This is a genomic window from Pseudomonas sp. 22189, assembly GCF_052045635.1.
GTDB classification, from domain to species: domain Bacteria; phylum Pseudomonadota; class Gammaproteobacteria; order Pseudomonadales; family Pseudomonadaceae; genus Aquipseudomonas; species Aquipseudomonas parakoreensis.
Genome location: NZ_JBQEPG010000008.1, coordinates 115,344 through 227,765, shown reverse-complemented (window position 1 = coordinate 227,765; position 112,422 = coordinate 115,344). Strand labels below are relative to the sequence as shown.

The following is a 112,422-nucleotide window of genomic DNA, read 5'->3' as shown; positions in this document are numbered from 1 at the left end:
CCACTCGCTGCTGGAAATGGCCGCGGCGGCACCGGATCAGGACTTTATCGGTGTGGAAGTGCACCGTCCGGGTGTTGGCGCGCTGCTCAATGGCGTGCTGACTCAGGGCCTGACCAACCTGCGGGTCTACGATTGCGACGCGATCGAAGTGCTCAACCGCTGCATCGCCGACAACAGCCTCGATCGCCTGATGCTGTTCTTCCCTGACCCGTGGCACAAGAGCCGTCACCACAAGCGTCGCATCGTTCAGGCGTCCTTCGCCGAACTGGTGCGCAGCAAGCTGAAGGTCGGCGGCATCCTGCACATGGCCACCGACTGGGAACCGTACGCCGAGTACATGCTGGAAGTGATGAACGTCGCCCCGGGCTACCGCAACCTCGCCGAAGACGGCAAATGCGTACCGCGCCCGGCCGAGCGCCCGATCACCAAGTTCGAACGCCGCGGCGAACGTCTTGGGCATGGCGTGTGGGATCTGAAGTTCGAAAAACTGTCCTGAGTCCTGCGCAATACTCCTGTAGGAGCTGCGGCACGCTGCGATCTTTTGATCTTGATTTGAAGATCAANGATCGCAGCGTGCCGCAGCTCCTACAGTTGTTTTGGGCGTACTGAAAGGGATCAGCGGCGATCAGCGACAACGCCGATCAACACCAGCACCACCAGCAACACCGGCGCCAGGCTGTAGTTGTTGAACTGGCTCAGGCCCTTGACCACCCACGGTGTGGCGTAGATCAGCGCGGCACCGCTGCCGATTACGCACAGCAGGGCCATCAGCGGTACGCGCAGGGCGCCGGCGATGCTGCCCAGACGCTGCTCGACCCAGCCCTTGAAGTCGGCGCCGAACAGCACCAGCAGGCAGCCCACCAGCGCCAGGGCGATTTCCGAGAGGTTGCTGCGGCTCCAGCGGGACACGGTGGCGAGCAGATCGAGTATCAAATCCATGCGTTTTCCCTTGGGGCTGAAATCAGTTCAGAAATTGTTGCAGCAAGTCGTTGAGGAACAACTGTCCGCGCTCGGTGGCCGCCAGACGTGACGGTTCGACCTGCAACAGGCCACTTTGTTCTGCCGCTGCCCGGCCTTCTGCGAGGCTTTCCAGCGGCAGGCCGGTGCGCTCCGGATACAGGCGCGATTCGACGCCCGAGGTCAGGCGCAAAGCGTTCATCAGAAATTCGAACGGCATCTCGTCGTTGGTCAGCGCTTTTTCGCCAGCCTGGAAGTTTTTTGCCGGATTGAGATAGTCCTTCGGCAAACGCGTCTTCCAGGTGCGCACGATGCGCCCGTCCGGATGGCTGAGCTTGCCGTGGGCGCCGGCGCCGATGCCGATGAAGTCGCCGAAACTCCAGTAATTGAGGTTATGCCGCGCCGGACGCCCGGGCTGGGCATAGGCCGAGACCTCGTATTGCGCGTAACCGTGCGCGGCCAGCAGCGCTTGCCCGGCCTCCTGAATGTCCCACAGCGTATCGTCTTCCGGCAGCACCGGCGGCTGGTTCCAGAACACCGTGTTCGGCTCCAGTGTCAGCTGATACCAGGAGATGTGCGTCGGTTTCAGTTCGATGGCCTGGCGCAGGTCGCTCAAGGCATCGTCCAGCGACTGGTCGGGCAGGCCATGCATCAGATCGAGGTTGAAGTTATCGAACCCGGCCTGACGCGCCATACCTGCCGCGCGCACCGCTTCGTCGCCGTTGTGGATACGTCCGAGGGCTTCGAGTTTCTGCTGCTGGAAGCTCTGGATGCCGATCGACAGGCGATTGATCCCCAGCTTGCGGTACGCGACGAACTTCTCTTGCTCGAAGGTGCCTGGATTGGCCTCCAGGGTGATCTCGATGTCGTGCGCAAACGGGATGCGCTGCTCGACGCCTTTGAGCAGGCGCCCGAGGGCTTCGGCGCTGAACAGACTCGGCGTACCGCCACCGAAGAAGATCGAACTGATTTCACGGCCGTACACCGCGTGCAGGTCCTGATCGAGATCGGCCAGCAACGCGTCGACGTATTCCTCTTCCGGCAGCACCGGGCTGGCGGTGTGCGAGTTGAAGTCGCAATACGGGCATTTGCGCACACACCACGGAATGTGGATGTACAGCGCCAGAGGCGGCAGCGTCGGCAGCGGCGCCCGAGGCGAAGAGGCGCCGCCGATGATCAGCGACGACGCGGGGTGACTATCGGTCATTTCAAACCCAGACGCTGGCGCAGCAGATCCATTGCACGGGCGCGGTGGCTGATCTGGTTTTTGTCGGCCGGGCTCAGTTCGGCGCTGGACACGTCACGCTCCGGCACCCAGAACAGCGGGTCGTAGCCGAAACCGTGCTCGCCGCTGGCGGCGGTCAGGATGCGCCCGTGCCACAGGCCTTCGCAGAGAATCGGCAGCGGATCATCGGCATGCCGCACCAGTGCCAGCACGCAGACGAACTGCGCCCCACGCTCGGCTTGTGGCACGTCTTTAAGCGCGTCGAGCAGTTTGGCGTTGTTCGCCGCATCGCCCTTGCCGTCGGCATAGCGCGCCGAGTAGATGCCCGGCGCGCCGCCAAGGAAATCCACCGCCAGGCCGGAATCGTCAGCCAGCGCCGGCAGCCCGGAGATGCGCGCGGCATTGCGCGCCTTGAGGATCGCGTTCTCGACGAACGACAGACCGGTTTCTTCCGGTTCGACCTTGCTCCATTCGCCGATCGAGCGCAGTTGCACCGAGTCGCCGAGCATGGCCTGGAGTTCCTTGAGTTTGCCGGCGTTATGGCTGGCCAGTACGAGTTGCGTGAGGTTCATCATTCGCCGGGAAAGAGTTCTTGGTTGAAGTTGATGGTGTTGATCTTGTCACCGTTCTGCACCTTGATTTCAAAGGTGCGGGTTTCCTGCTGTTCCACCGGATACTGGGCGATGTAGTAGATCGCGCCTTGTTCGGTGACCTGGCGGAAGTTCAGGGTCACGCTCTGGCTGGTCAGGTCTTTGATCGTGCCAGTGACGTTGGCGATCAGCGGTTTGCCGTCCTTGATCACCGAGACGTTGATCACGCCCTGGTTCTTGCTGCGGATCAGCTCGGCTGCCTTGGCGATCTCGGGTGTCAGGAAGGTCGAGTTGAAGGTGTTGTAATGCACGGTAACGTCACCGAACACTTCCTTGCGTTCGCCCTTGATGGCATCGGCGGCCACCGCCGACAGACTCAGGCAGGCGGCCAATAGCACAGTAATCAAGCGACCCATGATCGTTCTCCTCGAAATGTCGTGGTTCAGACCGCGACCCGATGATCTGCAAGCACCGGGCTGCTGACGCGGTAGATACCAATCTCACCTAACAGATTAGGCCATAGCTTACTGGCCCACCCGTGGCGGTGCTGTTGATCCACGGCAAGCCGATCAATGACCTTCGCATCACGTTCGCGACAAAGTTCTTCAAAGTCTTCGAAGGTGCAGAAGTGAATGTTCGGCGTGTTGTACCAGGTGTACGGCAGAAATTCCGACACCGGCATGCGGCCCTTGCTTGCCAGATACCAGCGGCAGCGCCAGTGACCGAAGTTGGGGAAGGTGATGATGCACTGACGACCGACCCGCAGCATTTCGTCGAGGATCTTGTCCGGGTAATGCACGGCTTGCAGGGCCTGGGTCATGACGACGATGTCGAAACTGTTGCTGGCGAAGTTGCCCAGCCCTTTGTCCAGGTCCTGCTCGATGACGTTGATACCCTTGGCCACGCATTCGGCGATGTTGTCGGCGTCGTTTTCCAGGCCATAACCGGTGACATTCTTGTTGTCGCGCAGCCAGGTCAGCAGTTCGCCGTCGCCGCAGCCGAGGTCGAGCACGCGGCTGCCGGCGGGGATCCATTCCTGGATGATTTCCAGATCAGCTCTCATGGCTTGTTCACACCGTAATTCGGTTCATGTAATTGCCGAACGCCTGCAAATAGCGCGGGATCGGAATCAGGAAGGCGTCGTGGCCCTGGGGTGCATCGATTTCCAGGTAGCTCACGTCTTTGCGTGCCGCCATCAGCGCGTCCACCAGCTCCCGCGAGCGAGCCGGGGAGAAGCGCCAGTCGGTGGTGAATGACATCACGCAGAACTTGGCGGTGGCGTTTTCAAAAGTTTTCGCCAGGTTATCGTCGAAGTTCGCCGCAGGATCGAAGTAGTCCAGGGCTTTGGTCATCAACAGATAAGTGTTGGCATCGAATCGTCCGGAGAATTCTTCACCCTGATAGCGCAGATAGCTTTCGACCTGGAACTCGACGCTGTGGAAGTCGTAGTTGAGCTTTTCGCTCTTCAGGCCGCGACCGAATTTCTCGCCCATCGAGTCGTCGGACAGGTAGGTGATGTGCCCGACCATCCGCGCCAGCATCAGCCCACGCTTGGGGATCACACCTTGTTCCTGGAACGAACCGCCGTGGAATTCCGGGTCGGTGAGGATCGCCTGACGCGCGACTTCGTTGAAGGCGATGTTCTGTGCCGACAGCTTGGGCGCCGAGGCGATAGCCAGGCAGTGACGCACGCGATCCGGGTAGGTGATAGTCCACTGCAAGGCCTGCATGCCGCCGAGGCTGCCACCGATCACGGCGGCGAACTGACGAATGCCGAGCCGGTCGGCCAGACGCGCCTGGCTGTGCACCCAGTCTTCTACGGTGAGCACCGGGAAGTCGGCGCCGAATGGCTTGCCGGTTTCCGGGTTGATACTGCTCGGGCCAGTGGAGCCGTTGCAGCCGCCCAGATTGTTCAGGCTGACCACGAAGAACTTGTTGGTGTCGATCGGTTTGCCGGGGCCGATGCAGCTGTCCCACCAACCGGGCTTGCGGTCGTCGACGCTGTGATAGCCGGCGGCATGGTGATGCCCGGACAAGGCGTGGCAGATCAGCACGGCGTTGCTCGCCTGTGCGTTCAGCGTGCCGTAGGTTTCGTAGATCAGGTCGTAGGCGGGCAGCGAACGGCCGCAGGCCAAAGCCAGAGGTTCACTGAAGTGCGCCGTTTGCGGCGTCACCAGACCAACAGAATCGGGGGGAAAGGCAGCTGGCATCGACCCTGCTCTCGTTGAAATGAGGCGTAAGTCTAAAGACCGGGGGGGTTAGCGGCAAGCAACGATAAGGCCTGATCGTTGATTGAGCGAAGTCCTTGTGGTGAGGGGATTTATCCCCGATGGCTGCGTAGCAGCCCTGTAATCTTTGGCCGTACCGAGAGAATGGGGTTGGCAGCAACAAGGGGGCCGCTTCGCGACCCATCGGGGATAAATCCCCTCACCACAGTGGATCAGACCGGACGCACCAGATCAGGCAACTCCGGCAGCTTCTTCGGTGCACAGATCTTCACCCGTTTCTGCCGGTTCAACTCGCCGCTGAGCAAACTGACCTGGCTTTTGGACACCCCGAAAGCCTTGGCCAGAAAGCCCATCAGATACGCATTGGCCTTGCCCTCGACCGGCGGCGCCGTGAGGCGGATCTTCAGGCGGTCACCGTGCAGCCCGGCGAAATCATCGCTGCGGGCTGCCGGTTGCAGATGACATTCGAGGATCAAATCGTCCCCATCCCAGCGAAACCAGCTCACATCAGCAGGCGCAGGATTTCCGGCATCATCGTCATCGCCGCCAGATTGTTGATCACCAGCATGTCGATCAGCTTCAGCGCGAGGAAGGCGAAGATCGGCGACAGGTCCAGACCGCCGAGGTTCGGCAGAATCTTGCGGAACGGTGCCAGCGCCGGCTCGCAGATCTGGTTGACCAGTTCAGCGCCCGGGTTGTGGCTGCCTGGGGCGACCCACGACAGGATCACGCTGATGATCAGGGCGAAGAAGAAGATCTTCAGGAACAGCGCGATCACGCCGATGATCGACCAGATGAACAGCTGCAGCGGGTTACCGGTGGTGCCGTAGGTCAGCAGCAGGGTCAGGGCCATCAAGGCCAGTTGCACCAGAATTGCCAGCACCAGCGATGACATATCCAGGCCGAACAGGCTCGGGATGATCCGGCGCAGCGGCTTGAGCAGCGGCTGGGTGGCCTTGACCACGAACTGGCACAGCGGGTTGTAGAAATTCGCCCGCACCAGTTGCAGGACGAAGCGCAACAGCACGATCAGCAGGTACAGGCTGCCGAGGGTTTGCAGCACGTAAACCGCTGCGGTGTTCAATCCAATCATGTAAGGCTCCTTATTTGCCCAGTTGTTCGGCCATTTCGGCCGAGCGGTGCGCGGCGGCGCCGAGTGCTTTTTCCACCAGGGCTTCGAAGCCATTAGCCTGGAATGATTTGATCGCGGCCTCTGTGGTGCCATTTGGCGACGTCACGCGACGGCGTAGTTCGGCAGCGTCGACATCGCTGGATACCGCCATGTGCGCGGCGCCCAGCGCCGTTTGCAGGGTCAGTTGTTCGGCGATTTCTTTTGGCAGGCCGAGTTTGACGCCGGCAGCGGTCATCGCTTCGATCAGCAGGAAGAAGTACGCCGGGCCGGAGCCGGAGACGGCGGTCACGGCATCGAGTTGCTGCTCTTCGTCCAGCCACAGCGCAATGCCCACGGCGGACAGCAGCTCTTCAGCCTGCTGACGCTGTTCGGCAGTCACTTCGCTGGTGGCGTACAAACCGCTGACGCCCTGACGCAGCAGCGCCGGGGTGTTCGGCATGCAGCGCACGATCGGCTGCTCGCCGAGCCACGCAGTCATGCTCGCGCAGGTGATGCCGGCTGCGATCGACACCACCAGTTGCTGCGGTTTCAGGCTTGGACGGATGGCTTCGCACACGGCTTTCATCGCCTGTGGCTTGACCGCCAGCACGATCACGTCGACACCGTCGATGGCCTGCGCGTTGTCAGCGAAGGTTTCGATGCCGTGTTCGGCGCTGACGCGTTGGCGGGTTTCTTCACCCGGATCGCTGGCGCGGATGTGGCTGGCTTGCAGACCCTTGGCGCGCAGGCCGCCGATCAGACTGGCGGCCATGTTGCCGGCACCGATAAAGGCAATACGTGTGTTGCTCATGTCAGGTCCTTTTTCAGATGGCTGTCGGTCATTGCTGACCGTAATCTCTGGCACCAAACAGGGCGGTACCGATCCGCACCCAGGTGGCGCCTTGGGCGATGGCCGACTCGAGGTCGTGGCTCATGCCCATGGAAAGTGTGTCGAGCGGCAGATTCAGGCTGGCCTGCAAACGTTGCACGGCAGCAAAAGCGGCGTCTTGTTCGGCGCGATCTTCGGTCGGCTCGGGAATCGCCATCAGCCCGCGCAGTTTCAATCGGGGCAGGGCGCTGATGGCCTCGGCCAGCGCCGGCAGGTCGGCCGGGGTGCAGCCGGACTTGCTGGCCTCACCACTGACGTTGACCTGAATGCAGATGTTCAGCGGCGGCAGCTCGGTCGGGCGCTGCTCGGACAGGCGTTGGGCGATTTTCAGGCGATCCACGGAGTGCACCCAGTCGAAATGCTCGGCGATAGCGCGAGTCTTGTTCGATTGAATGGGGCCGATGAAGTGCCAGATCAAGGGCAGGTCGGCCAGTTCGAGCTGTTTGCCCAAGGCTTCCTGCAGATAGTTCTCGCCAAAGTCACGCAGGCCGGCGGCGTAGGCTTCACGCAGGGCCTGCGCCGGTTTCGTCTTGCTGACGGCGAGCAATTGAACGCTGTTTTCGTCACGACCGGCCGCTTTGGTCGCGGCCTGGATACGCGAACTAACCTGGAGAATGTTGTCTGCTATCGTGGACATCAAGAGGCGCCGGCGGTCTGAAGGTTCGCGGCATTCTACTGGAATTGAGGGACGCTATGGATATCACTGAACTGCTGGCGTTCAGCGCCAAACAGGGCGCTTCCGACCTGCACCTGTCGGCCGGTCTGCCGCCGATGATCCGCGTCGATGGCGATGTACGGCGGATCAATCTGCCGGCGCTGGATCACAAGCAAGTGCACGAATTGATCTACGACATCATGAACGACACCCAGCGCGTCGACTTCGAGAAACACCTGGAAACGGATTTCTCGTTCGAGGTTCCCGGCGTCGCGCGTTTTAGGGTCAATGCGTTCAACCAGAACCGCGGCGCCGGTGCGGTGTTCCGCACCATCCCGTCGAAAGTGCTGAGCATGGAAGACCTCGCCATGGGCGATGTGTTTCGCAAGATCACCGATGCGCCACGCGGGCTGGTGCTGGTGACCGGGCCGACCGGCTCCGGCAAATCGACCACGCTGGCGGCGATGATCGATTACCTCAATACCCATCGCCATCACCATATCCTCACCATCGAAGACCCCATCGAATTCGTCCACGAATCGCGCAAATGCCTGATCAATCAGCGCGAAGTCCATCGCGATACCCGCAGTTTCGCCACGGCATTGCGCTCGGCGCTGCGCGAAGACCCGGACGTGATCCTGGTGGGGGAGATGCGCGACCTGGAAACCATCCGCCTCGCACTGACTGCCGCCGAGACCGGGCACCTGGTATTCGGCACGCTGCACACGACGTCGGCCGCCAAGACCATCGACCGAGTTGTCGATGTGTTCCCGGGCGACGAGAAGTCCATGGTGCGTTCAATGTTGTCCGAGTCGCTGCTGGCGGTGGTGTCGCAAACGCTGATCAAGAAGATCGGCGGCGGGCGGGTGGCGGCGCATGAAATCATGCTGGGAACGTCGGCGATCCGGAACCTGATCCGCGAGGACAAGGTGGCGCAGATGTATTCGGCGATTCAGACCGGTGGGTCGTTGGGGATGCAGACACTCGACATGTGCCTGAAGGAGCTGGTGACCAAGGGCTTGATCAGCCGCGAGCATGCGCGGGAAAAGGCGCGTACGCCGGATAATTTCTAAAGGCCAAAAGCAAAAGATCGCAGCCTTCGGCAGCTCCTACAGTGATTTGTGTAGGAGCTGCCGAAGGCTGCGATCTTTTGATCTTGATTAGAAAGCTTAGCGCTGAACCACGCGCATCTGCTTGCCGCCCGGTTCTTTCGGCAGCACACGCTTGGCAACCACGTAGTGCTGTTCCCAGTACGGCTTGTTCAACGTATCGATGCTGACCGCTTTGCCACGGCGTGGTGCGTGGATGAAGCGGTCGTTGCCCAGGTAGATGGCAACGTGGTTGACCCGACGGCTCTTGATGTTGAAGAAAATCAGGTCGCCCGGTTTCAGGTCCTTGCGTTCGACTTTCTCGCCATGCCCGCTGGCCATGGCGTTGGAGGTACGTGGCAGGTCGAACGTGGCGTCGTTGAACGCATATTTGACCAGACCGCTGCAGTCGAAGCCTTTACTTGGGCTGCTGCCGCCCCAACGGTAGGGAGTACCGAGGACGTTCACCGCACGGCTCAGGACGTTGCTGCTTTCCTTGTTGGCCATCGGTGGCACCAGCTTGCCGTGACTCTTGCTGGCGAGCGTGGTGTGTTTCGTTTGTTTGCTGCTTTTGCTCGAAGGAGCCGAAGCATGGGATTTAGGGGTGAAACCGTTAACGTTGGGAAGACGTTGCTCACGATTGGTGGCGTGGGCGGCCAGTGGCATTAATAGGCAAATAGTTAGCCATGTCTTGAAAAATGGTCGCATTAGGCGTGGCTCTTAGGTGGTAGCGCGCAACTTTATAACAGCTTTTTTGTCCCTTCCGAGGCCGTTGGTCGATTCAATCGGGAGGCAACGGAACCAAACAAGCGGCAAATGGACGCGATTGTCCGACAGAAGTCCGGTGGTATAAGGCTTTGACGGACGACACAGTAACATTTGCCGTACGTCGGCTCCCTGTAAAAAAGTCACAAAGAATTAAAGAAAATTTATCTATCGAGTGAATCGAGGTCTTCATGAACCGCTATCAGCAGGTCGCTGCACCGCAGGATACCCACAGCAAAATCATCGGTTATCTGCTGTGGATTTTTGGTTTCACCGGCGCTCACCGCTTCTATTACGGCAAGCCGGTGACCGGGACGATCTGGTTCTTCACCTTCGGTCTGCTGGGCATTGGCTGGCTGATCGACGTGTTCCTGATCCCGGCAATGGATCGCGAGGCGGATCTGCGTTTCACCGCAGGGCCGATCGAATACAACGTGGCGTGGATTCTGCTGACGTTCCTGGGCGTGTTCGGCGTGCACCGGATGTACCAGGGCAAGTGGATCAGCGGGTTGCTGTATCTGCTGACCGGCGGGTTGTTCTTTATTGGTGTGCTGTATGACTTCTGGACCCTGAATGATCAGGTGTCGGTGCGCAACGCGCAGAATCGCGGCGCCTTTCAGTAACCTGTGGCGAGGGGATTTATCCCCGATGGGGCGCGTAGCGGCCCTAAAACATTCAACCGCGGAGGAACTGAAATCACCGCGGTTGTAGATCGAGGGCTGCTGCGCAGCCCATCGGGGATAAATCCCCTCGCCACAATGTCCCTCAGCAGCCGGTTACGCCTGGTGGCTGATCCGCCCGTCCACCAGCGTATAGCGCACCACGCCCGGCAGGCTGTGCCCGAGGAACGGGCAGTTCTCGCCCTTCGACAGCCAGCCTTCGCCGGCCACGGTGGAGGCTTTCGGGTCGAACAGCACGATATCCGCCGCACCACCGACTTCCAGTTTGCCCGCCGGCAAACGCAGTGCATCCGCAGGCCCGGCACTCAGGCGCGCCAGCAAGGTCGGCAGATCCAGTAAACCATCCTCAACCAGCGTCATCGCCAGCGGCAGCAGCAATTCCACACTGCTGATGCCCGGCTCGGTCGCGCCGAACGGTGCCAGTTTGGCGTCGCGTTCGTGCGGCTGGTGATGGCTGGAGATCGCCGAAATCACCCCGGACTTCACCGCTTCACGCAGGCCGTCGCGGTCGGCGCGGGTGCGCAGCGGCGGTTGCACGTGATACAGGCTGCTGAAGTCGATCAGCGCTTCATCGGTAAGGATCAGCTGATACAGGGCGACATCTGCAGTGACCTGCAAGCCACGGGCCTGCGCCTGAGCGATCAAGGCCACGCCGCGCGCGCTGGTCAGTTGGCTGAAGTGCGCGCGCACGCCAGTCTGCTCGACCAGCAGCAGATCGCGAGCCAGAGCCACGGTTTCCGCGGTTTCCGGAATCCCCGGCAGGCCGAGGAAACTGGCAACCGCGCCTTCATGGGCCAGACCGCCATCGGCCAGATCGTGATCCTGCGAATTGAAAATCACCGTCAGGTCGAAAGTGGCCGCGTATTCCAGCGCCCGGCACAGGGTGCGGGTGTTGCGGAAACTCTCCAGGCCATTGCCGAACGCCACACACCCGGCGTCGCGCAGCGCCACCAGCTCAGCCAACTGTTCGCCGTCCAGGCCTTTGCTCAGCGCGCCGATCGGAAACACCTTGGTGTTGCCGGCTTCGCGGGCGCGGTCGAGGATCAGTTCGGCCACGGCCGAGGTATCGAGTACCGGTTTGGTTTTCGGCGGGCAGCACAGACTGGTCACGCCGCCCGCCGCCGCCGCGCGGGTTTCGCTGACGATGCTGCCTTTGCGGCTGTAGCCCGGTTCGCGCAGGGCGACGTTCAGATCGACCAGCCCGGGCGCGGCAACGAGACCTTGAGCGTCGATGGTTTCAACGGCAGTGAAACCGGCGGGTGCGGCGCCGAGGGCGACGATCTTGCAGGCTTCAACGTGGATATCGGTGATTTGATCCAGGCCGCTGCTTGGATCGATGACGCGGGCGCCGAGAATGCTGAGCTTCACTGGGCGTTCTCCTGCTCGAATTGGCGCTGGGCGGTTTGCCCGCTCATGGCCATGGACAGCACGGCCATGCGGATCGCAATGCCGTAGGTGACTTGATTGAGGATCACTGAGTGCGGGCCGTCGGCCACCGCGGACTCGATTTCCACCCCCCGGTTGATTGGCCCCGGGTGCATGACGATGCAATCGGGCTTGGCCCCGGCCAGACGCGCGGTAGTCAGGCCGAAGAGGCGGTAGAACTCGCCTTCGCTCGGCAGCAGGCCGCCGCTCATGCGCTCACGCTGCAGGCGCAGCATGATCACCACGTCGACGTCCTTCAGGCCTTCATTCATGTCGGTGTAGACCTTGACCCCGTACTGCTCGATGCCGATCGGCAGCAGGGTCTTCGGCGCGATCACGCGGATGTCAGGGCAGCCCAGGGTCTTCAGGGCCAGCATGTTCGAGCGCGCGACCCGCGAATGCAGGATGTCGCCGACAATCGCCACCGAGAGGTTTTCGAAACCGCCCTTGTGCCGACGGATGGTGAGCATGTCGAGCATGCCCTGGGTCGGGTGCGCATGACGGCCGTCGCCGCCGTTGATGATCGCCACCTGCGGGCAGACATGCTCGGCGATGAAGTGTGCGGCGCCGGAATCACCGTGGCGCACGACGAACATGTCGGCGGCCATGGCCTCGAGGTTGCGCAGGGTGTCGAGCAGGGTTTCGCCCTTGCTGGCCGACGAGGTCGACACGTTCAGGGTGATCACGTCCGCCGACAGCCGCTGGGCCGCCAGTTCGAAGGTGGTGCGGGTGCGGGTGGAGTTTTCGAAGAACACGTTGCACACGGTCTTGCCGCGCAGCAACGGGACCTTCTTCACCGCCCGGGCACCGACTTCGAGGAACGAGTCGGCAGTGTCGAGGATTTCCGTCAGCAACTCGCGGCGCAGGCCGTCGAGCGAGAGGAAGTGGCGCAGCTGGCCCTGATCATTGAGCTGCAGCGGGCGCTTGGTATCTAGAGGCGTCATCGCGAGGGGGACTCTCAATAAGGGCGGGTTAAGGATTCAGGTCTTGCAGTTCGAGCGTCAGCGGCTCCGGGCCGGACAACTTGACCCGCTCATTGGCGGCCAGCGACAGGGTCGCACCCACCACGTTCGGGCGGATCGGCAGCTCGCCGGCGTCCAGGTCGAGCAGGCAGACCAGGGTCACGCTGGCCGGGCGGCCGTAGTCGAACAGTTCGTTCATGGCGGCGCGGATGGTCCGGCCACTCATCAATACGTCGTCGATCAGCACCAGGTGCTGGCCTTCGATCTCGAAGGGCAGGGCCGACGGACGCACTTGCGGGTGCAGGCCGTTCTGGCTGAAGTCGTCGCGGTAGAAGGAAACATCCAGCGTGCCCAGCGGCGCGTCACTGCCCAGTTCCTTGAGCAGGGCCTGTGCGACCCAGATACCACCGGTGCGAATGCCGATGTAACGCGGCTCGCGGATATCACGCTGTGCAAGGTGCGCCTTGAGGCGGGTCGCCATCTGGCTGATCAGATCGGCGGGATTGGGCAGGCTCATGGATGCTCCTTCGTGATTCCGAGCCGCGTCCTGCCGGACGTGGCTGGGTTTATAACCAAAAGAAAAGCGCCGAAGCGCTTGTCAGGATTCAAACAATGCAGTGTTTTCATCGAGCCAGCCCTGCAGCAGCAGAGCGGCGGCGATGGCGTCCACCGGGTTGTCGCGGTAACTGCCTTTCTGCCCGCCACGCACCAGTCGCTCACCCTTGGCTTCAAAGGTGGTCAGGCGTTCGTCGTGGGTATAGAAGGGCACATTGAAACGGCCATTGAGACGGCGGGCGAATTTCTCCGCGCGCAGGCACATCTCGCTGGGCGTGCCGTCCATGTTCAGCGGCAGGCCGACCACCACGGCGTCGGGTTTCCATTCCTTGAACAGCGCTTCGACCTGATTCCAGTCGGGCACGCCGTTCTGCGCTTTCAGGGTGCACAGCTCACGGGCCTGGCCGGTAATCACCTGGCCGACCGCAACGCCGATCTGTTTGGTGCCGTAGTCGAAGCCGAGAATCAGGCGCAGGGCCATCAGGCGTGCCCCGCCTGACTGGTCAGCAGGCTGAGGTTGATCCCCAGATGCCGTGCCGCCGCTTCCAGACGCAGCTCGCTGCTGGTGTTGAACAGGATGTCGGCGTCGTACGGGCAGGTCAGCCAGGCGTTGTCGGCCAGTTCGGCTTCCAGTTGCCCGGCTTCCCAACCGGCGTAGCCGAGGGTGATCACGCTTTTCACCGGGCCCACGCCGTCAGCGATGGCGAACAGCACGTCCTGCGAAGTGGACAGCGCCAGATCACCTTCGAGCTCAACGGTGGCCTGAAAGGTCTTGCCGGCCGGGTGCAGGACGAAACCGCGATCAGTCTGCACCGGGCCGCCGATGAAGATCGGCACATGCTGGCACAGCGCTGGCGGATCGATGTCCGGGCGCAATTGCTCGAGGATGTCAGCCAGATTCAGCTCTTGCGGTCGATTGACCACCAGCCCCATGGCGCCATTGGCCGTGTGCTCGACGATGTAGGTCAAGGTGTGGGCAAAGTTCGGGTCGGCCATATGCGGCATGGCGATCAGGAAATGATGCTTGAGGTAGCTGGGGCTGACGTTTTTCATGAGCGATAGTGTGGCGTTCAAGGGGCGAACTGACAAGCTGAGGATCAGAGAACAACGCAGATCCATTGTTGAAGTTGAACCTTTGTGGTGAGGGGATTTATCCCCGATGGGGCGCGAAGTGGCCCTCAATCCATTGACGTGATATGCCTGACATACCGCGTGTGCTGGTTTTGCGACTGCTTCGCAGCCGATCGGGGATAAATCCCCTCACCACAAAAAACCTGTATGCCGGCGGTCAGTTGCTGGAAAGCTTGTCGCCCCGGGCGAATTTCCAGGTGCGGATGATTTCCAGTCGGTCGATATCCGACAGATCGCCGGTAAACGGCGCGAACGGCGCCGCCAGTCGGACGATGCGCTGCGCCGCCTGATCCAGCAGCGGCTGGCCGGAGGATTCCAGCACCAGCACTTCATACAGCGAGCCGTCGCGGTTGATCGAAACCATCAGGCGCAGGTTGCCGTAAATCTGCTTGCGCCGCGCTTCTTCCGGGTAATTGAGGTTGCCGATGCGCTCGACCTTCTTGCGCCAGTCATCCTTGTACCAGGCGCCCTTGTCGCGCATGGTCGAGGCCGCGCTCAAGCGGTGAATCCGCGGGCGCTTGGCGTACAGCTGCTGTTCGTTGGCCAGTTCGGCTTCGAGGCTGGCGATGTCGCTGGACAGCTGCGAGCTGTCGAATGTCGGCGCGTTGACCGCAGGCTTGGTTTCGGTTTTGGTTTCTTCTTTCTTGGTCGGCGCCTTTTGCTGTTTCGGCGCCACCGTGGTCACCGCAGCTTTCGGCGCGGCCTCGCGTACTTCCGGCTTGGCGGCCGGAGGCGGGGTGACTTTCTTGACCTGATTGTCCTGGAACGGCGCGACCTCGGTGGTCTTGGGAATCGCCTTCTTGTCGAGGGTGCCGCTGCCTTCCTGGTTTTCCTGAGCGAGGAAATCAGCCTTCTTCGGCTTGGTTTCGCTCTTGAAGGTGGCGAGGGTGATTTCCAGGGTTTTGCTGATTTGCTTGGGTTCGACCATGGTAAAGCCGACGCCGAGCAGCAACGCCAAATGAATCAGCGCCGCGAGAAACAGGGTAAAACCGAGGCGATCGGCCGGGCGCACGCCACGCTGGGCGAGTTCTGCGGGCAGATCGGACGGGAGGGTCATGACAAGAAAACCAACATCGCGTTTTTCAGAGGCTGCGCATGATAACGCAATGTTGGTTTCACGCCTTGGGCTTCACGCTTCAAGCGACAGACTGCATGTGACGTGCATCAAGCTTGTGGCTTTTTGCCGGCGGCTTGCAGCTTCTTGTCGATCGCGTCCATCAGCATGCCGCCGATGTCGGTGCCGAACGCGTTGTCGATTTCGCGGATGCAGGTCGGGCTGGTGACGTTGATTTCCGTCAGGTGCTCACCGATCACATCCAGACCGACGAACAGCAGGCCTTTCTCACGCAGGATCGGGCCGACTTGCGCGGCGATCCAGCGATCCTTGTCGGTCAGCGGCCGCGCTTCACCACGACCACCGGCCGCGAGGTTGCCACGGGTTTCGCCTTGAGCCGGAATTCGCGCCAGGCAGTAATCCACCGGCTCGCCGTCGATCATCAGGATGCGTTTGTCGCCGTCGACGATGGCCGGCAGGTAGCCCTGAATCATGATCTGCTGCTTGCCGTGCAGCGTCAGGGTTTCAAGGATCACCGACAGGTTCGGGTGACCGGCGGTATGACGGAAGATCGACGAACCGCCCATGCCGTCCAGCGGCTTGAGGATGACGTCGCCATGGTGGTCGGCGAACTCACGCAGCACGTCCGGACGACGGCTGACGATGGTCGGCGGCGTGCACTGCGGGAACAGCGTGGCGAACAGCTTTTCGTTGCAGTCGCGCAGGCTCTGCGGTTTGTTGACCACCAGCACGCCGGCGGTTTCGGCCTGTTCCAGCAGGTAGGTGGAGTAGACGAACTCCATGTCGAACGGCGGATCCTTGCGCATCAGGATCACGTCCAGGTCGCTCAGCAGGTTGTCCTGCTCGGCGTCCAGTTCGAACCATTTTTCCGGGTTGGCGAAGACTTTCAGCGGCTTCATGCGCGCCCGGGCCTGACCTTCGGCCTGATACAGGTCGCGCTGCTCCATGTAGAACAGTTCCCAGCCACGTTTCTGCGCGGCCAGCAGCATGGCCAGCGAGCTATCCTTTTTATAGGAAATGCTGGCGATAGGGTCCATGACAATCCCGACGCGAACGCTCATTGGGTTTTCCTCGACAATTGGCTACCGGATCGGTATTGAAAAAGTGCCGCCAGAGTGGCGCTGGCAGGGTTTTCGGTCAAGGAAAAACCCGTCGATAGATTGCATCTGGAGACTGTGCTAAAAAGGCTGGCATAGCGTGCTGGCCCTTGAGCATCAAGGGTTTCCAGCCATTACTCATCGCAAAACGGACAATTTGATTCGCAAAGGCGACGGTAGAGCCCCCTTATGGAACAGCAGTCCAGCGCCTTGAAGGTCATGGTGATCGACGACTCGAAAACGATTCGTCGCACCGCCGAAACGCTGTTGAAGAATGTGGGCTGCGAGGTCATCACGGCCATCGACGGCTTCGACGCGTTGGCCAAGATCGCCGACAACCACCCCGGGATCATTTTTGTCGACATCATGATGCCGCGTCTGGATGGTTATCAGACCTGCGCTTTAATCAAGAACAACAGTGCGTTCAAGGCCACGCCAGTGATCATGCTGTCGTCGCGTGACGGGCTGTTCGACAAGGCCAAGGGGCGGATTGTCGGTTCTGATCAATTTTTGACCAAGCCTTTCAGCAAGGAAGAACTGCTCGACGCGATTCAGGCCCACGTTCCGGGCTTTGCCGCCGTTTTGCCGCAGTAAGACACGTACAGTGACGCTTGGCCAGCGGGCCGGGAGTCGACAAGAAAAATGGGGAAGACCATGGCACGTATCCTGATCGTCGATGATTCGCCGACTGAAATGTACAAACTCACCGGCATGCTGGAAAAGCACGGCCATGAAGTGCTCAAGGCCGAAAACGGCGCCGACGGCGTGGCCCTGGCCCGTCAGGAAAAACCCGACGCAGTGTTGATGGACATCGTCATGCCCGGCCTCAACGGCTTTCAGGCCACCCGGCAACTGACCAAGGATGCCGAGACCAGCCATATTCCGGTGATCATCATCACCACCAAGGATCAGGAAACCGACAAGGTTTGGGGCACGCGCCAGGGCGCGAAGGATTACCTGACCAAACCGGTCGAAGAAGACATGCTGATCAAGACCCTGAACAACGTGCTGGCCGGTTGATCGCGCGGCCATGAACCAGTCGCTGACCGCGTTCGAGCTGCTGTGGCAGATCGACCAGCGCTGCCGTCTGCTGGCGGCGGATCTGCCGTCGCAGCCCGGCCGTCAGGATCGCTGGAGCGGCATCGGCTTTCGCCTCGGTGAGCATTGGTACGTCACGCCGATGGGTGAAGTCAGCGAAGTGCTGCACGAACCGCGTTGCACTCAATTGCCCGGGGTCAAGCCGTGGGTCAAAGGGGTGGCTAACCTGCGTGGGCGCTTGCTGCCGATCATGGACCTGTGCGGCTTCTTCGGCCACGAGCTGTCACCGCTGCGCAAACAGCGGCGGGTGTTGGTGGTGGAGCACAACGACGTGTTCGCCGGGTTGCTGGTGGATGAGGTGTTCGGTCTGCAGCACTTCGAGCAGGACAGCTTCGAGCCGATCTCGATCAGCAAACGCCAGGGTTCCAAGGCCGAGTTCGTCAAAGGCTATTTCCGGCGCGAGCAGAACTGGCGGGTGTTCAGCCTGTTTGCGCTGGCCAGGTCGCCGGTGTTCATGAGCGTCGCGATATAGCCGAAGCACCATAAATCTATGGGGTGGGAGTCTGTGGCGAGGGGATTTATCCCCGATGGTTGGCGAAGCCAACCCAAAACCTGCATTCGCGATGTTCCAGATACCACTCAGTTTTGGGGCCGCTGCGCGACCCATCGGGGATAAATCCCCTCACCACAAATCCCACAGTGGACCGTGGCAGGTTTCATAGGCGAGGACCGATGACAAAAGCAAAAACAGGCAAGTCGGCAGAAGGGTCGCGCAGTCGTTCGCAGATCATCGTGCTGTTCATCGCACTGATCGTGTTCATCATGCTGCTGTTCGCCAACTTCGCCTATCTCAACACCCAGGCCAATTACGACAAGCAGTACATCGGCCACGCCGGTGAACTGCGGGTGCTGTCGCAACGCATCGCCAAGAACGCCACCGAGGCCGCCGCCGGCAAGGCCGCTGCGTTCAAGCTGCTGAGCGATGCGCGCAACGATTTTGCCCAGCGCTGGGGTTACCTGAAGAAGGGCGACCCGGCCACCGGCCTGCCACCCGCGCCCGCCACCGTGCGCCCGGAAATGCGCGCCGTGCAGCTGGACTGGGAACGCCTGCTGAAAAACACCGACGCGATTCTCTCCAGCGAACAGACCGTACTCTCGCTGCATCAGGTCGCCGCGACCCTGGCCGAAACTGTGCCGCAGTTGCAGATCGAATACGAAAAAGTCGTCGAAATTCTCCTGCAACGCGGCGCCCCGGCGGCGCAAGTGGCGATGGCCCAGCGTCAATCGCTGCTGGCCGAACGCATTCTCGGCGCGGTCAACACCGTGCTCGCTGGCGACGAAAATTCGCAGCAGGCCGCCGACGCTTTTGGCCGCGACGCCACCCGTTTCGGCCAGGTGCTCAACGGCATGCTGCAGGGCAACCCGACCCTGAAAATCAGCCAGGTCGAAGACCGCGACGCCCGTGCGCGCCTGAGTGAAATTTCCGAGCTGTTCCAGTTCGTCTCAGGCTCCGTGGACGAAATCCTCGAAACCTCGCCGGAGCTGTTCAAGGTCCGTGAATCGGCGAGCAACATCTTCAGCCTGTCGCAGACCCTGCTTGATGAGGCTTCACACCTCGCCAGCGGTTTCGAAAACCTTGCCGGCGGGCGCAGCACCGACACCATTGGCGGCTACGTGCTGGGCTTGCTGGCGCTGGCCTCGATCATCCTGATCGGCATGGTCATGGTCCGCGAAACCAATCGCCAGTTGCGCGAGACCGCCGAGAAGAACGAGCGTAACCAGAACGCGATCATGCGCCTGCTCGACGAGATCGAAGACCTCGCCGACGGTGACCTGACGGTGACCGCCTCGGTGACCGAAGACTTCACCGGGACCATCGCCGATTCGATCAACTATTCGGTCGACCAACTGCGCGATCTGGTCGCGACCATCAACCTTACTGCCGGCCAGGTGGCTGCCGCCGTGCAGGAAACCCAGGCCACTGCCATGCACCTGGCCCAGGCCTCGGAGCATCAGGCGCAGCAGATTTCCGAAGCCTCGACCGCGATCAGCGACATGGCCCAGTCCATCGATCAGGTGTCGGCCAACGCCGCTGAGTCCTCGGCGGTGGCCGAGCGTTCCGTGGAAATTGCCAACAAGGGCAACGAGGTGGTGCACAACACCATCCACGGCATGGACAATATCCGCGAACAGATTCAGGACACCGCCAAACGCATCAAGCGCCTCGGCGAGTCGTCCCAGGAAATCGGCGACATCGTCAGCCTGATCGACGACATTGCCGACCAGACCAACATCCTCGCGCTCAACGCGGCGATTCAGGCCTCGATGGCCGGGGACGCCGGACGCGGTTTTGCCGTAGTTGCCGATGAAGTGCAGCGGCTGGCCGAGCGCTCGTCCGCCGCCACCCGGCAGATCGAAACGCTGGTGAGGGCGATTCAGACCGACACCAACGAAGCGGTGATTTCCATGGAGCAGACCACCACCGAAGTGGTGCGCGGCGCCCGACTGGCGCAGGATGCCGGAGTGGCACTGGAAGAAATCGAAGGCGTTTCGAAAACCCTCGCCGCGTTGATTCAAAGCATCTCCAACGCGGCGCAGCAGCAGACCTCGTCGGCCGGGCAGATCTCGCTGACGATGAACGTGATTCAGCAGATCACCACGCAGACCTCGTCCGGCTCCACCGCCACCGCCGAGAGCATCGGCAATCTGGCGAAAATGGCCAGTCAGCTGCGCCGTTCGGTATCCGGTTTCACCTTGCCGTCGGCGTCCGCGACGGACAAGGCGTGAGTGGAGTGGTTATGGGTGACCGGCACGACTACGTGGCCCTCGAATGGGTCAAGGGTGAAATTGCCGAAACGCTGAAACAGGCGCATCAGGCAATTGAAGCCGTGCTCGATGACCCGCAGGCCGCGCCGGGGCTGGATGAGTGTCTGGCCTATATCCATCAGGTGCACGGCAGTTTGCAGATGGTCGAGTTCTACGGCGCGGCGTTGCTGGCCGAAGAAATGGAGCATCTGGTCGAAGCCTTGCAGCAGGGGCGCGTCGCCCATCGGGACGAAGCCCTGCACCTGCTGCTGCAAGCCTTCGGGCAATTGCCGATCTATCTCGATCGGGTGCAGAGCGCCCGCCGCGATCTGCCGCTGGTGGTGCTGCCGCTGATCAACGACCTGCGCAGTGCCCGCGGCGACAGCCTGCTCTCGGAAACCAGCCTGTTCAGCCCGCCACTGCCGGACTTGCCGCCGTTGAGCGCAGAAGCCTTGGCCGCGCTGGAGCCGGCCGAGTGGCCCAACGTGCTGCGCAAGTTGCGCCAGATGCTGCAAATGGCGCTGGTCGGGTTGCTGCGCGAGCAGGATGACCAGACCCACCTCGACTACCTGGCGAAAGTCTTCCAGCGCCTCGAAGCGCTGAGCGCCAATGCGCCGTTGAGCCCGCTGTGGCAGGTCGCTTCAGCGCTGGTCGAAGGCATGCGCGAAGGCGCCATCGCCAACAGTCCGGCGCTGCGCAGCCTGTTCAAGGACGCCGACAAGGAACTCAAGCGCCTGCTCGAACAAGGCCCGCGCGGCCTCAATCAGCCGCCCCCGCCGGAGTTGCTGAAAAGCCTGCTGTTCTATATTGCCAAAGCCGAACATCCCACCGGGCAGATGCTGACCATGAAAGATCGCTACTCCCTGGACGACGCGTTGCCCGACAGCGCGATGGTCGACGAAGAACGCGCGCGCCTGGCCGGCCCCGACCGCGATGCGATGCGCTCGGTGCTGGCGGCGCTATGCGAAGAGCTGGTGCGGGTCAAGGAGCGCCTCGACCTGTTCGTGCGCAGCGACCGTCAGCACACCTCCGATCTGGAGAGTCTGCTGGCGCCGCTGCGGCAGATCGCCGACACCCTCGCGGTGCTCGGTTTCGGCCAGCCGCGCAAAGTCATCATCGATCAACTGGCGGTGGTGCTCAGCCTCGCTCAGGGCCAGCTCGAACCGAACGACGCGACCCTGATGGACGTTGCCGGCGCGCTGCTTTACGTCGAAGCCAACCTCGCCGGAATGGTCGGCACCGTCGAGCCGGAAAGCCCCGAAGACGCGCGCCTGCCGACCACCGACCTGACGCAGATCCATCAGATCGTGATCAAGGAAGCACGCATCTGCCTGCAACAGGCCAAGGACATGATCGTCGATTACATCGACGCCGACTGGGATCGCCAGCAACTGCAACCGTTGCCGGAACTGCTGACCCAGGTGCGCGGCGCGCTGGCGATGATTCCGTTGAGCCGCGCGGCGAGTCTGGTCGAAGCCTGCAACAGCTTCATTCGCGAGCATTTGCTGCTCGATCCGCACGAGCCGGGCTGGCAGCAACTGGATCATCTGGCCGACGTCATCACCAGCCTCGAGTATTACCTCGAACGCCTGAGCGACGACCCGCAAGCGCCGAATGAACAACTGCTGGATGTTGCACAGAAGAGCCTCGCCAGCCTCGGTTTCTTTCCTGACGAGCCACCCGGCGAACCTCACGTGCCGCTGCTCGACGATGTGCTCAGCCCCAGCGAAGCGCTGGTGATGCAGGATCTGCAAGCGCTGGATGACCCCGATACCGTGCAGTCGCTGGCCGAGGTGCTGGCCAGTCCGGTATCGGCAGTCAACCCGCCGGCCTTGATCACCCCCGGCAGCCTGATGCCACCACCGGCCGATGAAGAACCGGTGGACGATGAACTGCGCGAAGTGTTCCTCGAAGAGACCGACGAAGTCCTCGAAGTCCTGCACGAATACCTGCCGCGCTGGTCGGCTGACACCCATGACCGCGCCGCCCTGACCGAACTGCGTCGGGCCTTTCACACCTTGAAGGGCAGCGGGCGCATGGTTCGTGCGCTGATCCTTGGCGAACTGGCCTGGGCGGTGGAAAACCTGCTCAACCGCGTGCTGGAACACAGCGTCGAACCTGGCGCGCAGGTGCAGCAGTTGCTCACCGACACGGTGTTGCTGCTGCCGGAACTGATCAGCGAATTCGCCACTCAGCGCCAGCGTCAGCGCAGCGATGTCGATCAACTGGCGGCCCGCGCGCATGCGCTGGCCAAAGGTGTCGAGCCGCTGGCGGCCGAAGACATCGATGACGTGGCGGCCCTCGATCCGCTGTTGCTGGAGATCTTTCGCAACGAGGCTGAAACCCACCTCGCCAGCCTCAACCGCTTCCTCGATCAGGCCGCCGAGCATGTGCCGCTGCCGGCCAGCGACGAATTGCAGCGCGCCTTGCACACGCTCAAGGGCAGTGCGTCGATGGCCGGCGTGTTGCCGATTGCCGAACTGGCCGCGCCGCTGGATAAGCTGGCGCGCGAGTTCAAGGCGCATCAGTTGCCGCTGGACCTCGATGAAGTGGAGTTGCTCCTCGAAGCCGAAGGCTTGTTCCGCGTTGGTTTGCGCCAGCTCAAGCACGATCCGCTGGCGCCGATTGTTGGTGCGCAGTCGCTGATCAAACGCACCGAAACGCTGCTGGCCGAACGTCTGGAAGCGATCCTCAGCGCGCCGAACACCGGCCTGCGGATCAAGCGCGATCCGCAACTGATCAACAACTTCCTCGCCCAGGGCATGGACATCCTGCTCGATGCCGAAAGCCTGTTGCAACGCTGGCAGCAACACCCCGGCGAGCGTCAGGAACTCAGCGCGCTGCTGGATGAGCTGACCACGTTGGGCGAAGGCGCGCACCTCGCCGATCTGCTGCCGGTGGATGTGTTGTGCGAAGCCTTGCTCGACCTCTACGGCGCGGTCGAAGAAAGCAGCCTGGCGGTCAGCGACAGGTTTTTCCACGAAGCCCAGAGCGCCCACGAAGCGCTGATCAACATGCTCGACGAACTGGCTGCCGGCCAGGAAGTTACCCCGCAGCCGCAGCGCATCCGCGCCTTGCACGAACTGCTGGATGAAAGCCTCGATCCGACGGCGATGGGGCTGATCCGCAGCGACGGCAGCCGCACTTTGAGCATCAGCGAACTGGGTGCCGCCACCGCCGAACTGTCCCGCGCCAATGTCGAGACTGCGCCGGACGACGAGATCGTCGAGATTTTCCTCGAAGAAGCGGTAGACATTCTCGACAGCGCCGGGCAAGCCTTGCAACGCTGGCTGAGCGACCCGGACAACGCTGCGCCGCTGTCGTCGTTGCAGCGCGATTTGCACACGCTGAAGGGTGGCGCGCGGATGGCCGAGGTCGACGCCATCGGCGATCTGGCCCATGAGCTGGAAAGCCTTTACGAAGGGCTGGTGGATCGTCGCTACAGTCACAGCGAGGCGCTGGGCCGCTTGCTGCACAAGGGCCATGACCGCCTGGCCTTGTTGCTGGAGCTGTTGCAGGCGCATCAACCATTGCGCCCGGCGCAGGATCTGATCGAGACGATCCGCCAGTTCCGCCAGGGCGCCGCCGGTACTGCCGAAGCGGCGCAACCGACGGCTGAATCAGACAGCGCGGCGCATGATCCGGAGCTGCTGGACATCTTCCTCGAAGAGGGTTTCGACATCATCGAAAGCTCCGGCGCGGCGTTGCTGCGCTGGCAGGCCGAGCCGGGCAATCGGCAGGAAGTGGAAACCCTGCTGCGCGATCTGCACACGCTCAAGGGCGGCGCGCGGATGGTCGAGATCGGCCCGATCGGCGACCTCGCCCATGAGCTCGAATTCCTTTACGAAAGCCTCGCCACCGGCGTGCTGCAGCCGTCCGCCGAACTGTTCGCGCTGGTGCAGCGCGGGCATGACCGCCTGGCGCAGATGCTCGACGGCGTGCGCGCCGGGCAGCCATGCCCGCCGGCGGATCGGCTGATCAATGCGATCCAGAATTTCAGCCATCCGGCGACCCCCGACACGCCGCCGTTGCTGCCGATTCCGGCCAAGACCGAGCCTGCGGCACCCGCCGCTGATGCCGGCGCGGACATGGTCAAGGTCTCCGCCGAACTGCTCGATGAGCTGGTCAACCTGGCCGGGGAAACCTCGATTTTCCGTGGGCGTATCGAGCAGCAAGTCAGCGATGCGCAAACCGCGCTGAACGAGATGGAAACCACCATCGAACGCATGCGCGATCAGTTGCGCCGGCTCGACACCGAAACCCAGGGGCGGATCCTCAGCCGTCAGCAAGTCGATGCCGAACGCCTCGGTTACGAAGAGTTCGACCCGCTGGAAATGGATCGTCATTCGCAGTTGCAGCAACTGTCGCGGGCGCTGTTCGAATCCGCTTCCGACCTGCTTGACCTCAAGGAAACCCTCGAGCGCCGTAATCTCGACGCCGAGAACCTGTTGCAGCAGCAGGGGCGAATCAATACCGAATTGCAGGAAGGCCTGATGCGCACGCGCATGGTGCCGTTCGAACGGATGTTGCCGCGCCTCAAACGCATCGTGCGGCAGGTCGCCGAAGAGCTGAACAAGGACGTCGCCTTCATCATCGGCAACGCCGAAGGCGAGATGGATCGCAACGTGCTGGAGCGCATGGCCGCGCCGCTGGAGCACATGCTGCGCAACGCCGTCGACCATGGTCTGGAGTCGGCCGAAGTGCGGCTGGCGGCGGGCAAACCGGCGCAGGGCACGATCACCCTGGACCTGACCCGCGAGGGTGGCGACATCGTTTTCGATATTCGCGACGACGGCGCCGGGGTGCCGCTGGACGCGGTGCGGCGCAAGGCGATCAAGCGCGGCCTGCTCGCACCGGACGCCGAGATCAGCGACCGCGACGTGCTGCAGTTCATCCTGCAGCCGGGCTTTTCCACCGCGGAAAAGATCACCCAGATTTCCGGACGCGGCGTCGGCATGGACGTGGTTCACGAAGAAGTCCGCCAGCTCGGCGGCACCATGAGCATCGACTCGGTGCCGGGGCAGGGCGTGCATTTCCGGATTCGTCTGCCGTTCACCGTGTCGGTCAACCGCGCGCTGATGGTGCAGTGCGGGGAGGATCAGTATGCGATTCCGCTGAACACCATCGAAGGCATCGTCCGGGTGTTGCCGAATGATCTGGAAGCGCACTACCGCAACGATCCGCCGAGCTACCACTACGCCGGTCAGCGCTATGAATTGTGTTATCTGGGCGAGCTGCTGAAAACCGTGCCACGCCCCAAACTGCTCGGCCAGAGCCTGCCATTGCCGGTGCTGCTGGTGCAGTGCAATGACCGGCACATCGCGGTGCAGGTCGATGCGATGGCCGGCACTCGCGAGATTGTGGTCAAGAGCCTCGGCCCGCAGTTTGCGGCGGTGCAGGGCGTGTCCGGGGCGACGATTCTCGGCGATGGCCGGGTGGTGCTGATTCTTGATTTGCTCGCGCCGATCCGCGCGATGCAGGCGCGGATCGCCCAGCATCCGGCGCAGGCGGACATCGACAGTGAGCCGCAAAAACCCCTGCTGGTACTGGTGGTCGACGACTCGGTCACCGTGCGCAAGGTCACCAGCCGTTTGCTCGAACGCCACGGCATGAACGTGCTGACCGCCAAGGACGGCGTCGACGCGATGCTGCTGCTCGAAGAACACATGCCTGACCTGATGCTGCTCGACATTGAAATGCCGCGCATGGACGGTTTCGAAGTCGCCACCCAGGTGCGCCACGACGAACGCCTGCAGCACCTGCCGATCATCATGATCACCTCGCGCACCGGGCAGAAACACCGCGACCGCGCGATGGCCATCGGCGTCAACGACTACCTCGGCAAGCCGTATCAGGAATCGGTGCTGCTCGAAAGCATTGCCCACTGGAGCAAGAAACATGCATGAGCGCCGCCACAACGCGCGCAGCAGCCAACTCACCGGCCTGTTGCTGCCACTGGCCGACCGCAACCTGATCCTGCCCAACGTCGCCGTCGCCGAGCTCATCGACTATCAGGCCAGCGCCTTCGACCTCGACACCCCGCCGTGGTACCTGGGGCGGGTGAGCTGGCGGGAGCGGCAGATTCCGCTGCTGAGTTTCGAGTCGGCGTGCGGGCAGAAAATCGTCATCGGCGAACGCGCGCGGATCGTCATCCTCAATGCCCTCGGCGGCTTGCCGCAGCTGAAATTCATCGCGCTGCTGGTGCAGGGGATCCCGCGTTCATACAAGCTCGACAGTCAGTTGAGTTATGTCGATGTGCCGTTGTGTGCGCTGGAGCAGGCGGCGGTGCAGGTCGGGGAACAGGTGGCCAAGGTCCCGGATTTGTTGGGGTTGGAGCAGTTGTTGGTGAAGGCTGGGCTGGTTCACTGATCCAGCCTTTGTGCTGCCCTGACTGGCCCTATCGCTGGCAAGCCAGCTCCCACAGTGTCCGCGTCGTATTCGGATTTTGTGAGTCACACAAAACCCTGTGGGAGCTGGCTTGCCAGCGATGGGGCCAGTTGAATCAGCAAATTCTTACAGGCAAATCTTCAATTTCTGCAGTGCAATAAACACATTCTGGCACAGCTGTTTAAAGACACTCAGTGTTACGCCTCACCAGCCTACAAATCCTTGCGCCACTGCCTACGCATGCACCAGAATCCGCCGGCTTGTGCGCCCTCGGCAGCCTGCGTAACTTGATTGCGTCACTGATTCCCAGTGATCGGGTTTAGCAGCCCGGCTTCGTTTTATTCCGGTCGTACAAGTCTCATCCGGTCAGGCATTCGCCTGCGCTTGATGGTGGCTGTGTGCATGGCACCTTCGGGTGCGCCGGGTTCCGGAATGACCGGTCTGCTAACTTGCGCACAGCCGCCACCCTACCGTTTAGCAGCGAGATGGTGCGGCCTCACAGAGGTACATTCCGATGTTCAAAGTAACACCTAACCCGCCGGTCACCGACACGGCATCCCCCTACGAAGCCCCCGAATCAAAGAAATTCCACGAAGCCGCCGAACGCGCCCTCGACCATTACCTCGGCCCGCCAAAACCCGACCTCATGGCCACGCCCTACACCCCCAACACGCTGTACATGGCCAACCCCGACGCCGACAGCGAATCCCTGCTGGCCGACGCCAGTGAATCCCTCGGCTCGGCCACGGTCATGCTCAACAATCATGCGGCGCTGGTGCAAGGCACGCACCTCAAGACGCTGCAGGGCATTGCTCAGGTGGTGATGGTGGCGGAGCTGGCGGTAAATCGGGTGTTGGATAAGTTGGTGCCGACGAACTGAGAAGCGCAATGCCTTCCCCTGTAGGAGCTGCGGCACGCTGCGATCTTTTGATCTTGATTCTGAGGATCAAAAGATCGCAGCCTCGTTTCACTCGACAGCTCCTACAGGGGATTTGGGTTGTCACATAGTGATTGAACAACCCAAAACCCTGTGGGAGCGAGCTTGCTCGCGAAGGCGTCGTCAAACGTTACGCTCAGCGTAATGATTCACCACCGCGCTTGATTGATGCCCCCACCCCACACTCCTAAGGTAGCTCCACGACAGCGAACCCCGTGGAGTGAGCATGACAACAACAATTTCCCCCGACTCGCGCTGGACGCGGCGGCGTGACGAGAAGCAGCGGCGTCTCGACAAGGTGCGCGGGCTGGCCGACGGTGTGGTGTTGCCCAGCGACAAGATCGTCGCCGCGCTTGAAGCGTTGATCCATCCCGGCGACCGGGTGGTGCTGGAGGGCAACAACCAGAAGCAGGCGGATTTCCTTTCCCGTTCGCTGGCCAAAGCCGATCCGGCCAAGCTGCATGATCTGCACATGATCATGCCCAGCGTCGGTCGCTCCGAGCATCTGGATCTGTTCGAACGCGGCATCGCCCGCAAGCTCGATTTCTCCTTCGCTGGCACCCAGAGCCTGCGCATCAGCCAGTTGCTCGAAGACGGCTTGCTGGAAGTCGGCGCGATTCACACCTACATCGAACTCTACGCGCGGCTGGTGGTGGACTTGATCCCCAACGTCGTGCTCTCGGCCGGGTTCATGGCCGACCGCGCCGGCAATATCTACACCGGCCCCAGCACCGAAGACACCCCGGCACTGATCGAACCGGCGGCCTTCAGCGACGGCATCGTCATCGTCCAGGTCAACCAATTGGTCGATGACGTCAGCGAACTGCCGCGCGTCGACATCCCGGCCTCGTGGGTGGATTTCGTGGTGGTGGCCGACAAGCCGTTCTACATCGAACCGCTGTTCACCCGCGACCCACGGCACATCAAACCGGTGCACGTGTTGATGGCGATGATGGCGATCCGCGGGATCTACGAAAAACACAACGTGCAGTCGCTCAACCACGGCATCGGTTTCAACACCGCTGCCATTGAGTTGATCCTGCCGACCTACGGCGAATCCCTCGGCCTCAAAGGCAAGATCTGCCGCAACTGGACGCTCAACCCGCACCCGACCCTGATCCCGGCGATCGAGAGCGGTTGGGTCGAGAGCGTGCATTGCTTCGGCACCGAACTGGGCATGGAAAACTACATCGCCGCGCGCCCGGACGTGTTCTTCACCGGCCGCGACGGCTCGCTGCGCTCCAACCGGATGTTCTGCCAACTGGCGGGGCAGTACGCGGTGGATCTGTTTATCGGCGCAACGTTGCAAGTCGATGGCGACGGCCATTCTTCGACCGTCACCCGTGGTCGCCTCGCCGGTTTCGGCGGCGCGCCGAACATGGGCCACGACCCGCGCGGTCGGCGTCACGGCACCCCGGCGTGGCTCGACATGCGCCACGACGACGCGCCGCAACCGATGCTCGAACGCGGCAAGAAACTTGTCGTGCAAATGGTCGAGACCTTCCAGGAGGGCGGCAAACCGACCTTCGTCGAAACCCTCGACGCGGTGGAAGTGGCGAAGAAAAGCGGTATGCCGCTGGCGCCGATCATGATCTACGGCGACGACGTCACCCACCTGCTCACCGAAGAAGGCATCGCCTACCTGTACAAAGCGCGCTCGCTGGAAGAGCGCCAGGCGATGATTGCAGCGGTCGCCGGCGTCACCGCCATCGGCCTGCGCCACAACCCGAAAGACACTGAACGCATGCGCCGCGAAGGCCTGATCGCTTTGCCCGAAGACCTCGGCATCCGCCGCACCGACGCCACCCGCGAACTGCTGGCGGCGAAAAGTGTGGCCGATCTGGTCGAGTGGTCCGGCGGCCTGTACAACCCGCCCGCCAAGTTCAGGAGCTGGTAATGCACGCACTCAATCTGCAAGCGAAACCCCTGAGCCTGAGCGAACGCATGGCCGATCTGGCGGTGGATGCGCTGATCGACGAAGCCGATCTCTCGCCGAAACCGGCGCTGGTCGACCGGCGTGGCAATGGCGCACACACCGATCTGCACTTGGGCCTGATGCACGCTTCGGCGTTGTCGTTATGGCCGGCGTTCAAGGAAATGGCTGAAGCGGCGGTGGACATCGGCGAAGTCGATTCAGCGTTGCGCGAAGCGATTGGCCGCCTCGGTCGCGAAGGCGAGCAAGCGATGCTCGCGACCACCAACGGGGTGAATACCCATCGCGGGGCGATCTGGGCCTTGGGCCTGTTGATCACCGCTGCTGCACTGGAACCGAAATCCTCAAGCGCCAACGCCGTCTCTCTTCGCGCCGCACGTCTGGCCTTGCTGGATGATCGCTACGCACCAAAACCGCTGAGCCACGGCGCTCAGGTCGCCCTGCGTTACGGCGCACGCGGTGCCCGTGAGGAAGCGCAACTCGGCTTCCCGTCCGTGCTGCAACGCGGCCTGCCGCAACTCAAACGCAGCCGCGCCAACGGTCACGGCGAACAGAATGCCCGGCTCGATGCGCTACTGGCGATCATGACCGATCTGGCCGACACCTGCGTGCTCTACCGCGCTGGTGAACAGGGCCTGCACGCTATGCAGCAAGGCGCGCAAGCGGTGCTCGACGCTGGCGGCAGCGCCAGCCTCACCGGGCGTCGGCGCCTGCACGCACTGGATCAACAACTCATCGCATTGAATGCCTCGCCCGGTGGCGCCGCCGACTTGCTCGCCGCCACGCTGCTGCTCGATCGAATCGAGCGCGACGGCATCCTTCAGGGAGCGTTTTGATGGAAACCTTATCCTTTGAATTCTCCGCCGGGCAGCCGCCGCGCGGGCGCGCGCTGGTCGGTTGTGTCGGCTCGGGCGATCTGGAAGTGCTGATCGAACCGGGGCTGGCCGGCAAGCTGACGATCAATGTGCAGACCTCGGTCAACGGTGCGCAGCAGCGCTGGCAGCATCTGTTCGCGCGGATGTTCGACGGCACCACGCCACCGGCGATGGCCATCGATATCCACGATTTCGGCGCCACGCCGGGGGTGGTGCGTCTGCGTCTGGAACAAGGTTTCGAGGAGATCGGCCATGACTGACAGCACAGCGCTGTTGCACAAGCACAGCTTTGTCGAACTCGGTGCGCGGCAACGGGCGAAAGCCTTGCTCGACGCCGGAACCTTCCGCGAATTGCTCGACCCGTTTCAACGGGTCATGTCGCCGTGGCTCGAACGTCAGGGCGTGGTGCCGCAAGCCGATGACGGCGTGGTGATCGCCAAGGGCAGCGTCGACGGTTTGCCGGTGGTGATCGCCGCCATCGAAGGCGCGTTCCAGGGCGGCAGCCTCGGCGAAGTCGGCGGGGCGAAGATTGCCGGCGCGCTGGAACTGGCCGCCGAAGACAACCGCAAGGGCATCCCGACGCGCGTCGTGTTGCTGCTGGAAACCGGTGGCGTGCGCTTGCAGGAAGCCAATCTCGGGTTGGCGGCGATTGCCGATATTCATGCGGCGATTGTCGATTTGCAGCAGTACCAACCGGTGGTCGGTGTGGTGGCGGGCAGCGTCGGTTGCTTCGGCGGCATGTCGATTGCCGCTGCGCTGTGCAGCTATTTGCTGGTGACTCAGGAAGCGCGCCTTGGGTTGAACGGCCCACAGGTGATCGAGCAGGAAGCCGGGATCGAGGAATACGACTCCCGCGACCGGCCCTTCATCTGGAGCCTGACCGGTGGCGAACAGCGTTTCGCCAGCGGCTTGGTGGATCGTTACGTCGCCGATGATGTGGCAAAGATTCGCCAGCAGGTCGGTGCGTTGCTGCAACAGGGTTTGCCAACGCGACCGCGCAGTCAGCGTGCCGATTGGTTTTTGCAACGCCTGAACCGTTTGGACACTGGCAAGCAAATCGAACCGTCGGTGGTTCGCGATCTGTATCAAGGAGAGCGCTCATGAGTGGTTATTCGGTGCGCGGTTTGAACTGGTTCAACGCCCTGAGCGCGGGTGCGAAAGCGGTGAAGGGTTTGCCGCCCTCGTTGAAGGTGGCCGATGGCGAACTCGGACGATTGATCGCTGTGGTCGCTGACCCCGACAACCGTTTCCCACGGGCTCGCAACGGCGAAGTCGGATTGCTCGAAGGCTGGGGCCTGGCCAAGGCGGTGGATGACGCAATCACGGCAGATCGCGACAACACACGGAAACGCCCGATCATCGCCATCGTCGACGTCCCGAGCCAGGCTTACGGTCGTCGCGAAGAAGCCCTCGGCATTCATCAGGCCCTGGCCGGTGCGGCGGACAGTTATGCCCGCGCCCGTCTGGCCGGGCATCCGGTGATTGCACTGCTGGTGGGCAAGGCCATGTCCGGGGCGTTTCTGGCCCACGGTTATCAGGCCAACCGCTTGATTGCCCTGCGCGATCCCGGGGTGATGGTGCATGCGATGGGCAAGGCCTCGGCGGCGCGAGTGACGCTGCGCAGTGTCGAGGAACTGGAAGCACTGGCCGCCAGCGTGCCGCCGATGGCCTATGACATCGACAGCTACGCCAGCCTCGGATTGCTCTGGGAAACCCTCTCGGTGCAGCAGATCGAGCAGCCGACGGCGGAGGATCTGGCGCGGGTGACCGGGTGCCTGAAACAGGCTATCGACGATATCTCCGGCACTGACTTGCGCAAGCGTCTCGGCGCGAAAAATCGTGAAGCCTCCAGCCGCGTGCGTGAACTGCTGAGGGCGCAGTGGTGAACCTGCCACTGGCCCACGATCTGCTGTGGGGCATGACCCCGGCGCAGTTGCCGGCGGATGCGCCGCAGTGGGCAGTCGAATCGCTGGCTGCCGGGCAACCGGTGGTGGTGCGGCGGGCGGTGAGCGCTGAAGGTTTGGTCGCGGTGGGCGTGCGCGGTGTGTTCCGTGAGCAGCGGCTGGCGGCGTTTATGGCGCTCGATTCGATTGCCTGTCGGGTCAGCCCCGAAGCGCTTTGTCATGTCGATTGCGCGCGCGATCTGCCAGTGATGCAGGCCCTCAAACAACTGCGGCCGATGCTCGATGATTGCGGTTGGGTCTGGGGCATCAGCGGCAGTGTCGGGTTTGAGCTGGCCAGTGGATTTGTCGCGATGCACGCGGCCAGCGATCTCGATCTGATTCTGCGTACACCGCAGCTGATTACCCGCAATCAGGCACGCAAACTGGTCGAGCTCTTTGATCAAGCCGTGTGCCGGGTCGACATGCAATTGCAGACGCCGTTCGGTGCAGTCGCGTTGCGCGAATGGGCCGGCGGGTCTGCACGGGTGCTGCTGAAAAACGCCCATCAAGCCTGTCTGGTCGCTGACCCGTGGAACCCGCAGGAGCAGGCAGCGTGAGCAGCCTGTTGGTGTTCCCCGGCCAGGGCGCGCAGCAACCGGGCATGCTCCAGCGTTTGCCCCGGGCAACCTTGACCGAGGCCAGCGAGGTGCTCGGTGAAGATGTCGCGCGGCTCGATTCTGCCGACGCGTTGCGCAGCACCCGGGCGGTTCAGCTGTGCCTGTTGATCGCCGGGGTCGCTGCTTCACGACAATTGCTGCAGGACGGACTCACGGCGGATTACGTCGCCGGCCTGTCCATCGGCGCATACCCGGCAGCGGTGGTCGCCGGGGCGCTGAGCTTCAGCGATGCGTTAAATCTGGTCAGTCTGCGTGGCGAGTTAATGCAGCAGGCTTATCCACAGGGCTATGGCATGACCGCAATCATCGGTCTGCAATTATCCACCGTCGAAACGCTGCTGGCGCAGGTGCACAGCGCGGAGTCGCCGGTGTACCTGGCCAATATCAATGCCGATAACCAGGTGGTGATTGCCGGCAGCGACGCGGCGATGCAAGCGGTGGCGGAGCTGGCGCGCAGTCGTGGCGCCGGTCTGGCGAAACGCCTGGCGGTGAGCGTGCCGTCGCACTGCCCGTTACTGGAGGCACCGGCGCAAACCCTCGCCGAGGCTTTCGTCAAAGTTGAACTGAAGACTCCGAAAATCGCTTACCTGAGTGGCAGTCGCGCGCGTCCGCTGATCAAGACTGACGCCCTGCGCGACGATCTCGCGTTCAACATGTGCCGCGTGGTGGACTGGCGCGGCACCGTGCAAAGCGCTTACGAGCGCGGCGTGCGTTTACAGATCGAACTGCCGCCCGGTGCGGTGCTGACCGGGCTGGCGCGCCGGGTGTTCGAATCGGGCACGGTCACTGCCTTCGACAGTGCGCGTCTGGACACCTTGCAGGCGCTGTTGCGAGAGGAGGGTGGCCGCCGACCCTAAACCGCCGCGACTCAGGCTTCGAACAACAAAAACAACATTCGACGATGCACTTTGAGGACTACAACAATGATTATTTACGGTGTGGCGCTGTTGGCGATCTGTACGCTGGCAGGGGTGATCATGGGCGACATGCTCGGCGTGTTGCTGGGCGTCAAATCCAACGTCGGCGGGGTCGGCATCGCCATGATCCTGCTGATCTGCGCGCGGTTGTGGATGCAGAAACGCGGCGGCATGACCGAGGATTGCGAGATGGGCGTCGGCTTCTGGGGCGCGATGTACATTCCGGTGGTGGTGGCGATGGCCGCGCAACAGAACGTCGTCACCGCCCTGCACGGCGGCCCGGTGGCGGTGCTGGCGGCCATCGGTTCGGTGGTGGTGTGTGGCTGCACCATTGCCCTGATCAGCCGCACTCATAAAGGTGAGCCATTGCCTGACGAACCGGTGGAAGTCACCCCGGTCGGCACCCCGGTAGGAGGTCGCTGACATGTGGGCACTCATTGAAAACGGTCTGGAACACAATGGCCTGATCACCGCGTTCGCTTTCGTCGGCGTGATCATGTGGGTCTCGGTGATTCTCTCCAAACGCCTGACCTTCGGGCGCATTCACGGCTCGGCGATTGCCATCGTCATCGGTCTGGTGCTGGCCTGGGTTGGCGGCACTCTGACCGGTGGTCAGAAAGGCCTGGCGGATCTGACGCTGTTCTCCGGCATCGGCCTGATGGGCGGGGCGATGCTGCGTGATTTCGCGATTGTCGCCACGGCGTTCGAAGTGCAGGCGACCGAGGCGAAGAAGGCCGGGTTGATTGGCGTGATCGCGCTGCTGCTCGGTACGATCCTGCCGTTCATTGTCGGCGCGTGTATGGCTTGGGCCTTCGGCTATCGCGATGCGGTAAGCATGACCACCATCGGCGCGGGCGCGGTGACCTACATCGTCGGTCCAGTGACTGGTGCGGCTATTGGCGCGACCTCGGATGTGATGGCGCTGTCGATTGCCACCGGGTTGATCAAGGCGATTCTGGTGATGGTCGGCACGCCGGTCGCGGCGCGCTGGATGGGCCTGGATAACCCGCGCTCGGCGATGGTGTTCGGTGGTCTGGCCGGGACGGTGAGTGGGGTGACCGCAGGGCTGGCGGCGACGGATCGGCGGTTGGTGCCTTATGGGGCGTTGACGGCGACGTTCCACACCGGGCTTGGCTGTTTGCTTGGGCCTTCGCTGTTGTTCTTCATTGTTCGCGGGATTGTTGGCTGACTTTCGGATTCTGTGTTGTCGGGTCTAACGCCATCGCTGGCAAGCCAGCTCCCACAGGTTTTGTGTTGTAAGAAGATTTCTGAATCAGCACAAAACCCTGTGGGAGCTGGCTTGCCAGCGATGTAGGCGACGCGGTGTCAGGCCTGGCGATTGGCATACATCCGACACTCCGCCAGCAACGCCAGCAGATTCGGATCGCGCTCCTTGGCCTTCAAGAACACCACGCCAATATGCTGCTGCAAGCGGTACTTCTCCTGCAACGGGATCAGCTTCACGCGGTTCTCGTACACCGCCGCAATCCTTCCTGGCAGCAGCGCATAGCCGACCCCGGAGCTGACCATGCTCAGCAGGGTGAAGATGTCGTTGACTTGCATCGCCACCTTCGGCTCGAACCCCGCCTGTTTGAACACCCGGATGCCGTCCTGGTGGGTGGCGAAGCCTTGGGTCAGGGTGATGAAGGTTTCATCGCGCACTTCAGCCAGATCGACTTCCTGACGCTGGGCGAATCTTGAATCTGCCGGTGTGGCGAGGAAAATGTCGTCGGAGAACAGCGGGATCTGCTCGCAGTCCGGGTCGCTGACGGTGTCGTCCAGCGACACCAGAATCGCATCGACTTCCATGTTCTTCAGCTTGTACAGCAGGTCGATGTTGGAGCCGAGGATAAGGTCGATGTTGAGTTCGCTGCGGCGGATCTTCAGGCCCATGATCAGTTGCGGTACGGTTTTCACCGTCAGCGAGTACAGCGAGCCGAGTTTGAAGCGTTCAGCGGAGAACCCGGCGGCCTCGCGGGTCAGGCGCACACTCTCGACCACGTCCTGGATCAGCTTCTGCGCGCGTTCTTCGAGCACGTAGGCGCTTTCCAGTGGCGTCAGGTTGCGCCCTTCGTGCTTGAACAGCGGGCAGCGCAGGGCGCTTTCCAGCGAATGGATCGCCCGGTGCACGCTGACATTGCTGGTCTGCAACTCGACAGCGGCGCGCGCCAGGTTGCCGGTGCGCATGAAGGCGAGGAACACCTCGAGTTTTTTCAGGGTCAATTCTTCGTCGATCAGCATGGCGCGGACTCTTTTTAGAATGCGTCGATTGTGCCCGGTATGCGCCGCTCTTTGTAGGAGCTGCCGAAGGCTGCGATCTTTTGATCTTTTAAACGGAAACATTGCGCTTTTACGCTCAAGGCCCGAGCCTTGCGCGTTGCGGTAACGAATCTTGAGGTGAGCGACACATGTATCACGGGGAAAAACTCAACGCCTGGACGCATCTGGTCGGGGCCGTGGCCGCATTTATCGGCGGCGTGTGGATGCTGGTGATTGCCAGCCTCGACGGCAGTCCGTGGAAGATCGTCAGCGTGGCGATCTACGCCTTTACCTTGCTGGTGCTCTACAGCGCCTCGACCGTGTACCACAGCGTGCGCGGGCGCAAGAAAGCGATCATGAAGAAGGTCGATCACTTTTCCATCTATCTGCTGATCGCCGGCAGCTACACGCCGTTCTGCCTGGTGACGCTGCGCGGGCCGTGGGGCTGGACGTTGTTCGGGATTGTCTGGGGGCTGGCGCTGATCGGTATCCTGCAGGAGATCAAGCCACGCTCGGAAGCGCGGATCCTGTCGATCGTGATCTACGCGGTGATGGGCTGGATCGTGCTGGTGGCGGTCAAGCCGTTGATCGCGGCGCTGGGCACGGCAGGGTTTGCCTGGCTGGCGTCGGGCGGGGTGTTGTACACCGTGGGGATCATCTTTTTTGCCCTGGATCACCGGTTGCGGCATGCGCACGGGATCTGGCATTTGTTCGTGATCGCCGGGAGTCTGCTGCACTTTGTGGCGATTCTGTTTTATGTCCTTTAGAACATCACAAATCCTGTGGGAGCGGGCTTGCCCGCGATGACGGCCTGTCAGTCACTCATGTGTTGATGGGGCCACCGCAATCGCTGGCAAGCCAGCTCCCACAGGGACCAGGGTTTGCAGTTGTATCTGCGCGCGTCTGCTGAATATCTGCAACAAGTCGCCGAGGGTATGCGGTGGCGGTTCGGTGGCGCGGGTCACTGCGTACAACGTGATCGGCAAGGGCGGCGCCAACGGGCGGATTACGGTGCTGGTCGGCGAAGCACCGAGTGCCGTGAAAGGGTCGATCACCGCCACCCCGGCGCCAGACTCCACCATCGCCCGCGCCAGCGAATACGTCTGCACGGCGATCCGCACGCGAGGCGGTGGCTCGACCGCTTCCAGGTAGCTGTCGAGTCGGGCAGCCAGCGGGTCGGCGCTGGATAGCCCGATCAGCGGTGCTCCCGCCAACGCCATCAGCGGCAACGGCTGACCGGCTTCTTCCTCCGGCCAGTAACCTTTCGGCGCCAGCGCCACCAACACGCCCGAGGCCAATGCCTGCGCCTTCAGTCCCGGATGATCCGGCAACTGCAACGTCAGGGCCACGTCCACTTCGCGCATCAGCAGGTTCTGCATCAGCTCGCGGCTGTGGGCGCTGGAGAGTTCGCAGGCGATGTCCGGGAACTGTGCCGTCCATTGCCGGATCGCCGGCGGCAGCAACGACAGCGCCAGCGCCGGGGTCGCGCCGATCCGCAGGCTGTGGCCGGGCTCGCGGCGCAGGCTCTGGGCCAGGCGTCGCACGCCCTGCAGACTTTCCGTGACCTTGTCGACTTCGCGCTCCAGCTCCAGCGCTTCCGGGGTCGCCTGCAATTTACCGCGCACCCGCAGAAACAGCGGAAAGCCCAACTGCTGCTCGGCGTGCTGCAGCACTTTGGTCACCGCTGGTTGCGAGACGTGCAGCAATTGCGCAGCGGCGCTGACCGAGCCGGTCTGGCGGATGGCCTGGAAAATCTCGATGTGGCGAAGGCGCATGGCGAGTCCATAACCTTTGTTTATAGGTCTGGCATCTTTATTCATTGTTCGGCGCCTGTCACCTCACCCTAACCTCAGCCTCGTCTTCACATAGAAATAAGGACGGACATGGCTCAGCGTGTGTGCATCATCGGCGGCGGCGTGATCGGGTTGGCAACGGCCTATGCGCTGGTGCGCGACGGTTTCGAAGTGACAGTGGTCGAGGCGCGGCAGTCGCTGGGCAGCGAAACCAGTTTCGCCAACGGCGGCCAGTTGTCCTATCGCTATGTGGCGCCGCTGGCCGATGCCGGCGTGCCGTTGCAGGCGATCGGCTGGATGCTGCGCGGCGACTCACCGCTCAAGCTGCGCCCGCGTCTGGACCCGGCGCAATGGCGCTGGATGGCGTCGTTTCTCGCCGCCTGCCGCACCTCGGTCAACCGCGAAAACGCGGCGCATCTGTTGCGTCTGGCGCTGTTCAGCCAGAGCACGCTGAAACGCTGGCGAGAGGATGATGGGCTCACCGGTTTCAACTGGCGGCGCAACGGCAAACTGGTGACCTTCCGCAATGCCGGCAACTTCGACCATGCGCGCAAGGGCTTGGCCGATCCGCAGCAACAACAGGTGTTGTCCGCCGCCGAATGTGCGCAGCTGGAACCGGCACTGACCGATGCGCCGTTTGTAGGCGCGATCTACACGCCGGATGAAGAAGTCGGCGACTGTCACGCCTTCTGCCAGCAGTTGGCGGCGCGATTGACGGCGTCGGGTCGCTGCGAGTTTCGCCTCGGTCAGGCAGTCACCGGCATTCGCCACAGCCACGGCGTCGTTACGGCGATTGAGCTTGGCAACGAAACCCTGCCAGTTGAACAACTGGTGATCGCCGCCGGGCACCGAAGCCCCTTGCTGGCGCTGCCCGGCCTGCGCCTGCCGCTGTATCCGCTGAAGGGTTACAGCCTGACCGTGCCGATCGGCGATGAGCATCGGGCGCCGGACGTGAGCATCACCGACTACGACCGCAAGATCGTCTACGCGCGCATCGGCGAACAGTTACGGGTGGCGGCGATGGTCGACATCGTCGGTTTCGACCCGGCGGTAGATCCCGAGCGGTTGGCACTGATCAAGCGCCAGGCCCGCGACACCTTTCCCGATGCCGGCAATTACGACGTGGCTGTTGAATGGGCGGGCATGCGCCCGGCCACCCCCACCGGCGTACCGCTGCTGGGCGCCACGGCGTATCGCAATCTGTGGCTCAACCTCGGCCACGGCGCGCTCGGTTTCACCCTGGCCTGCGGCAGCGGGCAGTTGCTCAGCGAACTGATTGGCCAGCAACGCCCCTCAATTGATCTGCACGGGTTCAATCCCCGTGCGGCGTGACAGTTTCTGCTAAAACACCCCAACCACAACGGAGAATAACAATGCAAAAAATCACGTTGCTCGGCTGCACACTGGCGCTGTTCATCGGCGCCCAGGCACAGGCCAATGAAGTGCCGCTGACCGGCGCGCTTGGCAAGATCGCCAGCGCCAACAGCATCACCCTGGGCTATCGCGATGCGTCGGTGCCGTTCTCGTATGTGGGCGATCACACCGGGCAGCCGATGGGGTATTCGGTGGAGCTGGCGGGCAAGATTGTCGAGCGGATCAAGCAGCAACTGGCGTTGCCGGAGCTGAAGGTGAAGTACAACCTGGTGACGTCGCAGACGCGGATTCCGCTGGTGCAGAACGGCACGGTTGATCTTGAGTGCGGCTCCACCGGGGTGACGGCCGAGCGGCAGAAACAGGTCGCGTTCTCCTACGGTTTCATCTACGTCAAAGGGCAGTTGCTGACCGCAAAGGACAGCGGCATCCACAGCTTCGATGACCTGCGCGGCAAGAACGTGGTGACCACCGCCGGCACCACCAACGAGCGCTATCTGAAGAGCTACAACCTCGACCACAAACTGAACATGTTTGTGATCAGCGCCAAGGATCACGGCGAGGCTTTTCAGATGCTGCAATCGGGACGGGCAGCGGCCTTCTACATGGACGACGCATTGCTCTACGGCGAGCGGGCCAAGGCGCGGGACCCGCACAACTGGGTCGTGGTGGGGGAGGAACAATCGCGGGAAATCTACAGCTGCATGGTGCGCAAGGATGATCCGCCATTCCTCGCGCTGGTGAACGGCGCGCTGGCCGATCTGTACAGTTCGGGGGAGATCAACGAGATCTACCGTAAGTGGTTCGAACAGCCGATCCCGCCGAAAGGCTTGAACCTTGAGTTCCCGATGACCAGCGAACTCAAGGCAATCATCGCCAAACCGATCAGTGATCCGGTGCAGTGACGGGTTAGAAATCACCCCACAGTTGCTGCGCCACCGCCAGTGCAACCACCGGCGCAGTCTCGGTACGCAGCACGCGTGGGCCGAGGCGGGCGGCGTGGAAACCGTTGGCCTTGGCTTGCTCGACTTCGGCGTCGGACAAGCCGCCTTCGGGGCCGATCAGAAACGCCAGCGTCGCCGGTTTGGCATGGCTGACCAACGGCTCCGCCACCGGGTGCAGAACCAGTTTCAGCGCGGCGTCGGTCTGTTTCAGCCAGTCCGTCAGCAGCACCGGTGGATGAATCACCGGAACCCGCGAACGACCGCATTGCTCGCAAGCGCTGATCGCCACCTGACGCCAGTGCAGCAGGCGCTTGTCGGCGCGTTCGTCCTTGAGCCGCACTTCGCAGCGCTCGCTGAAGATCGGGGTGATTTCGCTCACGCCCAGTTCGGTGGCTTTCTGGATCGCCCAGTCCATCCGTTCGCCACGGGACAGGCCCTGGCCGAGGTGGATCTGCAGCGGCGATTCAATCTGCCCGGCTAACTGCTCGTCGATCTGTACGACGACGCGTTTCTTGCCGACTTCCACCAGCGAGCCGCGAAACTCATGGCCGGAACCGTCGAACAACTGCACCGCATCGCCCTCGGCCATGCGCAGCACGCGGCTGATGTAATGCGCCTGGGCTTCCGGCAGTTCGTGTTCGCCGGTGCTCAGGGCGGCGTCGATAAAGAAGCGGGACAGTCTCATGGTGGGTCTCTAAAAAGATGTGAATCAGTTGGATCGGAGTCGACTTCATTCGCGAGCAAGCTCGCTCCCACATTTAGAATGCATTTCCCTGTGGGAGCGAGCTTGCTCGCGAAAGGGACAGTCCAGGCACTGCAAATCTCAAGTAAGCCGGATCAGCCCGGATCACGGAACCCAGGATGGAAATCCTTCGGCACCGCCACGCTGACGCTGTCGCGAGTGGCGATGTCGATGCCTTCGCTGGCGACTTCGGCGAGGAAGTCGATCTGCTCCGGGGTGATCACGTACGGCGGCAGGAAATACACCACGCTGCCCAGCGGCCGCAGCAGCGCGCCACGCTCCAGCGCATGCTGGAACACCTTCAGGCCGCGACGTTCCTGCCAAGGGTAGGCCTCTTTCGTGGCTTTATCCTTGACCATCTCGATCGCCAGGACCATGCCGGTCTGGCGCACTTCGGAGACGTTCGGGTGATCAACCAGATGCGCAGTGGCCGAGGCCATGCGCCGGGCCAGCGCCTGATTGTTCTCGATGACGTTGTCCTGCTCGAAGATATCCAGCGTCGCCAACGCCGCCGCACAGGCCAGCGGGTTGCCGGTGTAGCTGTGCGAATGGAGAAAGGCGCGCAGGGTCGGGTAGTCGTCGTAGAACGCGCTGTAGACCTCGTCGGTGGTCAGGCACGCCGCCAGTGGCAGGTAGCCGCCGGTCAGGGCCTTGGACAGGCAGAGGAAGTCCGGGCGGATGCCAGCCTGTTCACAGGCGAACATCGTGCCGGTGCGGCCGAAGCCAACGGCGATTTCGTCGTGAATCAGGTGCACGCCGTAGCGGTCGCAGGCTTCGCGCAGCAGCTTGAGGTACACCGGGTGATACATGCGCATGCCGCCGGCGCCTTGAATCAACGGTTCGACGATGACTGCCGCCACGCTGTCATGATGCTCTGCCAACGTCTGTTCCATGGCGGCGAACAGATTGCGCGAATGTTCTTCCCAGCTCATGCCTTCGGGGCGCAGGTAGCAATCCGGGCTCGGCACCTTGAGGGTGTCCATCAGCAGCGCTTTGTAGGTTTCGGTAAACAGCGGCACGTCACCGACCGCCATCGCCGCCATGGTTTCGCCGTGGTAGCTGTTGGTCAGGGTGACGAAGCGTTTCTTGTTCGGCTGGCCGCGGTTGAGCCAGTAGTGAAAGCTCATTTTCAGCGCGACTTCGATGCAGGACGAACCATTATCGGCGTAGAACACCCGGTTCAGGCCTTCCGGGGTCATTTTCACCAGACGCTCGGACAGTTCGATCACCGGTTGATGGCTGAAACCGGCGAGAATCACGTGCTCCAGCTGATCGACCTGATCCTTGATGCGCTGGTTGATGCGCGGGTTGGCGTGGCCGAACACGTTGACCCACCAGGAGCTGACGGCGTCGAGGTAGCGCTTGCCTTCGAAGTCTTCGAGCCACACGCCTTCACCGCGCTTGATCGGGATCAGCGGCAGCTGTTCGTGGTCTTTCATCTGGGTGCAGGGATGCCACAACACCGCGAGGTCGCGTTGCATCCACTGGTTATTCAGGCCCATTTACAGTCTCCTCGAGGCGGCTCGCGTCAGGCGCGGGCAAACAATCGCGCAAGCCTATGCAATGCATCGCGTCGGAACAACCCATTGTGTCGATTGAGCTACTTTGTATGGGCCGATAGACGTCGCTGGCGGCGTTTTGATGGCTGACGTATTCTTCGCGGTTCTTTGGGTCGTCTGACCCGCAAAACTGCTTTTTTCCTACGTGTATTTCCGGAGTTCGCTGAATGTCTGTCGGTTGGCTGCGCGCCTGTGCGCTGGTGATGTTGGGGCTGTTCAGCGTTACGGCGCTGGCCAAGGATAAAACCGCAATCGTGATCGGCGGCGGCCTGTCGGGCCTGACCGCGGCTTACGAGCTGCAAAACAAGGGCTGGCAGGTCACCCTGCTGGAAGCCAAACCGAGCCTGGGCGGTCGCTCGGGCATGGCCACCAGCGAGTGGATCGGCAACGACAAGACCCAGCCGGTGCTGAACAAATACGTCTCGACCTTCAAGCTGAGCACCACGCCAGCCCCTGAATTTGTGCGTACACCGGGTTATCTGATCGACGGTGAATATTTCTCCGCTGCTGATCTGGCGACCAAGCAACCGGCCACCGCCGATGCCTTGAAGCGCTATCAGAAAACCCTCGACGATCTGGCCCGTTCGATCGATGACCCGCAGAACCCGGCCGCGACCAACACCCTGCATGCGCTGGACCAGATCAACGTGTCGAGCTGGCTCGACAAGCAGAACCTGCCGGCCACCGCGCGTCAGTTGATCAACCAGGACATCCGCACCCATTACGACGAGCCTTCGCGTCTGTCGCTGCTGTATTTCGCCCAGCAGAACCGCGTGTATCGCGGCGTCTCTGACCGCGACCTGCGTGCCTCGCGTCTGGTCGGCGGCAGCCAGGTGCTGGCCCAGGCTTTCGTTAAACAGATCAAGACCATCAAGACCAACTCGCCGGTGTCGGCGATCACTCAGGACAAGGACGGCGTGACCGTCAAGGTCGGCAGTGTCGGCTACCAGGCTGATTACGTGGTGCTGGCCGTGCCGCTGCGCGCGCTGAACAAGATTGCGCTGACCCCGGCACTGGACGCCCAGCATCTGGCCGCGATCAAGGGCACCAACTACGGCTGGCGCGACCAGATCATGTTGAAGTTCAAGACGCCGGTGTGGGAAAGCAAGGCGCGCATGTCCGGTGAGATCTACAGCAACGCCGGCCTCGGCATGCTCTGGATCGAACCGGCGCTGAAGGGTGGCGCCAACGTGGTGATCAACCTGTCCGGCGACAATGCCCGCGTGATGCAGGCGTTCGGCGACAAGCAGATGGTCGATCAGGTGCTGATCCGTCTGCACGCGTTTTATCCACAGGCCCGTGGCTCGTTCACCGGTTATGAAATCCGTCGCTACAGCACTGACCCGTCGATGGGCGGCGCCTACCTGGCTTACGGCCCGGGCCAGATCAGCAAGTTCTGGCGCCTGTGGGAGCGCCCACTGCAACGCGTGACCTTCGCGGGCGAGCACACCGACACCCTGTACCCGGGCACCCTGGAAGGTGCGCTGCGCACTGGTCAGCGTGCGGCCAGTCAGGTTGAAGACCTGGCCGCCGGCAAGTCGTTTGAACCGGTCAAAGTGGTTCCGGCTGCAGCAGCGGCGGGCTCAGCGGGTGCCGTGGCGGCGAAGAAGGGTAACTTCTTCAGCAACCTGTTTGGCGGTTCGGACGACGAGAAGAAGCCAGAGCCTGCGAAGGCGCCTGAGCCGGCTCCAGCGCCAGCGGCCCCAGCGCCTGCACCGGCTCCGGCACCTGCGCCAGCTCCGGTGGAAGCGCCGAAACCCGCTGCTCCGGTGAAAACCGAGCCGGCGAAGAAAGCGCCAGCCAAGCCTGCGGCGAAGAAGCCTGCAGCGAAAACCGAGACGAAAAAGGCCCCAGCCAAGCCTGCGGCGAAAAAGGCTGAGCCGGTGAAGAAGCCAGCGGCCAAGCCTGCAGCAACGACCGAGACCAAGGCGCAGTAAGCCTTGCGGTGAATGAAAAAAGCGCGGCGTTTATGCCGCGCTTTTTTTTGCCTGTCAGATCGCTTTCGCGAGCAGGCTCGCTCCCACATTTGACCGAGTGCTTTCAGAGAGAATGCGATCACCTGTGGGAGCGAGCCTGCTCGCGAAGGGTTCGCTCAGACAACGCAATTCCATTGTCTGGCAACAACATCCCGCCACACTTTTCCCGCTTAATCTTTCCTTAACAAGCCACTTACAGACTCTTGATCGTATTTCTCGATATTTCAAAGCAAAATTTTCCGCTTTAATTCGATAGATAACTCGCTAGTCTTGGTTCGCAGTTCTCACAGGATTTGGGCAATGCAGCTACGTAACTCTGCTTCACGCTATGGTTGGGTCAGCATCTTCATGCACTGGGGCGTGGCGCTGGCAGTCTACGGACTGTTCGCGCTGGGTCTGTGGATGGTGGGGCTGGATTACTACAGCAGCTGGCGCAAAGACGCGCCGGATCTGCACAAGAGCATCGGTCTGGTGTTGTTGGGTGTGATGGTGTTGCGGGTGCTCTGGCGCTTTATCAGCCCTCCGCCGCCAACCCTGCAGAGCTACAGCCGCATGACCCGCATCGGCGCCAAATTCGGCCACGGGTTTCTGTACGTCGGGCTGTTCGCTGTGATGCTTGCCGGTTACCTGATTTCCACCGCAGACGGTGTCGGGATTCCGGTGTTTGGTCTGTTTGAAGTGCCTGCACTGGTTTCCGGGCTACCGGATCAGGCAGATACCGCTGGGGTGATTCATCTCTGGCTGGCGTGGGCGCTGGTAATTTTTTCCGGCCTCCATGCGTTGGCAGCATTGAAGCACCACTTTATCGATCGTGATGCGACCCTGACGCGAATGCTCGGTCGCAAATCCTGAAATTCAACCTCGACTCAAAGGAAAAGAAAGCATGTTGAAAAAGACTCTGGCCGCTCTGGCAATCGGTTCGGCCGTACTGTCCGCGAACGTGATGGCTGCTGATTACACCGTCGACAAGGAAGGCCAGCACGCCTTCGTCGACTTCAAGATCAGCCACCTGGGCTACAGCTACATCACCGGTACCTTCAAGGACATCGACGGCAAGTTCAGCTTTGACGCTGCCAAGCCTGAAGACAGCAAAATCGAATTCAACGTGAAGACCGCCAGCGTGTTCACCAACCACGCCGAGCGCGACAAGCACATCGCCAGCAAAGACTTCCTGGACGTGGGCAAATACGCTGACGCCAAGTTCGTCTCCACCAGCGTCAAATCCACCGGCAAGAACGCCGCTGGCAAAGACACGGCTGACGTGACCGGCGACCTGACCCTGCACGGCGTGACCAAGCCAATCGTGGTCAAGGCCGTGTTCCTGGGCGAAGGCAAGGATCCATGGGGCGGCTACCGTGCCGGCTTCGAAGGTACTACCAGCATCAAGCGTTCTGATTTCGGCAAGATGATGGACCTGGGCCCACAGTCCGACAACGTCGACCTGTACATCTCGTTTGAAGGTGTGAAAGCGAAATAACTTCGCTGCCACACTAAAACGCCCCCGGTCGCAAGGCCGGGGGCGTTTTTTATTGCCCGCCACAACCCGAATCCCCTGTAGGAGCTGCCGAAGGCTGCGATCTTTTGATCCTGNCAAAAGATCGCAGCCTTCGGCAGCTCCTACAGAAAGCGGGTTCTGGGACATCCATAAAAAATGCCCCGGCTCTTTCGAACCGGGGCATTTTTCATGGCTGCGATAACTCAGCGATTGCGGGTCAGCAAGGCTGGTTTTTCGCCGCGCGGACGGGTCGGCAGTTGATCGAGCTGCTCAGGCGTCGGGAAGCGGTCGGCTTTCGACTCCTTGTGCATGATCTTCGGCCCGGTGCTGCGCGGGTTCTGCACGGCCGGTTCGGCGCGTTGCTGATCGTCGCGAGCCGGACGGCGGTTGCGCGAGGACTCGTCACGACGGCCCTGGCCATCACGTGGAGCGCCGTTGCGCGGGCCGTTGCGTTTGCCCGGCGGGGTGCCGGTGCTCGAACCGTTGCTGTTGCGCGGGCCGTTCTGGCGACCTTGCGATTGACCGCCGCGAGGTGCGCCGGCACCTGCGCCCTGGCCTGGCGCGCCCGGACGGCGACTACGCCCACCGGCCGGAGCGGCTTTGGGCACGTAGTCAACGCGGTTACCGAAGTTATCGATATCGTCGTCGAGGAACTCGTCCGGTGCACGGTCGGCAGCCGCGCGTGGTGGCTGGCTTGGGCGCTGTTCGCGGCTCGGCGTGCCTTCACGTGGTTTCTGCTGACGGGCAGGGCGCTCGCCGCGTTCGCCGGCCGGCTTTTCCTTGCCCTTGTCTTTGCCTTTGTCCTTGCGACCGCCGCCACCGCCGCCGCCATTCGGACCGTCGCCACGCGGGCCGCGGGAGTTGCGCGGGTTGCGCATGTCCGGACGCTCGCGCACTTCAGGCTTCTCGGCCTCGATGGTGCTGGCATCGAAGCCCATCAGGTCGCCGTCGGCGATTTTCTGCTTGGTCATGCGTTCGATGCTTTTCAGCAGTTTTTCTTCGTCCGGTGCGACCAGCGAGATCGCCTCGCCCGAACGACCGGCGCGGCCAGTACGGCCGATACGGTGCACGTAGTCTTCATCGACGTTCGGCAGTTCGAAGTTGACCACGTGTGGCAACTGGTCGATGTCCAGGCCGCGTGCGGCAATGTCGGTAGCGACCAGAATGCGCACTTCACCGGCCTTGAAGTCTGCCAGGGCTTTGGTGCGGGCGTTCTGGCTCTTGTTGCCGTGGATCGCCACAGCCGGCAGGCCGTGTTTGTCCAGGTATTCGGCCAGACGGTTGGCGCCGTGCTTGGTGCGGGTGAACACCAGTACCTGTTCCCAGGCGCCGGCGGTGATCAGGTGCGCCAGCAGGGCACGCTTGTGGCTGGCCGGCAGACGGAACACGCGTTGCTCGATGCGCTCGACCGTGGTGTTCGGCGGCGTGACTTCGATGCGTTCCGGGTTGTGCAGCAGCTTGCCGGCCAGATCGGTGATGTCTTTGGAGAAGGTCGCCGAGAACAGCAGGTTCTGACGCTTGGCCGGCAGACGCGCGAGGACTTTCTTCACGTCGTGCACGAAACCCATGTCGAGCATGCGGTCGGCTTCGTCGAGGACGAGGATTTCGACGTGGGACAGGTCAACGCTGCCCTGGCCGGCGAGGTCAAGCAGGCGACCCGGGCAGGCGACGAGGACGTCAACGCCACGGGACATGGCCTGGACTTGCGGGTTCATGCCGACGCCGCCAAAGATGCAGGCGCTGACGAATTTCAGGTCACGGGCGTAGATCTTGAAGCTCTCGTGAACCTGGGCCGCGAGTTCGCGGGTCGGGGTCAGGACCAGGACGCGCGGTTGGCGCGGGCCGTGACGCTGGGATTTGTCCGGGTGACCGTTGGGGAACAACCGCTCCAGGATCGGAAGGGCGAAACCGCCGGTTTTACCGGTACCTGTCTGTGCCGCAACCATCAGGTCGCGACCTTGCAACACGGCGGGAATGGCCCGCTGTTGCACCGGAGTAGGCTCGGTATAGCCCGCATCTTCGATGGCACGGACTAAAGCCTCGGAGAGACCGAGGGAAGCAAAGGACATGAGTAATCCTGTTTTAGTTAGGGCTTGGCCCAATGGGAGTCTTGCCTGGCGCGAATCGCGTTTAAGAGGACGCGACCCCGTCCGGTCCTGCTGCGGTCTCGAAGGCACGTCAGGAGCGCTCGCGCGGGCTGAAAAGCTGCGCTGTAGCGGGACTGGAGGCCTGTTACGGTTCCGGGCGTCCGGGCGTGAGCCTGGCGGGAACGCCGGAGTATAACAGAGCAATCACTGCGCGCTGCTTTCCTGCTGCTCAACGGTTTTGCGGCTGGCCGAGACGTTGCTCATTGGCGCAGCGTCGACCGGGGCTGCGCCGTAGCGTGCGCTGAGCTCGGCGTAGGCCGGTTCGCGCTTGAAGCGCTTGAGCTCGGCGCCAAAACGCGCCACCAGCAGATCCATCCCGGCATTGCGGCGAACGGCCAGATATTGGCTCTGGCGGCTGATAACTGTAGGGTTTTCGCTGATTTGATCGCGGATATTCAACTGATCGAGCAAATGCTGACCGACGCGGCGATCGGTGATCAGCAAGTCGATACGCCCGCGCAGCAGTTTGCCGAAGTTGGCTTCGTGGGTGGGCGCCGGTTCGCGGGTGAACAGTGTCGATTCGCTGAAGTCAGGGCTGTACAGATAACCCGGCGAGGTGCCGATGGTCAGGCCTTTGAGTTCTTCGAGTTTGCTGAACGGGTGTGGCCGGTCGTTGGCGTAGAACATCACGAACTCGACGTCCGACAGCGGTTCGATGGGGTAGAGCAGGGTGGCGTCGCGCTCGTCGCTGTGAAAGATGTCCAGTGCGCCGTCAGCCTGACCGGTTTCGAGCATCGACAGGCAACGTTTCCACGGCAAAAATTGCCATTCGACCTCGATCCCCAGACGCTTGAACACGATGGCCGTGGTTTCGTAATCCAGCCCGAGGTTCTTGCCGTCCTCTTCGTACACGTACGGCGCCCATGGCTCGGTGACAATACGCAACTTCTCGCCCCGAGCGGCAAAGCTCAGGCAAGCAAAAACCAGCACCGTGAATAATTGCGCGATCAAAGGCATGGCTTGAGATTACGACGAGAAACGCGAAAGAGCCAGAAAGTGCCTGCACAAGCTCTAATTCGGGGATTCAAAAGCAAAAGATCGCAGCCACGACACCCCTGTAGGAGCTGCCGAAGGCTGCGATCTTTTGATTGTGTTTTGATGCTTTTTAGCGCGGCAACTTCAGGTTATTCCAGATCGCCAGACTAGGCTCGGCCTGGTTCATGGAATAGAAGTGCAGCCCTGGTGCGCCACCTTGCAGCAGGCGTTCGCACATTTCGCTGACAACCTGCTCGCCGAAGCGCTGAATGCTCTGGCTGTCGTCGCCGTAGGCTTCCAGTTGCTTGCGGATCCAGCGCGGGATTTCCGCACCGCAGGCATCGGAGAAACGCGCCAGCTTGCTGTAGTTGGTGATCGGCATGATCCCCGGTACCACCGGAATATCCACGCCCAGCGCCTGCAAACGGTCGACAAAGTAGAAGTAGCTGTCGGCGTTGAAGAAGTACTGGGTGATCGCGCTGTCGGCGCCGGCGCGGGCCTTGCGCACGAAGTTGGCGAGATCGTCTTCGTAGTTGCGCGCTTGCGGATGCATCTCCGGATAAGCGGCAACTTCGATGTGGAAATGATCACCGGTTTCTTCACGAATGAATTCAACCAGTTCATTGGCGTGACGCAGCTCGCCGCTGGTCATGCCCATGCCGGACGGCAGGTCACCGCGCAGGGCAACGATGCGCTTGATGCCGGCAGCCTTGTACTCGTTCAGCAGGCCGCGCAGGTCGTCTTTACTGTCGCCGACGCACGACAAGTGCGGTGCGGCCGGTACTTTGACTTCGCTTTCCAGCTGCAGAACGGTGTTGAGGGTGCGATCACGGGTAGAACCGCCAGCGCCGTAGGTGCAGGAAAAGAAATCGGGGTTGTACGTTGCCAACTGGCGGGCAACGTTGAGCAGTTTTTCATGCCCAGCATCGGTCTTGGTCGGGAAGAACTCGAAGCTGTAGCGACGGTCTTGGGACATGGTCATACCCTTGGAAACACGTAAGCCGGACGCTGTACTCCTGTAGGAGCTGCCGCAGGCTGCGATCTTTGAAGATCAAAAGATCGCAGCCTGCGGCAGCTCCTACACAGAGCGGTCAGCAGCGCCAGTCAGGCAACGCGGTGCGCCAGGCACACCGCGTCGACGCTCAGCCAATCAGTAGCGGTAAGCGTGCGGCTTGAACGGGCCTTCGACGGTCACGCCGATGTAGTCAGCCTGTTGCTTGGTCAGTTGAGTGACCACGCCGCCGAAGCCGCGCACCATTTCCAGGGCCACTTCTTCGTCGAGTTTCTTCGGCAGTACTTCAACGGTCAGACGCTCGGCTTTCTGGGCTGGCGACAGGTCGGCGTACTTCTGGCCGAACAGGAAGATCTGCGCCAGTACCTGGTTGGCGAACGAACCGTCCATGATGCGGCTCGGGTGACCAGTGGCGTTGCCCAGGTTCACCAGACGGCCTTCGGCCAGCAGGATCAGGTAGTCGTCGTTCTGCGCGTCGAAAGCGCCCGGGCCGGTACGGTGGATCTTGTGTACCTGTGGCTTCACTTCTTCCCATGCCCAGTTCTTGCGCATGAAAGCGGTGTCGATTTCGTTGTCGAAGTGGCCGATGTTGCAGACAACAGCGCGCTTCTTCAGAGCTTTGAGCATGTTCGCGTCGCAAACGTTGACGTTACCGGTGGTGGTCACGATCAGGTCGATCTTGCCCAGCAGCGCTTTGTCGATGCTTGCTTCGGTGCCGTCGTTGATACCGTCGATGAACGGCGAAACCAGTTCGAAACCGTCCATGCAGGCCTGCATGGCGCAGATCGGGTCAACTTCGGAAACCTTGACGATCATGCCTTCCTGACGCAGGGACTGGGCCGAACCCTTGCCCACGTCACCGTAACCGATGACCAGCGCTTGCTTGCCGGACAGCAGGTGGTCGGTGCCGCGCTTGATCGCATCGTTCAGGCTGTGACGGCAGCCGTACTTGTTGTCGTTCTTGGACTTGGTCACCGAGTCGTTGACGTTGATCGCCGGGATCTTCAGCTCGCCCTTGGCCAGCATGTCCAGCAGACGGTGAACGCCGGTGGTGGTTTCTTCGGTCACGCCGTGAACGCGGTCCAGTACTTGTGGATACTTGTCGTGCAGCAGCTGAGTCAGGTCGCCGCCGTCGTCGAGGATCATGTTGGCGTCCCATGGCTGGCCATCTTTCAGGATGGTCTGCTCCAGGCACCACTCGTACTCTTCTTCAGTCTCGCCTTTCCAGGCGAAAACCGGGATGCCGGCGGCAGCGATGGACGCAGCGGCCTGATCCTGAGTCGAGAAAATGTTGCAGGACGACCAACGTACTTCGGCACCCAGGGCAACCAGGGTTTCGATCAGCACGGCAGTCTGAATGGTCATGTGGATGCAGCCGAGGATTTTCGCGCCCTTGAGCGGCTGCTCGGAGGCGTACTTGCGGCGCAGACCCATCAGGGCCGGCATTTCCGACTCGGCGATGATGGTTTCGCGACGGCCCCAGGCAGCCAGGGACATGTCGGCAACTTTGTAATCGTTAAAATCTGCAGGCGTGATAACAGCGCTCATGAAGAGCCTCCATTCGTAATGTATGCGAATGGGCGCCGTTGTGCGTTTAGTGTCCGGCCGTGGCCAGTCAACGCCCCATCCGAGCCTGACAGGTTGATCCTGCTGCAGCGCCCCTCGGACAGGTGGCGGGAAAACGGTAACAAGTGAAGGTTACCGTTTTGAAACGGGGGCGATTATAGCCGTCTAGACTGATCTTCCAAAGGGTTTCTGTCGGCCAGATGAAGATCGTTAATAGCGACCATAGTAGAAGGCTCATGGAGCCTGACCGCCCGGTCTGCCAAGATGGCGCCATCTTTCGGCAAACGCTCAGGAGTGAACATGAATTTCCACACCCGCAAATGGGTCAAACCCGAAGACCTGAACCCCAACGGCACCCTGTTTGGCGGCAGCCTGCTGCGCTGGATCGACGAAGAAGCGGCGATCTACGCGATCGTCCAGTTGGGCAATCAGCGCGTGGTGACCAAGTACATTTCCGAAATCAACTTCGTCAGCGCCTCGCGCCAGGGCGACATCATCGAACTGGGCATCACCGCCACCGAGTTCGGCCGCACCTCGATCACCCTCACCTGCGAGGTTCGCAACAAGATCACTCGCAAGAGCATCCTCACCGTCGAAAAGATGGTCTTCGTCAACCTCGGTGAAGACGGCCTGCCAGCGCCGCACGGGCGGACCGAGATCAAGTACGTCAAAGATCAGTTCAAGGAAGATGAGCTCGTCACCAAGTAATGCAAGCCCTGTAGGAGCTGCCGAGGGCTGCGATCTTTTGACTTTGTTTTGGTCGAGCAAAATCAAAAGATCGCAGCCTTCGGCAGCTCCTACAGAACGTATTCCGAACGGCAAGGGTCGTAGCTAAAAGCCCCCACCCGGTTCCCACGCCATGACCACCCCGACAGACGGCAAGACCCCCAATCTCTCGACCGATGAACAACATGAAGTCGAGAAAAACCAGCCGCCTCGCGCAGCGGTTCTGCATGAAATCATCCGCACTCAGGGCGATCAGGAACTGGAGCGCAGCATCGCCGCGTTGTGGTGGTCGGCGCTCGCGGCCGGATTGACCATGGGCCTGTCGCTGATGGGCATGGGCCTGCTCAATTCGCGCCTGCCCGAGGGCGACGAATACAAGGTCATCGCCAGTTTCGGCTACTGTGCCGGTTTCCTCGCGGTGATTCTCGCCCGCCAGCAACTGTTCACCGAAAACACCCTGACCGCCGTCCTCCCGGTGATGACCAAACCGACCCTGGCCAATTTTGGCCGGTTGATCCGCTTGTGGGGCGTCGTCCTGTTCGGCAATTTGTGCGGGACGATTCTGGTGGCGTACGTGATGCTCGAGCTGCCGATCTTCGACACCAAGACTGATCACGCCTTCCTTGAAATCGGCCGCAAGGTCATGGAGAACCACGCCAGCCAGATGTTCGCCAAGGGCATCGTCTCCGGCTGGATGATCGCCACCATGGTCTGGATGATCCCGTCCATGGAGAGCGCGAAGATGTGGATCATCATCCTCATCACTTATCTGATGGCGTTGGGCGACTTCACCCACATCGTGGTCGGTTCGGCAGAAGTCTCGTATCTGGTGTTTGCCGGCGAGTTGCCGTGGAGTGATTTCTGGATGGTGTTTGCCGGTCCGACGCTGGCGGGGAATATCATCGGCGGCAGTTGCATCTTTGCCCTGATCAGCCATGCGCAGATCCGCAGCGAAAGCGGTGCGCCAAAGGAAACAGGCAAGGCCAAAGGGGCTGCGGATCAGGCCGAAAAGCCTGACCCGCAGCAGATCAGAAAATGATCAGTGGTGCGCGGGCTCGGCCGTGGTGGCCGGCTCGTCGCGGGTGGCGTGCTTGACCAGTTTGCCGATGGTCAGGCCCTGCAACAGGATCGACGACAGCACCACGATGTAGGTGATGCTCAACAGCAAGTCGCGCTCCGGGCCCAGCGGCAGAGCCAGCGCCAGTGCCACCGAAACACCACCGCGCAAACCGCCCCAGGTCAGGATGCGGATGGTGCCACGCGGCACTGTGCGCCAACGCCGCAGCAGAACGATGGCCGGGGCCACGGTGAGCAGGCGCGACAGCAGGATCGCCAGTGCCAGCAAACTGGCCGCCGCCACGTGCGCCCAGTTGAACGGCAGCAGCAACAGCTCCATGCCGATCAGCGCGAACAGCAGGGCGTTGAGCATGTCATCGAGCAGCTCCCAGAAGCCGTCGAGGTACTTGCGGGTCATGTCGTTCATCGCCAGGTTACGCCCCAGGTTGCCGATGATCAGGCCGGCCACCACCATCGCAATCGGCGCCGAGACGTGCAACTCGGTGGCCATCGCCGAACCGCCGATCACCAGCGCCAGGGTCAGCATCACCGTGATCTGATGCTGCTGGACGCTTTTGATCATCCGGTACACCCCATAACCGATCAGCCCGCCGAACAGCACGCCGCCAAGGGCTTCATGCACGAACAGCATGGCCGTGGCGCTGAGGGTCGGCGTCTCACCCAACTGAGCGATGCCCAGCAGCACGGTAAACACCACGACCGCGGTGCCGTCGTTGAACAACGACTCGCCGACGATGGTGGTTTTCAGCGGTTTTGAGGCATTGGCGGTACGCAGTACGCCGAGTACCGCGATCGGGTCGGTCGGCGAAATCAGCGCGCCGAACAGCAGGCAGTAGAGGAAGCTCACGTGCCAACCGAACAGGGCAAAAATGTAATAGGCGAGGCTGCCGATCACGGCGGTGGCAATCAGCACGCCGAACGTCGCCAGCAGGCCGATGGGCCAGCGATAGCTGCGCAAATCGTTGAGGTTGACGTGCAGGGCGCCGGCGAACAGCAGGAACGACAGCATCCAGTTCATCAGCAGGTCGCCGAAGTCGATCTGGCCGATCAGTTGCTGCACGCGTTCTTCGAGGCCGGGGTAGCCGAGCACGCTCAGGCCTTGCAGCAACAGGGAGAACATCAGCGCGGTGACCATGACGCCGATGGTCGGCGGCAGGCCGATGAAGCGGTAATTGACGAAGGTGAGAAGGGTGGTGAGGCAGATAAAAGCGGCTACAAGTTCTAGCATCCGGGCTCCATTGGATGGGGGGAAAGACAGCGCCCCGATTCTTCGGCGCGAAAGTTGGATGGGCTGTTTCGGGGTGGGGACACAATCACATCCCTCGGTTGGTCAGTGGTACGCATTGGTGTAGGGTCAACAAAAAATCAAGGAGTGGGACGTGGCGGCGACAGTTCTGGTGTTGATGGCGGCGCTGTTGCATGCGACGTGGAATACCCTGATCAAGTTCAGTGCCGAACGGCTGTTGGTGGTGGCGTGCATGGACACGGTGGCGCTGTTGTTCGTGGCGCTGGCCTTTCCATTCATCAGCCTGCCACCGGCGCACATCTGGCCGTGGATTCTGGCGTCGGCAGCATTCGAGCTGCTGTATCGCTATCTGCTGATCCAGGCTTATCGGGTCGGCGACCTCGGATTGGTCTATCCCTTGATGCGCGGCTTGTCGCCGCTGGTGGTACTGGCGCTGACCCTGATCTTCGCCGGCGAAGTGCTCACCACGCAGCAGATCTTCGGGATCATGCTGATTCCGCTGGGCATGGTCTGTCTGCTCTGGCAGGGCGGTGGTGGTAAACATTTGCCGTGGTCGATGCTGCCGGTGGTGGCGCTGATCGGGCTGTGCATTGGTTGCTACACCTACATCGATGGCCAGGCCTTGCGGCGCTGGTCGCATCCACTGGATTACCTGGTCTGGGTCACGCTGCTCAGCGCCTGGCCGTTTCCGTTGCTGGCGTGGGTCGCCAAACGCCCGGCATTTCTGGTGTTCTGGCGCGAGCAATGGAAGCTGGGGCTGGCGGTCGGGTTCTGCGTGTTGTTCAGCTACGCTCTGGTGCTGTGGGCGATGCAATTGGGCTCGATTGCCGAAGCGGCGGCCTTGCGTGAGATCAGCGTGATTCTGGTGGTGCTGTTCGGCATGCGCTACCTGAAAGAACCTTTCGGCAGGCCGCGGCTCTTAGCCTGTGGGCTGGTGCTGATCGGCATGCTGGTGATGAAGTTCTGACTGCCCGCCATTTCCAACACTCGAAAAAAGGACGGCGTTATGACGGTGGCTCTGTGGTGTGTATTGATCGCGATTTTCCTGCCGTATGTGTGCACGATTGTGGCCAAGGTCTCGGGCGGTTTCCGGCTCAGTGACAATCATGATCCTCGGGACTTTCTCGATAGCGTGGGCGGCGTCGCCCGACGGGCGCATGCGGCGCAGCTGAACAGCTTCGAAGTGATGCCGGCATTTGCTGCCGCAGTGATCGTTGCGCATCTGGTGGGCACGGCGCAGTTGGTGACGGTGAATGTGCTGGCGGTGCTGTTTATCACCAGTCGCCTGCTGTACATCATCTGCTACCTGGCGGACTGGGCGATCTTGCGGTCGCTGGTGTGGTTCGTCGGGATGGGGCTGATTGCTGCGTTCTTCTTTGTATCGGTATAGGTAAAGCAAGATCAAAAGATCGCAGCCTGCGGCAGCTCCTACAAGGTTGATACATGTCCCCTGTAGGAGCTGCCGCAGGCTGCGATCTTTTGCTTTTCAAGGTTTGTCGGCGACCTGGGGCACTTGCGGCAACGCCGCACCTTTAGGCCAGAGCATCCAGATCTGCCCCTGCTGTTTCATGTCCCCGGCCAGTTGCCCGGCTGCGTCGCCGGTGCCCCAGAACAAGTCCGCGCGCACCTCGCCAGCAATCGCGCCGCCAGTGTCCTGCGCCGCGACCGGGCGAACCAGAGCGGTGCCATCCGGACGGGTGGTTGACAACCACAGCAGACTGCCCAACGGAATCACCTTGCGATCCACCGCCGCGCTGTACCCGGCGGTCAGCGGTACGTTCAGTGAACCACGTGGGCCTTCGTTGCTGTCCGGGTTACGGGTGAAGAACACATAACTCGGGTTGCTGCCCACCAGCTCCGGAATGCGCGACGGGTTGGCCTTGGCCCAATTGCTGATCGCGCTCATGGTCACGTCTTCTTTCTTCAACTCGCCCTGTTCCACCAGCCAGCGACCGATCGGTCGGTACGGGTGGCCGTTCTGGTCGGCGTAGGCGATGCGCAGTTGTTTGCCGTCCGGTGTCTGAATTCGCCCGGAACCCTGGATCTGCAAAAACTGCAGGTTCATCGGATCGGTCAGGTACGCCACTACCGGGGCTTTGACGCCTTTGGATTCGATGGTTGCGGCGTCGTCATACGGCTTGAGCACCCGGCCTTCGAGGCGACCGCGCAGGCGCTTGCCCTTGAGTTCGGGGTAAATGCTGTCCAGCGACACGATGATCATGTCTTCGGGCACGCCATATACCGGCACGTTGGCTGTTGCGGTGGGGGTCAGGCTGCCGGGGTAGACCGGCTCGTAGTAACCGGTGATCAGGCCGTTGGGGTTGTCGTGTTCGGCGCGCAACCCGAACACATCCAGGTTCTGCTTGAGAAACGCGCGAATTTCGCCGGCGCTCTGCGGCACGTTGGCGGCTGCCGCGCAGGTGCCACCCCAGATCGGATCAGCCTTGAGTCGGGTGCAGGCGCTGCGCCACGAGCCGAAACCGGCGACCAGGTCGCTGTCGGACACCGCCGGCAGGGCTTCCCAGGTGGCGCTGGAATAAGTTGCCAAGGCGTGGGTTTTCGGTTTGGCATTGTCGCCGCCCGTACAGCCAGCAAGGATTGCCAGCAGCGGCAGGGTTGCGATCAGCGGGTGACGCCAGGCCTTGAAACGGCTGTTCATGGAGTGATTCCTGTGCCGGTTGCCGAAGTGCTCCATGCGCTCGGGCAACCCGTATTTTTAATAGGGCTATTGGTGTTTGACGGCGACGCGAGGATACTGGCCGCCGAATTCCGTGACCTGAAGCCACCATGACTCTTAAAAGAATTACTGTTGTATTGCTGGCCTGTCTGACCTTGTCCGCCTGTGGCGGCGTCGATCCGAATTCGCCGCTGGGTCAACGTAAGTCGATCTTCAAGCAGATGCTCAAGACCGGTGAAGACCTGGGCGGCATGTTGCGCGGACGCATTCCGTTCGACGGGCCGAAATTCGCCGAAGGCGCGGTGAAGCTTGATGCGTTGTCTCATGAACCGTGGAAGCATTTCCCGCAGGTGCGCGAAGAAGATCACACCAGCGCCAAGGACGATGTCTGGCTGCGTCAGGCCCGCTTTCAGGAATTGGCCCGTAACCTTGAGGCGGCCACCGGTGAACTGGTGATCGCCAGCAAGGTTCAGCCGTACAAGGCCAGTAACCTCGGGCCGGCCGTGCAGAAGGTTGAAGATGCCTGCAGCGCTTGCCATAAAGAGTTTCGGGACCATTGAACTGCTGAGCAATTGTGGCGAGGGGATTTAGCGAAACGTCGCACCGCCCCGATCGGCGGCGCAGCCGTCGTGAACCTGCTGTTCTTTCTGAAAGACTCGATTGAATGGTTTTGGGGCTGCTGCGCAGCCCATCGGGGATAAATCCCCTCACCACATAAATCTCCCTCACCAAACCTTCGGTTACTTATCGATCTGGTCCAGCGCATCCTGCAGTTCTTTGCGCGACTCGGCGAGTTTGTTTTTGCGCTTGTCGATCTTCTCCGGATCACCTTTCTTCATCGCCTTGTCGAGATCAGCCTGACGTTTGCTGACTTCGTGCTTGGCTTCCAGCACCTTGTTTTCGCGTTCTTTCTTCAGGCCGGCATCGGTGCAGTTCTTGGTCACTTCATCCAGAGCGGTTTGCAGACCGGCCTGCTGATCGGTGTTGCCCCGGGATTTGGCCTGTTCGAGCTGATTGATGATGCCCTGCTTCTTCGCGGCGCAACCGGTCAGGCCCGGCGCGTCTTCGTCGGCCATCGCAGGTGCGGCCAAAACGCCACAGAGGGTCAGCAAGGCGAGCGGTGCAAGAAATTTCATAAAAGCTCCATGTGCGAAGGCAATCGGGTCGGTGGCACTGCGCTGTTTGAGCGTCTGACGTTCCTTCGGTTCCCGGCTGCCGGAATTGCGTGATCAGAAGCCGTCGATTCCGGCGGCGCGTAATGTGTCACTCAAGGCCAGCACCTGCGGGTCGCGGAAGAATGCGCTCAATTGCGCCGCGCGGCCCGGGCCGATTCCGGCTTCTGCCTGCCATTGTTCGGTGTTGCGTTGTGCCAGCGCCTGCCACGAGTCGGCCAGTTGTGCCTGACCGGTGGGCGGTAAACCCAAGGCTTTGAGCCACTGCGTGAACGGTCGTTGGCGGGCGCTGTGAAAACTGTTGATCAGACGTGCGCTGCTGCGCTCGCCGAAGCCGGCAATGTTAGCAAGCTCTGGCTCGTCGAGGGTCAACCAATCCAGCAGGTTGTTCAGGCGGCCTGTTTCCAGAAGTTTCTCCCAGGTGCCGCGCCCGACATTCTGCAGCGCGAGGCCTTGTTTGCCACTGAGCCAGGTCAGGCGCGCGAGAAACTGGCTTTCACAACCGGGTGTCGGTTGCCAGCAACTCAAGGCGTGGAAGTCGCGCGTGTCGGGAATGTCGAGGGCGGCTCGTTCGGTAGTGCGCAGCACCACACTGTCGAGTCGCGGGATGGTCAACCCGGCCAGGCTGATTGCTACTTGATCGCCGGGGCGGATATCCAGCGCCTGCCAGCGCTTGAGGGAGCCGGCGCTGACGCGTTTGATCTCGCGGTCATCGAGCATCACCGGCGACAACTCCAATACCGGGGTGATGCGTCCACTGCGGCCGACCTTGAAATTCACTTTGCGCACCTCGGCCAGCGCTCGGGTAAACGGGTATTTCCAGGCGACGGCCCAGTAGGGCGCGCTTGCCTGCCAGCGCTCGGCCGGCGGGCGCTGGCTCTGGCGCAGGACAATGCCGTCGGTGGCGAAGGGCAGAGGTGATCGATACCAATGCTCGCGCCATTTTTGTGCATCGGCAAAGTTGGCGATGGCCTGGCTGAATGGCGCCGTTGCGGCGAATCCCAAGGTTGCCAGCGTCGATATTCTTTCCGGCAGCCTCGCCGGCCCTTGTGGCCAGTCCCAGACAAACAGGCCGATTCCGGCCGCCTGTTCGGCATTCAAGGTTTTGCGGTTCATCAGCCCGGCAACGGTGGCGCGGGCATTGACGCTGCCGGCGCTGGCTTGCACATGTTGCTGCAGGCGCCAATAGAGTTCGCCTTGCACCAGCAAGTCCAGCGGTTGAGTCAGATGTTGCGGAATGGCGCCGATCTTTTGCGCCGACGCTGTCCAGTCCTGACCGCTGATGCCGTCACCGCGACTGATCGCTTGCTGCAACAGGCCGCGACGGTAGATCAGCGTGACGGCCACACCATCGACCTTGGGTTGTACCCAGACATCCTGCCGATTCTTCAACCACGCTTGAACGGCGACGGCTTGGTGAAGCTTGTCCAGACCGGTGTGGGCGATTGGATGAGCGATGGCGCCTGAGGCAGTGCGCAAAGGTTCGGGCGCTGAATGCTGCTGGAAGCACTGTCGCCATTGGTTGAGCCGCAGGCGCGATTGATCGTAGAGCTCGTCGGCAATCAGCGAGCGGCCTTGGCGGTGGTAGGCGTCGTCCCATTGGTCGATCTGCTGTTGCAGGGCGGTGATTTCGTTTTGCGCCTGAGCGGCAGGCCAGTTCGGACATTGGGTGGCGTGGCTGCTCAGGCCTACGAGACTGAGAAAAAGCAAAACAGAAAAGCGCATCGTGAGCGTCCTTGCTCATGGGGATAATTTGAAGGGTAGTCAGGATTTTTCAGCCACGTCGAGTGGGAGTTTTTCCTCTTGTTTCGGCGATGAAGATCAAAAGATCGCAGCCTTCGGCAGCTCCTACAGGGGAGCGCATTCATCTGTAGGAGCTGCCGAAGGCTGCGATCTTTTGATCCTGGCAAGCATGAAAAAGCCCCGCACGGCGCGAACCGTGCGGGGCTTTCTTGCAGCCGGGGAGGGCTTACAGACCAGCAGCGGAACGCAGAGCGTCGGCGCGGTCGGTTTTTTCCCAGGTGAAGGTGGAGAAGGTGTCTTCGCCAACTGTCTTGGTCTGCGGAGCACGACCAAAGTGGCCGTAGGCTGCAGTTTCCTGGTACATCGGGTGCAGCAGATCGAGCATGGTGGTGATCGCGTATGGACGCAGGTCGAACACTTCACGCACCAGTTTGATGATCTTGTCATCGCTGATCTTGCCGGTGCCGAAGGTGTTCAGCGAGATCGAAGTCGGCTGAGCGACACCGATGGCGTAGGACACCTGGATCTCGCAACGCTCGGCCAGGCCGGCAGCGACGATGTTCTTGGCAACGTAACGGCCAGCGTAGGCGGCCGAACGGTCAACCTTCGATGGATCTTTACCGGAGAACGCGCCGCCGCCGTGACGGGCCATGCCGCCGTAGCTGTCGACGATGATCTTGCGACCGGTCAGGCCGCAGTCACCTACCGGGCCGCCAATGATGAACTGGCCGGTCGGGTTGATGTGGAACTGGGTGTCTTTGCTCAGCAGTTCGGCAGGCAGCACGTGCTTGACGATCAGCTCCATCACGCCTTCGCGCAGGTCTTTGTACGACACTTCAGGGTTGTGCTGGGTGGACAGAACCACGGCGTCGATACCGACAACCTTGCCGCCTTCGTAGCGGCAAGTCACTTGCGACTTGGCGTCCGGACGCAGCCACGGCAGCAGACCCGATTTGCGGGCTTCGGCCTGACGCTGCACCAGCTGGTGCGAGAAGGTGATCGGCGCTGGCATCAGCACGTCGGTTTCGTTGCTGGCGTAGCCGAACATCAGGCCCTGGTCGCCGGCACCCTGATCTTCAGGCTTGGCGCGGTCAACACCCTGGTTGATGTCAGGGGACTGCTTGCCGATGATGTTCATCACGCCGCAGGTCGCGCCGTCGAAGCCGACTTCGGAGCTGGTGTAGCCGATGTCGCAGATCACGTCACGAACGATCTGCTCCAGGTCAACCCAGGCGCTGGTGGTCACTTCACCGGCAACGATAGCCACGCCGGTCTTGACCAGGGTTTCCACGGCAACGCGTGCGTGTTTGTCCTGGGCGATAATGGCGTCCAGCACCGCATCGGAAATCTGGTCGGCGATTTTGTCCGGATGTCCTTCAGACACGGACTCGGAGGTGAAGAGGGAGTATTCGCTCATCTCGATGTTTTCCTGAATTTACCGATGGTGAGTGTCGCCAGCCGGTCGCTGAAAGTGGCGAACCTGGATCTGGAAACCATTACGTAAGCCCACATAGAGGCTGTCCCCGGGAACGAGTCCCGCAGCGGTGGCCCAACGGGCCAAATCGTCCTGTTCAAACCCCAACCACAGATCACCGCAGGCCTCCCTGGCCCAACTCTGGTTGTGGCTACATAACTCTGTCACGAGCAGGCTACCGCCCGGTTGCAGCAGGCCGGCCATGTGCTTGAGCGCTTCGGCCGGCGCGGCGAAATGGTGCAGCACCATGTTCAGTACCACGCAATCGGCCGTCAGGCTTGTGCCATTCAATGCATCGGCCAATTGCAGGCTGACGTTAGCCAGCCGTTCACGTTCACATACCTGACGCGCCAGTTCGAGCATCGCCGGGCTGTTGTCCAGCGCGGTTACGGTGCCGAAGCGGCGGGCCAGTTCCGGCAGAAAAGCACCATCGCCGGGGCCGACTTCAATGGCCGTGGCAGCACCATTGAAGTTCAGTTTGTCGAGCAGGGCCAGCACGCTGTCGCGGTACTGCGGCAGGCCTGCGATCAAGTCTTGCTGGGCGCGGAATTTTTCCGCAACCCGGGCGAAAAAGTCCTGGCTGGCGGCTTCACGTTGTCCGTGGACCTGAGCGATGCGAGCCTGCACGTCCTCCGGCAGCGCCAGATTGTCGACTTCTTCTAACAGTGCTGCATGCAACTTGCCGCCCAGCAATTCGGTGTGGGGCAGGGCGCGGCGATAGAAAATCGCGTTGCCCTCGCGGCGCGTCGCCACCAGATCGGCCTGGGCCAGCACCTTGAGGTGGTGGCTCATGCCTGATTGACCAATGCCGAAAATCTGCGCCAGCTCCAGTACGCCGAACGAATCGTTGGCCAGCGCGCGCAATACATTCAGGCGCAGCGGGTCGCCACCGGCCTTGCACAGGGCCGCCAGCTCGTCGCAATCGTCATGGCGAATGGAAGGCACGCGTAAGTTCATGGGGCAGCAGTCTAGTGACGGTGGGAAATCGCCGCAAGGGCAATATCAAAAAGTTTTGATATTGCTCGATAGATGGCACTTCTCACTGACTGGTTAACTCTACAAACGAACAGCGGAAAGGTTTCACCAGACGAAACCGCCGTCCAGCACGGGAAAAACGCCTTCGGATGACTATCTGTCATTGCCCCGAGGCGCTCCGGTGAGGGAAAATGCCCTCCTTTTTTCCGTTTCAATCTATTCACACCCAGGAGATCAGCGATGCCTAGCCGTCGTGAGCGTGCCAACGCCATTCGTGCCCTCAGCATGGATGCCGTGCAAAAAGCCAACAGCGGCCATCCCGGTGCCCCTATGGGTATGGCAGATATCGCCGAAGTACTTTGGCGCGACTACCTCAAGCACAACCCGAGCAACCCGTCGTTCGCCGACCGTGACCGCTTCGTGCTGTCCAACGGCCACGGCTCGATGTTGATCTACTCGCTGCTGCACCTGACCGGTTACGACCTGTCGATCGACGACCTCAAGCAGTTCCGTCAACTGCACAGCCGCACCCCGGGTCACCCGGAATTCGGCTACACCCCGGGCGTCGAAACCACCACCGGCCCGCTGGGTCAGGGTCTGGCCAACGCCGTCGGCTTCGCCCTGGCGGAAAAAGTCCTGGGTGCGCAGTTCAACCGTCCTGGCCACAACATCGTTGATCACCACACCTACGTGTTCCTCGGTGATGGCTGCATGATGGAAGGCATTTCCCACGAAGTTGCTTCCCTGGCCGGTACGCTGGGCCTGGGCAAGCTGATCGCCTTCTACGATGACAACGGTATTTCCATCGACGGTGAAGTCGAAGGCTGGTTCACCGATGACACTCCGAAGCGTTTCGAGTCCTACAACTGGCAGGTGATCCGCAACGTCGACGGTCACGATCCGGAAGAAATCAAAACCGCCATCGAAACCGCGCGCAAAAGCCCGCTGCCGACCCTGATCTGCTGCAAGACCACCATCGGTTTCGGTTCGCCGAACAAGCAGGGCAAGGAAGATTGTCACGGCGCCCCACTGGGTGACGCGGAAATCGCTCTGACCCGCCAGGCGCTGAACTGGAACCACGGCCCGTTCGAAATCCCGGCCGACATCTATGCCGAGTGGGATGCCAAGGAAAAAGGTCGTGCGGCCGAAGCCGAATGGGATCAGCGTTTCGCTGCCTACTCCGCGGCGTTCCCGACCGAAGCCAACGAGCTGGTCCGTCGTCTGAGCGGCGAACTGCCGGCTGACTTCGCGGAAAAAGCCTCGGCTTACATCGCTGAAGTCGCGGCCAAAGGCGAAACCATCGCCAGCCGTAAAGCCAGCCAGAACACCCTGAACGCGTTCGGCCCGCTGCTGCCGGAATTGCTCGGCGGTTCGGCTGACCTGGCCGGTTCCAACCTGACCCTGTGGAAAGGTTGCAAAGGCGTCAGCGCTGAAGATGCCAGCGGCAACTACATGTACTACGGCGTGCGCGAATTCGGCATGACCGCGATCATGAACGGTGTGTCCCTGCACGGCGGTCTGGTGCCTTACGGCGCGACCTTCCTGATGTTCATGGAATATGCGCGCAACGCGGTACGCATGTCGGCGCTGATGAAGAAGCGCGTGATCCACGTCTACACCCACGACTCCATCGGTCTGGGCGAAGACGGCCCGACGCACCAGCCGATCGAGCAACTGACCAGCCTGCGCAGCACACCGAACCTCGACACCTGGCGTCCAGCCGATGCCGTTGAATCGGCGGTGGCCTGGAAAAACGCGCTGGAGCGCAAGGACGGCCCATCGGCGCTGATCTTCTCGCGTCAGAACCTGCAGCACCAGGAACGCGATGCCGGCCAGATCGCCGACATCAGCCGCGGTGGCTATGTGTTGAAGGACTGCGCAGGCGAGCCTGAGCTGATCCTGATCGCCACCGGTTCGGAAGTCGGTCTGGCCGTTCAGGCCTACGACAAACTGACCGGGCAAGGCCGCAAGGTGCGCGTGGTTTCCATGCCTTGCACCAGCGTGTTCGATGCGCAGGACGCCGGCTACAAGCAATCGGTTCTGCCGCTGCAGGTCAGCGCACGTATCGCAATCGAAGCGGCTCACGCCGACTTCTGGTTCAAGTACGTGGGTCTGGAAGGTCGCGTGATCGGCATGACCACCTACGGCGAATCGGCGCCGGCTTCGGCACTGTTCGAAGAATTCGGTTTCACCCTGGACAACATCCTGGGTCAGGCTGAAGAGCTGTTGGAAGACTAAAACATAGCGCGGCGACCCAAGTCGCCGCGTTCCCTGTAGGAGCTGCCGGAGGNAAAAGATCGCAGCCTCCGGCAGCTCCTACATGGGGTTGTGTTGTTAGCGAATACTATCGAGAACCCCATGCCTCAACCGCGTCCCTACAAAGTTGCACTCAACGGCTACGGCCGGATTGGTCGTTGCGTCTTGCGTGCGTTGTTCGAGCGTGGCGAGAAGGCCGGGTTTGAAATTGTCGCGATCAACGATCTGGCGGACATGGCCAGCATCGAATACCTGACGCGCTTCGACTCCACCCACGGCCGCTTTCCCGGCGAAGTGCGTGTAGAAGGCGATTGTCTGCATATTAATGGCGACTGCGTGAAGGTCCTGCGCAGTGCCACCCCCGAAGGCATCGACTGGGCGGCGCTGGGCGTCGACCTGGTGCTCGAATGCTCCGGCGCCTACCACACCCGTGAAGACGGCCAGCGTTTCCTCGACGCCGGCGCGCCCCGGGTGCTGTTCTCGCAACCGATGGCCAGCGAGGCGGATGTCGACGCCACCATCGTCTACGGTGTCAATCAGGATTGCCTGACCGGCACCGAACTGCTGGTGTCCAACGCCTCCTGCACCACCAACTGCGGCGTGCCGCTGTTGCGTCTGCTGGACAAGGCGATCGGCCTGGATTACGTGTCGATCACCACGATTCACTCGGCGATGAACGATCAGCCAGTGATCGACGCCTATCACCACGAAGACCTGCGCCGCACCCGTTCGGCGTTCCAGTCGGTGATCCCGGTGTCCACTGGTCTGGCGCGTGGCATCGAGCGCCTGTTGCCGGAACTTGCCGGGCGAATTCAGGCCAAAGCCGTACGCGTGCCGACGGTCAACGTGTCCTGCCTCGACATCACGATGCAGACCGCCACCGCGACCGATGCGGGCGAGGTCAACCGGATCCTGCGTGAAGCCGCCACCAGCGGCCCGCTCAAGGGACTGCTGGCCTACACCGAGTTGCCGCACGCCAGCTGTGATTTCAACCATGACCCACATTCGGCCATCGTCGATGCCAGTCAGACCCGTGTTTCCGGCCCCAAACTGGTGAACATCCTGGCCTGGTTCGACAACGAATGGGGTTTTGCCAACCGAATGCTGGACGTTGCAGACCACTATCTGCAAACAGCGATTTCAAAAAAACCTGCTCTCTAAGAACAGTTACTCAGGAAGTGCGACCCATGACCGTGTTGAAGATGTCCGACCTCGATCTGCAAGGTAAGCGCGTATTGATTCGCGAAGACCTCAACGTCCCAGTCAAGGACGGTGTTGTCACCAGCGATGCGCGTATCCTGGCTTCGCTGCCGACCATCAAGCTGGCCCTGGAAAAAGGCGCGGCGGTGATGGTGTGTTCGCACCTGGGCCGTCCGACCGAAGGCGAGTTCTCCGCCGAGAATAGCCTCAAGCCAGTCGCTGACTACCTGAGCAAGGCTCTGGGCCGCGAAGTGCCGCTGGTGGCCGATTACCTGGGCGGCGTTGACGTCAAGGCCGGCGACATCGTGCTGTTCGAAAACGTGCGCTTCAACAAGGGCGAGAAAAAGAACGCCGACGACCTGGCCCAGCAATACGCCGCCCTGTGCGACGTGTTCGTGATGGACGCCTTCGGCACCGCGCACCGCGCAGAGGGTTCGACCCACGGCGTGGCCAAGTTCGCCAAAGTCGCCGCTGCCGGCCCTTTGCTGGCCGCTGAGCTGGACGCACTGGGCAAGGCGCTGGGCGCACCGGCCAAGCCAATGGCTGCGATCGTTGCCGGCTCCAAGGTGTCGACCAAACTCGACGTCCTCAACAGCCTGAGCCAGATCTGCGATCAACTGATCGTTGGCGGCGGCATCGCCAACACCTTCCTGGCGGCCGCCGGTCACCCGGTCGGCAAGTCGCTGTACGAGCCGGACCTGCTGGACACCGCGCGCGCCATCGCCGCCAAGGTCAGCGTGCCGCTGCCGGTGGACGTGGTGGTTGCCAAGGAATTCGCCGAAAGCGCCGAAGCCACCGTCAAGCTGATTGCTGACGTTGCCGCTGACGACATGATTCTGGACATCGGCCCGCAAACCGCGGCCAACTTCGCTGAACTGCTGAAATCGTCGAAAACCATTCTGTGGAACGGTCCGGTCGGCGTGTTCGAATTCGACCAGTTCGGCAACGGCACCAAAGTGCTGGCCCAGGCCATCGCTGACAGCGCCGCGTTCTCCATTGCCGGCGGTGGCGACACCTTGGCGGCCATCGATAAATATGGCGTGGCCGAGCAAATCTCCTACATTTCCACCGGTGGTGGCGCGTTCCTCGAATTCGTCGAAGGCAAGGTGCTGCCAGCCGTTGAAGTCCTGGAAAACCGGGCCAAGGCCTGAGGCCGCCCGTTTGGCCAGGCAAAGGAGTGTTCAGATGGTCAAGTCGTTAGCGCTGTTGTTGCTGACCGGTACGCTGGCGGCCTGCGGGAGTAACCCGAAGGCCGAGGCCACGCCCGCGCCGGATGCCGCGCAGAAAGGCTGCTACCAGGCCGACTGGCAGGCCGAAACCAATCCGGTGCTGAACAAGCGCTCGGGGCCGGACGGCCTGGACAAATACGAGACGCAAACCCCGGCCAAGGAACATGGTTGTCCTTGACCGGTCTGACTCTTTAACGCAGGGCTGGCGGCGTGCGCTGTCAGTCGAGGAACACGGATGAAAGGCTTGATCGCCATTGCGGCATTGGCATTGTTAGGCGGTTGCGCGCAGATGAACCTGTTTCAGTCGTCCGCGCCGGCGGATAGCTGGACCACCTGGACCTGCGACAGCCAGGCCAAAGTGCTGTGGCGTTACGCCGATGCCGGCCAGAAGGAAGTCGATGTTCGACTGGGCGGCGGCGATCAGGTCTATCGCCTGAAAGAAGAGCCGGGCGCCTCGGGCGTGCTTTACAGCGACGGCATGCTGGCGTTTCACGTCAAGGGTGACGAAGGCCTGGTGTACTGGGTCGCCACCAATGACCTGATTGGCCGCGGCTGCAAAGCCGAGTAATTGAAGCATTGCGATTCTCATGTGGGAGCGAGCCTGCTCGCGAAAGCGGTNCTGCGAGATTGCTTTCGCGAGCAGGCTCGCTCCCACAGGGGATCTGTGCAGTTCTCAGGAATTTGCTTTATCGAATCACCAGACCGGGCCTCAACCCCCGATCTGCAATCACTTGAATAGCCGCCGCCGCTCCGGCAGGCTGGCACGATTAACGACCCTCAACCGGGAGAGACACACACAATGGCACTTATCAGCATGCGCCAGATGCTGGACCACGCAGCCGAGTTCGGCTACGGCGTTCCAGCCTTCAACGTCAACAACCTTGAGCAGATGCGCGCCATCATGGAAGCCGCTGACAAGACTGACTCCCCGGTGATCGTTCAGGCTTCGGCCGGCGCTCGCAAATACGCCGGCGCGCCGTTCCTGCGTCACCTGATCCTGGCCGCGATCGAAGAATTCCCGCACATCCCGGTGTGCATGCACCAGGACCACGGCACCAGCCCTGACGTCTGCCAGCGCTCGATTCAACTGGGCTTCAGCTCGGTCATGATGGACGGCTCCCTCGGCGAAGACGGCAAGACCCCCACCGACTACGAATACAACGTCCGCGTTACCCAACAAACTGTTGCCATGGCTCACGCCTGCGGCGTTTCGGTTGAAGGCGAGCTGGGCTGCCTGGGTTCGCTGGAAACCGGCATGGCCGGTGAAGAAGACGGCATCGGCGCTGAGGGCGTTCTGGATCACAGCCAGATGCTGACCGACCCGGAAGAAGCCGCTGACTTCGTCAAGAAGACCCAGGTTGATGCCCTGGCCATCGCTATCGGCACCAGCCACGGCGCCTACAAGTTCACCAAGCCACCTACCGGCGACGTGCTGGCGATCGACCGCATCAAGGAAATCCACAAGCGCATCCCGAACACCCACCTGGTGATGCACGGTTCCTCGTCGGTACCGCAAGAGTGGCTGGCGATCATCAACCAGTACGGCGGCGATATCAAAGAAACCTACGGCGTACCGGTTGAAGAGATCGTTGAAGGCATCAAGTACGGCGTGCGCAAGGTCAACATCGACACCGACCTGCGCCTGGCATCCACCGGCGCCATGCGTCGTCTGATGGCCACCAACCCGAGCGAATTCGACCCGCGTAAATTCTTCGGCGCGACCGTGACGGCGATGCGTGACGTGTGTATCGCTCGTTATGAAGCGTTCGGTACTGCCGGTAATGCTTCGAAGATCAAGCCGATCTCGTTGGAAGCGATGTATCAGCGTTATCTGAAGGGTGAGTTGAACGCCAAGGTCAACTAAGCCTGAGCGTTAAACCGCTTTTATGAAAAACCCGCCGAGAGGCGGGTTTTTTATTGGGTGCAGAACAGGCTGAAACCCTTGCAGGCGAGAGCCCGCTTGCGATTGCAGTCTGGCATTCATCATTGCTGGAGGCTGGTAAACCGTCCTCGCTGGCAAGCCAGCTCCCACAGGGGGCATGGGTTCTTTCGCAATCTCGGCAATGTTATTTGTCGTGATCAATATCCAGCTTGCTGAACGTCACCTGCCCACCCTCACTGGTATACCCGGTGTTGTCCTGCACATACACCCCAGCCTTGAAGTACAGCGGCTTGTTGCGCCACGTCGCGCTGATTTGTGAATCCCACTGATAACCCGCTGCGCTCACGCCCAGTGCACCGCCGGGGCTGAGGTGGATCAGGTAGTTGAATTCGCGGTCGAGTTTGATGCCGGTGGCGAGGGTGATGACGCGGCTTTCGTCGTCATCGGGGTGCATGCGCACCTTGATCACCAGGTTGCCGGTTTCAGTTTTGGTCTTGTACTGGTATTCGAGTTTGACCATCGGCTTCTGGCTTTCATAAGCGTGGATCTGGCCGATGACGATCTTGCCGGAGCTGGGCACTTTGTTCACGGCGAGGGTCGCGCGCAGGGTGTTGTCGGCGTCGGGGTAGTACCAGTTGCGCAGGGAGCCGTTGCTGAAGGTTTCGCGCAGTTCGGTGCGCGGGTAAATGGCGTTTTCGGTTTTTGACCCGGTCACCGGCGACCAGAAGAACAAGTTGCCGGTGTCGGAATGGAAGTACTGATCCTTGAAGCCATTCACCAGTTTGGAGGTTTCGACGGTGTACGGCGGACTGCCGACGGGAACGCTGAGGTTCCAGGTTGCGAGATCGATCATGTCGGTTCTTCCACTCAATTTTCCTGTACGCGAGTGCCAGAAGCTCTAGCCCGCGCTTTTTCGGGCGGCAGTTATAAGCGTAGAGGTGTTTTTTGTTAACGCCCGTTTGGCAGATGATTGGCGTCAACATCCTGTCGAAATGCCATCTGTGCCGGTTTTCGGGGGCTGCAGGGGTGACCGTTAGTCGGTAAATTACAGCTTTGGCTAAATGATGGCGGCGTGGCAGCTTCTGCTTTCACAGATCCGGGACTAGAGTGATGGCTCAGTAACTGTACGGTTTTCACAAAAAACCGGCCGATAGTCCGACAAGAGATGTCCCGACAAGAGAAGCAGCATGGAATGCGCGCAACCCCAGCCAGGTGAAGGCAGCTCTGTCCTTTTGATCGTTGATGACTACCCTGAAAACCTGATCAGCATGCGCGCGTTGCTGCAGCGTCAGGATTGGCACGTCATGACCGCCGCCTCCGGTTTCGAGGCGCTCAATCTGCTGCTCGAACACGATGTCGATCTGGTGCTGCTGGACGTGCAGATGCCGGGCATGGACGGCTTCGAAGTCGCGCGGCTGATGCGCGGCAGCCAGCGCACGCGTCTCACGCCGATCATTTTCCTTACCGCCAACGAGCAATCACAGGACGCCGTGATCAAGGGTTACGCCAGTGGCGCGGTGGATTACCTGTTCAAGCCGTTCGATCCGCAGATCCTCAAGCCGAAAGTCCAGGCATTGCTCGAACACCAGCGCAACCGCCGCGCCTTGCAGCGTCTGAGTCATGATCTGGAACTCGCGCGGGCCTTCAATGCCTCGGTGCTGGACAACGCGGCGGAAGGCATTCTGGTGCTCGGCGAGGACGGCCTGATCCGCTTCGCCAACCCAGCGATTTCGCGATTGCTGAATGCGCCGGTGAAAGAGCTGGAGGGCAAGGAATTTCTCGATTTTCTGCAGAAACCGCATATCCCGCTATGGGCCGGTTCCGAGTTGCTGGCCGGCTATAAACGCGGTGAGACCTTGCGTCTGCACGATGCGTTGTTGCGCACGGCACCGGGGCAGCAGGTGCCGGTGGCGTTGTCCTGCGCGCCGTTGCCGGCCGAGCAGCGGGCGATGGTGGTGACGGTGCTGGACATGTCGGTGGTGCGTCACCTGCATCAGCAGCTGGAATTTCAAGCGGTCACCGATCCGTTGACCGGTCTGCTCAATCGCCGGGGCTTTTATCAGACGGTGGAAAACCTGCTGCTGCGCGGTGAACGCAGCGACAGCAGTTGGGTGCTGCTGTATCTGGATCTGGATGGCTTCAAACGGGTCAACGATTCCCTTGGCCACGATGCCGGCGACCGGGTGCTGCGCTGGGTTTCCGAGCAGTTGAAGGCCTGTCTGCGACCGTTCGACATTCTCGCGCGCATGGGCGGTGACGAGTTCACCGCGTTGCTCGATCTGGAGTTTCCCGAGCAGGCCGCAAAAATTGCCGAGAAGCTCATCGAAAGGGTGTCGATCTGTCAGCAGATCGAAGGACTGGACATCGCTCTCGGCGCGAGTATCGGCATCGCCACTTACCCGGACTGCGGCGCGAACCTCGACGGCTTGCTGCGCGCCTCCGACATCGCCATGTACGAAGCCAAGCGTGCCGGGCGTCAGCAGTATCGTTTTTATGATCACGAAATGAACGGCCGCGCGCGCTCGCGGCTGATGCTCGAAGAGAGCGTGCGCAACGCCATCGAGAACCGTGACTTCAATCTGGTGTATCAACCGCAAGTGGCGATCGACAGCGGGCAGATCCGCGGTTTCGAGGCGTTGCTGCGCTGGCAGCACCCGAGCGTCGGCGATGTGCCGCCGGGGTTGTTCCTGCCATTGCTGGAGGAAGCACGGCTGATCAGTCGGCTCGGCAGCTGGATCTATCACCGTGGCGCCGGTCAGCGCAAAGCCTGGGAAACCCTGTTCGCCGAGGATCTGGTGCTCGGCGTGAGTTTGAGCAACACCCAGTTCGGCCTGCCGAACCTGGTCACCGAGTTACGTCAGGTGCTGGAGCGGCATTCGCTGCAGCCGCGGCAACTGGAGGTGGAAGTCACCGAAGACGCGCTGATGCACAACCCCGACGAGACCCGCAAACAGTTGCGCCTGCTGCGTAATCTCGGGGTGCGGGTGGCGCTGGATGACTTTGGTTCGGGCCCGTGTTCGCTGGCGTATCTGCGTGATCTGGAGCTGGATACGCTCAAGCTGGATCGACACCTGATTGCGCGGCTGCCGGACTCGACGCGCGACGCGGCGCTGGTCAGCAACGTGATCAATCTGTGCAAACAGTACGGTTTGCTGGTGATCGCCGAAGGCGTGGAAACCGTTGAACAGTATCAATGGCTGCAGGCGCATGGCTGCGAATACGTGCAGGGTTTCCTGGTGGCGCGTCCGCTGACCTCCGAGGACGCCGTCAGCTTTGCCAAACCCTTTGACTGGAGCGCGCTGCCGGTTTGAATTCGCTACACTGGCGCTCTTTTCGAACCGTGCTGCCGTGTCCATGACTGCGTTGAAATACCTCCAGGCCTATCCCGCACAACTGCAGGATCAGGTGCGCCAACTGATCGCCGAACAGCGTCTGGGTGACTATCTGAGCCAACGCTATCCCGGACGTCACGATGTGCAGAGCGACAAGGCGCTGTACAGCTACGCGCTGGACCTGAAGCAGGAATACCTGCGCAACGCGCCGGCCATCGACAAAGTGCTGTTCGACAACCGCCTCGACCTGACGCATCGCGCGCTGGGCCTGCACACCACGGTCTCAAGGGTGCAGGGCGGCAAGCTCAAGGCCAAGAAAGAGATTCGCATCGCCTCGCTGTTCAAAGAGGCTGCGCCCGAGTTCCTGAAGATGATCGTTGTGCATGAACTGGCGCACTTCAAGGAATCGGACCACAACAAGGCTTTCTACAAATTGTGCGAACACATGCTGCCGGGGTATCACCAGATCGAGTTCGATCTGCGGGTGTACCTGACGTGGCGGGATTTGCAATGAAGATCAAAAGATCGCATTCCAACTGTAGGAGCTGCCGCAGGCTGCGATCTTTTAACGTTGGGAGTGTTTAGATGGACGTAAGCAAGACCAAAAGCAGTTTTTACCGGCGCCTGTACGTGGCCTACCTGATCGACAGCGGCCTGGCCCCGAGCGTCCCGGCGCTGACCGAAGTGACCGGCATGCCCCGGCGCACGGCGCAGGACACGATCGCCGCGCTGGCGGATCTGGACATCGTCTGTGAATTCGAGCAGGAAGAGGGTGCGCGCAACCATGCCGGGCGCTATCGGATTCGCGAGTGGGGGGCGATTGATCGCGGGTGGATCGAGCGCAATCTGCGGCAGATCAAGGCTGTGCTGGAATATCCCTGAGTTTTGCAGTGTTTGAGCTGACGCAATCGCTGGCAAGCCAGCTCCCACAAGGGTCTCCAGTCAACACGGTTGTTGTGAGCAACGGATGAACCTGTGGGAGCTGGCTTGCCAGCGATGAGGGCCTCAAGGACGACGCATGCCGATATGCGGAATGTCATCCTCCAGATACTCCTCACCCACCACCACAAACCCGTACCTGCCGTAATACCCCTGCAAATGCGCCTGCGCCGACAGGTAGATCGGCACCTGCGGCCAATGCTTCCCGGCCTGTTTCAGCGCGTGTTCCATCATCACATGCCCGAGCCCTTTGCCACGGCCCTGCGGCGCAATGATCACGCGGCCGATCACCACGTCACCGCCCTGGGATTCGGGATCAAGCAGGCGCAGATAGGCCATCAACTGATCATCTTCCCAACCCATGAGGTGATGGGTGTCGCCGTCCAGATCCTGGCCGTCGAGGTCCGGGTAGGCGCATTTCTGTTCGACCACGAACACTTCCGAGCGTAGCTTCAGCAGTGCGTACAACTCTTCTTTGCCCAGATCACTGTGATGCTTGCAGACCCACTCGATTGTCATCTTCCGACTCCTTGAACTCCGTCGCCCGATACTAAGGGCACTGGCGCCGGATGTCTGTATGGCGGAACAGTCTGTGACAAAGGTCAAAATGCCATCATTCCTTTCTCGCGGTGGCGGCCGCTTTGTGTAATCTGCTGGAAAGCGCTGTGCACTGGCTTCAATGAGCTACTGTTAGGGCCTGGGTTTCGCCGGTACGGGGCCTTGGGGTTTTGACTGGAAAACACGCCGGGCCAACCGCCCGCTAAGGATTTTCAAGCATGCCGCGACTGCATCGAGCCTTTGCTTTGATCGGATTGCTCTTGCTGGCCCAAACCGCCTCAGCGGAGAAGTTGCGACTGGTGTTTGATATCTGGCCGCCCTTTACCGATGACACGCTGGTCAACGGTGGTCTGGCCACCGACATCGTCAGCACGGCGCTGGCGCGGGCCGGTTATGCCAGCGACTATGAGCAGGTGCCGTGGGCGCGGGCGTTGTTGGGGGTGGGCGAGGGCCGGTACGACGTGCTGGTCAACGCCTGGTACAACGACGAGCGCACCCGGATCGGCCAGTTCTCTGGCGAATACCTGCTCAACCGCATCCGCTTTCTCAAGCGCAAGGACACGCCGCTGGAATACAGCAGCCTGGAACAACTGCACACCTATCCGGTGGCGGTGGTGCGCGGTTATGCCTACTCGCAGGCGTTCGATGCCGACACGGCGTTGCAGAAAGTCCCGGTGCACAACTTTGCAATGGCGGTGCGCATGCTGGCGGCGGATCGGGTCAAGCTGACGCTGGAAGATGAGTATGTCGCACGCTATTACCTGGCGCGCGAATCACCCAAGGTACGCAACGCCGTGGAGTTCCTGCCCAAGCCGTTGAGCGAGAACAGCCTGCATATTCTGGTGAGCCTGAAGAACCCCGAGCATGAGCAGATTGTGGCCGGGTTCGACAAGGCGATTGCGGCGATGAAGGCGGATGGCAGTTATGACAAGTTGCTGAGGCAGCATGGGATGTGAGCATCTGATCCCGTGCGTTGTTGCTGATGCCCTCATCGCTGGCAAGCCAGCTCCCACAGGTATTGCGGTGTACACAAATCATGTGGGAGCTGGCTTGCCAGCGATGGGGCCAGTCCGGTCAACTTAAGCCTCACTGGTGTCTTTGATCAAATGCGCCGCCAACGTGCGCAACGGCCCCAGCTGCCGGCAGATCAATGCCAGTTGCGTCTGCACCAGCCGCTGCCCTTCATCGATCTCGTCCGGCATCTGCTCCAGCTCATTGGCCAGCGCTTCCTCGTCGTCGCTCTGGATCGCCACGGGCTGTTTGTTCGCCAGGCCCTGGGCGATTTCATCGATGCTCGCGGCCAGTTTCACTCCAGCACCGTCGATCAGGTGTTCGCGGACTTCCGCCGGTAGCTGCGTTTCGCGATGCGCGCCCAACCCGGACAGGTAGCTGAGCAGCGTGTGCGACAGCACCAGAAAGCGGAAACCGACATCCGCTTCCTTCCGGAAATGCCCCGGCTCCATCAGCATGTTCGCCAGCGTGGTCGACAGTGCCGCGTCGGCGTTGTGCGCGTTGCGCCGTGCCAGGCGATAGGCGAGGTCATCGCTCTTGCCGGCGGCGTATTGCTGCATGATCTGGCGCAGGTAGATGCTGTTGCAGGTCAGGGTGTTGGCCAGCACTTTGTTCAGGCGTCGACCTTGCCAGTCCGGCAGGAACAGGAACACCGTCAGGCCGGCGATCAGGCTGCCGAGCAGGGTATCGAACAGGCGCGGCAGGAACAGCCCGTAGCCATCACCGATCTGGTTGAAGCAGAACAGCACCATGATCGTGATCGCCGCCGTCGCCACGGTGTAACGCGTGGTGCGGTTGGTAAAGAACACCACCCCGGCGGCAATGGCGAAGCACGACTGCACCAGCGGGCTGGGGAACAGATCGAACAGCGCCCAGGCCACCGTCAGACCGATGGCGGTGCCGAGAATCCGCTGCCCGAGTTTGCGCCGCGTTGCGCCGTAGTTCGGCTGGCAGACGAACAGTGTGGTGAGGATGATCCAATAGCCCTGCGAGGGGTGAATCAGGTGCACCATGCCGTAGCCGATACTCAACGCCAGTGGCAGACGCAGGGCGTGGCGGAACAGCAAGGAGGTCGGTGTCAGCTGCGTGCGCAGACGAATCCACACGTCCTTGAGGTTGCGTGGTGAGCGGTCGAGCAGGCTACTGTCGGTGGCGTCCGCCAGCGCGTCAGGGTTGCTCGCATCGCTGAGCAAGCGGTCGAGGGTACCGAGGTTGGCTGCCAGAGCACGCAGCGAACGCAGAAGGCCGCGCCACGCCGGATTGCTCTGGATGCGCAGGTGTTCAAGGGACGCGTCGAGGTCAGTCAGCGCTTCGGCAAAACTGGCGTCGTAGACGAACGGCTGGCGCATCTGGATCGACTCGGCCAGCGCACGACAGGCTTTGCCCTGCTGGCGCAGCAGACGCTGGCAGCGGAACAGCACGTCGCTGTGGAAGAACGCCTCGGCCAGCGCGTTATACGGATAGTGCGAGGAACTGGCGCGTTCGTGAATATCCTGGGCGAGGAAATACAACTTCAGATAACGGCTGACTTTCGAGCCCGGGCGACCGTTGCCGACCCGGTGCAGGATGATTTCCTTGGCGCCGTTCAGCGCGGCCACTACGCGACCGTTCTGCTGTGCCAGTTCCAGCCGCCGTCCTTCGACGTCCAGCTGACGGATCGGCTCGAACAGCGAGGCTTTCAGCTTCAGATAGAAGCCCAGTTCACGGAACAGCCGCGCCAGACTCTGCTGCACCGGCTGGTTGGAAAACAGCGCCTGCCACAGCACCGACAGCAGGCCGTACCACGCCGCGCCGGCCACCAGCAGCATGGGTTCGTGCCAGAAATCGGTGACCGCGCCGCCGCGCTGATCCACGCCGATCATGGTGTAGACCGACAGAATCAACGTCGCCGAAGCAATCGCGCCATAACGCTCACCGAGCGCACCGAGCATGGTCAGGGCGAAACTGGCCAAGGCCAGGGCGATGGCAAATACGATGGGGTAGGGGAAGAGCAGTTCCACCGACAGCGCGGCGATACTGAAACACACCAGGGTGACCGCCAGGGCATTGAGGCGGCCCTGCCAGCTGTCGTCGGTCTCGGCCAGGGCGCTGGCTATAATCCCGAGGAACAACGGGATCAGCAGACCCATTTCATCCTGATACCAACACAGCGCCATGCTGCCGGTCAGGGCGATGAACACCCGCACGCTGTAGCTGAATTTATCCAGCGCCCACAGGCGCCGCAAAGACTGACGAAACGAGGTCGAGGACATGAAGTGCGAAGGCCTTCCGAGGCGATGCCGCTAAATTGAGCCAGTAATGACGCCGACGCAATGGCGCCGATCACATCTGACAGCAAAAAGTGTTCCTTGATTGCCCGCTACCCCTGTAGGAGCTGCCGAAGGCTGCGATCTTTTGATCCTGTTTTAAGATCAAAAGNAAAGATCGCAGCCTTCGGCAGCTCCTACAGGGGAGTGTTGTTTCAGTCAGACGTACTGCGCAGCCGCGTACCCCGAGGCCCAGGCCCACTGGAAGTTGAAACCGCCCAGATGCCCGGTGACGTCGAGCACTTCGCCGACAAAATACAGGCCCGGGCTTTTCAGCGATTCCATGGTCTTGGACGACACTTCGCGGGTATCGACGCCACCCAGCGTGACCTCGGCGGTGCGGTAGCCTTCGGTGCCGGCCGGGACAACTTTCCAGCTGCCGAGTTTGTCGGCGATCTGCGCCAGTTCGGCGTGGGTGTACTGCTTCATCGGTTTGGAGACGAACCAGTTGTCCGCCAACAGGTTGGCCATCTTCTTGGTGAAGATTTCCCCGAGCAGGGTTTTCAGTTCGCTGTTCGGGCGTTCGGCCACTTGCTGTTGCAGCCATGCGGCGGTGTCGTGATCCGGCAGCAGGTTGATCTCCACGGTGTCGCCCGGCTCCCAGAACGACGAGATCTGCAGAATCGCCGGGCCACTGAGGCCGCGGTGAGTGAACAGGATGTTCTCGCGAAAGCTCTGCTCGTTGCAGCTGACCAGACAATCCACCGAGGTACCGGACAACTCGGTGCACAGTTCCTTGAGCTGATCGGTGATGGTGAATGGCACCAGGCCGGCGCGGGTCGGCAGCAGTTCGTGGCCAAACTGCCTGGCGACCTGATAACCGAAGCCGGTGGCGCCCAGCGTCGGGATCGATAGCCCGCCGGTGGCGATCACCAGCGATTGGCACTGAACCTGGCCGAGGGTGGTGTCGAGCAGGTAACCGCTTTCGACCTTTTCGATGGTCTGGATCGAGGTGTCCAGGTACAGCTCCACGCCGACCTGATCGCACTCGTCGAGCAGCATGCCGAGAATGTCGCTGGATTTGTTATCGCAGAACAGCTGGCCGAGTTTTTTCTCGTGGTAGGGCACGCCATGCTTGGCGACCATGCCGATGAAATCCCACTGGGTATAACGTGCCAGTGCCGATTTGCAGAAATGCGGGTTACCCGAGAGGAAATTGCCCGGCTCGGTGTACATGTTGGTGAAATTGCAGCGGCCACCGCCGGACATCAGGATTTTCTTGCCGGCCTTGTTCGCATGGTCGAGCAGCAGCACCTGACGCCCACGCCCGGCGGCGGTCAGTGCACACATCAACCCTGCGGCGCCAGCGCCAATGATCACGACTTCGGTAGAGCGCAAAACGGTGTCCTCTGAAATATCACCACAAAACCAACTGTTGTAGGAGCTGTCGAGTGAAACGAGGCTGCGATCTTTTGATCTTGCTCTTTAAAAACAAAGTCAAAAGATCGCAGCCTGCGGCAGCTCCTACAGGGGGTGTGCGTTGTTCTTAAAGGACGCGCACGCGCAGCGAACGGCCCTTGATCTTGCCGTTGTTCAAGCGCTGCAGCGCCTGCATGACCACGGTGCGCTCGACGGCCACATAGGACTGGAAGTCGAAGATCGCGATCTTTCCGACCTGGGCACCCGGGATGCCGGCGTCACCGGTCAGTGCGCCGAGGATGTCGCCCGGACGCACCTTGTCCTTGCGCCCGCCGGCGATGCACAGGGTGCTCATCGGTGGCTGCAGTGGGGCGCCGCCCTGGGACTTGAGGTTATCGACCTGATCCCAGTTCAACGGGGCTTTCTGCAACTGTTCGATGGCTTGCGCGCGATGCGCTTCGGACGGCGCAACGAGGCTGACCGCAATGCCTTTCTCGCCGGCACGACCGGTACGGCCGACGCGGTGAATGTGGATTTCCGAGTCGCGGGCCAGTTCGACGTTGATCACCATGTCCAACGCGTCGATGTCCAGACCACGAGCGGCGACATCGGTGGCGACTAGAACCGAAGTACTGCGGTTGGCGAACATCGCCAGTACCTGATCGCGGTCACGCTGTTCCAGATCGCCGTGCAGGCCGACGGCGGAAATGCCTTTGGAGGTCAGGTGGTCAACGGTTTCCTGCACTTGCTGCTTGGTGAAGCAGAACGCCACGCAGGAAGCCGGGCGGAAGTGGTGCAGGACTTTGGTCACTGCGCTCATGCGCTCTTCCGGGGAAATCTCGTAGAAGCGCTGCTCGATCTGCGTGTCGTCGTGGAACGCTTCGGCTTTCACCGTTTGCGGATCGCGCATGAATTTCGACGCCAATTGCTTGATGCCCATCGGGTACGTGGCGGAGAACAGCAGGGTCTGACGGCGTGCCGGGGTCTTTTCGATGATGTCTTCGATCGCGTCGTAGAAGCCCATGTCGAGCATGCGGTCGGCTTCGTCGAGGATCAGCGTGTTCAAGCCGTCGAGGACCAGCGAACCCTTGCGCAGATGCTGCTGGATACGTCCCGGGGTGCCGACGATGATGTGTGCGCCATGCTCCAGCGAAGCGATCTGCGGGCCAAACGACACGCCGCCGCACAGGGTCAGGACCTTGATGTTGTCTTCGGCACGGGCCAGGCGACGGACTTCCTTGGCGACTTGGTCGGCCAGCTCACGGGTCGGGCAGATCACCAGCGCCTGGCAACCGAAGTAGCGCGGGTTGATCGGGTTGAGCAGGCCGATGCCGAATGCAGCGGTCTTGCCGCTGCCGGTCTTGGCCTGGGCGATCAGGTCCATCCCCTTGAGGATCACCGGCAAGCTCTGCGCCTGGATCGGCGTCATCTGGGCATAACCGAGGGATTCGAGGTTAGCCAGCATGGCGGCGGACAGCGGCAGAGTATTAAAAGCGGTGGCGATGGTGGTCACGGGACTGGCCTGCAAAACAAAATGTCGCGCAGTGTAGCAGCCCCGTGCCACTTTCCTCGAAAGTTCTGGACGAACAGTGATTAAAACCCATGGGAAGAGATTCAACTGTGGCGAGGGAGCTTGCTTCCGCTGGGGCGCGAAGCGGCCCCGCTCTTCAGCTCATAAAGCGGGGGACTGCTGCGCAGTCCAGCGGGAGCAAGCTCCCTCGCCACAAAAGCATTCACTGTTTGTTCAGTGTTCGATGTGCTCATCCGGATGTTCATCCGGGCGTTTGACCCGGCGGCCGTCCTCTTTCGACAGTTGCGAGAAGATCGTCGCTGCCAGCATCGCCATGATTCCGACCGTGACAAACGTCAGCTGGAACGCGCCCAGTACGGTCTCGACGCCATCGTTGCCAATCTCCGCCGTAAATCCGCCCAGCAAGGCGCCGGCACAGGCCACGCCCAGGCTCAGCGACAACTGCGCCACCACCGACAGCAAGCTGTTGCCGCTGCTGGCGCTGGCGTCGTCGAGGTCGATCAGCGTCACGGTGTTCATCGCGGTGAATTGCAGCGAGTTGATCGCGCCGAGAACCGCCAGCAGGCACAGCAGCAGCCAATAAGGCGTCTGCTCGCTGACCAGGCCCATGCTCGCCAGCATGATCCCCAGCGCGAGGGTGTTGCCGGTGAGCACGATGCGATAGCCGAGGCGTTCGATCAGCGGTCGCGCCATCCACTTGGCAAACATCGCCGCAGCGGCCAGCGGCAGCATGCTCATCCCCGCTTGCGACGGTGAATAACCCAGCGCCACTTGCAGCAGCAACGGCACCAGAAACGGCAGGGCGCCGCTGCCCAGGCGGGCGAACAGGTTGCCGATAATTCCTACCGCGAAAGTCCTGGTCTTGAACAGCGAAGGGGCGAACAGCGGATTCTCGACACGCCCGGCGCGCAGCCAGTACGCCGCCAGACAGGCCAGACCGCCGAACAGCAGCAACATCACCCGCAGATGCGGCAAGTGCAATTCGCCCAGACCTTCCATGGCGATGGTGATCAGGATCATTGCAGCGCCGAACAGCAGGAAACCGAGGCTATCGAAGCGCGTGCGTTCAGTACCGCGCAGGTCGGGGATGAATTTCCACACCGCGTAGCAGCCGAGAACACCGACCGGCAGGTTGATCAGGAAGATCCAGTGCCACGTCAGGTATTGCACCATCCAGCCGCCCATGGTCGGACCGATCAACGGGCCGAGCAGGCCGGGAATGGTGATGAAGCCCATGATCCGCACCAGTTCCGAACGCGGATAGGCACGCAGCACCACCAGCCGTCCGACCGGCAACATCAATGCGCCGCCCAGGCCTTGGATCACACGCGCGCCAACCAGCATGGTCAGAGTGCTCGATAACGCACAGAGCAGCGAGCCAATGCTGAACAGCAGGATCGCGCCGAAGAAGATTTTCTTGGTGCCAAAGCGGTCGGCGATCCAGCCCGAGGCCGGAATCAGCAAGGCCACGGTGAGCATGTAGGCGATGACCACGCCTTGCATGCGCAACGGGTCTTCGGCCAGATCCCGGGCCATGGCCGGCAGGGCGGTGTTGAGAATGGTCCCGTCGAGGGACTGCATGAAGAACGCAATGGCGACGACCCACGGCAACCAGCGGGCGGTGATGGCGTCGAGAGGCGGGCGTGTGGGCATGGAACCTCGGGTGGGTGGTTAATCCAAATGGCTTGTCGTGAAGAAACCCTGTGGTGAGGGGATTTATCCCCGATGGACTGCGCAGCAGTCCCCTGCATTTGATTTTAAAAGCGGGGCCGCTACGCGACCCATCGGGGATAAATCCCCTCGCCACAGGGTCCACTCCAGCACTTGATCCTTGGGGGTACTGGAGGTTTTCAGTTACAGGGTCAAGGTCAATCGGCTCACCAGCGCCCCCGGCAGCAACGCCGACGACGTATTGCGCTGGCTATACGTGCTCGCCGACAGCAGCAACTCACGCTCGGCGGTCAACGCTTCCAACTGCGAACCCAGCAGGCTGTAGGCGCTGTCGTCGAAGCGCATGGTGCTGACCGGCGCCTGAATTTCGCCGTTCTCGACCCAGAAAGTTGCGAAGCGGGTCATGCCGGTCAGGCGCGCCGCCGGTTGATCCGAGTAGTTCAGGTACCACAGGTTGCTGATGTACAGCCCGGTGCCTAACTGCTTGAGGATCTCTGCCTGTGACAGGTCACCGGCGGCCATGTTCAGTGCACTCGGCATTTCACCGCCGCCGGCGCCGTTGGCGGTCAGGCCGTATTCGGCGGCACTGCGCGAGCCGACCAGTTGATCGCCGGCCTTGCCTTCGATGACCAGCCGCAGATCGCTGCGCGGGTAGCCTTCGCCGGAGAACGCCGGGCTCAACGAACCGCTGACTTGCTCATCCAGCGACACCAGCGGACTGAACGCCTGATCACCGACATACAGCTTCTGCAGCGGACTGCTCTTGCTGGCGATCGACTGTGCGGAAAAACCGCCCCAGCTGAGCATGCCCATGATTTCTTCCAGCGCGGCTGGCGCCAGATACGCCCGGTATTGCCCCGGTGCGAGGGTGCGCAACGGTCGACCGAGGAACGCCAGTTGCTCGCGCGCCTGCTGGAAGCGCCGGGCGAAGCCTTCGCTGCTCCATTCGTGCCCGGCGTAGCTGGCCTTGACCGCTTCGCCGTTTTCGTGGAACAGGCTGAAGTCGAAGTTGAAGCTGTTGGCCTGATGCCAGCCAAACGCTCCCGAGGAGCTGGCGAAACCACGGCTGATCGGGCCGGCAGCATAGAAGCCGACCAGATCCAGACCTTCAGCCGCGGTGCAGATTTCCTCGACCACTTGCTCGGTGTCCGGCAGCGGATGTTGCTGCACGTTGTTGCTCTGCCAGCCGTTGTGGTTGAGCAGCAGGTACGGATCCTGTGGCAGCAGCGGCAGGGTTTCGCGCAGTTGTTGCAGGCCTTCGGCGAGGCGTTGCAGATCGGCCTCCTGATCACCGGACAGGGTGATGTGCAGGTCGGCATGGCGGCCATCGTTGATCAGCTTCAACCCGACATCGGCCTGCTGCACCTGACCGGCCTGACGCACCTTGGCGTGGTTGAAGCGCACGAACGCCGAGGATTCCGCGGCATAGCTGAGGGTGAATTGTTCCGGCTCGCGCACGCTGTCGCGCAGCCAATTGACCATGATCTTGAAGGCGTCGGACTGACTCTTCGAAATGCTCATCAGGCGTCTCCCCCAAACACATCTACGTTGCTGAATACGCAGGCCGGCGAAGCGTGGCCGACGCGGATCACCTGATTCGGCTCGCCCTTGCCGCAGTTTGGCGTGCCCAGCACCTTACGGGTGCCGGCATCGCCGACCGCGCGCAGACTCTTCCAGAACTGCGCGGAAATACCTCGGTAATTCGGATTTTTCACCACACCCTTGAGTTCACCGTTCTCGATCAACTGCCCCCACTCGCAACCGAACTGGAATTTGTTGCGCGCATCGTCAATCGACCACGAACGGTTGGTGCTCATCAGAATGCCGTGCTCGATGCCGCTGATCAGTTGCGTCAGCGACTGATCGCCCGGCTCGATGTTGAGGTTGGCCATGCGGTCGATCGGCGGCCGGTTCCAGCCGCAGGCGCGGCTGTTGGCAACGCCGTCGAGGCCGGCGCGGAACTGCGACAGTGCGCCGCCCAATGGCCGCAACAGCAAGCCTTGGCGAATCAGGAATTGTTTGCTGGCCTTGCTGCCGTCGTCATCGTGGCCGTAACTGGCCAGCTCTTCGGGAATGTCCGGGTCGAAGGTCACGTTGAGCAGCTTCGAACCGTATTGCAGGCTGCCGAAGTCGCTGGTTTTGACGAAGCTGGTGCCGGCGTAATTGCGCTCGTCACCGAGGATCCGGTCAAGCTCCAGCGGGTGACCGATCGACTCGTGAATCTGCAGCATCATCTGATCGGGCATCAGCAACAGATCGCGCGGGCCTTGCGGGGTATTTGGCGCGAGCAGCAGTTGCAGGGCCTGATCGGCCACTTGCGGGCCGGCGCCGACCAGACCGCAACGGCTGATCACATCGGCGCCACCCTGCTGACCGAAGTTCTCGCGGCCCAGGGAGCGGGTCTGGCTGTCGTGGCCGTCGTAGGCAGTGACATCGAAACTTGGATAAACGAAGCGCTGGGCCTGGCGCAATTCGGCGCCGGCACTGCTCAGGTAAATCTGTTCGACGTGGGTGATGCCGATGCTCGCTTGCCAATGCACCAGGCGCTCATCCTTTGGCACCGCGGCGGATTCCGCGCCGAGCAGCTCGAAGCATTCGCTCAGGGACGGGAAGGGTTGATCGAGATTGGGCGAAAAGTAATCAGCGCGGTCACTGGATACCGGCTGATCGCGCAGGTCGAGCAAGGCGTGGGGCTTGAGCCGACGGGCCTGCTGTTCGGCGCGCTCCAGGGCGGCTTGCAGACCTTGCTGCGACAGGTCGTTGGTCGCCGCGTAAGCCTCGACGCCGTTGACCCGCACTGTGAGCATCGCACCCTCGTCACGGCTCAGGCTCGGCGGTTCGGCGACATTCTTGCGCACCGACAGGTACTGGCCGGACTCGCGTACATACCGCAAGGAAAAAAACTCGGCGCCCGTGCGCAAGGCAGCGAAGCGCTGCTTGAGCTGGGGGTGGAAATCGAACATCAGGGAACCTCCTTGTTATGGGAGTAGCGGCGCAGCGGATTCGGCGGGAGGGATGAAGCGATCAGACGAGGACTAGAGTAGGCCTGCGCGGGGGGGAGTATCAAGGGTGGCGCCCGGGAGGGAAAACTATTCTGTGAGTGGCAGTCATCCCGTCAGGCAAAAGGGGCGTGCTTGAGCAAGTGTGTCCAAGGGCCCCTGGCCGGTTCTGCGGTAAAACTTCAGTTATTCAAATAGGCGAATGCAAGTACGTAAATCAGCAGGCTGGCAAAGAAACCCGGCAGAATTTTTCGGGTTCTGGCCACTACGGCAAATGTTCCGACTAAGAGCAGCAGTTTCAGTGCGTCCAGAATCTGAAACTGTTGCACCAGGCTCGGACCGTCGAGCCTGGCAAATGCCGTGTCATAAATGATCACTCCCAACATCGCCTGGGCGCTGTAGCTGACGAAGCGGTAAAAAGAACCGTCGGTGCGCGCCAGCGCCGTGGTGTTTTTGAAAGCAAACGGTAATGCACGAAATGCAAAAGCCGTGATTGCGGCAAAGCCGATCAGCATCCAGAGAGTCATTGCGAAGCCGTTCCTTGGCGAATACGGATATTTTCAATCATTACGAGCATGCCGCCGATCACAAAGGGCGTAATCAGCAAGCTGTAGTCCTTGAAGAGCAACACCAGCAAAGGGGCACCGATGAAGCCTAGCCAGTAGCTGGAGACCTCCATGTAGTGCGGCCAGTGTTTGCCGGCCAGCGCAGTGAACTGAAGTGGCAAGAGCATCGTCATGGCGGCTGCAACGGTCGGTGACGCAAAATCTGCGCCGGCGATAAAGCCGACGTAAGTGCAGATGATCGACAAGGCGAAGATGGGGGCGCCTACGCCAACAAAATATGCGAACGGGAAACTCGTCTTGTGCTTGAAGCGCGTTATGCAGGCCGTGAAGATCGAGGGTGTCAGCAGTATCAATGACGCGAGAGTCTTACGCGTCGACGTCTGCTTGAGGTACGGTGCCAACGTCGCTGAAAGCAAAACGAATCGGGCGTTGAGTGCCAGAATGATCGGGAGCAGTAACCATCCGTCGTTGTAGTTTTGTATGAGTAGAAACTGTAACGGTGTCGAAAAAATCAACAGGGTCGTTGCCATTGTCTGACTCAATGTCAGCGCTTGAGCAGCGCCCACCATTCCGATTGATAAATACAGAAAAATGAACGCGATGCCGAAGGTGATAGCGTCGCGCCCTCCCGCCTTGAGTGTCTGCGCGAAGGTCGAGTCGGATGACGACTGGCAGCCCTTCATCAAGCCGCTCCTCGGACTGCGTGCTTTTCGTCCAGCGAGTAATACTGCTTGCGAGGCCCTTTGCTGCGAAACAACAAGCGTGGCGTAGTGGTCAACGTCGAAGTTGCGGCTTGCGAGCGAACCTCATCGGCGCTGATATTCAGAGTGGGGCGAGCATGCAATATCTTGTTATTGGCAACGATCAGGAACGTGCCGGTCTGCGCTGTGGAGACATTGCACTTGGCAGTGGGTAGCCCTGCGCGGATCTTGTCCAACACCTCTTGACCGCCGTTGAATGCACGCATTCGCTCGCCGCTGTGAATGTCGATACGGAAATCAAGTGAAAACCGGTAGCCATACAGTTCACTGTATTCAACGACATTTCGAACGCGCTCTTTCGAGCCGCTGACGTTTTTACCTGAAATGAAAATCGCCTGCATGCCAAGTAAGGTTTGAATTTCTTCATCATCAAGTGATAACAGCAAGTCGGCTGGAAAGTAATAGGCGGTCGGCGTGCGAGTCGTGTCCCGACACACCGTGAGTGCAAGATAGTCAACGTCCAGGCTTTCATACAAATCATCTGAATGCTGGGTGATGTCACCGTAACCATTACCCCATTCCCGATACTTTTCAGCGGAGGGTTTCATGTACAGCGCTTTATGGTCTTCGTATTCGTACTTGATATCAGTCAAGTGGAACAGGTCAGCCAGCGCCTCATGGACGGTGAGGGCCAATGCAGGGCAGTCAATGCTGAAAATATTTCTGATACACACCGCGGCAATGCCTTTGTGGGTGCCGACCTGGTCAAAGTAGAGGGTGTCTTCTGGGTGGAGATAATTAATGAATAAATTTGTAAGTTGTATTTTTAGGGTGTGTAGGTTTTGATTCTTGTTCTTTTGCCACCACGACTCGATAACGCCGCTTAAATAGCCGAAGTCCAACGTGATGGTTTTTTCTTTAGATAATGCGTGCCGAAAGAAGCTGGCGGACATGTTCTCATTTGCGTAGTTGAATGGCATTGTTCTTCCTTGGTTCGTACTTTGGAGGCGCGCATTCTAGTGTGTTTGATCGAGAGGTAAAGTTGGTAAGTATTGCGAGTTTTGTTCGGTCGAAGTTGCACTTTTAAATAGTAGGGAGGGTTAAATAAAAAAAACCGCCAGCCTCTGAAAGAGGTGGCGGTTTTTGTGGCGGCGCCAGTTGGTTGTCAGTGAGCGGCAGGCGTTACATCACGCAGCGCCTTGCCTTTCACCGGCGCATCGCCAGCGACATAGTACGGCGCGTTGCTGCGCGGCAGTGGCTGGCGGCCACGGATCTTGTCGGCGATTTTCTCGGCCATCATGATCGTCGGCGCATTCAGGTTACCGGTGGTGATGATCGGCATGATCGAAGCATCGACCACTCGCAGGCTCTGCATGCCGTGCACGCGGCCTTCGCCATCCACAACCGCCATCTCGTCGGTGCCCATCTTGCACGAGCAGGACGGGTGGAACGCGGTTTCGGCGTGCTCGCGGATGAACTTGTCCAGTTGCTCATCGGTTTGCACGTCGATGCCCGGGCTGATTTCGCGGCCACGGAAGGCGTCCAGCGCAGGCTGTTGCATGATTTCACGGGTCAGGCGGATGCCGTCACGGAATTCCTGCCAGTCCTGCTCGGTGGCCATGTAGTTGAACAGGATGCTCGGGTGCTGACGCGGGTCCTTGGATTTGACCTGGATGCGGCCACGGCTCGGCGAACGCATGGAACCCATGTGTGCCTGGAAACCGTGCTCTTTCACACCGTTGCTGCCGTTGTAGTTAATCGCCACCGGCAGGAAGTGGTACTGGATGTTCGGCCATTCGAACTCTTCGCGCGTACGGATGAAACCGCCGGCTTCGAACTGGTTGCTGGCGCCGATGCCGGTGCCGTTGAACAGCCACTCGGCACCGATGGCTGGCTGGTTGTACCAGAGCAGCGACGGGTACAGCGAGACCGGTTGGGTGCAAGCGTATTGCAGGTACAGCTCAAGGTGATCCTGCAGGTTTTCACCGACGCCCGGCAGGTCATGGACGACCGGGATGTCGAGGCTTTCCAGCAGTTTCGCCGGGCCGACGCCGGAGCGCTGCAGAATCTGCGGCGAAGCGATGGCGCCGGAGCACAGCAGAACTTCTTTGCGTGCTTTGGCTTCAACGCGCTCTTCCGCCGAGCCGACCAGATAACGCACGCCGACCGCGCGCTTGCCTTCGAACAGAATCTTGTCGGTCAGGGCGTGGGTGACGATGGTCAGGGTCGAGCGTTTTTTGGCGACGTCGAGGTAGCCACGGGCAGTGGAAGCACGACGGCCGTTTGGCGTCACGGTGCGGTCCATCGGGCCGAAGCCTTCCTGCTGGTAGCCGTTCAAGTCTTCGGTGCGCGGGTAACCGGCCTGCACGCCGGCTTCAACCATGGCGTGGAACAGCGGGTTGTTGCCGGCTTTCGGCGTGGTCACGCTGACCGGGCCGTCGCCACCGTGGTAATCGTTCGGGCCGATGTCACGGGTTTCCGCTTTACGGAAGTACGGCAGGCAGTCGAGGTAGGTCCAGTCTTCCAGGCCTGGCAACTTCGCCCAGCCGTCGTAGTCCATCGCGTTGCCACGGATGTAGCACATGCCGTTGATCAGCGAGGAGCCGCCGAGGCCTTTGCCGCGACCGCATTCCATCCGGCGACCGTCCATGTGTGGCTCCGGATCGGTTTCGTAGGCCCAGTTGTAGCGACGACCCTGCAGCGGGAATGCCAGCGCGGCCGGCATTTGCGTGCGGAAGTCGAAACGATAGTCCGGGCCGCCTGCTTCGAGCAGCAGCACGGTGACGCCTTCGTCTTCAGTCAGACGGGTCGCCAGGGTGTTACCGGCCGAGCCGGCACCGATGATGATGTAATCGAATTCTTGGGACATTGAATGCACCCTCTTAGAGGTTGGTCAGGTCAAGATCGCCGGGACGCTGCAAAACCAGTGGTGAGGAGAGAATCCTCTGTGGTGAGGGGATTTATCCCCGACCGGCTGCGCAGCAGTCGTAAAGCCAGCGAATGAGTTCTGTCTGGAGAGTTGCAGGGTCTGGATGGGGGCTGCTTCGCAGCCCGTCGGGGATGAATCCCCTCACCACAAAGGCCCCATCCAGACTCTGAGTCAGATCAGAACACCGAGACGTAATCGCCCAGCTCGACCTGTACCGATTTGATACGTGTGTAGTTGGTCAGCGAGCTGATGCCGTTTTCGCGGCCCACGCCCGACTGCTTGTAACCGCCCACCGGCATTTTTGCGTCGGACTCGCCCCAGGCGTTGATCCAGCAGATACCGGCTTCCAGTTGATGAATCACGCGGTGTGCGCGGTTCAGGTCTTTGGTGACGATACCGGCGGCCAGGCCGAAGTCGGTGTCGTTGGCGCGGCGGATCACTTCTTCCTCGGTCTCGTAGGAGAGGATCGCCATCACCGGGCCAAAGATTTCTTCACGGACGATGGTCATCTCGTCGGTGCAATCGGTGAACACGGTCGGTGCAACGAAGGCGCCTTTGGCGAATTCGCCGTTGGTCAGACGCTCGCCGCCGCACAGCACGCGAGCACCTTCTTCTTTACCCTTGGCGATGTAACCCAGCACGCTTTCCATGTGGGCGAAGCTAACCAGTGGGCCGAAGTTGGTGTTTTCGTCTTCCGGGTTGCCGATGCGGATGCGCGCGACGCGCTCGACAATCTTTGCTTCGAACGCGGCTTTCAGGTGGCTCGGTACGAATACGCGAGTGCCGTTGGTGCAGACCTGACCGGAGCTGTAGAAGTTGGCCATCATTGCGGTGTCGGCGGCGCGATCCAGGTCGGCGTCGTCGCAGATGATCAGCGGCGACTTGCCGCCCAGTTCCATGGTCACGTCTTTCAGCGACGAAGCCGAAGCGCTGGCCATGACTTTCTTGCCGGTGTCGGTGCCGCCGGTGAAGGAAACTTTCTCGATGCGCGGGTGCTCGGTCAGCCAGGTGCCGACTTCACGGCCGCTGCCGGTCAGGACGTTGAACACGCCGTTTGGCAGGCCGGCTTCGGTGTAGATCTCGGCCAGTTTCAGGGTGGTCAGCGAAGTGACTTCGCTTGGCTTGAAGATCATCGCGTTACCAGCGGCCAGGGCGGGTGCGGATTTCCACAGCGCGATCTGGATCGGGTAGTTCCACGCGCCGATACCGGCGACCACGCCCAGCGGTTCGCGACGAGTGTAGACGAAGGAAGTGTCGCGCAGCGGAATCTGCTCGCCTTCGATCGCCGGCACCAGGCCTGCGTAGTATTCCAGCACGTCGGCACCGGTGACGATGTCGACGTACTTGGTTTCGGAGAAGGCTTTGCCGGTGTCCAGGGTTTCCAGAGCAGCCAGTTCATCGTTGCGCTCGCGCAGGATGTCGACGGCGCGACGCAGGATGCGCGAACGCTCCATGGCGGTCATCGCGGCCCAGATTTTCTGGCCCTTTTCAGCGCTGACCACAGCACGCTCGACGTCTTCCTTGGTCGCACGTTGCACTTTGGCGAGGACTTCACCGTTCGCCGGGTTGATGGCTTCGAAAGTGGCATCGCTGCCAGCGTCGGAGTACGCGCCATCGATGTAGAGTTTTTGCAGTTCGAAACGGGCCATAGTGTCCTCGCAAGTGCATTAGTGGTTGGCGTCGACCACCGCGCTGAAACTGCGGTGGCGGTTCAGGTACCGAGCGTTTTCTGTGTGCTCTGGCTCACCTGCTTGGCCAATTGGAAATCCATGTATTCGTAAGCGATCTGTTGCGCCTGCGCGGTGTCGAAAGCGTCTCCCGACAGCGCGCCGCGCAACCACAAACCGTCGATCAACGCTGCCAGTCCACGCGCGGCGCTGCGCGCATCTTCGAGCGGCAACACACGGCGGAACTCGCAGCACAGGTTGGAATACAGACGGTGATCGTTGATCCGCTGCAACCTGTGCAAAGACGGCTGGTGCATGCTGGTGGCCCAGAAGGCCAGCCAGGTTTTCATTGCCGGGCCATTGACCTGGCTGGCGTCGAAGTTGCCTTCGATGATCACCTGCAGATGCGCCCGTGGGCTGCTGTCTGCCAGCGCCTGCCGGCGCGCGGTGACGTTCTCGCTGAGGACATTCATCAGATACCGCATCGTGGCGGCAATCAGGCCGTTCTTGTCCTGAAAATAGTGACTGATGATGCCATTCGAGACACCGGCCAAACGGGCGATCAGCGCAATGCTGGCGTCCCCCATACCGACCTGATCGACCGCCTGCAACGTGGCTTCGATCAGTTGTTGGCGGCGGATGGGTTGCATACCGACCTTGGGCATCTTGCACATCTCCTTAGGCCTTCCGACGGGCGATAAACGCCGATCGGATTGAGGGCCAGTCTATTTTGTTTTGATTGAACGTTCAATCAACAAAGAATAAGATCTGCGACAAATCGTCGCTGCCTACAGATTTTTTCTGCTTGTAAATGGCGATAAAACGACCTCCGAAAATCCTTGAAGCCTGCGTGGGGCATGGCGCGGTTCGCTATTCGATGGACGTGTTGAATGGGCAAGACGCTCGGGGCCAGGTTTCGGATGAACGTCCGCACAGCTTCGGCCACGAAAGCGATTCGCAACGCCATTTCGGCAGGTTCGGGCTTTTTTCGGGGTGTCTTTATATCACCCGCCGGTCGGCTGCCAACTAACCGATTGGTCGGGTTCCGTGTTGCCTTGTGTTCTTCTCTCGCACTGCCTGGAGCATTTGTGCCATGAGTTCTGCCTCGCTTATAAAGACCCCGCCCGAGAAGGTGACGGTCAACGGTTGGGTGTTTTACACCTCGACCGCGCTGATTCTGTTGTTGACCGCCATTCTGATCATCGCCCCGCAAGAGGCCGGCAGAATGTTGGGTATGGCTCAGGCCTGGTTGTCGCGCAGCTTCGGCTGGTACTACATGGTGGTGATCGCCGCCTACCTGGTGTTTGTGGTGGGCCTGGCGTTTTCCTCCTACGGCAAACTCAAACTGGGCAGCAAGGACGATACCCCGGATTTCAGTTACGGCGCCTGGGCGGGGATGCTGTTCTCGTCGGGTATCGGTATTTCGCTGCTGTATTTCGGCGCCTCCGAGCCGCTGGACCATTACTTCAATCCGCCGGAAGGCGCAGCGGCCACCAACCTGGCCGCGCGTCAGGCGGTGCAACTGACGTTCCTGCACTGGGGCCTGCACGGCTGGGCGATCTACGCACTGGTCGGTCTGGCCGTGGCGTACTTTGCTTACCGTCATAACCAGCCCCTGGCCCTGCGTTCGGCGCTGTATCCGCTGGTCGGCGAGCGTTGGGTCAAAGGCGCTGCCGGACACGCAGTGGACGGCTTCGGCATGTTCGTGACCCTGCTGGGTCTGGTGACCAACCTGGGGATCGGCTCGCTGCAAGTGTCCTCCGGCCTGGAAAACCTGTTCGGCATGGAGCACAGCAACACCAACCTGCTGATCGTGATCATCGTGATGAGCACCGTGGCGACCATCGCTGCCGTGTCCGGTGTGGAAAACGGCATCCGTCGTCTGTCCAACCTGAACATCGTGCTGTTCAGCGGTCTGCTGATTTTCGTCCTGTTGTTCGGCCCGACCCTGCACCTGCTCAACGGCTTCGTGCAGAACATCGGCGATTACCTCAACGGCGTGGTGCTGAAGACCTTCGACCTGTACGTCTATGAAGGCGACAGCGCCAAGTCCGACCGTTGGCTGGGCCTGTGGACCCTGTTCTACTGGGCCTGGTGGATTTCCTGGGCGCCATTCGTAGGCATGTTCATCGCGCGTATTTCCCGTGGTCGTACCGTGCGTGAGCTGGTGGCTGGCGTGCTGCTGATTCCGCTGGGTTTCACCCTGGCGTGGCTGTCGATCTTCGGTAACTCGGCACTGGATCTGGTGATGAACCAGGGCGCGGTGGAACTCGGCAAGACGGCGCTGGAACAGCCGTCGATGGCGATCTACCAGTTGCTGGAACACTACCCGGCGTCGAAAGTCGTCATCGGTGTGTCGATCTTTGTTGGCTTCGTGCTGTTCCTGACCCCGGCCGACTCCGGCGCGGTGATGATGGCGAATCTGTCCTGCAAGGGCGGCAACGTCGATGAAGACGCGCCGCACTGGCTGCGCATCTTCTGGTCGGTGGTGATCACGCTGGTGACTATCGGTCTGCTGTTCGCCGGTAACTTCGAAGCCATGCAAACCATGGTGGTGCTGGCCGGTCTGCCGTTCTCGGTGGTGCTGGTGTTCTTCATGTTCGGCCTGCACAAGGCGATGCGTCAGGACGTGCAGATCGAACAGGAGCAGGCGCAACTGGCTGAGCGCGGTCGTCGTGGTTTCAGCGAGCGTCTGACGCAGCTGGATCTGCAGCCGAGCCAATCGGTGGTGCAGCGCTTCATGGACAAGCAGGTCAGCCCTGCGCTGGAAGACGCTGCCGCGCAAATGCGTGCACAGGGTCTGGAAGTGCAGACGCTGCTGGGCAAATCCAAGCGCTGCATGGGCGTGCGTGTCGAGATGGAAGAGGGCAATCCTTTCGTCTATGAAGTGAGCCTGGACGGCTACCTGGCGACCCCGACCGAATCGGCCCAGTCCGATGAGGCGCGCCAGCGCTATTACCGTGCCGAGGTGTACCTGCACAACGGCAGCCAGGACTACGACCTGATGGGCTTCACGCAGGATCAGATCACACGCGATGTGCTCGATCAGTTTGAAAGCCATCGGCAGCTCCTTGGCCGGGTGTATAGCTAAACAGCAAGTGCGCGGTGTTTCAGTCTGAAGCACCGCGTTGTTCCTTTGAAAGATCGCAGCCTTCGGCAGCTCCTAAATGGATCGCATTCCCCCTGTAGGAGCTGCCGAAGGCTGCGATCTTTTGCTCTTCAAACAAAAACGCCGCGATCCTCTCGCGGCGTTTTTGTGTCCGGGGTTCTTACCCCAGGTTCTTGCCCAGCAACGCGTGATACAGCTCACTGTCGCCAAGAATCCCCACCACATGGTTGTTGTCGTGCAGCACCAGTTTGTTGCCGGTCTGGTAGCGAATCTGCAGCGCGTCACGCATGCCGATGTTCGAGTCCACCAGCGTCGGTTTGCGCTCCAGACCTTCCACGGCCTGGCCCGGTGCCCAGTTCTGCAGGTTCAGCACCGAACCGTTCTGCCGCGCGCCCTTGATGGTGTTGCCTTCGGCCAGGTCCAGCCACGAGTCGCCGCCCGGGTCGAGGCACACCGAACCGTTGATGCGTTTGCAGTTGTCCAGCGTGCGCATCAGGCTGCGACCGCAGAGCACGTTGAGCGGATTGGTGTGGGCCACGAAGGTGCGCACATAGTCGTCCGCCGGGTTCAGCACGATCTCTTCCGGCACGCTGTACTGGATGATCCGGCCGTCTTTCATGATCGCGATGCGGCTCCCCAGTTTGAGCGCCTCGTCGAGGTCGTGACTGACAAACACGATGGTCTTGCTCAGCTTGCGTTGCAGTTCCAGCAGTTCGTCCTGCAGACCCTGACGGATCAGCGGGTCGAGTGCCGAGAACGGTTCGTCCATCAACAGAATGTCGGCGTCCATCGCCAGCGCCCGGGCCAGACCGACCCGCTGTTGCATGCCGCCGGAGAGTTCATCGGGCTTCTTGTTGCGCCATTGGGTCAGGCCCACCAGTTCGAGCTTGTCGTCCACCAGCTTGCGCCGTTCCTTTTCCGGTCGGCCCTGCATTTCCAGACCGAAACTGATGTTCTCGCGCACCGTCAGCCACGGCATCAGGGCGAACTTCTGGAACACCATGGCGATGCGTTTGGTGCGCATCATTTTCAGCTCGGCCGGGGTGCAGGAAGCGATGTCGATCTGCTTGCCTTCGTGCTCGACGAACAGCTTGCCGCGACTGACGGTGTTGAGGCCGTTGATGCAGCGCAGCAGGCTCGACTTGCCGGAGCCGGACAGGCCCATCAGCACGCAGATCTCGCCTTTGTTGATGTCCAGGCTGGCCTTTTCCACGCCAACGATCTGCCCGGTCTTTTTCAGGATCTCACTGCGGGTCAAACCTTGATCGAGCAGTTTCAGTGCTTCGCGCGGATCCTTGGTGAAGATCACGTCAACGTTATCGAAGCGAATTATGCTCATGCGTCACCCCCTGCTTTGGCGTCGGGTTGTTTGCAGATACGGTCGAGCATGATCGCCAGCAGTACGATCGCCAGGCCCGCTTCGAAGCCCAGGGCGATATCAGCAGTGTTCAGTGCGTTGACCACCGGTTTGCCGAGTCCGTCGGCGCCCACCAGTGCCGCGATCACCACCATCGACAGCGACAGCATGATGCACTGGGTGATGCCGGCCGCGATGCTCGGCATGGCGTGAGGCAGTTCGATCCGTGAAAGCAATTGGCGACGCGAGCAGCCGAAGGCCTTGCCGGCGTCCATCAGTTCTTGCGGGACATCGCGGATGCCCAGGTAGGTCAGGCGGATCGGCGCAGCGATGGCGAACACCACCGTGGAGATCAGGCCCGGCACCACACCCAGCCCGAAGAGGGTCAGGGTAGGAATGAGGTAAACGAAGGTCGGTACGGTCTGCATCAGATCGAGTACCGGACGCATTAAAGTGTAGAACATCGGCTTGTGCGCGGCGACGATGCCCAGCGGCACGCCGATGACCACGCAGACCAGGGTCGCGAACATGACCTGGGCGAGGGTTTCCATGGTTTCCTGCCAGTAACCCAGATTGAGGATCAGCAGGAACGAGGCGATGACGAACACCGTCAGCCCCCATTTGCGCTGGATGAAGTGGGCCAGCAGGGCGATGAGGCCGATCAGCACCAGCGGGTTGAACCAGGTCAGCGCAAACGTCACGCCGTGGATCATCGTTTCCAGTGTCACGGCGATTGCGTCGAAGGTGCTGGCGCCGTGTTGCGTCAACCATTCAACGAAGCCCGCGATGTACTGGCCTAAAGGGATTTTCTGATCAATCAGCATGGTAGTGAACGTCCGCATGCAAGGAATAAACAGCCCGGGCGAGCGAACTCGCCCGGCGTAAGGCAATTACTGTGCGAGCTTGGCTTTCACGGCTTCCAGGCCAGGTTTACCGTCAATGGTGGTCACGCCAGCGAGCCAGGTATCGAGCACCTGTGGGTTCTTTTTCAGCCAGGCCTTGGCGGCCGCTTCAGGCTTCATCTTGTCGTCGAGGATGTTGCCCATCAGGGTACTTTCCATGTCGACGGTGAACTCCAGGTTCTTCAGCAACTGACCGACGTTGCTGCATTCAGTGGTGTAACCCTTGCGGGTGTTGGTCGCCACGGTCGCAGCACCGAAATCGGGGCCGAAGAAGTCATCGCCGCCGGTCAGGTATTGAATCTTGAAGCGCTTGTTCATCGGGTGCGGCGCCCAGCCGAGGAAGACCACGGCGGTGTCGCGTTTCTGTGCGCGGTCAACCTGCGAGAGCATGCCCGCTTCGGACGATTCGACGACTTTGAAACCGGCGTCCTTCAGGCCGAAAGCGTTCTTGTCGATCATGCTCTGGATCAGGCGGTTACCGTCATTGCCGGGCTCGATGCCGTAGATCTTGCCGTCGAGCTCTTTCTTGAATTTGGCGATATCGGCGAAGTCATGCAGACCCTTGTCGTACAGGGCTTGCGGTACGGCGAGGGTGTACTTGGCACCCTTGAGGTTGGTGCGCACCACTTCGACGGTGCCGGCATCGCGGTAGGCCTTGATGTCGTTTTCCATGGTCGGCATCCAGTTACCGAGGAACACGTCCATGTTCTTGCCGTCGGCCAGCGACTTGTAGGTCACGGGCACGGAGATCATGGTGGTCTTGGTCTTGTAGCCGAGGGCGTCGAGCACCACCGAAGTGGTGGCGGTGGTAGCGGTGATGTCGGTCCAGCCGACATCGGAGAAGTTCACGGTACTGCACTGAGCGGGTTCTGCAGCGTGAGCCAGTAACGGCAGACTCAGCATGGCGGCCAACAACAACGACGGGGAACCTTTCATGGATGGACTCCTTGGTGTTTTTTTTGGCAGTGTTCCGACTGTGGACCACCGCACTTATAGGTTGCGGTTGGATGGCGTTCTGGAGACAGCTCTACCACGGCGCCTTGCAATCGAGTCATAACGATCATGTACCAGTGAAAATCTGACGCCTACAGGGTGGGTCGTATCCAGTACAGGGATGGTCGCATCCAGTGTCAGTGACGTCGTTTACAGCTTTTTTCTACCCCGTTTGGCCATCTGAACCGCATAAAAACGGCGGAAACAGGGGAGGAAACCGGCACGGCGTTGGTGGGCATGAGTGCGTCGGTGTCAGACGCCGGGCGACCTGACAAAAGCCTGATGATGCGGGCATTCCGGCGGATCGCAGCTTGAGCGTAGCAGCTCCGCCAGCGGGCGCTTAACGCCCGGGAACGGCATCCTCAGGAGCTCTGCAGCAATGGCTATCAGCGTTTTCGACCTGTTCAAAATCGGCATCGGCCCGTCCAGTTCCCACACCGTCGGCCCGATGCGCGCCGCGGCCCTGTTTGTCGAATCGCTGCGCGACCGGCACCTGCTCGAACAGGTGCGGCGTATAGAAGTGCAACTGTTCGGTTCGCTGTCGGCCACCGGTATCGGCCACGGCAGCGACAACGCAGTGATCATGGGCCTGATGGGCGAGTGGCCGGACGCAATCGACCCGTCGCAGATTGGCCCGCGAATCCAGGCCCTGCGTGAAACCCACACGCTTCTTCTGGACGGCCGTTTGTCGGTGCCGTTTGTCTGGGCGCGCGACATGCGCCTGATCGACGAGAACCTGCCGTTCCACCCCAACGCCATGACCCTGATTGCCGAAGGCGATCACGGCGAGATTCATCGCGACACCTACTATTCGGTCGGCGGCGGATTCGTGGTGGATCAGGCGCAGGCATCCAGCGGTGTGGTCGATCTGGATCGCACTGAATTGCCCTATGACTTTTCCAGCGCGGTGGAACTGCTGCAGCTGTGCCAAAAGAACAATCTGCGCGTCGCCGAATTGATGATGGCCAACGAAAAGGTCTGGCGCAGCGAAGAAGAAATCCGCGCCGGGCTGATGAAGCTGTGGCGGGCGATGCAGGATTGCGTCGAGCAGGGCCTCAAGCACGAAGGCATCCTCCCCGGTGGTTTGAATGTGCGTCGGCGTGCGGCGAAGTTGCATCGCAACCTGCAGGAATTGAACAAGCCCAACGTGATCGGTTCGACGTTGAGCGCGATGGAATGGGTCAACCTGTTCGCCTTGGCGGTCAACGAAGAAAACGCCGCGGGCGGGCGTATGGTCACGGCGCCGACCAATGGCGCGGCGGGGATCATTCCGGCGGTGTTGCACTACTTTATGAAGTTCAGCGAAGCGGTCACCGACGCCAACGTTGTCGACTACTTTCTGGGTGCGGCGGCGGTGGGGATTCTGTGCAAGAAGAACGCCTCGATCTCCGGTGCCGAAGTCGGCTGCCAGGGTGAAGTGGGTTCGGCCTGCGCGATGGCGGCAGCGGGTCTGGCAGAGATTTTGGGCGCGACGCCGGAGCAACTGTGCAACGCGGCGGAAATCGGTCTGGAACATAACCTCGGCCTGACCTGCGATCCGGTCGGTGGACTGGTGCAGGTGCCGTGCATCGAACGCAATGCGATTGCGGCGGTGAAAGCGATCAACGCGGCGCAGATGGCCTTGCGCGGCGATGGTCAGCACTTCATCTCGCTGGACCGGGTGATCCGCACCATGCGCGATACCGGCGCGGATATGCATGACAAATATAAAGAGACCTCGCGTGGTGGTTTGGCCGTTAGCGCGGTTGAGTGCTGAGACCGAGATGTCCTGTGGCGAGGGGATTTATCCCCGATGGGCTGCGAAGCGGCCCCAAATCCTGCCATCGAGTGTTGCCTGACACACCGCGCTGAATGGTTTTACGGCTGCTGCGCAGCCGATCGGGGATAAATCCCCTCGCCACAGGGTTTATGTTTGATTTGGAAGCGCCAGACCAGTCAAAACTGCTCACCAAGTGCACACGCTGATCAAATCACGCCACCTTTTAGCGCGTCGCAATCAGATAAGAGCTTTTCCCACTCGCAGTGCGCCATTCGCACTCCCTACCGTCCGTCACCCGTGCCTGCGGTGACACTCCCCACAAACTGCGCGCAGGCCAGTTCCCACAAGTGCTACCGATCTGCTCACAGGCAGCGGGGCAGGGCGCTCACCGCCGCTGATGGCACTTCGAAACAGCTGTTGGCCGACGTCTTGAATAGACACGTCGCGACGTCGTTTTCAGGAGTTATTGAACGGCCATTCAATTTTAGGCATGGCATTTGCTCTGTCATAACAAAGCCCGTCTCCCACGTGAGAACGCCGGCAATAACAAGAGCCTCCGCCTGAGGCCATCACCCGCTTTGTGTGAGGAGATACCGCGATGACGTCGTTCAACTCCGGGGCCCAACCCCAGAACCGTGCGCCTCAATCCATCGGCTTTCTGCTGCTGGACAATTTCACGCTGATTTCTCTGGCCTCCGCAGTCGAACCCCTGCGCATGGCCAACCAATTGTCCGGTCGTGAGCTGTATCGCTGGAGCACCCTGACCGTCGATGGCGGCCAGGTGTGGGCCAGTGACGGTCTGCAAATCACCCCCGATGCCTCCATGCACAAAGCCCCGCCCCTGGACACCGTGATCGTCTGCGGCGGGATCGGCATTCAACGTACCGTGACCCGCGAGCACGTGTCATGGCTGCAGAGCCAGGCGCGTCAGTCCAAGCGGCTGGGCGCGGTGTGCACCGGCAGCTGGGCCTTGGCTTGCGCCGGTCTGCTCGACGGTTTCGATTGCAGCGTGCACTGGGAATGTCTGGCGGCGATGCAGGAAGCTTTCCCGCGTGTGGCGATGAGCACTCGCTTGTTCACCCTCGACCGTAACCGTTTCACAAGTTCCGGTGGTACCGCGCCATTGGACATGATGCTGCACCTGATCAGCCGCGATCACGGTCGCGAGTTGTCCGCCGCGATCTCGGAAATGTTCGTCTACGAGCGCATCCGCAACGAGCAGGATCACCAGCGCGTGCCGCTCAAGCACATGCTCGGCACCAACCAGCCGAAGCTGCAGGAAATTGTCGCGCTGATGGAGGCCAACCTCGAAGAGCCGATCGACCTCGACGAACTGGCGGTCTACGTCGCCGTGTCGCGTCGACAGCTGGAGCGGCTGTTCCAGAAATACCTGCACTGCTCGCCGTCGCGTTACTACCTCAAGCTGCGCCTGATCCGCGCCCGGCAACTGCTCAAGCAGACGCCGATGTCGATCATCGAAGTGGCCTCGGTGTGTGGTTTCGTGTCGACGCCGCACTTCTCCAAATGCTACCGCGAATACTTCGGCATTCCGCCACGTGACGAACGCGTAGGCTCCAACACCACGCAGCAAGTGGCGATGCTGCCGCTGCCGCAGGCCATCGTGATGTCGCCGCTGTCGGGGCCGATGTCGGCGTTGAGTCAGGCGCGCAATGAGTCGACGTTTGCCAGCGTAAGGCTGTAAAGCAAAAGATCGCAGCCTGCGGCAGCTCCTACAGGGGANGATCGCATTTCAACTGTAGGAGCTGCCGCAGGCTGCGATCTTTTGATCTTCTGTCAGGCGCTATGGCTTTGCTGGTAATCCGCCAATGCCGGCAACAACTGTTTGTCGATCGCCTGACGCACCGCAGGCTGGATACTGGCGCCGCTGGTGTACATGTCCTTGACCATCTTGCGCAATTCAAACGCGCGAACATTGTCCAGACCACGCACCGCACACTCGCAGGCCTGCTCCGCTGTGGAGCCGCTCGGCACCTGAAACCCCAATGCCTTGAGCTGGCCCAACAAGTCTTCCTGATCGATCAAATCGGCATACATCATGGCGCGCTTCCTTCTTCGGCAATGGAGGTCGTGGCTCGATTCTGGTGGGCATGCGCAGGCACGGCAAGGGTGATTTGTCGCAGTGGCCGCGACGGCTATGAACAGGTCGTTTTCGGCTAACTCAGTGCCAAGGGGAGTGGGCACACTGGCCTCAGCTCGCTACAGACGGTTTGGTCACCCTCGACTGGCAGCTCCTCACAGTACCCTCTGCCCCGATCCTGTCACGGCTTGTATCGGGGCTTTTTTTAATTTTATGAAAGTCAAAAGATCGCAGCCTCCAGCAGCTCCTACAGTTGAAATGCGATCCCCTGTAGGAGCTGCCGGAGGCTGCGATCTTTTGCTTTTAGCGGTCTAGCGTTGCAACACCAGAATCCGCGACAACAACTCATCCCGATCGATGTAGCAGCCCTGGAAATGCCGCGCCCCGGTGGCCGGGTCAAACGCATTGCGCGCATGCAGCGTGCGGCGATTATCGAAGCACCACAGTTCACCCGGATTGAGTCGCTGCATCAGGCGAAAACGTGGCTCACGGGTCATCGCAATCAAGCGCCGATAGGCCCGGTACAGCAGCGGCATTTGCTCCACCGATGTATCAAATGCACCGCGCAGAAAGTTCGCCATGCGAACCTCCGCCACCCGGCCCAGCGCATCCAGCGCAATGATCGGCGCCAGGCAACGATAGTCGCTGTGGCGGTCCTTGTTGCGAAACTCCACGGGGATTTCGCACAGCGCCTGAAACAACTCCGGTGCCTCCTGACGCAACGCGTCGGCAATCGCGAAACCGTCGACAAAAATACTTTCGCCACCTTCGGCGTCATTCACCAGGCAATGCAGAAATTGCAGCCCTGGTTGCAGCTCGCGAGTCGGCAAGTCGGTGTGCAATGGCAGGTTGAAAGCGGTGTAGGCGTTGCTGTCGGCATCGGCCTTGGACTGCACGTTGAACAGCACGCCGAAGTTGCTCTCGCGGATGAACGAAATGCGCTGGGCGATCAGCTTCAGCGAACCCGGTTCGGTGGGCACGCCGCGCACTTGGGTCAGGCCGATGTCGCGTACCGCGATCAACCATTGCAGCAGCGCGCCGTTGTCGTTCATCAGCGCTGAATAGTCGAATACCGGTAGCTGCAAATTGCTGCGCCACAGATAGGGCTGGGGTTTGGCTGCCAGGCGTTCGGCGCGGGACTCGTCGTCATAGGCGTGGGCCCGCAGCCAGCCCGGATCGAAGCGACTGTGGTGGCCGTCCTGCCAGTCGATCTGCAGACAGCCGTCGCTGTCGATGTGCGCGTTGACGGGAGCCAGATCCGGCGCGGCATCGACGATCTCGAATACCTGCTCGCGGGTGACGGTATAGACGCACTGTTCACACGGGCAGTTGTCCCGCAACCAGACATGGTGAAACGGGCTGACACGGCCATCAGCCCAGGCCAGCGAAACGCGATCCGTCAGGTTCTGCACGCCGCTCAGCGCGCTGATCAACGGATAACTGCGGAAATCGGCAACAGCGGCAGCGGTGTTCATGTTGGCTCCTAGCGTGGGCGGATTACCGGGCGGGTGGCAGGGCGATGACGCGGCCGATGTAAGCCGGGGCGGGCAGATCGACTTGCTCGGCGACGATGGCTTGCAGACGGCTCAGGGTATCGGCGGTGAACGGTGCCGAGCGTGGGCCGGCGAGGTCGACGTGCAGCAGCATCTGCTCATTGCCGGCCAGTTCCTTGTCGTCGCCGGCCAAGTGCAGGCTGTGATAGAGGTGCAGGCGTTTACTGTCGTGACCGATGATCTGCGTGCGCACTTCGACCTCGGCGTCGAGCTTCACTTCGTGCAGATAATTCAGGTGCAGTTCCAGGGTGAACAGTGAGTGGCCGCTGGCCTCGCGGTTGTTACTGTCCATGCCGAGACGATCCATCAGGGCGTCCGTGGCGTAGCTGAAGATCAGCAAGTAGAAGGCGTCGCGCAGGTGGCCGTTGTAGTCGACCCAGTCGGGGATGATGGTGGTTTGGTAGGTGGTGAGGGTGGGCATGCTGTCTGTTCCATTGAGGGTGTCTGGACTGCCGTCTTCGCGAGCAGGCTCGCTCCCACACTTGAATGCAGTGACCTGTGGGAGCGAGCCTGCTCGCGAAGGGGTCGGAACTGCTGAGCAAGGATTACTCGCTGAAACTCATCCCGTGCTTTTCCTTGGTGGTCTTCACCGCCTCCAGCACCGCCAGCAGGCAGTCATCACGATAGCGCTCCAGCGCCGAAATGCTGTGGCGGCCGAGCTGATCGCTGGTGCCATCGACCACATCGTCAATCAGCTTGTCAGTCAGCTCCGGTGCCGGCAGATACGTCCACGGCAACTGCAACGCCGGGCCGAACTGCGACATGAAGTGGCGCATCCCCGCGTCGCCACCGGCCAGCGTATAGGTCAGGAACGTGCCCATGAACGACCAGCGCAGCCCGGCGCCAAAACGGATCGCGTCGTCGATCTCGCCAGTGGTCGCCACGCCGTCGTTGACCAGATGCAACGCCTCACGCCAAAGCGCTTCGAGCAGACGGTCAGCGATGAATCCCGGCACTTCCTTGCGCACATGCAGCGGGCGCATGCCGAGGGATTCGTAGACTTTCATCGCCGCTTGCACGGCCTCGGGCGCGGTGTGCTTGCCACCGACCACTTCCACCAGCGGCAGCAGGTAAACCGGATTGAACGGGTGACCGACCACGCAGCGTTCAGGGTGGGTCGAACTCTCGTAGAACTCGCTCGGCAACAGGCCGGAAGTGCTGGAGCCGATCAGCGCATCGGGTTTGGCCGCCGCGCTGATTTTGCTGTGCAGTTCCAGTTTCAGCTCAAGGCGTTCCGGAGCACTTTCCTGGATGAAGTCGGCATCGCGCACGCATTCCTCGATGGTCGCGACAAAACGCAGACGATCCTGCGATGCACCCGGCGCCAGACCGTTTTTCTCCAGTGCGCCCCAGGCGTTGGCCACGCGTTTGCGCAGCGCCGCTTCGGCACCCGGCGCCGGGTCCCAGGCCACCACGTCGAGGCCGTGGGCGAGGGCACGCGCGACCCAGCCGCTGCCGATGACACCGCTGCCGAGGGCGGCGAAGGTTTTGATGTCGGTGATAAAACTCATAGGAACTCCCTGAAAAAGGTGTTTCCTGTAGGAGCTGCCGAAGGCTGCGATCTTTTGACTTTGATTGTTTGAAGCAAGATCAAAAGATCGCAGCCTGCGGCAGCTCCTACAGGTGAAATTGGGGGGCAGTCGGGGCCCATTTTTGGGGCTGAGATTTAGCCGCGCTGGGTCAGGCACATCTTCTTGCGCCCCTCAGCCGGGGTCAGCACCCGGGCGCCGAGGCGGCTGAGGATCTCGGTGGCGCGTTCGACCAGTTGGCCGTTGGTCGCCAGCACACCCTTGTCCAGCCACAGGTTGTCTTCCAGGCCGACCCGCACGTTGCCGCCGAGCAGCACCGCTTGCGCGGCCATCGGCATCTGCATGCGGCCGATGCCGAACCCGGCCCACACCGCGTCGGCGGGCAGGTTGTCGACCATGGCTTTCATGGTGGTGGTGTCGGCCGGAGCGCCCCACGGGATGCCCAGGCACAGCTGGAACAGCGGGTTGTCGAGCAAGCCTTCCTTGATCATCTGCTTGGCGAACCACAGGTGGCCGGTGTCGAAAATTTCCAGTTCGGCCTTCACCCCCAGCTCGGTGATGCGCTTGGCGCCGGCGCGCAGTTGCGCCGGCGTCGAGACGTAAATGGTGTCGCCGTCGCCGAAGTTCAGCGTGCCGCAATCGAGGGTGCAGATTTCCGGCAGCAGTTCTTCAACGTGAGCCAGACGGGTCAGCGGGCCGACCAGATCGGTGTTCGGGCCGAACTCCATCGGGTGCTCGCCAGCACCGATTTCGAGGTCACCGCCCATGCCGGCGGTGAGGTTGACGATGATGTCGACGTCAGCCTCGCGGATGCGCTCCATTACTTCGCGGTACAGCGCCACGTCACGGCTGAACTTGCCGGTCTGTGGGTCGCGCACATGGCAGTGCACCACCGTGGCGCCGGCCTTGGCCGCCTCTACTGCGGCAGCGGCGATCTGTTTCGGGGTGACCGGCACGTGCGGGCTCTTGGCGGTCGTGTCGCCAGCACCGGTGAGTGCGCAGGTGATGATGACGTCGTGGTTCATGGTGCGGTTTCCTTCAGGCGTAATGGGGCTGTTCGCAGCCCTGTTCGGGGCTGCGAAGCGTTGATTTCCGGTGATTTATTTGCTGGTCAGTTGCAGGTTTTCAGCGGCCGGTTTGCCATCGAAGGTGGTTACACCTTCCAGCCAGCGCTGCTTGTCTTCGGGGTGATCCTTGAGCCATTGCCTGGCCGATTCGAACGCGTCCTTGTGATCGAGCAGCGGCTGCATCATCCGGCTCTCGTCTTCGGCGGTGAATGTCAGGTTGCTCAGCAGGCGACCGATGTTCGGGCACTGCTCGGCGTATTTCGGCGCGGTGACCGTCCATACCGTGGCCATGCCTTCGTTCGGACCGAGGGCGTCCTCGCTGCCGGTCAGGTAAGTCATCTTGACGTTCACGTTCATCGGGTGCGGCGCCCAGCCGAAGAACACCACGGCTTCCTTGCGGCGTACGGCGCGGTCCACGGCGGCGAGCATCCCGGCTTCGCTGGATTCGACCAGCTGGAATTTGCCGAGGCCGAACTGGTTCTTGGCGATCATTGCCTTGATCTGCGTATTGGCGCCCGAGCCCGGCTCGATGCCGTAGATCTTGCCGCCCAGTTCTTTCTCGAATTTGGCGATGTCGGCGAAGGTTTTCAGGCCCTTGTCCGCCAGATAAGTCGGCACGGCGAGGGTCGCGCGGGCGTCCTTCAGGCTTGGCGCCGGCAGGACCTTGACCTGGTTGGCGTCGACGAACGGGGTGATGGTCTGGGTCATCAGCGGGTTCCAGTAGCCGAGGAACAGATCCAGCCGCTGATCGCGAATCCCGGCGAAGATGATCTGCTGGGACGCGCTGGTTTGTTTGGTGCTGTAGCCGAGGCCGTCGAGCAGCACTTGGGTCATGGCACTGGTGGCGATCACGTCAGTCCAGTTCACGACGCCCATGCGCACGTTCTGGCACGACGCAGGTTCGGCCGCCATGACGCTGGCGCTCAAGAAAGCGGTACCGCTGAGTGCAAGAACACAGCTGCTGATCAGTCGTTTCATGTCGGGTTCCTCGGCAGGTCGTTTATTGTGGTTCCCGGCGTCTGATGCGCCGGTGATGCCAAGTTACGCAGCAATGCCCCCGTAAAAACGCACTGCGGCGACTGGCTCTTGCACTGTAGCGACCTGTGCGCTTGAACGCTGACGACAATCGGCGTATCAACGATCCACGCTACCCGCTAACCGAGTGCGCACATGTCCCAGGATTTCTACTTTCTGCTGATGCCGGGTTTTTCCGCCATCGGTTTCATCTCGGCGATCGAACCGCTGCGGGTGGCCAACCGCTTTCGCGGCGAGTTGTACCGCTGGCACGTGCTCAGCGCCGATGGCGGGGCGGTGCTGGCGAGCAATGGCATGTCGGTCAACGCCGACGCGGCGCTGGAGCCGTTGAAGAAAGGCGCGACGCTGCTGGTGGTGGCCGGGTTCGAACCGCTGAAGTTCGCCACGCCGACTCTTGAACACTGGCTGCGCCGGCTGGACAACGAAGGCGTGACCCTCGGCGCCATCGATACCGGCAGTTTCGTTCTCGCTGAAGCCGGCCTGCTCGACGGCCATCGCCTGACTCTGCACTGGGAAGCCATCGATGCGTTCAAGGAATCTTATCCACAGCTCAGCGTGACCCAGGAGCTGTTCGAGATCGACCGGCGGCGCATCACCTCCGCGGGCGGCACCGCGTCTATCGACTTGATGCTCGACTTGATCGCCCAGGCCCACGGCCCGCAACTGGCAATCCAGGTCAGCGAGCAGTTCGTGCTGGGGCGGATCCGCCCACGCAAGGACCACCAGCGCATGGAAGTCGCCACGCGTTACGGCATCAGCAACAAGAAGCTGGTGCAGGTGATTGGCGAGATGGAACAACACAGCGAACCACCGCTGACCACGCTGCAACTGGCGGAATCGATCAAGGTCACGCGGCGGCAGCTGGAGCGCTTGTTTCGGCTGCATCTGAATGACACGCCGAGCAATTTCTATCTGCGCTTGAGGTTGGAAAAGGCCCGGCAGCTGTTGCGCCAGACCGATATGAGCGTGCTGGAGGTCAGCATCGCTTGCGGGTTTGAATCGCCGTCGTATTTCACCCGCAGTTATCGAGCGAGGTTCGCCCGCTGCCCCCGCGAAGACCGGCGTACCGCTCAGGCCTAAAATCAAAAGATCGCAGCCTTCGGCAGCTCCTACATTGGAATGCATTTCCCTGTAGGAGCTGCCGAAGGCTGCGATCCTTTGATCTTACTTCTTCACCAACGCCGAACACGCCGCTTTATAAGCCTCATGTTGATACTTGTTCAGCGTCCCCGGCAGCTCAAAGTTATGCTTCTTGGCCTGCGCATTGATCGTCTGCGGCGATAAAAGCGTCACCTCACACCCCTCCAGCAACTGAAACACTCCCTCGATCTTGAATGTCGTCGGCCCACCGGCAAACTCACCCTTCTTGCTGCGCTTCTTGATCGCAATCCGGTCAATCGAATGCTCGCGTACAAACGACGCCACCTGCGCCGCGAAGCGTTTGACGTTGGCCGCCTCGTCATCATCGTCGAGGGCGATTTTCTTGGTGCTCAGTGCAACGTGGCTCAAGGCCGAACCGTCAAGGGAGGCCACGGCGATGATCGCTTCGCTGCCTTTGATTTCGATGCCGCAGATGTTCATGGGAATTCCTTTGAATGAAGAGGGCAGCCTACAACTCAAGCTGATTGGCGGTGATGCCGAACGCCGCTGCGATTTTCTCGCGGGTTGCCTTGCGTGGCTTCGCTACTGTTTCCTGTTGAGCGAACGCCGGCTGGGAAATTCCCAGACGTTTCGCCACTTCTTCCTGAGTCAGGTTCAGGTGTTCGCGCCAGGCACGGATCGGTGTCGCCCCGTCGACCATTCGACTGACCACCTCATGCGGGATCAGATCGGGCTGCATTTTCTGCGCGACGTATTGAGCGTAGGGAATGACTACGAAGGCCGGGTTGCCCTCGGCATCGTTGATGATTTGGATGTCAGTAGGTGCGTTCATCGCGTTTTTTGACCTCTTGAATACTGACCACTTTGATTGCGCCATCCCAGTCGAACATGACCCGATAATTGCCGACGCGCAGGCGGTAGGCGTAGTCATGGCCAATTAGTGCTTTGACATTGCCAACGTCAGGCATTTCGGAAAGTGCCGTAACGGCATCGCGAACCTGCCCCTGATGTGCGGTGTGCAATTTCAAGAGTTGCTTAACGGCCTTTCGTGTCCAGTGGATGCTGTTCATGGAAGAATATAAGTCTTTTATAAGATTCGCGAATCTTTGCTTATATTTTTCCGATGGCCAATCAACAACCGTTGACCGCATGTTGCGTAAAAGGCCCTTGGTTGCAGGCATTCAAGCAATTTGTGTAGGCGATGTCGAAGTGCCTTGTAGGAAGAGAGGAGGTGTGGGGTTGAAAGCCGGAGGCAGTTCCAGCTTTCAGCGGAACATTCAGGATCACTCCTGCCCAATCGACTCCAAAAACTCGGACCGTTCGTCACTCATCCGCGCCACACAGTCATTCTGCGCAATCTTGAATGCCTTGCTGCCTTCGGTGGCGGGGAAGGCTTCCACGGCGCAATCGGCGTCGCGGGTTTTCAGCCATTGTTGCTGGGCGGTTTTCAGTTTGGCGGTGATGTCGGCCAGTTGCGCGGCGTTTTTGCCGTAGGTGGCCTGCATGCGTTCGTTGAGGCTGGCGTAGTTGTCCTTGAGCAGGTCTTCGGCGGTGCTGCGGCTGTAGGTCGAGCATTCCAGGGTCTGGACGTCGTTTTCCACCGCGTCGCACGGGTTGTTGTCGGTCTCTTCGGCGGCGTGTACGCCGGTCGCAATCAGTGCCAAAGCCAGGAAGATCGATTTCATGGTTGTCGCCGCTCTAATCCAGTGGTGTATCCAAGATGCGCCAGATTCTGGCTCAAGCTGGCGGGCTTGAACAGGTAGCTGATCGGAGCGCCTGGCGACCCTTTGTCGCGGATTGACGCTTTCGGCAATTCCCCTGTCGTTTTTGCACCCGGTCGCCCCGGCACCGAGGCATATGCTGGCCCCAAAGCGCCGGCAGACGATTCGGCGCATGAATCGCCAATAAGGGGACGCCTGATGAGCCCAGCCGAATTACACGCCGACAGCATCGTTATCGACGGTCTGATCATTGCCAAATGGAACCGCGAGCTGTTCGAAGACATGCGCAAGGGCGGTCTGACGGCGGCCAACTGCACCGTGTCGGTGTGGGAAGGCTTTCAGGCGACTGTGAACAATATCGCCGCCAGCCAGAAGCTGATCCGCGAAAACAGCGATCTGGTAATGCCGGTGCGCACCACCGCCGACATCCGTCGCGCCAAGGAGCAGGGCAAGACCGGCATCCTCTTCGGCTTCCAGAATGCCCACGCGTTCGAAGACCAGATCGGCTATGTCGAGGTGTTCAAGCAGCTCGGCGTCGGCATTGTGCAGATGTGCTACAACACCCAGAACCTGGTCGGCACCGGTTGCTACGAGCGTGACGGCGGCCTGTCGGGCTTCGGCCGCGAAATCGTCGCCGAAATGAACCGCGTTGGCGTCATGTGCGACCTGTCCCACGTCGGTTCCAAGACGTCCGAGGAAGTCATCCTCGAATCGAAAAAACCGGTCTGCTATTCCCACTGCCTGCCGTCGGGTCTGAAAGAGCACCCGCGCAACAAGTCCGATGCTGAACTGAAGTTCATCGCTGACCACGGCGGTTTTGTCGGCGTGACCATGTTTGCGCCGTTCCTCGCCAAGGGCATCGATTCGACCATCGACGATTACGCCGAGGCCATCGAATACACCATGAACATCGTCGGCGAAGACGCCATCGGCATCGGCACCGACTTCACCCAGGGTCACGGCCAGGACTTCTTCGAATACCTGACCCACGACAAGGGCTACGCCCGTCGTCTGACCAGCTTCGGCAAGATCATCAACCCGCTGGGCATCCGCACTGTCGGCGAGTTCCCGAACCTGACCGAAACCCTGCTCAAGCGCGGCCACTCCGAGCGTGTGGTACGCAAGATCATGGGCGAAAACTGGGTGAACGTCTTGAAGGACGTCTGGGGCGAATAAGCCGCCGCACTTCTGAATCCTTTCCCCCGGCCGTCCGTGCCGGGGGCAACAAACCGAATTTTCTGGAGTTAAGTTTCCATGGCCAAGATCGCCCCGCAATTGCCAATCGAAGTCGACAGTGAAACCGGTGTCTGGACCTCCGACGCCCTGCCGATGCTCTACGTGCCACGCCACTTTTTCGTCAACAACCACATGGGCATCGAGGAAGTGCTGGGCGCCGACGCCTATGCCGAAATCCTCTACAAGGCCGGCTACAAGTCCGCCTGGCACTGGTGCGAAAAAGAAGCTGAATGCCACGGCCTGGAAGGCGTCGCGGTGTTCGAGCACTACATGAAGCGTCTGTCGCAACGCGGCTGGGGCCTGTTCAAGATTCAGGACATCGACCTCGACAAAGGCACCGCCAGCGTCAAGCTCGAACACTCGGCGTTCGTCTACGTGTACGGCAAGGTCGGGCGCAAGGTCGACTACATGTTCACCGGCTGGTTTGCCGGCGCCATGGATCAGATCCTCGCCGCACGCGGCAGCAAGATTCGTACGGTTGCCGAGCAAGTCTACGGTGGCTCCGAAGAAGGCCACGACGACGGCCTGTTCACCGTCAAGCCGTTGTAAGTCGAGGAACCCGCCATGGCTTTCGAAGCAATGTTCCAGCCAATTCAAATTGGCAAACTGACCATCCGCAACCGCGTGCTCAGCACCGCGCACGCCGAGGTCTACGCGACTGACGGTGGCATGACCACCGAGCGCTACGTCAAATACTACGAAGAGAAAGCCAAGGGCGGCATTGGCCTGGCGATCTGCGGCGGTTCGTCGGTGGTCGCCATCGACAGCCCGCAGCAATGGTGGAGTTCGGTGAACCTGTCCACCGACCGGATCATTCCGCACTTCCAGAATCTGGCCGACGCCATGCACAAGCACGGCGCCAAGATCATGATCCAGATTACCCACATGGGCCGACGCTCACGTTGGGACGGTTTTCACTGGCCGACCCTGATGTCGCCGTCGGGCATCCGTGAACCGGTGCACCGTGCGACCTGCAAGACCATTGAGCCGGAAGAAATCTGGCGGGTGATCGGCAACTACGCGCAAGCCGCGCGCCGCGCCAAGGCCGGTGGCCTGGACGGCGTCGAGCTGTCGGCCGTGCACCAGCACATGATCGACCAGTTCTGGAGCCCGCGCGTCAACAAGCGTACCGATGAATGGGGTGGCAGCTTCGAAGGCCGGATGAAGTTCGGTCTGGAAGTGTTGAAAGCCGTGCGCGCCGAAGTCGGTGACGATTTCTGCGTCGGCATGCGCATCTGCGGTGACGAGTTCCACCCGGACGGTCTGTCCCACGAAGACATGAAGCAGATCGCCAAGTATTACGACGATACCGGCATGCTCGATTTCATCGGCGTCGTCGGCTCGGGTTGCGACACCCACAACACCCTGGCCAACGTGATTCCGAACATGAGCTATCCGCCGGAGCCGTTCCTGCACCTGGCGGCCGGAATCAAGGAAGTGGTCAAGGTTCCAGTGCTGCATGCGCAGAACATCAAGGACCCGAACCAGGCCACGCGCATCCTTGAAGGCGGTTACGTCGACATGGTCGGCATGACCCGCGCGCACATCGCCGACCCGCACCTGATCGCCAAGATCAAGATGGGCCAGGTCGACCAGATCAAACAGTGTGTCGGCGCCAACTACTGCATCGACCGTCAGTACCAGGGTCTGGACGTGCTGTGCATCCAGAACGCCGCGACGTCCCGTGAATACATGGGCGTGCCGCACATCATCGAGAAGTCCACCGGGCCGAAACGCAAGGTGGTGATCGTCGGTGCCGGCCCAGCCGGGATGGAAGCTGCGCGTGTGGCGGCCGAACGTGGCCACGACGTGACCCTGTTCGAGAAGAAAGAATTCATCGGCGGGCAGATCACCACGGCGTCGAAAGCGCCGCAGCGTGACCAGATCGCCGGGATCACCCGCTGGTTCCAACTGGAACTGGCGCGATTGAAAGTCGACCTGCGTCTGGGCACGGCGGCGGATGCCGACACCATCATGGACCTGCGTCCGGACATCGTGGTGCTGGCGGTCGG

General features: G+C 61.1%; 106 protein-coding genes and 1 riboswitch (2 of these 107 running past the window's edge). Of the genes, 47 read left to right on the top strand and 59 right to left on the bottom strand.

Features of this window, described 5'->3' with window-relative positions; translation table 11 throughout:
* Nucleotides 1-496, top strand: the 3' portion of a protein-coding gene (gene trmB / locus ACTJKS_RS11270) for a tRNA (guanosine(46)-N7)-methyltransferase TrmB (RefSeq protein ID WP_064589653.1). The gene continues 230 nt to the left of window position 1, outside the view; only the last 496 of its 726 coding nucleotides appear in the window; its start codon lies off the left edge, out of view; the stop codon is at nucleotides 494-496.
* Nucleotides 497-615: 119 nt separating this feature from the next.
* Here the strand turns inward: trmB and ACTJKS_RS11265 are convergent, their stop codons facing one another.
* The 10 genes from ACTJKS_RS11265 to ACTJKS_RS11220 form a co-directional block, all read right to left on the bottom strand.
* On the bottom strand, nucleotides 616-939 hold the full coding sequence (locus ACTJKS_RS11265; protein ID WP_003229134.1) for a DUF3392 domain-containing protein: 324 nt from the start codon (nucleotides 937-939) through the stop codon (nucleotides 616-618).
* A 22-nt stretch (nucleotides 940-961) separates the two neighbouring features.
* Complete coding sequence (hemW, locus tag ACTJKS_RS11260) at nucleotides 962-2,164, bottom strand: radical SAM family heme chaperone HemW (RefSeq protein ID WP_108184095.1); 1,203 nt, start codon at nucleotides 2,162-2,164, stop codon at nucleotides 962-964.
* Nucleotides 2,161-2,757: an RdgB/HAM1 family non-canonical purine NTP pyrophosphatase gene (gene rdgB / locus ACTJKS_RS11255; protein WP_041063545.1), complete on the bottom strand. Its 597-nt coding sequence runs from the start codon at nucleotides 2,755-2,757 to the stop codon at nucleotides 2,161-2,163. Before rdgB ends, hemW begins: the two co-directional genes overlap by 4 nt.
* Entirely contained in the window at nucleotides 2,754-3,188 is a 435-nt protein-coding gene (locus ACTJKS_RS11250; protein WP_086792263.1) for a DUF4426 domain-containing protein, read from the bottom strand. Before ACTJKS_RS11250 ends, rdgB begins: the two co-directional genes overlap by 4 nt.
* 26 nt (nucleotides 3,189-3,214) lie before the next feature.
* Nucleotides 3,215-3,835, bottom strand: coding sequence for a methionine biosynthesis protein MetW (gene metW, locus ACTJKS_RS11245; protein ID WP_003229126.1), 621 nt, complete (start codon nucleotides 3,833-3,835; stop codon nucleotides 3,215-3,217).
* Between the two features lie 7 nt (nucleotides 3,836-3,842).
* Nucleotides 3,843-4,982 (bottom strand): homoserine O-succinyltransferase MetX, encoded by a 1,140-nt coding sequence (metX, locus tag ACTJKS_RS11240; RefSeq protein WP_041063539.1) that lies wholly within the window; start codon nucleotides 4,980-4,982, stop codon nucleotides 3,843-3,845.
* 230 nt (nucleotides 4,983-5,212) lie between these two features.
* Nucleotides 5,213-5,506, bottom strand: a complete 294-nt coding sequence (locus tag ACTJKS_RS11235) for a DUF167 domain-containing protein (protein ID WP_108184094.1) — start codon at nucleotides 5,504-5,506, stop codon at nucleotides 5,213-5,215.
* Complete coding sequence (locus tag ACTJKS_RS11230; protein WP_108184093.1) at nucleotides 5,503-6,093, bottom strand: YggT family protein; 591 nt, start codon at nucleotides 6,091-6,093, stop codon at nucleotides 5,503-5,505. Before ACTJKS_RS11230 ends, ACTJKS_RS11235 begins: the two co-directional genes overlap by 4 nt.
* A gap of 10 nt (nucleotides 6,094-6,103) precedes the next feature.
* On the bottom strand, nucleotides 6,104-6,922 hold the full coding sequence (proC, locus tag ACTJKS_RS11225; protein WP_027610579.1) for a pyrroline-5-carboxylate reductase: 819 nt from the start codon (nucleotides 6,920-6,922) through the stop codon (nucleotides 6,104-6,106).
* Nucleotides 6,923-6,950: 28 nt separating this feature from the next.
* On the bottom strand, nucleotides 6,951-7,637 hold the full coding sequence (locus ACTJKS_RS11220) for a YggS family pyridoxal phosphate-dependent enzyme (protein WP_108184092.1): 687 nt from the start codon (nucleotides 7,635-7,637) through the stop codon (nucleotides 6,951-6,953).
* Between the two features lie 56 nt (nucleotides 7,638-7,693).
* On the opposite strand from ACTJKS_RS11220, the gene ACTJKS_RS11215 reads away from it, so the two are divergent.
* A complete protein-coding gene (locus tag ACTJKS_RS11215) occupies nucleotides 7,694-8,728 on the top strand; it encodes a type IV pilus twitching motility protein PilT (protein ID WP_041063525.1) in 1,035 nt (344 codons plus the stop codon).
* Nucleotides 8,729-8,824: 96 nt separating this feature from the next.
* On the opposite strand, the gene ACTJKS_RS11210 is transcribed toward ACTJKS_RS11215, so the two are convergent.
* A complete protein-coding gene (locus tag ACTJKS_RS11210; protein WP_108184091.1) occupies nucleotides 8,825-9,451 on the bottom strand; it encodes a C40 family peptidase in 627 nt (208 codons plus the stop codon).
* Nucleotides 9,452-9,699: 248 nt separating this feature from the next.
* Here ACTJKS_RS11210 and ACTJKS_RS11205 point away from each other — a divergent pair, with 248 nt between their 5' ends.
* The gene (locus ACTJKS_RS11205; protein WP_007964113.1) at nucleotides 9,700-10,131 is read left to right on the top strand and encodes an NINE protein; all 432 of its coding nucleotides are present in this window, start codon (nucleotides 9,700-9,702) and stop codon (nucleotides 10,129-10,131) included.
* Nucleotides 10,132-10,284: 153 nt separating this feature from the next.
* Here the strand turns inward: ACTJKS_RS11205 and ACTJKS_RS11200 are convergent, their stop codons facing one another.
* From ACTJKS_RS11200 to gshB, 7 genes are all read right to left on the bottom strand, one after another.
* Nucleotides 10,285-11,556, bottom strand: coding sequence for a dihydroorotase (locus tag ACTJKS_RS11200; RefSeq protein ID WP_108184090.1), 1,272 nt, complete (start codon nucleotides 11,554-11,556; stop codon nucleotides 10,285-10,287).
* The gene (locus tag ACTJKS_RS11195; RefSeq protein WP_041063517.1) at nucleotides 11,553-12,557 is read right to left on the bottom strand and encodes an aspartate carbamoyltransferase catalytic subunit; all 1,005 of its coding nucleotides are present in this window, start codon (nucleotides 12,555-12,557) and stop codon (nucleotides 11,553-11,555) included. The genes ACTJKS_RS11200 and ACTJKS_RS11195 overlap by 4 nt, the downstream gene beginning before the upstream one ends.
* A gap of 28 nt (nucleotides 12,558-12,585) precedes the next feature.
* Nucleotides 12,586-13,092, bottom strand: coding sequence for a bifunctional pyr operon transcriptional regulator/uracil phosphoribosyltransferase PyrR (pyrR, locus tag ACTJKS_RS11190; protein ID WP_108184089.1), 507 nt, complete (start codon nucleotides 13,090-13,092; stop codon nucleotides 12,586-12,588).
* 81 nt (nucleotides 13,093-13,173) lie between these two features.
* On the bottom strand, nucleotides 13,174-13,611 hold the full coding sequence (ruvX, locus tag ACTJKS_RS11185; RefSeq protein WP_003229101.1) for a Holliday junction resolvase RuvX: 438 nt from the start codon (nucleotides 13,609-13,611) through the stop codon (nucleotides 13,174-13,176).
* Nucleotides 13,611-14,183 carry a YqgE/AlgH family protein gene (locus ACTJKS_RS11180; protein WP_108184088.1) on the bottom strand — a complete coding sequence of 191 codons (573 nt, stop codon included), beginning with the start codon at nucleotides 14,181-14,183 and terminating at the stop codon, nucleotides 13,611-13,613. The genes ruvX and ACTJKS_RS11180 overlap by 1 nt, the downstream gene beginning before the upstream one ends.
* 235 nt (nucleotides 14,184-14,418) lie before the next feature.
* Nucleotides 14,419-15,318 carry an energy transducer TonB gene (locus ACTJKS_RS11175; RefSeq protein ID WP_041063513.1) on the bottom strand — a complete coding sequence of 300 codons (900 nt, stop codon included), beginning with the start codon at nucleotides 15,316-15,318 and terminating at the stop codon, nucleotides 14,419-14,421.
* Between the two features lie 107 nt (nucleotides 15,319-15,425).
* Nucleotides 15,426-16,397, bottom strand: coding sequence for a glutathione synthase (gene gshB, locus ACTJKS_RS11170; RefSeq protein WP_108184087.1), 972 nt, complete (start codon nucleotides 16,395-16,397; stop codon nucleotides 15,426-15,428).
* Nucleotides 16,398-16,622: 225 nt separating this feature from the next.
* Between gshB and pilG the strand changes: the two genes are divergently transcribed.
* From pilG to madM, 16 genes are all read left to right on the top strand, one after another.
* Entirely contained in the window at nucleotides 16,623-17,027 is a 405-nt protein-coding gene (pilG, locus tag ACTJKS_RS11165; protein WP_041063509.1) for a twitching motility response regulator PilG, read from the top strand.
* 60 nt (nucleotides 17,028-17,087) lie between these two features.
* Nucleotides 17,088-17,453, top strand: coding sequence for a twitching motility response regulator PilH (pilH, locus tag ACTJKS_RS11160; protein WP_025109154.1), 366 nt, complete (start codon nucleotides 17,088-17,090; stop codon nucleotides 17,451-17,453).
* A 10-nt stretch (nucleotides 17,454-17,463) separates the two neighbouring features.
* Nucleotides 17,464-18,003 carry a chemotaxis protein CheW gene (locus tag ACTJKS_RS11155; protein WP_108184085.1) on the top strand — a complete coding sequence of 180 codons (540 nt, stop codon included), beginning with the start codon at nucleotides 17,464-17,466 and terminating at the stop codon, nucleotides 18,001-18,003.
* A gap of 200 nt (nucleotides 18,004-18,203) precedes the next feature.
* Nucleotides 18,204-20,258 (top strand): methyl-accepting chemotaxis protein, encoded by a 2,055-nt coding sequence (locus ACTJKS_RS11150; RefSeq protein WP_108184083.1) that lies wholly within the window; start codon nucleotides 18,204-18,206, stop codon nucleotides 20,256-20,258.
* 11 nt (nucleotides 20,259-20,269) lie between these two features.
* Nucleotides 20,270-26,182, top strand: coding sequence for an Hpt domain-containing protein (locus tag ACTJKS_RS11145; RefSeq protein WP_108184082.1), 5,913 nt, complete (start codon nucleotides 20,270-20,272; stop codon nucleotides 26,180-26,182).
* Nucleotides 26,175-26,645: a chemotaxis protein CheW gene (locus tag ACTJKS_RS11140; protein ID WP_108184081.1), complete on the top strand. Its 471-nt coding sequence runs from the start codon at nucleotides 26,175-26,177 to the stop codon at nucleotides 26,643-26,645. The genes ACTJKS_RS11145 and ACTJKS_RS11140 overlap by 8 nt, the downstream gene beginning before the upstream one ends.
* 532 nt (nucleotides 26,646-27,177) lie before the next feature.
* Nucleotides 27,178-27,543: a DUF6124 family protein gene (locus tag ACTJKS_RS11135; protein ID WP_108184079.1), complete on the top strand. Its 366-nt coding sequence runs from the start codon at nucleotides 27,178-27,180 to the stop codon at nucleotides 27,541-27,543.
* A 283-nt stretch (nucleotides 27,544-27,826) separates the two neighbouring features.
* A complete protein-coding gene (gene mdcA, locus ACTJKS_RS11130; RefSeq protein WP_108184078.1) occupies nucleotides 27,827-29,497 on the top strand; it encodes a malonate decarboxylase subunit alpha in 1,671 nt (556 codons plus the stop codon).
* Nucleotides 29,497-30,369: a triphosphoribosyl-dephospho-CoA synthase gene (locus ACTJKS_RS11125; RefSeq protein WP_142579901.1), complete on the top strand. Its 873-nt coding sequence runs from the start codon at nucleotides 29,497-29,499 to the stop codon at nucleotides 30,367-30,369. The genes mdcA and ACTJKS_RS11125 overlap by 1 nt, the downstream gene beginning before the upstream one ends.
* Nucleotides 30,369-30,668: a malonate decarboxylase subunit delta gene (locus tag ACTJKS_RS11120; RefSeq protein ID WP_108184075.1), complete on the top strand. Its 300-nt coding sequence runs from the start codon at nucleotides 30,369-30,371 to the stop codon at nucleotides 30,666-30,668. Before ACTJKS_RS11125 ends, ACTJKS_RS11120 begins: the two co-directional genes overlap by 1 nt.
* A complete protein-coding gene (locus ACTJKS_RS11115; protein WP_108184074.1) occupies nucleotides 30,661-31,512 on the top strand; it encodes a biotin-independent malonate decarboxylase subunit beta in 852 nt (283 codons plus the stop codon). Before ACTJKS_RS11120 ends, ACTJKS_RS11115 begins: the two co-directional genes overlap by 8 nt.
* Nucleotides 31,509-32,294, top strand: coding sequence for a biotin-independent malonate decarboxylase subunit gamma (gene mdcE, locus ACTJKS_RS11110; RefSeq protein WP_108184073.1), 786 nt, complete (start codon nucleotides 31,509-31,511; stop codon nucleotides 32,292-32,294). The genes ACTJKS_RS11115 and mdcE overlap by 4 nt, the downstream gene beginning before the upstream one ends.
* The gene (locus ACTJKS_RS11105) at nucleotides 32,288-32,908 is read left to right on the top strand and encodes a malonate decarboxylase holo-ACP synthase (protein WP_086793636.1); all 621 of its coding nucleotides are present in this window, start codon (nucleotides 32,288-32,290) and stop codon (nucleotides 32,906-32,908) included. Before mdcE ends, ACTJKS_RS11105 begins: the two co-directional genes overlap by 7 nt.
* On the top strand, nucleotides 32,905-33,825 hold the full coding sequence (gene mdcH / locus ACTJKS_RS11100) for a malonate decarboxylase subunit epsilon (protein WP_108184072.1): 921 nt from the start codon (nucleotides 32,905-32,907) through the stop codon (nucleotides 33,823-33,825). The genes ACTJKS_RS11105 and mdcH overlap by 4 nt, the downstream gene beginning before the upstream one ends.
* A 66-nt stretch (nucleotides 33,826-33,891) precedes the next feature.
* A complete protein-coding gene (madL, locus tag ACTJKS_RS11095) occupies nucleotides 33,892-34,308 on the top strand; it encodes a malonate transporter subunit MadL (RefSeq protein ID WP_108184071.1) in 417 nt (138 codons plus the stop codon).
* Nucleotide 34,309: 1 nt separating this feature from the next.
* Nucleotides 34,310-35,074 (top strand): malonate transporter subunit MadM, encoded by a 765-nt coding sequence (gene madM / locus ACTJKS_RS11090; RefSeq protein ID WP_103485191.1) that lies wholly within the window; start codon nucleotides 34,310-34,312, stop codon nucleotides 35,072-35,074.
* A gap of 137 nt (nucleotides 35,075-35,211) precedes the next feature.
* Here madM and ACTJKS_RS11085 read toward each other — a convergent pair whose 3' ends face one another.
* Nucleotides 35,212-36,126 (bottom strand): LysR family transcriptional regulator, encoded by a 915-nt coding sequence (locus ACTJKS_RS11085; RefSeq protein WP_108184070.1) that lies wholly within the window; start codon nucleotides 36,124-36,126, stop codon nucleotides 35,212-35,214.
* 167 nt (nucleotides 36,127-36,293) lie between these two features.
* Here ACTJKS_RS11085 and trhA point away from each other — a divergent pair, with 167 nt between their 5' ends.
* A complete protein-coding gene (trhA, locus tag ACTJKS_RS11080; RefSeq protein ID WP_007964065.1) occupies nucleotides 36,294-36,911 on the top strand; it encodes a PAQR family membrane homeostasis protein TrhA in 618 nt (205 codons plus the stop codon).
* Nucleotides 36,912-36,962: 51 nt separating this feature from the next.
* Here trhA and ACTJKS_RS11075 read toward each other — a convergent pair whose 3' ends face one another.
* The gene (locus ACTJKS_RS11075; protein ID WP_108184069.1) at nucleotides 36,963-37,919 is read right to left on the bottom strand and encodes a LysR family transcriptional regulator; all 957 of its coding nucleotides are present in this window, start codon (nucleotides 37,917-37,919) and stop codon (nucleotides 36,963-36,965) included.
* Nucleotides 37,920-38,027: 108 nt separating this feature from the next.
* Between ACTJKS_RS11075 and ACTJKS_RS11070 the strand changes: the two genes are divergently transcribed.
* On the top strand, nucleotides 38,028-39,269 hold the full coding sequence (locus ACTJKS_RS11070; RefSeq protein ID WP_108184068.1) for a D-amino acid dehydrogenase: 1,242 nt from the start codon (nucleotides 38,028-38,030) through the stop codon (nucleotides 39,267-39,269).
* 41 nt (nucleotides 39,270-39,310) lie between these two features.
* Entirely contained in the window at nucleotides 39,311-40,213 is a 903-nt protein-coding gene (locus tag ACTJKS_RS11065; protein ID WP_108184067.1) for a transporter substrate-binding domain-containing protein, read from the top strand.
* Between the two features lie 4 nt (nucleotides 40,214-40,217).
* Here the strand turns inward: ACTJKS_RS11065 and ACTJKS_RS11060 are convergent, their stop codons facing one another.
* Nucleotides 40,218-40,937 (bottom strand): 16S rRNA (uracil(1498)-N(3))-methyltransferase, encoded by a 720-nt coding sequence (locus tag ACTJKS_RS11060; RefSeq protein ID WP_108184066.1) that lies wholly within the window; start codon nucleotides 40,935-40,937, stop codon nucleotides 40,218-40,220.
* Between the two features lie 152 nt (nucleotides 40,938-41,089).
* Entirely contained in the window at nucleotides 41,090-42,496 is a 1,407-nt protein-coding gene (locus ACTJKS_RS11055) for an adenosylmethionine--8-amino-7-oxononanoate transaminase (RefSeq protein ID WP_047297114.1), read from the bottom strand.
* Nucleotides 42,497-42,720: 224 nt separating this feature from the next.
* Between ACTJKS_RS11055 and ACTJKS_RS11050 the strand changes: the two genes are divergently transcribed.
* From ACTJKS_RS11050 to ACTJKS_RS11040, 3 genes are all read left to right on the top strand, one after another.
* Entirely contained in the window at nucleotides 42,721-44,490 is a 1,770-nt protein-coding gene (locus ACTJKS_RS11050) for a flavin monoamine oxidase family protein (protein ID WP_262948151.1), read from the top strand.
* A 339-nt stretch (nucleotides 44,491-44,829) separates the two neighbouring features.
* Entirely contained in the window at nucleotides 44,830-45,381 is a 552-nt protein-coding gene (locus tag ACTJKS_RS11045; RefSeq protein ID WP_108184063.1) for a cytochrome b, read from the top strand.
* Between the two features lie 31 nt (nucleotides 45,382-45,412).
* On the top strand, nucleotides 45,413-46,006 hold the full coding sequence (locus ACTJKS_RS11040; protein ID WP_041063462.1) for a YceI family protein: 594 nt from the start codon (nucleotides 45,413-45,415) through the stop codon (nucleotides 46,004-46,006).
* A gap of 221 nt (nucleotides 46,007-46,227) precedes the next feature.
* On the opposite strand, the gene ACTJKS_RS11035 is transcribed toward ACTJKS_RS11040, so the two are convergent.
* From ACTJKS_RS11035 to ahcY, 4 genes are all read right to left on the bottom strand, one after another.
* A complete protein-coding gene (locus ACTJKS_RS11035; RefSeq protein ID WP_108184062.1) occupies nucleotides 46,228-48,093 on the bottom strand; it encodes a DEAD/DEAH box helicase in 1,866 nt (621 codons plus the stop codon).
* Nucleotides 48,094-48,315: 222 nt separating this feature from the next.
* The gene (locus tag ACTJKS_RS11030; protein WP_041063457.1) at nucleotides 48,316-49,128 is read right to left on the bottom strand and encodes a substrate-binding periplasmic protein; all 813 of its coding nucleotides are present in this window, start codon (nucleotides 49,126-49,128) and stop codon (nucleotides 48,316-48,318) included.
* Nucleotides 49,129-49,276: 148 nt separating this feature from the next.
* Nucleotides 49,277-50,122, bottom strand: a complete 846-nt coding sequence (metF, locus tag ACTJKS_RS11025; RefSeq protein ID WP_003229047.1) for a methylenetetrahydrofolate reductase [NAD(P)H] — start codon at nucleotides 50,120-50,122, stop codon at nucleotides 49,277-49,279.
* 174 nt (nucleotides 50,123-50,296) lie between these two features.
* Entirely contained in the window at nucleotides 50,297-51,706 is a 1,410-nt protein-coding gene (gene ahcY / locus ACTJKS_RS11020; protein WP_007959684.1) for an adenosylhomocysteinase, read from the bottom strand.
* Nucleotides 51,707-51,729: 23 nt separating this feature from the next.
* Nucleotides 51,730-51,828: riboswitch (S-adenosyl-L-homocysteine riboswitch) on the bottom strand.
* Nucleotides 51,829-52,024: 196 nt separating this feature from the next.
* Between ahcY and ACTJKS_RS11015 the strand changes: the two genes are divergently transcribed.
* Both ACTJKS_RS11015 and ACTJKS_RS11010 read left to right on the top strand, forming a co-directional pair.
* Complete coding sequence (locus tag ACTJKS_RS11015) at nucleotides 52,025-52,432, top strand: acyl-CoA thioesterase (protein WP_003229043.1); 408 nt, start codon at nucleotides 52,025-52,027, stop codon at nucleotides 52,430-52,432.
* 151 nt (nucleotides 52,433-52,583) lie between these two features.
* Nucleotides 52,584-53,489 carry a formate/nitrite transporter family protein gene (locus ACTJKS_RS11010; protein WP_108184061.1) on the top strand — a complete coding sequence of 302 codons (906 nt, stop codon included), beginning with the start codon at nucleotides 52,584-52,586 and terminating at the stop codon, nucleotides 53,487-53,489.
* Here ACTJKS_RS11010 and ACTJKS_RS11005 read toward each other — a convergent pair whose 3' ends face one another.
* Nucleotides 53,490-54,755 (bottom strand): cation:proton antiporter, encoded by a 1,266-nt coding sequence (locus ACTJKS_RS11005; protein ID WP_086793619.1) that lies wholly within the window; start codon nucleotides 54,753-54,755, stop codon nucleotides 53,490-53,492.
* A 151-nt stretch (nucleotides 54,756-54,906) separates the two neighbouring features.
* On the opposite strand from ACTJKS_RS11005, the gene ACTJKS_RS11000 reads away from it, so the two are divergent.
* Both ACTJKS_RS11000 and ACTJKS_RS10995 read left to right on the top strand, forming a co-directional pair.
* The gene (locus ACTJKS_RS11000; RefSeq protein ID WP_086793617.1) at nucleotides 54,907-55,740 is read left to right on the top strand and encodes an EamA family transporter; all 834 of its coding nucleotides are present in this window, start codon (nucleotides 54,907-54,909) and stop codon (nucleotides 55,738-55,740) included.
* 39 nt (nucleotides 55,741-55,779) lie between these two features.
* Nucleotides 55,780-56,163 (top strand): MAPEG family protein, encoded by a 384-nt coding sequence (locus tag ACTJKS_RS10995; protein WP_027610617.1) that lies wholly within the window; start codon nucleotides 55,780-55,782, stop codon nucleotides 56,161-56,163.
* A gap of 96 nt (nucleotides 56,164-56,259) precedes the next feature.
* On the opposite strand, the gene mltA is transcribed toward ACTJKS_RS10995, so the two are convergent.
* Nucleotides 56,260-57,432 carry a murein transglycosylase A gene (mltA, locus tag ACTJKS_RS10990; RefSeq protein WP_262948152.1) on the bottom strand — a complete coding sequence of 391 codons (1,173 nt, stop codon included), beginning with the start codon at nucleotides 57,430-57,432 and terminating at the stop codon, nucleotides 56,260-56,262.
* Between the two features lie 128 nt (nucleotides 57,433-57,560).
* On the opposite strand from mltA, the gene ACTJKS_RS10985 reads away from it, so the two are divergent.
* A complete protein-coding gene (locus ACTJKS_RS10985) occupies nucleotides 57,561-58,010 on the top strand; it encodes a c-type cytochrome (protein ID WP_262948153.1) in 450 nt (149 codons plus the stop codon).
* Nucleotides 58,011-58,190: 180 nt separating this feature from the next.
* Here ACTJKS_RS10985 and ACTJKS_RS10980 read toward each other — a convergent pair whose 3' ends face one another.
* The 4 genes from ACTJKS_RS10980 to ACTJKS_RS10965 all read right to left on the bottom strand — a co-directional run bounded on the left by ACTJKS_RS10980 (nucleotide 58,191) and on the right by ACTJKS_RS10965 (nucleotide 62,796).
* On the bottom strand, nucleotides 58,191-58,586 hold the full coding sequence (locus ACTJKS_RS10980; RefSeq protein ID WP_108184057.1) for a DUF1090 domain-containing protein: 396 nt from the start codon (nucleotides 58,584-58,586) through the stop codon (nucleotides 58,191-58,193).
* A gap of 93 nt (nucleotides 58,587-58,679) precedes the next feature.
* Nucleotides 58,680-60,347, bottom strand: a complete 1,668-nt coding sequence (gene ligB / locus ACTJKS_RS10975) for an NAD-dependent DNA ligase LigB (RefSeq protein ID WP_262948154.1) — start codon at nucleotides 60,345-60,347, stop codon at nucleotides 58,680-58,682.
* 244 nt (nucleotides 60,348-60,591) lie between these two features.
* Complete coding sequence (metK, locus tag ACTJKS_RS10970) at nucleotides 60,592-61,782, bottom strand: methionine adenosyltransferase (protein ID WP_027610621.1); 1,191 nt, start codon at nucleotides 61,780-61,782, stop codon at nucleotides 60,592-60,594.
* Nucleotides 61,783-61,800: 18 nt separating this feature from the next.
* Complete coding sequence (locus tag ACTJKS_RS10965) at nucleotides 61,801-62,796, bottom strand: ArsR/SmtB family transcription factor (protein WP_041063436.1); 996 nt, start codon at nucleotides 62,794-62,796, stop codon at nucleotides 61,801-61,803.
* A gap of 258 nt (nucleotides 62,797-63,054) precedes the next feature.
* Between ACTJKS_RS10965 and tkt the strand changes: the two genes are divergently transcribed.
* The 6 genes from tkt to fba all read left to right on the top strand — a co-directional run bounded on the left by tkt (nucleotide 63,055) and on the right by fba (nucleotide 69,363).
* On the top strand, nucleotides 63,055-65,052 hold the full coding sequence (gene tkt / locus ACTJKS_RS10960) for a transketolase (RefSeq protein WP_262948155.1): 1,998 nt from the start codon (nucleotides 63,055-63,057) through the stop codon (nucleotides 65,050-65,052).
* Nucleotides 65,053-65,172: 120 nt separating this feature from the next.
* The gene (gene epd / locus ACTJKS_RS10955) at nucleotides 65,173-66,231 is read left to right on the top strand and encodes an erythrose-4-phosphate dehydrogenase (protein ID WP_198759265.1); all 1,059 of its coding nucleotides are present in this window, start codon (nucleotides 65,173-65,175) and stop codon (nucleotides 66,229-66,231) included.
* A 26-nt stretch (nucleotides 66,232-66,257) separates the two neighbouring features.
* Complete coding sequence (locus ACTJKS_RS10950; protein WP_262948156.1) at nucleotides 66,258-67,421, top strand: phosphoglycerate kinase; 1,164 nt, start codon at nucleotides 66,258-66,260, stop codon at nucleotides 67,419-67,421.
* Nucleotides 67,422-67,455: 34 nt separating this feature from the next.
* Nucleotides 67,456-67,677, top strand: coding sequence for a hypothetical protein (locus ACTJKS_RS10945; protein WP_007961876.1), 222 nt, complete (start codon nucleotides 67,456-67,458; stop codon nucleotides 67,675-67,677).
* Nucleotides 67,678-67,734: 57 nt separating this feature from the next.
* Nucleotides 67,735-68,067: an MliC family protein gene (locus ACTJKS_RS10940; RefSeq protein WP_047297097.1), complete on the top strand. Its 333-nt coding sequence runs from the start codon at nucleotides 67,735-67,737 to the stop codon at nucleotides 68,065-68,067.
* A 231-nt stretch (nucleotides 68,068-68,298) separates the two neighbouring features.
* Nucleotides 68,299-69,363 carry a class II fructose-bisphosphate aldolase gene (fba, locus tag ACTJKS_RS10935; protein ID WP_003177554.1) on the top strand — a complete coding sequence of 355 codons (1,065 nt, stop codon included), beginning with the start codon at nucleotides 68,299-68,301 and terminating at the stop codon, nucleotides 69,361-69,363.
* Between the two features lie 202 nt (nucleotides 69,364-69,565).
* Here the strand turns inward: fba and ACTJKS_RS10930 are convergent, their stop codons facing one another.
* Nucleotides 69,566-70,234 carry a polysaccharide lyase family 7 protein gene (locus ACTJKS_RS10930; RefSeq protein ID WP_262948157.1) on the bottom strand — a complete coding sequence of 223 codons (669 nt, stop codon included), beginning with the start codon at nucleotides 70,232-70,234 and terminating at the stop codon, nucleotides 69,566-69,568.
* 334 nt (nucleotides 70,235-70,568) lie between these two features.
* Here ACTJKS_RS10930 and ACTJKS_RS10925 point away from each other — a divergent pair, with 334 nt between their 5' ends.
* From ACTJKS_RS10925 to ACTJKS_RS10915, 3 genes are all read left to right on the top strand, one after another.
* Entirely contained in the window at nucleotides 70,569-72,692 is a 2,124-nt protein-coding gene (locus ACTJKS_RS10925) for a putative bifunctional diguanylate cyclase/phosphodiesterase (protein ID WP_041063414.1), read from the top strand.
* Nucleotides 72,693-72,735: 43 nt separating this feature from the next.
* The gene (locus tag ACTJKS_RS10920) at nucleotides 72,736-73,227 is read left to right on the top strand and encodes a M48 metallopeptidase family protein (RefSeq protein WP_108184051.1); all 492 of its coding nucleotides are present in this window, start codon (nucleotides 72,736-72,738) and stop codon (nucleotides 73,225-73,227) included.
* Between the two features lie 71 nt (nucleotides 73,228-73,298).
* The gene (locus tag ACTJKS_RS10915) at nucleotides 73,299-73,595 is read left to right on the top strand and encodes a winged helix-turn-helix domain-containing protein (protein WP_003229005.1); all 297 of its coding nucleotides are present in this window, start codon (nucleotides 73,299-73,301) and stop codon (nucleotides 73,593-73,595) included.
* A 123-nt stretch (nucleotides 73,596-73,718) separates the two neighbouring features.
* Here the strand turns inward: ACTJKS_RS10915 and ACTJKS_RS10910 are convergent, their stop codons facing one another.
* Nucleotides 73,719-74,171 carry a GNAT family N-acetyltransferase gene (locus ACTJKS_RS10910; RefSeq protein WP_108184050.1) on the bottom strand — a complete coding sequence of 151 codons (453 nt, stop codon included), beginning with the start codon at nucleotides 74,169-74,171 and terminating at the stop codon, nucleotides 73,719-73,721.
* Nucleotides 74,172-74,428: 257 nt separating this feature from the next.
* On the opposite strand from ACTJKS_RS10910, the gene ACTJKS_RS10905 reads away from it, so the two are divergent.
* Nucleotides 74,429-75,166, top strand: coding sequence for a substrate-binding periplasmic protein (locus tag ACTJKS_RS10905; RefSeq protein WP_108184049.1), 738 nt, complete (start codon nucleotides 74,429-74,431; stop codon nucleotides 75,164-75,166).
* A 123-nt stretch (nucleotides 75,167-75,289) separates the two neighbouring features.
* On the opposite strand, the gene yccS is transcribed toward ACTJKS_RS10905, so the two are convergent.
* The 12 genes from yccS to betI all read right to left on the bottom strand — a co-directional run bounded on the left by yccS (nucleotide 75,290) and on the right by betI (nucleotide 91,615).
* Nucleotides 75,290-77,473 (bottom strand): YccS family putative transporter, encoded by a 2,184-nt coding sequence (gene yccS / locus ACTJKS_RS10900; RefSeq protein ID WP_262948158.1) that lies wholly within the window; start codon nucleotides 77,471-77,473, stop codon nucleotides 75,290-75,292.
* 213 nt (nucleotides 77,474-77,686) lie between these two features.
* Nucleotides 77,687-78,865, bottom strand: a complete 1,179-nt coding sequence (locus ACTJKS_RS10895) for an NAD(P)/FAD-dependent oxidoreductase (protein WP_262948159.1) — start codon at nucleotides 78,863-78,865, stop codon at nucleotides 77,687-77,689.
* Nucleotides 78,866-79,013: 148 nt separating this feature from the next.
* Entirely contained in the window at nucleotides 79,014-80,399 is a 1,386-nt protein-coding gene (dbpA, locus tag ACTJKS_RS10890; RefSeq protein ID WP_262948160.1) for an ATP-dependent RNA helicase DbpA, read from the bottom strand.
* A 231-nt stretch (nucleotides 80,400-80,630) separates the two neighbouring features.
* On the bottom strand, nucleotides 80,631-82,070 hold the full coding sequence (mdtD, locus tag ACTJKS_RS10885; protein WP_108184048.1) for a multidrug transporter subunit MdtD: 1,440 nt from the start codon (nucleotides 82,068-82,070) through the stop codon (nucleotides 80,631-80,633).
* 201 nt (nucleotides 82,071-82,271) lie between these two features.
* Nucleotides 82,272-83,609, bottom strand: coding sequence for a TldD/PmbA family protein (locus ACTJKS_RS10880; RefSeq protein ID WP_198759256.1), 1,338 nt, complete (start codon nucleotides 83,607-83,609; stop codon nucleotides 82,272-82,274).
* Entirely contained in the window at nucleotides 83,609-85,051 is a 1,443-nt protein-coding gene (locus tag ACTJKS_RS10875; protein ID WP_108184046.1) for a TldD/PmbA family protein, read from the bottom strand. Before ACTJKS_RS10875 ends, ACTJKS_RS10880 begins: the two co-directional genes overlap by 1 nt.
* Before the next feature lie 218 nt (nucleotides 85,052-85,269).
* Complete coding sequence (locus ACTJKS_RS10870; RefSeq protein WP_108184045.1) at nucleotides 85,270-85,614, bottom strand: AzlD domain-containing protein; 345 nt, start codon at nucleotides 85,612-85,614, stop codon at nucleotides 85,270-85,272.
* The gene (locus ACTJKS_RS10865) at nucleotides 85,611-86,336 is read right to left on the bottom strand and encodes an AzlC family ABC transporter permease (protein WP_108184044.1); all 726 of its coding nucleotides are present in this window, start codon (nucleotides 86,334-86,336) and stop codon (nucleotides 85,611-85,613) included. The genes ACTJKS_RS10870 and ACTJKS_RS10865 overlap by 4 nt, the downstream gene beginning before the upstream one ends.
* On the bottom strand, nucleotides 86,336-87,334 hold the full coding sequence (locus ACTJKS_RS10860; protein WP_262948161.1) for a hypothetical protein: 999 nt from the start codon (nucleotides 87,332-87,334) through the stop codon (nucleotides 86,336-86,338). Before ACTJKS_RS10860 ends, ACTJKS_RS10865 begins: the two co-directional genes overlap by 1 nt.
* Before the next feature lie 185 nt (nucleotides 87,335-87,519).
* Nucleotides 87,520-89,223 (bottom strand): choline dehydrogenase, encoded by a 1,704-nt coding sequence (gene betA / locus ACTJKS_RS10855; protein WP_108184042.1) that lies wholly within the window; start codon nucleotides 89,221-89,223, stop codon nucleotides 87,520-87,522.
* A gap of 236 nt (nucleotides 89,224-89,459) precedes the next feature.
* Nucleotides 89,460-90,932 (bottom strand): betaine-aldehyde dehydrogenase, encoded by a 1,473-nt coding sequence (betB, locus tag ACTJKS_RS10850; RefSeq protein ID WP_108184041.1) that lies wholly within the window; start codon nucleotides 90,930-90,932, stop codon nucleotides 89,460-89,462.
* A gap of 62 nt (nucleotides 90,933-90,994) precedes the next feature.
* Nucleotides 90,995-91,615 (bottom strand): transcriptional regulator BetI, encoded by a 621-nt coding sequence (betI, locus tag ACTJKS_RS10845; RefSeq protein ID WP_041063389.1) that lies wholly within the window; start codon nucleotides 91,613-91,615, stop codon nucleotides 90,995-90,997.
* A gap of 428 nt (nucleotides 91,616-92,043) precedes the next feature.
* On the opposite strand from betI, the gene betT reads away from it, so the two are divergent.
* On the top strand, nucleotides 92,044-94,041 hold the full coding sequence (betT, locus tag ACTJKS_RS10840; RefSeq protein ID WP_041063387.1) for a choline BCCT transporter BetT: 1,998 nt from the start codon (nucleotides 92,044-92,046) through the stop codon (nucleotides 94,039-94,041).
* A gap of 178 nt (nucleotides 94,042-94,219) precedes the next feature.
* Here betT and choV read toward each other — a convergent pair whose 3' ends face one another.
* The 3 genes from choV to ACTJKS_RS10825 all read right to left on the bottom strand — a co-directional run bounded on the left by choV (nucleotide 94,220) and on the right by ACTJKS_RS10825 (nucleotide 97,254).
* Complete coding sequence (gene choV, locus ACTJKS_RS10835; protein ID WP_041063385.1) at nucleotides 94,220-95,398, bottom strand: choline ABC transporter ATP-binding protein; 1,179 nt, start codon at nucleotides 95,396-95,398, stop codon at nucleotides 94,220-94,222.
* On the bottom strand, nucleotides 95,395-96,240 hold the full coding sequence (choW, locus tag ACTJKS_RS10830) for a choline ABC transporter permease subunit (protein WP_041063383.1): 846 nt from the start codon (nucleotides 96,238-96,240) through the stop codon (nucleotides 95,395-95,397). The genes choV and choW overlap by 4 nt, the downstream gene beginning before the upstream one ends.
* A 66-nt stretch (nucleotides 96,241-96,306) precedes the next feature.
* On the bottom strand, nucleotides 96,307-97,254 hold the full coding sequence (locus ACTJKS_RS10825) for a choline ABC transporter substrate-binding protein (RefSeq protein ID WP_041063381.1): 948 nt from the start codon (nucleotides 97,252-97,254) through the stop codon (nucleotides 96,307-96,309).
* Between the two features lie 436 nt (nucleotides 97,255-97,690).
* Between ACTJKS_RS10825 and ACTJKS_RS10820 the strand changes: the two genes are divergently transcribed.
* Together ACTJKS_RS10820 and ACTJKS_RS10815 are read left to right on the top strand one after the other, a co-directional pair.
* The gene (locus ACTJKS_RS10820; protein WP_041063379.1) at nucleotides 97,691-99,067 is read left to right on the top strand and encodes an L-serine ammonia-lyase; all 1,377 of its coding nucleotides are present in this window, start codon (nucleotides 97,691-97,693) and stop codon (nucleotides 99,065-99,067) included.
* A gap of 601 nt (nucleotides 99,068-99,668) precedes the next feature.
* Complete coding sequence (locus ACTJKS_RS10815) at nucleotides 99,669-100,772, top strand: GlxA family transcriptional regulator (protein WP_007949927.1); 1,104 nt, start codon at nucleotides 99,669-99,671, stop codon at nucleotides 100,770-100,772.
* 92 nt (nucleotides 100,773-100,864) lie between these two features.
* Here the strand turns inward: ACTJKS_RS10815 and ACTJKS_RS10810 are convergent, their stop codons facing one another.
* The 6 genes from ACTJKS_RS10810 to ACTJKS_RS10785 form a co-directional block, all read right to left on the bottom strand.
* Complete coding sequence (locus tag ACTJKS_RS10810) at nucleotides 100,865-101,128, bottom strand: hypothetical protein (RefSeq protein WP_007962640.1); 264 nt, start codon at nucleotides 101,126-101,128, stop codon at nucleotides 100,865-100,867.
* A gap of 351 nt (nucleotides 101,129-101,479) precedes the next feature.
* Nucleotides 101,480-102,643, bottom strand: coding sequence for a gamma-butyrobetaine dioxygenase (locus ACTJKS_RS10805; RefSeq protein WP_262948162.1), 1,164 nt, complete (start codon nucleotides 102,641-102,643; stop codon nucleotides 101,480-101,482).
* 22 nt (nucleotides 102,644-102,665) lie between these two features.
* Nucleotides 102,666-103,142, bottom strand: a complete 477-nt coding sequence (locus tag ACTJKS_RS10800) for a thioesterase family protein (protein ID WP_086793591.1) — start codon at nucleotides 103,140-103,142, stop codon at nucleotides 102,666-102,668.
* 124 nt (nucleotides 103,143-103,266) lie between these two features.
* Nucleotides 103,267-104,232 (bottom strand): L-carnitine dehydrogenase, encoded by a 966-nt coding sequence (locus ACTJKS_RS10795; RefSeq protein ID WP_262948163.1) that lies wholly within the window; start codon nucleotides 104,230-104,232, stop codon nucleotides 103,267-103,269.
* A gap of 155 nt (nucleotides 104,233-104,387) precedes the next feature.
* Nucleotides 104,388-105,275: a 3-keto-5-aminohexanoate cleavage protein gene (locus ACTJKS_RS10790; protein WP_262948164.1), complete on the bottom strand. Its 888-nt coding sequence runs from the start codon at nucleotides 105,273-105,275 to the stop codon at nucleotides 104,388-104,390.
* A gap of 75 nt (nucleotides 105,276-105,350) precedes the next feature.
* A complete protein-coding gene (locus ACTJKS_RS10785) occupies nucleotides 105,351-106,295 on the bottom strand; it encodes a choline ABC transporter substrate-binding protein (protein ID WP_047297076.1) in 945 nt (314 codons plus the stop codon).
* Nucleotides 106,296-106,487: 192 nt separating this feature from the next.
* Between ACTJKS_RS10785 and ACTJKS_RS10780 the strand changes: the two genes are divergently transcribed.
* The gene (locus ACTJKS_RS10780; RefSeq protein ID WP_095121415.1) at nucleotides 106,488-107,432 is read left to right on the top strand and encodes a GlxA family transcriptional regulator; all 945 of its coding nucleotides are present in this window, start codon (nucleotides 106,488-106,490) and stop codon (nucleotides 107,430-107,432) included.
* 84 nt (nucleotides 107,433-107,516) lie between these two features.
* Here the strand turns inward: ACTJKS_RS10780 and ACTJKS_RS10775 are convergent, their stop codons facing one another.
* From ACTJKS_RS10775 to ACTJKS_RS10760, 4 genes are all read right to left on the bottom strand, one after another.
* The gene (locus ACTJKS_RS10775) at nucleotides 107,517-107,933 is read right to left on the bottom strand and encodes a DUF3010 family protein (protein WP_095668139.1); all 417 of its coding nucleotides are present in this window, start codon (nucleotides 107,931-107,933) and stop codon (nucleotides 107,517-107,519) included.
* A gap of 28 nt (nucleotides 107,934-107,961) precedes the next feature.
* Nucleotides 107,962-108,285, bottom strand: a complete 324-nt coding sequence (locus tag ACTJKS_RS10770; protein ID WP_041063348.1) for a helix-turn-helix domain-containing protein — start codon at nucleotides 108,283-108,285, stop codon at nucleotides 107,962-107,964.
* A complete protein-coding gene (locus tag ACTJKS_RS10765) occupies nucleotides 108,269-108,523 on the bottom strand; it encodes a type II toxin-antitoxin system RelE family toxin (RefSeq protein WP_041063346.1) in 255 nt (84 codons plus the stop codon). The genes ACTJKS_RS10770 and ACTJKS_RS10765 overlap by 17 nt, the downstream gene beginning before the upstream one ends.
* Nucleotides 108,524-108,736: 213 nt before the next feature.
* The gene (locus tag ACTJKS_RS10760; protein WP_098968461.1) at nucleotides 108,737-109,138 is read right to left on the bottom strand and encodes a lysozyme inhibitor LprI family protein; all 402 of its coding nucleotides are present in this window, start codon (nucleotides 109,136-109,138) and stop codon (nucleotides 108,737-108,739) included.
* Between the two features lie 234 nt (nucleotides 109,139-109,372).
* Between ACTJKS_RS10760 and ACTJKS_RS10755 the strand changes: the two genes are divergently transcribed.
* From ACTJKS_RS10755 to dgcA, 3 genes are all read left to right on the top strand, one after another.
* A complete protein-coding gene (locus ACTJKS_RS10755; RefSeq protein WP_007962626.1) occupies nucleotides 109,373-110,350 on the top strand; it encodes a dipeptidase in 978 nt (325 codons plus the stop codon).
* 78 nt (nucleotides 110,351-110,428) lie between these two features.
* Nucleotides 110,429-110,959 carry a DUF5943 domain-containing protein gene (locus tag ACTJKS_RS10750; RefSeq protein WP_007926354.1) on the top strand — a complete coding sequence of 177 codons (531 nt, stop codon included), beginning with the start codon at nucleotides 110,429-110,431 and terminating at the stop codon, nucleotides 110,957-110,959.
* A gap of 15 nt (nucleotides 110,960-110,974) precedes the next feature.
* A protein-coding gene (gene dgcA / locus ACTJKS_RS10745) for a dimethylglycine demethylation protein DgcA (RefSeq protein ID WP_047297072.1) crosses the window boundary here: on the top strand, nucleotides 110,975-112,422 show its 5' portion. The gene runs 613 nt beyond the window's last position; only the first 1,448 of its 2,061 coding nucleotides appear in the window; its start codon is at nucleotides 110,975-110,977; its stop codon lies off the right edge, out of view.

Bases quoted from the DNA above. Each gene is read 5' to 3' on its own strand.
- ACTJKS_RS11265 (WP_003229134.1), bottom strand. From the start codon at position 939: ATGGATTTGATACTCGATCTGCTCGCCACCGTGTCCCGCTGGAGCCGC.
- hemW (WP_108184095.1), bottom strand. From the start codon at position 2,164: ATGACCGATAGTCACCCCGCGTCGTCGCTGATCATCGGCGGCGCCTCT.
- rdgB (WP_041063545.1), bottom strand. From the start codon at position 2,757: ATGATGAACCTCACGCAACTCGTACTGGCCAGCCATAACGCCGGCAAA.
- ACTJKS_RS11250 (WP_086792263.1), bottom strand. From the start codon at position 3,188: ATGGGTCGCTTGATTACTGTGCTATTGGCCGCCTGCCTGAGTCTGTCG.
- metW (WP_003229126.1), bottom strand. From the start codon at position 3,835: ATGAGAGCTGATCTGGAAATCATCCAGGAATGGATCCCCGCCGGCAGC.
- metX (WP_041063539.1), bottom strand. From the start codon at position 4,982: ATGCCAGCTGCCTTTCCCCCCGATTCTGTTGGTCTGGTGACGCCGCAA.
- ACTJKS_RS11230 (WP_108184093.1), bottom strand. From the start codon at position 6,093: ATGATTGGATTGAACACCGCAGCGGTTTACGTGCTGCAAACCCTCGGC.
- proC (WP_027610579.1), bottom strand. From the start codon at position 6,922: ATGAGCAACACACGTATTGCCTTTATCGGTGCCGGCAACATGGCCGCC.
- ACTJKS_RS11220 (WP_108184092.1), bottom strand. From the start codon at position 7,637: ATGTCCACGATAGCAGACAACATTCTCCAGGTTAGTTCGCGTATCCAG.
- ACTJKS_RS11215 (WP_041063525.1), top strand. From the start codon at position 7,694: ATGGATATCACTGAACTGCTGGCGTTCAGCGCCAAACAGGGCGCTTCC.
- ACTJKS_RS11210 (WP_108184091.1), bottom strand. From the start codon at position 9,451: ATGCGACCATTTTTCAAGACATGGCTAACTATTTGCCTATTAATGCCA.
- ACTJKS_RS11205 (WP_007964113.1), top strand. From the start codon at position 9,700: ATGAACCGCTATCAGCAGGTCGCTGCACCGCAGGATACCCACAGCAAA.
- ACTJKS_RS11195 (WP_041063517.1), bottom strand. From the start codon at position 12,557: ATGACGCCTCTAGATACCAAGCGCCCGCTGCAGCTCAATGATCAGGGC.
- pyrR (WP_108184089.1), bottom strand. From the start codon at position 13,092: ATGAGCCTGCCCAATCCCGCCGATCTGATCAGCCAGATGGCGACCCGC.
- ruvX (WP_003229101.1), bottom strand. From the start codon at position 13,611: ATGGCCCTGCGCCTGATTCTCGGCTTCGACTACGGCACCAAACAGATC.
- ACTJKS_RS11180 (WP_108184088.1), bottom strand. From the start codon at position 14,183: ATGAAAAACGTCAGCCCCAGCTACCTCAAGCATCATTTCCTGATCGCC.
- ACTJKS_RS11175 (WP_041063513.1), bottom strand. From the start codon at position 15,318: ATGACCCTCCCGTCCGATCTGCCCGCAGAACTCGCCCAGCGTGGCGTG.
- gshB (WP_108184087.1), bottom strand. From the start codon at position 16,397: ATGAGCGTTCGCGTCGGGATTGTCATGGACCCTATCGCCAGCATTTCC.
- pilG (WP_041063509.1), top strand. From the start codon at position 16,623: ATGGAACAGCAGTCCAGCGCCTTGAAGGTCATGGTGATCGACGACTCG.
- pilH (WP_025109154.1), top strand. From the start codon at position 17,088: ATGGCACGTATCCTGATCGTCGATGATTCGCCGACTGAAATGTACAAA.
- ACTJKS_RS11155 (WP_108184085.1), top strand. From the start codon at position 17,464: ATGAACCAGTCGCTGACCGCGTTCGAGCTGCTGTGGCAGATCGACCAG.
- ACTJKS_RS11150 (WP_108184083.1), top strand. From the start codon at position 18,204: ATGACAAAAGCAAAAACAGGCAAGTCGGCAGAAGGGTCGCGCAGTCGT.
- ACTJKS_RS11145 (WP_108184082.1), top strand. From the start codon at position 20,270: ATGGGTGACCGGCACGACTACGTGGCCCTCGAATGGGTCAAGGGTGAA.
- ACTJKS_RS11140 (WP_108184081.1), top strand. From the start codon at position 26,175: ATGCATGAGCGCCGCCACAACGCGCGCAGCAGCCAACTCACCGGCCTG.
- ACTJKS_RS11135 (WP_108184079.1), top strand. From the start codon at position 27,178: ATGTTCAAAGTAACACCTAACCCGCCGGTCACCGACACGGCATCCCCC.
- mdcA (WP_108184078.1), top strand. From the start codon at position 27,827: ATGACAACAACAATTTCCCCCGACTCGCGCTGGACGCGGCGGCGTGAC.
- ACTJKS_RS11125 (WP_142579901.1), top strand. From the start codon at position 29,497: ATGCACGCACTCAATCTGCAAGCGAAACCCCTGAGCCTGAGCGAACGC.
- ACTJKS_RS11120 (WP_108184075.1), top strand. From the start codon at position 30,369: ATGGAAACCTTATCCTTTGAATTCTCCGCCGGGCAGCCGCCGCGCGGG.
- ACTJKS_RS11115 (WP_108184074.1), top strand. From the start codon at position 30,661: ATGACTGACAGCACAGCGCTGTTGCACAAGCACAGCTTTGTCGAACTC.
- mdcE (WP_108184073.1), top strand. From the start codon at position 31,509: ATGAGTGGTTATTCGGTGCGCGGTTTGAACTGGTTCAACGCCCTGAGC.
- madL (WP_108184071.1), top strand. From the start codon at position 33,892: ATGATTATTTACGGTGTGGCGCTGTTGGCGATCTGTACGCTGGCAGGG.
- madM (WP_103485191.1), top strand. From the start codon at position 34,310: ATGTGGGCACTCATTGAAAACGGTCTGGAACACAATGGCCTGATCACC.
- ACTJKS_RS11085 (WP_108184070.1), bottom strand. From the start codon at position 36,126: ATGCTGATCGACGAAGAATTGACCCTGAAAAAACTCGAGGTGTTCCTC.
- trhA (WP_007964065.1), top strand. From the start codon at position 36,294: ATGTATCACGGGGAAAAACTCAACGCCTGGACGCATCTGGTCGGGGCC.
- ACTJKS_RS11075 (WP_108184069.1), bottom strand. From the start codon at position 37,919: ATGCGCCTTCGCCACATCGAGATTTTCCAGGCCATCCGCCAGACCGGC.
- ACTJKS_RS11070 (WP_108184068.1), top strand. From the start codon at position 38,028: ATGGCTCAGCGTGTGTGCATCATCGGCGGCGGCGTGATCGGGTTGGCA.
- ACTJKS_RS11065 (WP_108184067.1), top strand. From the start codon at position 39,311: ATGCAAAAAATCACGTTGCTCGGCTGCACACTGGCGCTGTTCATCGGC.
- ACTJKS_RS11060 (WP_108184066.1), bottom strand. From the start codon at position 40,937: ATGAGACTGTCCCGCTTCTTTATCGACGCCGCCCTGAGCACCGGCGAA.
- ACTJKS_RS11055 (WP_047297114.1), bottom strand. From the start codon at position 42,496: ATGGGCCTGAATAACCAGTGGATGCAACGCGACCTCGCGGTGTTGTGG.
- ACTJKS_RS11050 (WP_262948151.1), top strand. From the start codon at position 42,721: ATGTCTGTCGGTTGGCTGCGCGCCTGTGCGCTGGTGATGTTGGGGCTG.
- ACTJKS_RS11045 (WP_108184063.1), top strand. From the start codon at position 44,830: ATGCAGCTACGTAACTCTGCTTCACGCTATGGTTGGGTCAGCATCTTC.
- ACTJKS_RS11040 (WP_041063462.1), top strand. From the start codon at position 45,413: ATGTTGAAAAAGACTCTGGCCGCTCTGGCAATCGGTTCGGCCGTACTG.
- ACTJKS_RS11035 (WP_108184062.1), bottom strand. From the start codon at position 48,093: ATGTCCTTTGCTTCCCTCGGTCTCTCCGAGGCTTTAGTCCGTGCCATC.
- ACTJKS_RS11030 (WP_041063457.1), bottom strand. From the start codon at position 49,128: ATGCCTTTGATCGCGCAATTATTCACGGTGCTGGTTTTTGCTTGCCTG.
- metF (WP_003229047.1), bottom strand. From the start codon at position 50,122: ATGTCCCAAGACCGTCGCTACAGCTTCGAGTTCTTCCCGACCAAGACC.
- ahcY (WP_007959684.1), bottom strand. From the start codon at position 51,706: ATGAGCGCTGTTATCACGCCTGCAGATTTTAACGATTACAAAGTTGCC.
- ACTJKS_RS11015 (WP_003229043.1), top strand. From the start codon at position 52,025: ATGAATTTCCACACCCGCAAATGGGTCAAACCCGAAGACCTGAACCCC.
- ACTJKS_RS11010 (WP_108184061.1), top strand. From the start codon at position 52,584: ATGACCACCCCGACAGACGGCAAGACCCCCAATCTCTCGACCGATGAA.
- ACTJKS_RS11005 (WP_086793619.1), bottom strand. From the start codon at position 54,755: ATGCTAGAACTTGTAGCCGCTTTTATCTGCCTCACCACCCTTCTCACC.
- ACTJKS_RS10995 (WP_027610617.1), top strand. From the start codon at position 55,780: ATGACGGTGGCTCTGTGGTGTGTATTGATCGCGATTTTCCTGCCGTAT.
- mltA (WP_262948152.1), bottom strand. From the start codon at position 57,432: ATGAACAGCCGTTTCAAGGCCTGGCGTCACCCGCTGATCGCAACCCTG.
- ACTJKS_RS10985 (WP_262948153.1), top strand. From the start codon at position 57,561: ATGACTCTTAAAAGAATTACTGTTGTATTGCTGGCCTGTCTGACCTTG.
- ACTJKS_RS10980 (WP_108184057.1), bottom strand. From the start codon at position 58,586: ATGAAATTTCTTGCACCGCTCGCCTTGCTGACCCTCTGTGGCGTTTTG.
- ligB (WP_262948154.1), bottom strand. From the start codon at position 60,347: ATGCGCTTTTCTGTTTTGCTTTTTCTCAGTCTCGTAGGCCTGAGCAGC.
- metK (WP_027610621.1), bottom strand. From the start codon at position 61,782: ATGAGCGAATACTCCCTCTTCACCTCCGAGTCCGTGTCTGAAGGACAT.
- ACTJKS_RS10965 (WP_041063436.1), bottom strand. From the start codon at position 62,796: ATGAACTTACGCGTGCCTTCCATTCGCCATGACGATTGCGACGAGCTG.
- tkt (WP_262948155.1), top strand. From the start codon at position 63,055: ATGCCTAGCCGTCGTGAGCGTGCCAACGCCATTCGTGCCCTCAGCATG.
- epd (WP_198759265.1), top strand. From the start codon at position 65,173: ATGCCTCAACCGCGTCCCTACAAAGTTGCACTCAACGGCTACGGCCGG.
- ACTJKS_RS10950 (WP_262948156.1), top strand. From the start codon at position 66,258: ATGACCGTGTTGAAGATGTCCGACCTCGATCTGCAAGGTAAGCGCGTA.
- ACTJKS_RS10945 (WP_007961876.1), top strand. From the start codon at position 67,456: ATGGTCAAGTCGTTAGCGCTGTTGTTGCTGACCGGTACGCTGGCGGCC.
- ACTJKS_RS10940 (WP_047297097.1), top strand. From the start codon at position 67,735: ATGAAAGGCTTGATCGCCATTGCGGCATTGGCATTGTTAGGCGGTTGC.
- fba (WP_003177554.1), top strand. From the start codon at position 68,299: ATGGCACTTATCAGCATGCGCCAGATGCTGGACCACGCAGCCGAGTTC.
- ACTJKS_RS10930 (WP_262948157.1), bottom strand. From the start codon at position 70,234: ATGATCGATCTCGCAACCTGGAACCTCAGCGTTCCCGTCGGCAGTCCG.
- ACTJKS_RS10925 (WP_041063414.1), top strand. From the start codon at position 70,569: ATGGAATGCGCGCAACCCCAGCCAGGTGAAGGCAGCTCTGTCCTTTTG.
- ACTJKS_RS10920 (WP_108184051.1), top strand. From the start codon at position 72,736: ATGACTGCGTTGAAATACCTCCAGGCCTATCCCGCACAACTGCAGGAT.
- ACTJKS_RS10915 (WP_003229005.1), top strand. From the start codon at position 73,299: ATGGACGTAAGCAAGACCAAAAGCAGTTTTTACCGGCGCCTGTACGTG.
- ACTJKS_RS10910 (WP_108184050.1), bottom strand. From the start codon at position 74,171: ATGACAATCGAGTGGGTCTGCAAGCATCACAGTGATCTGGGCAAAGAA.
- ACTJKS_RS10905 (WP_108184049.1), top strand. From the start codon at position 74,429: ATGCCGCGACTGCATCGAGCCTTTGCTTTGATCGGATTGCTCTTGCTG.
- yccS (WP_262948158.1), bottom strand. From the start codon at position 77,473: ATGTCCTCGACCTCGTTTCGTCAGTCTTTGCGGCGCCTGTGGGCGCTG.
- mdtD (WP_108184048.1), bottom strand. From the start codon at position 82,070: ATGCCCACACGCCCGCCTCTCGACGCCATCACCGCCCGCTGGTTGCCG.
- ACTJKS_RS10880 (WP_198759256.1), bottom strand. From the start codon at position 83,609: ATGAGCATTTCGAAGAGTCAGTCCGACGCCTTCAAGATCATGGTCAAT.
- ACTJKS_RS10875 (WP_108184046.1), bottom strand. From the start codon at position 85,051: ATGTTCGATTTCCACCCCCAGCTCAAGCAGCGCTTCGCTGCCTTGCGC.
- ACTJKS_RS10870 (WP_108184045.1), bottom strand. From the start codon at position 85,614: ATGACTCTCTGGATGCTGATCGGCTTTGCCGCAATCACGGCTTTTGCA.
- ACTJKS_RS10865 (WP_108184044.1), bottom strand. From the start codon at position 86,336: ATGAAGGGCTGCCAGTCGTCATCCGACTCGACCTTCGCGCAGACACTC.
- ACTJKS_RS10860 (WP_262948161.1), bottom strand. From the start codon at position 87,334: ATGCCATTCAACTACGCAAATGAGAACATGTCCGCCAGCTTCTTTCGG.
- betA (WP_108184042.1), bottom strand. From the start codon at position 89,223: ATGTCCCAAGAATTCGATTACATCATCATCGGTGCCGGCTCGGCCGGT.
- betB (WP_108184041.1), bottom strand. From the start codon at position 90,932: ATGGCCCGTTTCGAACTGCAAAAACTCTACATCGATGGCGCGTACTCC.
- betI (WP_041063389.1), bottom strand. From the start codon at position 91,615: ATGCCCAAGGTCGGTATGCAACCCATCCGCCGCCAACAACTGATCGAA.
- betT (WP_041063387.1), top strand. From the start codon at position 92,044: ATGAGTTCTGCCTCGCTTATAAAGACCCCGCCCGAGAAGGTGACGGTC.
- choV (WP_041063385.1), bottom strand. From the start codon at position 95,398: ATGAGCATAATTCGCTTCGATAACGTTGACGTGATCTTCACCAAGGAT.
- choW (WP_041063383.1), bottom strand. From the start codon at position 96,240: ATGCTGATTGATCAGAAAATCCCTTTAGGCCAGTACATCGCGGGCTTC.
- ACTJKS_RS10825 (WP_041063381.1), bottom strand. From the start codon at position 97,254: ATGAAAGGTTCCCCGTCGTTGTTGTTGGCCGCCATGCTGAGTCTGCCG.
- ACTJKS_RS10820 (WP_041063379.1), top strand. From the start codon at position 97,691: ATGGCTATCAGCGTTTTCGACCTGTTCAAAATCGGCATCGGCCCGTCC.
- ACTJKS_RS10815 (WP_007949927.1), top strand. From the start codon at position 99,669: ATGACGTCGTTCAACTCCGGGGCCCAACCCCAGAACCGTGCGCCTCAA.
- ACTJKS_RS10810 (WP_007962640.1), bottom strand. From the start codon at position 101,128: ATGATGTATGCCGATTTGATCGATCAGGAAGACTTGTTGGGCCAGCTC.
- ACTJKS_RS10805 (WP_262948162.1), bottom strand. From the start codon at position 102,643: ATGAACACCGCTGCCGCTGTTGCCGATTTCCGCAGTTATCCGTTGATC.
- ACTJKS_RS10800 (WP_086793591.1), bottom strand. From the start codon at position 103,142: ATGCCCACCCTCACCACCTACCAAACCACCATCATCCCCGACTGGGTC.
- ACTJKS_RS10795 (WP_262948163.1), bottom strand. From the start codon at position 104,232: ATGAGTTTTATCACCGACATCAAAACCTTCGCCGCCCTCGGCAGCGGT.
- ACTJKS_RS10790 (WP_262948164.1), bottom strand. From the start codon at position 105,275: ATGAACCACGACGTCATCATCACCTGCGCACTCACCGGTGCTGGCGAC.
- ACTJKS_RS10785 (WP_047297076.1), bottom strand. From the start codon at position 106,295: ATGAAACGACTGATCAGCAGCTGTGTTCTTGCACTCAGCGGTACCGCT.
- ACTJKS_RS10780 (WP_095121415.1), top strand. From the start codon at position 106,488: ATGTCCCAGGATTTCTACTTTCTGCTGATGCCGGGTTTTTCCGCCATC.
- ACTJKS_RS10775 (WP_095668139.1), bottom strand. From the start codon at position 107,933: ATGAACATCTGCGGCATCGAAATCAAAGGCAGCGAAGCGATCATCGCC.
- ACTJKS_RS10770 (WP_041063348.1), bottom strand. From the start codon at position 108,285: ATGAACGCACCTACTGACATCCAAATCATCAACGATGCCGAGGGCAAC.
- ACTJKS_RS10765 (WP_041063346.1), bottom strand. From the start codon at position 108,523: ATGAACAGCATCCACTGGACACGAAAGGCCGTTAAGCAACTCTTGAAA.
- ACTJKS_RS10760 (WP_098968461.1), bottom strand. From the start codon at position 109,138: ATGAAATCGATCTTCCTGGCTTTGGCACTGATTGCGACCGGCGTACAC.
- ACTJKS_RS10755 (WP_007962626.1), top strand. From the start codon at position 109,373: ATGAGCCCAGCCGAATTACACGCCGACAGCATCGTTATCGACGGTCTG.
- ACTJKS_RS10750 (WP_007926354.1), top strand. From the start codon at position 110,429: ATGGCCAAGATCGCCCCGCAATTGCCAATCGAAGTCGACAGTGAAACC.